The 112,412-nt window shown below is 66.0% G+C and carries 112 protein-coding genes, 1 tRNA gene and 1 pseudogene (2 of these 114 cut by a window edge); 56 read left to right on the top strand and 58 right to left on the bottom strand.

Annotation, left to right across the window (positions count from 1 at the left end; all coding sequences use genetic code 11):
* The 3 genes in view from AC0KS4_RS13475 to AC0KS4_RS13465 are tightly spaced (at most 17 nt apart) and all read right to left on the bottom strand, a layout consistent with a single transcriptional unit that may run on beyond the window.
* Window positions 1-1,353 carry the 5' portion of a GMC family oxidoreductase gene (locus AC0KS4_RS13475; RefSeq protein ID WP_238956112.1) on the bottom strand. The gene continues 345 nt to the left of window position 1, outside the view, so the window shows 1,353 of its 1,698 coding nt (coding positions 1-1,353); it begins with the start codon at window positions 1,351-1,353; its stop codon lies beyond the left edge, outside the window.
* Window positions 1,353-2,099, bottom strand: coding sequence for a gluconate 2-dehydrogenase subunit 3 family protein (locus AC0KS4_RS13470; RefSeq protein WP_225327537.1), 747 nt, complete (start codon window positions 2,097-2,099; stop codon window positions 1,353-1,355). Before AC0KS4_RS13470 ends, AC0KS4_RS13475 begins: the two co-directional genes overlap by 1 nt.
* Window positions 2,100-2,116: 17 nt before the next feature.
* Window positions 2,117-2,623, bottom strand: coding sequence for a hypothetical protein (locus tag AC0KS4_RS13465; RefSeq protein ID WP_067168027.1), 507 nt, complete (start codon window positions 2,621-2,623; stop codon window positions 2,117-2,119).
* A 511-nt stretch (window positions 2,624-3,134) separates the two neighbouring features.
* On the opposite strand from AC0KS4_RS13465, the gene AC0KS4_RS13460 reads away from it, so the two are divergent.
* Together AC0KS4_RS13460 and AC0KS4_RS13455 are read left to right on the top strand one after the other, a co-directional pair.
* Window positions 3,135-6,182: an acyl-CoA synthetase gene (locus tag AC0KS4_RS13460; protein ID WP_225327538.1), complete on the top strand. Its 3,048-nt coding sequence runs from the start codon at window positions 3,135-3,137 to the stop codon at window positions 6,180-6,182.
* On the top strand, window positions 6,179-6,406 hold the full coding sequence (locus tag AC0KS4_RS13455) for a Trm112 family protein (protein WP_225327539.1): 228 nt from the start codon (window positions 6,179-6,181) through the stop codon (window positions 6,404-6,406). Before AC0KS4_RS13460 ends, AC0KS4_RS13455 begins: the two co-directional genes overlap by 4 nt.
* Here AC0KS4_RS13455 and AC0KS4_RS13450 read toward each other — a convergent pair.
* The 4 genes from AC0KS4_RS13450 to AC0KS4_RS13435 form a co-directional block, all read right to left on the bottom strand.
* Window positions 6,372-6,995, bottom strand: a complete 624-nt coding sequence (locus AC0KS4_RS13450) for a TetR/AcrR family transcriptional regulator (RefSeq protein WP_225327540.1) — start codon at window positions 6,993-6,995, stop codon at window positions 6,372-6,374. The two genes, AC0KS4_RS13455 and AC0KS4_RS13450, sit on opposite strands and share 35 nt — an antisense overlap.
* Window positions 6,996-7,013: 18 nt before the next feature.
* Window positions 7,014-7,832: an ABC transporter permease gene (locus AC0KS4_RS13445; protein WP_225327541.1), complete on the bottom strand. Its 819-nt coding sequence runs from the start codon at window positions 7,830-7,832 to the stop codon at window positions 7,014-7,016.
* Window positions 7,766-8,530 (bottom strand): ABC transporter ATP-binding protein, encoded by a 765-nt coding sequence (locus AC0KS4_RS13440; protein WP_225327542.1) that lies wholly within the window; start codon window positions 8,528-8,530, stop codon window positions 7,766-7,768. The genes AC0KS4_RS13445 and AC0KS4_RS13440 overlap by 67 nt, the downstream gene beginning before the upstream one ends.
* 142 nt (window positions 8,531-8,672) lie before the next feature.
* Window positions 8,673-9,950 (bottom strand): ammonium transporter, encoded by a 1,278-nt coding sequence (locus AC0KS4_RS13435; RefSeq protein ID WP_225327543.1) that lies wholly within the window; start codon window positions 9,948-9,950, stop codon window positions 8,673-8,675.
* A 95-nt stretch (window positions 9,951-10,045) separates the two neighbouring features.
* Here AC0KS4_RS13435 and AC0KS4_RS13430 point away from each other — a divergent pair, with 95 nt between their 5' ends.
* From AC0KS4_RS13430 to xerD, 14 genes are all read left to right on the top strand, one after another.
* On the top strand, window positions 10,046-10,690 hold the full coding sequence (locus AC0KS4_RS13430) for a DNA-3-methyladenine glycosylase (protein ID WP_225327544.1): 645 nt from the start codon (window positions 10,046-10,048) through the stop codon (window positions 10,688-10,690).
* 93 nt (window positions 10,691-10,783) lie between these two features.
* Complete coding sequence (gene tyrS, locus AC0KS4_RS13425) at window positions 10,784-12,046, top strand: tyrosine--tRNA ligase (RefSeq protein ID WP_238957303.1); 1,263 nt, start codon at window positions 10,784-10,786, stop codon at window positions 12,044-12,046.
* Window positions 12,047-12,145: 99 nt separating this feature from the next.
* Window positions 12,146-12,520, top strand: coding sequence for a DUF732 domain-containing protein (locus AC0KS4_RS13420; RefSeq protein ID WP_225327545.1), 375 nt, complete (start codon window positions 12,146-12,148; stop codon window positions 12,518-12,520).
* 28 nt (window positions 12,521-12,548) lie between these two features.
* A complete protein-coding gene (locus AC0KS4_RS13415; RefSeq protein WP_225341143.1) occupies window positions 12,549-13,349 on the top strand; it encodes a tetratricopeptide repeat protein in 801 nt (266 codons plus the stop codon).
* Between the two features lie 18 nt (window positions 13,350-13,367).
* A complete protein-coding gene (locus tag AC0KS4_RS13410; protein WP_225328503.1) occupies window positions 13,368-14,375 on the top strand; it encodes an HAD-IIA family hydrolase in 1,008 nt (335 codons plus the stop codon).
* 23 nt (window positions 14,376-14,398) lie between these two features.
* A complete protein-coding gene (locus tag AC0KS4_RS13405) occupies window positions 14,399-14,584 on the top strand; it encodes a hypothetical protein (RefSeq protein ID WP_225328504.1) in 186 nt (61 codons plus the stop codon).
* Between the two features lie 8 nt (window positions 14,585-14,592).
* On the top strand, window positions 14,593-15,402 hold the full coding sequence (locus AC0KS4_RS13400; RefSeq protein WP_225328505.1) for a TlyA family RNA methyltransferase: 810 nt from the start codon (window positions 14,593-14,595) through the stop codon (window positions 15,400-15,402).
* Entirely contained in the window at window positions 15,399-16,325 is a 927-nt protein-coding gene (locus AC0KS4_RS13395; protein ID WP_225328506.1) for an NAD kinase, read from the top strand. Before AC0KS4_RS13400 ends, AC0KS4_RS13395 begins: the two co-directional genes overlap by 4 nt.
* A gap of 25 nt (window positions 16,326-16,350) precedes the next feature.
* Window positions 16,351-18,123: a DNA repair protein RecN gene (gene recN, locus AC0KS4_RS13390; protein WP_225328507.1), complete on the top strand. Its 1,773-nt coding sequence runs from the start codon at window positions 16,351-16,353 to the stop codon at window positions 18,121-18,123.
* A gap of 192 nt (window positions 18,124-18,315) precedes the next feature.
* A complete protein-coding gene (steA, locus tag AC0KS4_RS13385; RefSeq protein ID WP_225328508.1) occupies window positions 18,316-19,497 on the top strand; it encodes a putative cytokinetic ring protein SteA in 1,182 nt (393 codons plus the stop codon).
* Window positions 19,498-20,451: a copper transporter gene (locus AC0KS4_RS13380; protein WP_225328509.1), complete on the top strand. Its 954-nt coding sequence runs from the start codon at window positions 19,498-19,500 to the stop codon at window positions 20,449-20,451.
* A 124-nt stretch (window positions 20,452-20,575) separates the two neighbouring features.
* Entirely contained in the window at window positions 20,576-22,327 is a 1,752-nt protein-coding gene (locus AC0KS4_RS13375; protein WP_238956111.1) for a CTP synthase, read from the top strand.
* Window positions 22,320-22,943 carry an NUDIX domain-containing protein gene (locus tag AC0KS4_RS13370; RefSeq protein ID WP_238956110.1) on the top strand — a complete coding sequence of 208 codons (624 nt, stop codon included), beginning with the start codon at window positions 22,320-22,322 and terminating at the stop codon, window positions 22,941-22,943. The genes AC0KS4_RS13375 and AC0KS4_RS13370 overlap by 8 nt, the downstream gene beginning before the upstream one ends.
* The gene (xerD, locus tag AC0KS4_RS13365; RefSeq protein WP_225328512.1) at window positions 22,940-23,881 is read left to right on the top strand and encodes a site-specific tyrosine recombinase XerD; all 942 of its coding nucleotides are present in this window, start codon (window positions 22,940-22,942) and stop codon (window positions 23,879-23,881) included. Before AC0KS4_RS13370 ends, xerD begins: the two co-directional genes overlap by 4 nt.
* A 32-nt stretch (window positions 23,882-23,913) precedes the next feature.
* Here xerD and AC0KS4_RS13360 read toward each other — a convergent pair whose 3' ends face one another.
* On the bottom strand, window positions 23,914-24,663 hold the full coding sequence (locus AC0KS4_RS13360) for an O-methyltransferase (RefSeq protein WP_225328513.1): 750 nt from the start codon (window positions 24,661-24,663) through the stop codon (window positions 23,914-23,916).
* A 236-nt stretch (window positions 24,664-24,899) separates the two neighbouring features.
* Between AC0KS4_RS13360 and AC0KS4_RS13355 the strand changes: the two genes are divergently transcribed.
* The 7 genes from AC0KS4_RS13355 (at window position 24,900) to AC0KS4_RS13325 (ending at window position 30,534) form a co-directional block, all read left to right on the top strand.
* Entirely contained in the window at window positions 24,900-25,763 is an 864-nt protein-coding gene (locus AC0KS4_RS13355; RefSeq protein WP_225328514.1) for a ParA family protein, read from the top strand.
* Window positions 25,760-26,578, top strand: coding sequence for a segregation/condensation protein A (locus tag AC0KS4_RS13350; RefSeq protein WP_225328515.1), 819 nt, complete (start codon window positions 25,760-25,762; stop codon window positions 26,576-26,578). The genes AC0KS4_RS13355 and AC0KS4_RS13350 overlap by 4 nt, the downstream gene beginning before the upstream one ends.
* Window positions 26,575-27,453 (top strand): SMC-Scp complex subunit ScpB, encoded by an 879-nt coding sequence (scpB, locus tag AC0KS4_RS13345; RefSeq protein ID WP_238956109.1) that lies wholly within the window; start codon window positions 26,575-26,577, stop codon window positions 27,451-27,453. Before AC0KS4_RS13350 ends, scpB begins: the two co-directional genes overlap by 4 nt.
* Entirely contained in the window at window positions 27,453-28,196 is a 744-nt protein-coding gene (locus AC0KS4_RS13340) for a pseudouridine synthase (RefSeq protein WP_014380296.1), read from the top strand. The genes scpB and AC0KS4_RS13340 overlap by 1 nt, the downstream gene beginning before the upstream one ends.
* Window positions 28,193-28,864 (top strand): (d)CMP kinase, encoded by a 672-nt coding sequence (cmk, locus tag AC0KS4_RS13335; RefSeq protein WP_225328517.1) that lies wholly within the window; start codon window positions 28,193-28,195, stop codon window positions 28,862-28,864. Before AC0KS4_RS13340 ends, cmk begins: the two co-directional genes overlap by 4 nt.
* Window positions 28,861-30,261 (top strand): ribosome biogenesis GTPase Der, encoded by a 1,401-nt coding sequence (der, locus tag AC0KS4_RS13330; RefSeq protein ID WP_225328518.1) that lies wholly within the window; start codon window positions 28,861-28,863, stop codon window positions 30,259-30,261. Before cmk ends, der begins: the two co-directional genes overlap by 4 nt.
* A 196-nt stretch (window positions 30,262-30,457) precedes the next feature.
* Window positions 30,458-30,534: transfer RNA gene (locus tag AC0KS4_RS13325), tRNA-Pro, on the top strand.
* Window positions 30,535-30,571: 37 nt separating this feature from the next.
* Here AC0KS4_RS13325 and AC0KS4_RS13320 read toward each other — a convergent pair.
* The 5 genes from AC0KS4_RS13320 to AC0KS4_RS13300 form a co-directional block, all read right to left on the bottom strand.
* Complete coding sequence (locus AC0KS4_RS13320; protein WP_238956108.1) at window positions 30,572-30,967, bottom strand: tyrosine-type recombinase/integrase; 396 nt, start codon at window positions 30,965-30,967, stop codon at window positions 30,572-30,574.
* Window positions 30,968-31,122: 155 nt separating this feature from the next.
* Window positions 31,123-31,776, bottom strand: a complete 654-nt coding sequence (locus tag AC0KS4_RS13315; protein WP_238956107.1) for a hypothetical protein — start codon at window positions 31,774-31,776, stop codon at window positions 31,123-31,125.
* 301 nt (window positions 31,777-32,077) lie between these two features.
* Entirely contained in the window at window positions 32,078-32,764 is a 687-nt protein-coding gene (locus AC0KS4_RS13310) for a CAP domain-containing protein (protein ID WP_014385063.1), read from the bottom strand.
* A gap of 293 nt (window positions 32,765-33,057) precedes the next feature.
* Complete coding sequence (locus AC0KS4_RS13305; RefSeq protein ID WP_064939660.1) at window positions 33,058-33,498, bottom strand: lipoprotein LpqH; 441 nt, start codon at window positions 33,496-33,498, stop codon at window positions 33,058-33,060.
* Window positions 33,499-33,619: 121 nt separating this feature from the next.
* The gene (locus AC0KS4_RS13300) at window positions 33,620-34,249 is read right to left on the bottom strand and encodes a TetR/AcrR family transcriptional regulator (protein WP_064939662.1); all 630 of its coding nucleotides are present in this window, start codon (window positions 34,247-34,249) and stop codon (window positions 33,620-33,622) included.
* Window positions 34,250-35,548: 1,299 nt separating this feature from the next.
* Between AC0KS4_RS13300 and AC0KS4_RS13295 the strand changes: the two genes are divergently transcribed.
* From AC0KS4_RS13295 to AC0KS4_RS13250, 10 genes are all read left to right on the top strand, one after another.
* The gene (locus AC0KS4_RS13295) at window positions 35,549-36,334 is read left to right on the top strand and encodes an MlaE family ABC transporter permease (protein ID WP_014385060.1); all 786 of its coding nucleotides are present in this window, start codon (window positions 35,549-35,551) and stop codon (window positions 36,332-36,334) included.
* Between the two features lie 35 nt (window positions 36,335-36,369).
* On the top strand, window positions 36,370-37,185 hold the full coding sequence (locus AC0KS4_RS13290; RefSeq protein WP_051019785.1) for an ABC transporter permease: 816 nt from the start codon (window positions 36,370-36,372) through the stop codon (window positions 37,183-37,185).
* A gap of 5 nt (window positions 37,186-37,190) precedes the next feature.
* Window positions 37,191-38,663, top strand: a complete 1,473-nt coding sequence (locus AC0KS4_RS13285) for an MCE family protein (RefSeq protein ID WP_064939666.1) — start codon at window positions 37,191-37,193, stop codon at window positions 38,661-38,663.
* 28 nt (window positions 38,664-38,691) lie between these two features.
* On the top strand, window positions 38,692-39,720 hold the full coding sequence (locus AC0KS4_RS13280) for an MCE family protein (protein ID WP_014385057.1): 1,029 nt from the start codon (window positions 38,692-38,694) through the stop codon (window positions 39,718-39,720).
* A complete protein-coding gene (locus tag AC0KS4_RS13275) occupies window positions 39,717-41,108 on the top strand; it encodes an MCE family protein (protein ID WP_238956106.1) in 1,392 nt (463 codons plus the stop codon). Before AC0KS4_RS13280 ends, AC0KS4_RS13275 begins: the two co-directional genes overlap by 4 nt.
* The gene (locus tag AC0KS4_RS13270) at window positions 41,105-42,445 is read left to right on the top strand and encodes a virulence factor Mce family protein (protein WP_238956105.1); all 1,341 of its coding nucleotides are present in this window, start codon (window positions 41,105-41,107) and stop codon (window positions 42,443-42,445) included. The genes AC0KS4_RS13275 and AC0KS4_RS13270 overlap by 4 nt, the downstream gene beginning before the upstream one ends.
* Window positions 42,442-43,602 carry a virulence factor Mce family protein gene (locus tag AC0KS4_RS13265; RefSeq protein ID WP_275254152.1) on the top strand — a complete coding sequence of 387 codons (1,161 nt, stop codon included), beginning with the start codon at window positions 42,442-42,444 and terminating at the stop codon, window positions 43,600-43,602. The genes AC0KS4_RS13270 and AC0KS4_RS13265 overlap by 4 nt, the downstream gene beginning before the upstream one ends.
* 1 nt (window position 43,603) lies before the next feature.
* Entirely contained in the window at window positions 43,604-45,076 is a 1,473-nt protein-coding gene (locus AC0KS4_RS13260; protein ID WP_238957301.1) for an MCE family protein, read from the top strand.
* Window positions 45,040-45,720: a hypothetical protein gene (locus AC0KS4_RS13255; RefSeq protein WP_064939675.1), complete on the top strand. Its 681-nt coding sequence runs from the start codon at window positions 45,040-45,042 to the stop codon at window positions 45,718-45,720. The genes AC0KS4_RS13260 and AC0KS4_RS13255 overlap by 37 nt, the downstream gene beginning before the upstream one ends.
* 62 nt (window positions 45,721-45,782) lie before the next feature.
* Window positions 45,783-46,457 carry a hypothetical protein gene (locus tag AC0KS4_RS13250; RefSeq protein ID WP_238956104.1) on the top strand — a complete coding sequence of 225 codons (675 nt, stop codon included), beginning with the start codon at window positions 45,783-45,785 and terminating at the stop codon, window positions 46,455-46,457.
* Window positions 46,458-47,060: 603 nt separating this feature from the next.
* On the opposite strand, the gene AC0KS4_RS13245 is transcribed toward AC0KS4_RS13250, so the two are convergent.
* The 3 genes from AC0KS4_RS13245 to AC0KS4_RS13235 all read right to left on the bottom strand — a co-directional run bounded on the left by AC0KS4_RS13245 (window position 47,061) and on the right by AC0KS4_RS13235 (window position 50,179).
* On the bottom strand, window positions 47,061-48,290 hold the full coding sequence (locus tag AC0KS4_RS13245; protein ID WP_238956103.1) for a CaiB/BaiF CoA transferase family protein: 1,230 nt from the start codon (window positions 48,288-48,290) through the stop codon (window positions 47,061-47,063).
* A gap of 37 nt (window positions 48,291-48,327) precedes the next feature.
* On the bottom strand, window positions 48,328-49,107 hold the full coding sequence (locus AC0KS4_RS13240) for a FadR/GntR family transcriptional regulator (RefSeq protein ID WP_041785021.1): 780 nt from the start codon (window positions 49,105-49,107) through the stop codon (window positions 48,328-48,330).
* Between the two features lie 76 nt (window positions 49,108-49,183).
* Window positions 49,184-50,179 (bottom strand): LLM class flavin-dependent oxidoreductase, encoded by a 996-nt coding sequence (locus AC0KS4_RS13235; protein WP_064939684.1) that lies wholly within the window; start codon window positions 50,177-50,179, stop codon window positions 49,184-49,186.
* Window positions 50,180-50,354: 175 nt separating this feature from the next.
* Between AC0KS4_RS13235 and AC0KS4_RS13230 the strand changes: the two genes are divergently transcribed.
* Both AC0KS4_RS13230 and AC0KS4_RS13225 read left to right on the top strand, forming a co-directional pair.
* Window positions 50,355-51,368, top strand: a complete 1,014-nt coding sequence (locus AC0KS4_RS13230) for a Rieske 2Fe-2S domain-containing protein (protein ID WP_238956102.1) — start codon at window positions 50,355-50,357, stop codon at window positions 51,366-51,368.
* Window positions 51,358-51,969: a TetR/AcrR family transcriptional regulator gene (locus AC0KS4_RS13225; protein ID WP_064939688.1), complete on the top strand. Its 612-nt coding sequence runs from the start codon at window positions 51,358-51,360 to the stop codon at window positions 51,967-51,969. Before AC0KS4_RS13230 ends, AC0KS4_RS13225 begins: the two co-directional genes overlap by 11 nt.
* On the opposite strand, the gene AC0KS4_RS13220 is transcribed toward AC0KS4_RS13225, so the two are convergent.
* A complete protein-coding gene (locus AC0KS4_RS13220) occupies window positions 51,953-52,570 on the bottom strand; it encodes an isochorismatase family protein (RefSeq protein ID WP_064939690.1) in 618 nt (205 codons plus the stop codon). The genes AC0KS4_RS13225 and AC0KS4_RS13220 overlap by 17 nt on opposite strands.
* Window positions 52,571-52,637: 67 nt before the next feature.
* Between AC0KS4_RS13220 and AC0KS4_RS13215 the strand changes: the two are divergent.
* Window positions 52,638-52,868: pseudogene (locus AC0KS4_RS13215) on the top strand (AMP-binding enzyme); the annotation flags it as partial.
* A 1-nt stretch (window position 52,869) separates the two neighbouring features.
* On the opposite strand, the gene AC0KS4_RS13210 reads toward AC0KS4_RS13215, so the two are convergent.
* From AC0KS4_RS13210 to AC0KS4_RS13200, 3 genes are read right to left on the bottom strand one after another with little or no spacing between them, the layout of a single operon-like run.
* Window positions 52,870-53,982, bottom strand: coding sequence for a cytochrome P450 (locus AC0KS4_RS13210; protein WP_238957300.1), 1,113 nt, complete (start codon window positions 53,980-53,982; stop codon window positions 52,870-52,872).
* Window positions 53,983-54,041: 59 nt separating this feature from the next.
* Entirely contained in the window at window positions 54,042-54,839 is a 798-nt protein-coding gene (locus AC0KS4_RS13205) for an SDR family oxidoreductase (protein ID WP_238956101.1), read from the bottom strand.
* A 13-nt stretch (window positions 54,840-54,852) separates the two neighbouring features.
* Window positions 54,853-55,680, bottom strand: coding sequence for a mycofactocin-coupled SDR family oxidoreductase (locus AC0KS4_RS13200; RefSeq protein ID WP_014385040.1), 828 nt, complete (start codon window positions 55,678-55,680; stop codon window positions 54,853-54,855).
* Between the two features lie 167 nt (window positions 55,681-55,847).
* Between AC0KS4_RS13200 and AC0KS4_RS13195 the strand changes: the two genes are divergently transcribed.
* Window positions 55,848-56,675, top strand: coding sequence for an enoyl-CoA hydratase/isomerase family protein (locus AC0KS4_RS13195; protein WP_238956100.1), 828 nt, complete (start codon window positions 55,848-55,850; stop codon window positions 56,673-56,675).
* Window positions 56,676-56,720: 45 nt separating this feature from the next.
* Here the strand turns inward: AC0KS4_RS13195 and AC0KS4_RS13190 are convergent, their stop codons facing one another.
* The 4 genes from AC0KS4_RS13190 to AC0KS4_RS13175 are packed head-to-tail and all read right to left on the bottom strand — an operon-like array spanning window position 56,721 to window position 60,629.
* Window positions 56,721-57,500 (bottom strand): SDR family oxidoreductase, encoded by a 780-nt coding sequence (locus AC0KS4_RS13190; protein ID WP_064939698.1) that lies wholly within the window; start codon window positions 57,498-57,500, stop codon window positions 56,721-56,723.
* A 10-nt stretch (window positions 57,501-57,510) separates the two neighbouring features.
* Window positions 57,511-58,608, bottom strand: a complete 1,098-nt coding sequence (locus AC0KS4_RS13185; protein WP_064939700.1) for an acyl-CoA dehydrogenase family protein — start codon at window positions 58,606-58,608, stop codon at window positions 57,511-57,513.
* Window positions 58,605-59,756: an acyl-CoA dehydrogenase family protein gene (locus AC0KS4_RS13180; protein ID WP_238956099.1), complete on the bottom strand. Its 1,152-nt coding sequence runs from the start codon at window positions 59,754-59,756 to the stop codon at window positions 58,605-58,607. The genes AC0KS4_RS13185 and AC0KS4_RS13180 overlap by 4 nt, the downstream gene beginning before the upstream one ends.
* A 9-nt stretch (window positions 59,757-59,765) precedes the next feature.
* On the bottom strand, window positions 59,766-60,629 hold the full coding sequence (locus AC0KS4_RS13175; RefSeq protein ID WP_238956098.1) for an SDR family oxidoreductase: 864 nt from the start codon (window positions 60,627-60,629) through the stop codon (window positions 59,766-59,768).
* Window positions 60,630-60,738: 109 nt separating this feature from the next.
* Between AC0KS4_RS13175 and AC0KS4_RS13170 the strand changes: the two genes are divergently transcribed.
* From AC0KS4_RS13170 to AC0KS4_RS13160, 3 genes are read left to right on the top strand one after another with little or no spacing between them, the layout of a single operon-like run.
* Window positions 60,739-61,959, top strand: a complete 1,221-nt coding sequence (locus AC0KS4_RS13170) for a Zn-ribbon domain-containing OB-fold protein (RefSeq protein ID WP_238956097.1) — start codon at window positions 60,739-60,741, stop codon at window positions 61,957-61,959.
* A complete protein-coding gene (locus AC0KS4_RS13165) occupies window positions 61,956-63,116 on the top strand; it encodes a thiolase C-terminal domain-containing protein (RefSeq protein WP_238956096.1) in 1,161 nt (386 codons plus the stop codon). Before AC0KS4_RS13170 ends, AC0KS4_RS13165 begins: the two co-directional genes overlap by 4 nt.
* Window positions 63,117-63,128: 12 nt before the next feature.
* A complete protein-coding gene (locus AC0KS4_RS13160; RefSeq protein WP_238956095.1) occupies window positions 63,129-63,938 on the top strand; it encodes an enoyl-CoA hydratase/isomerase family protein in 810 nt (269 codons plus the stop codon).
* Between the two features lie 63 nt (window positions 63,939-64,001).
* Here AC0KS4_RS13160 and AC0KS4_RS13155 read toward each other — a convergent pair whose 3' ends face one another.
* Complete coding sequence (locus AC0KS4_RS13155; RefSeq protein ID WP_238956094.1) at window positions 64,002-64,664, bottom strand: TetR family transcriptional regulator; 663 nt, start codon at window positions 64,662-64,664, stop codon at window positions 64,002-64,004.
* A 114-nt stretch (window positions 64,665-64,778) separates the two neighbouring features.
* On the opposite strand from AC0KS4_RS13155, the gene AC0KS4_RS13150 reads away from it, so the two are divergent.
* On the top strand, window positions 64,779-66,896 hold the full coding sequence (locus tag AC0KS4_RS13150; RefSeq protein ID WP_238956093.1) for a tannase/feruloyl esterase family alpha/beta hydrolase: 2,118 nt from the start codon (window positions 64,779-64,781) through the stop codon (window positions 66,894-66,896).
* Between the two features lie 12 nt (window positions 66,897-66,908).
* Here the strand turns inward: AC0KS4_RS13150 and AC0KS4_RS13145 are convergent, their stop codons facing one another.
* The 5 genes from AC0KS4_RS13145 to AC0KS4_RS13125 form a co-directional block, all read right to left on the bottom strand.
* On the bottom strand, window positions 66,909-67,736 hold the full coding sequence (locus AC0KS4_RS13145) for a PaaI family thioesterase (RefSeq protein ID WP_238956092.1): 828 nt from the start codon (window positions 67,734-67,736) through the stop codon (window positions 66,909-66,911).
* Window positions 67,733-68,473 (bottom strand): FadR/GntR family transcriptional regulator, encoded by a 741-nt coding sequence (locus AC0KS4_RS13140; RefSeq protein ID WP_014385028.1) that lies wholly within the window; start codon window positions 68,471-68,473, stop codon window positions 67,733-67,735. The genes AC0KS4_RS13145 and AC0KS4_RS13140 overlap by 4 nt, the downstream gene beginning before the upstream one ends.
* Before the next feature lie 109 nt (window positions 68,474-68,582).
* Complete coding sequence (locus AC0KS4_RS13135; RefSeq protein WP_064939713.1) at window positions 68,583-69,725, bottom strand: acyl-CoA dehydrogenase family protein; 1,143 nt, start codon at window positions 69,723-69,725, stop codon at window positions 68,583-68,585.
* Window positions 69,726-69,750: 25 nt separating this feature from the next.
* The gene (locus AC0KS4_RS13130) at window positions 69,751-70,782 is read right to left on the bottom strand and encodes an acyl-CoA dehydrogenase family protein (RefSeq protein WP_238957299.1); all 1,032 of its coding nucleotides are present in this window, start codon (window positions 70,780-70,782) and stop codon (window positions 69,751-69,753) included.
* A gap of 53 nt (window positions 70,783-70,835) precedes the next feature.
* A complete protein-coding gene (locus AC0KS4_RS13125; RefSeq protein WP_238956091.1) occupies window positions 70,836-72,041 on the bottom strand; it encodes an acyl-CoA dehydrogenase family protein in 1,206 nt (401 codons plus the stop codon).
* A 111-nt stretch (window positions 72,042-72,152) separates the two neighbouring features.
* On the opposite strand from AC0KS4_RS13125, the gene AC0KS4_RS13120 reads away from it, so the two are divergent.
* Genes AC0KS4_RS13120 through AC0KS4_RS13105 form a run of 4 tightly spaced genes read left to right on the top strand, consistent with a single transcriptional unit; the run spans window position 72,153 to window position 76,614 of the window.
* A complete protein-coding gene (locus AC0KS4_RS13120) occupies window positions 72,153-73,646 on the top strand; it encodes an aldehyde dehydrogenase family protein (protein WP_238956090.1) in 1,494 nt (497 codons plus the stop codon).
* Window positions 73,643-74,854, top strand: coding sequence for a CaiB/BaiF CoA transferase family protein (locus AC0KS4_RS13115; RefSeq protein WP_014385023.1), 1,212 nt, complete (start codon window positions 73,643-73,645; stop codon window positions 74,852-74,854). The genes AC0KS4_RS13120 and AC0KS4_RS13115 overlap by 4 nt, the downstream gene beginning before the upstream one ends.
* Window positions 74,854-75,822, top strand: coding sequence for a VOC family protein (locus AC0KS4_RS13110; protein ID WP_238956089.1), 969 nt, complete (start codon window positions 74,854-74,856; stop codon window positions 75,820-75,822). The genes AC0KS4_RS13115 and AC0KS4_RS13110 overlap by 1 nt, the downstream gene beginning before the upstream one ends.
* A gap of 15 nt (window positions 75,823-75,837) precedes the next feature.
* Window positions 75,838-76,614, top strand: a complete 777-nt coding sequence (locus AC0KS4_RS13105) for an SDR family NAD(P)-dependent oxidoreductase (RefSeq protein ID WP_014385021.1) — start codon at window positions 75,838-75,840, stop codon at window positions 76,612-76,614.
* A gap of 12 nt (window positions 76,615-76,626) precedes the next feature.
* On the opposite strand, the gene AC0KS4_RS13100 is transcribed toward AC0KS4_RS13105, so the two are convergent.
* From AC0KS4_RS13100 to AC0KS4_RS13075, 6 genes are all read right to left on the bottom strand, one after another.
* Window positions 76,627-77,538, bottom strand: coding sequence for an SDR family NAD(P)-dependent oxidoreductase (locus tag AC0KS4_RS13100; RefSeq protein ID WP_080588021.1), 912 nt, complete (start codon window positions 77,536-77,538; stop codon window positions 76,627-76,629).
* A gap of 15 nt (window positions 77,539-77,553) precedes the next feature.
* Window positions 77,554-78,747, bottom strand: a complete 1,194-nt coding sequence (locus AC0KS4_RS13095; protein WP_238956088.1) for an acetyl-CoA hydrolase/transferase C-terminal domain-containing protein — start codon at window positions 78,745-78,747, stop codon at window positions 77,554-77,556.
* Window positions 78,744-79,889 carry an acyl-CoA dehydrogenase family protein gene (locus AC0KS4_RS13090; protein WP_014385018.1) on the bottom strand — a complete coding sequence of 382 codons (1,146 nt, stop codon included), beginning with the start codon at window positions 79,887-79,889 and terminating at the stop codon, window positions 78,744-78,746. Before AC0KS4_RS13090 ends, AC0KS4_RS13095 begins: the two co-directional genes overlap by 4 nt.
* 31 nt (window positions 79,890-79,920) lie before the next feature.
* Entirely contained in the window at window positions 79,921-80,193 is a 273-nt protein-coding gene (locus AC0KS4_RS13085) for a hypothetical protein (protein ID WP_238956087.1), read from the bottom strand.
* Between the two features lie 6 nt (window positions 80,194-80,199).
* Entirely contained in the window at window positions 80,200-81,351 is a 1,152-nt protein-coding gene (locus AC0KS4_RS13080) for an amidohydrolase family protein (protein WP_139826530.1), read from the bottom strand.
* A gap of 243 nt (window positions 81,352-81,594) precedes the next feature.
* Entirely contained in the window at window positions 81,595-82,227 is a 633-nt protein-coding gene (locus AC0KS4_RS13075) for a TetR/AcrR family transcriptional regulator (RefSeq protein WP_238956086.1), read from the bottom strand.
* A gap of 131 nt (window positions 82,228-82,358) precedes the next feature.
* Here AC0KS4_RS13075 and AC0KS4_RS13070 point away from each other — a divergent pair, with 131 nt between their 5' ends.
* Together AC0KS4_RS13070 and AC0KS4_RS13065 are read left to right on the top strand one after the other, a co-directional pair.
* Complete coding sequence (locus tag AC0KS4_RS13070) at window positions 82,359-83,168, top strand: SDR family NAD(P)-dependent oxidoreductase (RefSeq protein ID WP_238956085.1); 810 nt, start codon at window positions 82,359-82,361, stop codon at window positions 83,166-83,168.
* Window positions 83,169-83,171: 3 nt separating this feature from the next.
* Entirely contained in the window at window positions 83,172-84,086 is a 915-nt protein-coding gene (locus AC0KS4_RS13065) for a TIGR03619 family F420-dependent LLM class oxidoreductase (protein WP_238956084.1), read from the top strand.
* Window positions 84,087-84,090: 4 nt separating this feature from the next.
* Here AC0KS4_RS13065 and AC0KS4_RS13060 read toward each other — a convergent pair whose 3' ends face one another.
* From AC0KS4_RS13060 to AC0KS4_RS13045, 4 genes are all read right to left on the bottom strand, one after another.
* The gene (locus tag AC0KS4_RS13060; protein ID WP_238956083.1) at window positions 84,091-84,642 is read right to left on the bottom strand and encodes a nuclear transport factor 2 family protein; all 552 of its coding nucleotides are present in this window, start codon (window positions 84,640-84,642) and stop codon (window positions 84,091-84,093) included.
* A gap of 20 nt (window positions 84,643-84,662) precedes the next feature.
* Window positions 84,663-85,268, bottom strand: coding sequence for a TetR/AcrR family transcriptional regulator (locus tag AC0KS4_RS13055; RefSeq protein ID WP_238956082.1), 606 nt, complete (start codon window positions 85,266-85,268; stop codon window positions 84,663-84,665).
* Window positions 85,269-85,397: 129 nt separating this feature from the next.
* Window positions 85,398-86,192, bottom strand: coding sequence for an SDR family oxidoreductase (locus AC0KS4_RS13050; RefSeq protein ID WP_275254150.1), 795 nt, complete (start codon window positions 86,190-86,192; stop codon window positions 85,398-85,400).
* 16 nt (window positions 86,193-86,208) lie between these two features.
* Window positions 86,209-87,225 (bottom strand): hypothetical protein, encoded by a 1,017-nt coding sequence (locus tag AC0KS4_RS13045; RefSeq protein ID WP_238956080.1) that lies wholly within the window; start codon window positions 87,223-87,225, stop codon window positions 86,209-86,211.
* 145 nt (window positions 87,226-87,370) lie between these two features.
* On the opposite strand from AC0KS4_RS13045, the gene AC0KS4_RS13040 reads away from it, so the two are divergent.
* Window positions 87,371-88,999 (top strand): PEP-utilizing enzyme, encoded by a 1,629-nt coding sequence (locus tag AC0KS4_RS13040; protein ID WP_238956079.1) that lies wholly within the window; start codon window positions 87,371-87,373, stop codon window positions 88,997-88,999.
* Between the two features lie 3 nt (window positions 89,000-89,002).
* Here the strand turns inward: AC0KS4_RS13040 and AC0KS4_RS13035 are convergent, their stop codons facing one another.
* Together AC0KS4_RS13035 and AC0KS4_RS13030 are read right to left on the bottom strand one after the other, a co-directional pair.
* The gene (locus AC0KS4_RS13035) at window positions 89,003-89,605 is read right to left on the bottom strand and encodes a phenylalanine--tRNA ligase subunit alpha (protein ID WP_238956078.1); all 603 of its coding nucleotides are present in this window, start codon (window positions 89,603-89,605) and stop codon (window positions 89,003-89,005) included.
* Window positions 89,598-91,112, bottom strand: a complete 1,515-nt coding sequence (locus AC0KS4_RS13030; protein ID WP_238957298.1) for a pyruvate, phosphate dikinase — start codon at window positions 91,110-91,112, stop codon at window positions 89,598-89,600. Before AC0KS4_RS13030 ends, AC0KS4_RS13035 begins: the two co-directional genes overlap by 8 nt.
* Before the next feature lie 198 nt (window positions 91,113-91,310).
* Here AC0KS4_RS13030 and AC0KS4_RS13025 point away from each other — a divergent pair, with 198 nt between their 5' ends.
* The gene (locus AC0KS4_RS13025; protein WP_275254149.1) at window positions 91,311-91,874 is read left to right on the top strand and encodes a helix-turn-helix domain-containing protein; all 564 of its coding nucleotides are present in this window, start codon (window positions 91,311-91,313) and stop codon (window positions 91,872-91,874) included.
* A gap of 22 nt (window positions 91,875-91,896) precedes the next feature.
* On the opposite strand, the gene AC0KS4_RS13020 is transcribed toward AC0KS4_RS13025, so the two are convergent.
* The 4 genes from AC0KS4_RS13020 to AC0KS4_RS13005 all read right to left on the bottom strand — a co-directional run bounded on the left by AC0KS4_RS13020 (window position 91,897) and on the right by AC0KS4_RS13005 (window position 97,073).
* Window positions 91,897-93,060 (bottom strand): acyl-CoA dehydrogenase family protein, encoded by a 1,164-nt coding sequence (locus AC0KS4_RS13020; RefSeq protein WP_238956076.1) that lies wholly within the window; start codon window positions 93,058-93,060, stop codon window positions 91,897-91,899.
* Entirely contained in the window at window positions 93,057-94,544 is a 1,488-nt protein-coding gene (locus AC0KS4_RS13015) for a class I adenylate-forming enzyme family protein (protein ID WP_238956075.1), read from the bottom strand. Before AC0KS4_RS13015 ends, AC0KS4_RS13020 begins: the two co-directional genes overlap by 4 nt.
* 130 nt (window positions 94,545-94,674) lie before the next feature.
* The gene (locus AC0KS4_RS13010; protein ID WP_238956074.1) at window positions 94,675-95,895 is read right to left on the bottom strand and encodes a cytochrome P450; all 1,221 of its coding nucleotides are present in this window, start codon (window positions 95,893-95,895) and stop codon (window positions 94,675-94,677) included.
* Window positions 95,896-95,918: 23 nt separating this feature from the next.
* A complete protein-coding gene (locus tag AC0KS4_RS13005; protein WP_238956073.1) occupies window positions 95,919-97,073 on the bottom strand; it encodes a thiolase family protein in 1,155 nt (384 codons plus the stop codon).
* Window positions 97,074-97,249: 176 nt separating this feature from the next.
* Here AC0KS4_RS13005 and AC0KS4_RS13000 point away from each other — a divergent pair, with 176 nt between their 5' ends.
* Together AC0KS4_RS13000 and AC0KS4_RS12995 are read left to right on the top strand one after the other, a co-directional pair.
* Window positions 97,250-98,749 carry a class I adenylate-forming enzyme family protein gene (locus AC0KS4_RS13000; RefSeq protein WP_238956072.1) on the top strand — a complete coding sequence of 500 codons (1,500 nt, stop codon included), beginning with the start codon at window positions 97,250-97,252 and terminating at the stop codon, window positions 98,747-98,749.
* 31 nt (window positions 98,750-98,780) lie between these two features.
* A complete protein-coding gene (locus AC0KS4_RS12995; RefSeq protein WP_014385010.1) occupies window positions 98,781-99,083 on the top strand; it encodes a hypothetical protein in 303 nt (100 codons plus the stop codon).
* A gap of 98 nt (window positions 99,084-99,181) precedes the next feature.
* Here AC0KS4_RS12995 and AC0KS4_RS12990 read toward each other — a convergent pair whose 3' ends face one another.
* From AC0KS4_RS12990 to AC0KS4_RS12960, 7 genes are all read right to left on the bottom strand, one after another.
* A complete protein-coding gene (locus AC0KS4_RS12990) occupies window positions 99,182-99,904 on the bottom strand; it encodes a TetR/AcrR family transcriptional regulator (protein WP_197748738.1) in 723 nt (240 codons plus the stop codon).
* 39 nt (window positions 99,905-99,943) lie between these two features.
* Window positions 99,944-101,170, bottom strand: coding sequence for a cytochrome P450 (locus tag AC0KS4_RS12985; RefSeq protein WP_238956071.1), 1,227 nt, complete (start codon window positions 101,168-101,170; stop codon window positions 99,944-99,946).
* Window positions 101,167-101,562 (bottom strand): carboxymuconolactone decarboxylase family protein, encoded by a 396-nt coding sequence (locus AC0KS4_RS12980; RefSeq protein ID WP_064939731.1) that lies wholly within the window; start codon window positions 101,560-101,562, stop codon window positions 101,167-101,169. The genes AC0KS4_RS12985 and AC0KS4_RS12980 overlap by 4 nt, the downstream gene beginning before the upstream one ends.
* The gene (locus AC0KS4_RS12975; RefSeq protein WP_238956070.1) at window positions 101,559-102,434 is read right to left on the bottom strand and encodes an NAD(P)-dependent oxidoreductase; all 876 of its coding nucleotides are present in this window, start codon (window positions 102,432-102,434) and stop codon (window positions 101,559-101,561) included. Before AC0KS4_RS12975 ends, AC0KS4_RS12980 begins: the two co-directional genes overlap by 4 nt.
* On the bottom strand, window positions 102,431-103,639 hold the full coding sequence (locus AC0KS4_RS12970; RefSeq protein ID WP_238956069.1) for an NAD(P)/FAD-dependent oxidoreductase: 1,209 nt from the start codon (window positions 103,637-103,639) through the stop codon (window positions 102,431-102,433). Before AC0KS4_RS12970 ends, AC0KS4_RS12975 begins: the two co-directional genes overlap by 4 nt.
* Complete coding sequence (locus tag AC0KS4_RS12965; RefSeq protein ID WP_064939734.1) at window positions 103,636-103,830, bottom strand: ferredoxin; 195 nt, start codon at window positions 103,828-103,830, stop codon at window positions 103,636-103,638. Before AC0KS4_RS12965 ends, AC0KS4_RS12970 begins: the two co-directional genes overlap by 4 nt.
* A 384-nt stretch (window positions 103,831-104,214) precedes the next feature.
* Window positions 104,215-105,444: an amidohydrolase family protein gene (locus tag AC0KS4_RS12960; RefSeq protein ID WP_064939736.1), complete on the bottom strand. Its 1,230-nt coding sequence runs from the start codon at window positions 105,442-105,444 to the stop codon at window positions 104,215-104,217.
* 147 nt (window positions 105,445-105,591) lie between these two features.
* On the opposite strand from AC0KS4_RS12960, the gene AC0KS4_RS12955 reads away from it, so the two are divergent.
* The 5 genes from AC0KS4_RS12955 to AC0KS4_RS12935 all read left to right on the top strand — a co-directional run bounded on the left by AC0KS4_RS12955 (window position 105,592) and on the right by AC0KS4_RS12935 (window position 108,229).
* A complete protein-coding gene (locus AC0KS4_RS12955; RefSeq protein ID WP_014385002.1) occupies window positions 105,592-106,203 on the top strand; it encodes a TetR/AcrR family transcriptional regulator in 612 nt (203 codons plus the stop codon).
* Complete coding sequence (locus tag AC0KS4_RS12950) at window positions 106,200-106,640, top strand: pyridoxamine 5'-phosphate oxidase family protein (protein ID WP_238956068.1); 441 nt, start codon at window positions 106,200-106,202, stop codon at window positions 106,638-106,640. Before AC0KS4_RS12955 ends, AC0KS4_RS12950 begins: the two co-directional genes overlap by 4 nt.
* The gene (locus AC0KS4_RS12945) at window positions 106,633-106,989 is read left to right on the top strand and encodes a hypothetical protein (RefSeq protein ID WP_238956067.1); all 357 of its coding nucleotides are present in this window, start codon (window positions 106,633-106,635) and stop codon (window positions 106,987-106,989) included. The genes AC0KS4_RS12950 and AC0KS4_RS12945 overlap by 8 nt, the downstream gene beginning before the upstream one ends.
* Before the next feature lie 36 nt (window positions 106,990-107,025).
* The gene (locus AC0KS4_RS12940) at window positions 107,026-107,175 is read left to right on the top strand and encodes a hypothetical protein (RefSeq protein ID WP_238956066.1); all 150 of its coding nucleotides are present in this window, start codon (window positions 107,026-107,028) and stop codon (window positions 107,173-107,175) included.
* Between the two features lie 358 nt (window positions 107,176-107,533).
* Window positions 107,534-108,229, top strand: coding sequence for a FadR/GntR family transcriptional regulator (locus AC0KS4_RS12935; RefSeq protein ID WP_238956065.1), 696 nt, complete (start codon window positions 107,534-107,536; stop codon window positions 108,227-108,229).
* Window positions 108,230-108,256: 27 nt separating this feature from the next.
* Here the strand turns inward: AC0KS4_RS12935 and AC0KS4_RS12930 are convergent, their stop codons facing one another.
* The 5 genes in view from AC0KS4_RS12930 to AC0KS4_RS12910 are tightly spaced (at most 34 nt apart) and all read right to left on the bottom strand, a layout consistent with a single transcriptional unit that may run on beyond the window.
* Window positions 108,257-108,961: a DUF3298 domain-containing protein gene (locus tag AC0KS4_RS12930; protein WP_238956064.1), complete on the bottom strand. Its 705-nt coding sequence runs from the start codon at window positions 108,959-108,961 to the stop codon at window positions 108,257-108,259.
* Window positions 108,962-108,995: 34 nt separating this feature from the next.
* On the bottom strand, window positions 108,996-109,721 hold the full coding sequence (locus tag AC0KS4_RS12925; protein ID WP_238956063.1) for a DUF3329 domain-containing protein: 726 nt from the start codon (window positions 109,719-109,721) through the stop codon (window positions 108,996-108,998).
* An 11-nt stretch (window positions 109,722-109,732) separates the two neighbouring features.
* Window positions 109,733-110,995 carry an MlaD family protein gene (locus AC0KS4_RS12920; RefSeq protein ID WP_238956062.1) on the bottom strand — a complete coding sequence of 421 codons (1,263 nt, stop codon included), beginning with the start codon at window positions 110,993-110,995 and terminating at the stop codon, window positions 109,733-109,735.
* Window positions 110,996-111,000: 5 nt separating this feature from the next.
* Window positions 111,001-112,125, bottom strand: a complete 1,125-nt coding sequence (locus AC0KS4_RS12915; protein WP_472408515.1) for an MlaD family protein — start codon at window positions 112,123-112,125, stop codon at window positions 111,001-111,003.
* Window positions 112,122-112,412, bottom strand: the end of a protein-coding gene (locus AC0KS4_RS12910; protein ID WP_238956060.1) for an MCE family protein. It continues 834 nt past the right edge of the window; only the last 291 of its 1,125 coding nucleotides appear in the window; the start codon falls outside the window, past its right edge; its stop codon occupies window positions 112,122-112,124. The genes AC0KS4_RS12915 and AC0KS4_RS12910 overlap by 4 nt, the downstream gene beginning before the upstream one ends.

The following is a 112,412-nucleotide window of genomic DNA, read 5'->3' as shown; positions in this document are numbered from 1 at the left end:
CGTGTAGTCGAACCGGGCCACCGGGATGCCGTAGGGGTCCTTTTCGTCGGCCAGCGTCACGCGGTTGTCCGGCAGCGGCAACAGCTCGTTGAGCACGCCGACGGTCGCCCAGTGGTTGTAGTCGCGCATGTACTCACGCAGGGCGCGGCCCCAATGCCCGTCGGCCAGCACGTGTTCGGCCCAGCCGATGGGCATGGGCGACACGGTCTGGATGGCAAACCCTCGGGCGAACCCGCGCGAGAGGTCGGTCTCGTAGAACTGCTCGGAGGTCACCTCCGGGGGAGGCGCCTTGTACATCCGGACCTCCTCGGACCAGCGGCCCGCGGACTGGGTGGCGCCCTGCACCATCACGTAGCGCCCGACCTGATCGTCGTTGTTGCCCAACCCGTTCGGGAAGCGCTGGCTGACCGAGTTCAACAGCAGGCGCGGCGTCTCGATAGAATACCCAGCCACGGCAATGACTTTGGCGCGTTGCAGTCGTTCTTTGCCGCCCACCTCGTCGTAGTACACCACGCCTCGCGCCGCGCCGGTCTCGTCGAGTTCGACGCGCGAGGCCATGCAGTTGGCGCGGATCTCGACGTCGTGGGCCAGCGCGTCGGGAAGGTGCGTGACGTACGGGCTGGCCTTGGCGTTGACCTTGCAGCCCTGCAGGCAGTAGCCGCGGTAGATGCAGTGCGGGCGGTTGCCGAAGGTGCCGTTGACGATGCCGACGGGCCCGACCCGCATCTCGATGCCGAGCTTGAGCGCGCCCCGCCAAATCTTGGCGGCCGCACCCGAAATAGGATGCGGGGCAAAGGGATAACGATGCGGATCGCCCCAGGGCCAGTTCTGGCCGGCCACCGGCAGCTCGAGCTCGACCTGCTCGTAATGGGGTAGCAAGTCCTCGTAGCGGATGGGCCAGTCGGCGCCCACCCCGTCGAGGGTGTAGGTCGCAAAGTCGCTGGGGTGGAACCGCGGGGTGTAGCCGGCGTAGTGCACCATGGAGCCGCCGACCCCGCGCCCGGAGTTGTTCTTGCCCAGCTCAATTGGGTCGTCACCGCCGATGATGCGCTTCTGCGTCCAGTACAGCGCGTGGGAGCCGGCCTCGTCGGACACCCAGTCCTCGTCGGGGTGCCAGAACGGGCCGGCCTCGAGGATCACGACCCGCCAACCGACGCGCGCCAGCCGCTGCGCCAGCACCGAGCCGCCGGCGCCCGCCCCGACGACCACGAGGTCGACCTCGTCGTCGTCGCGGTAGCGGCGCATGGTCTGCTCGCCGGGCAGGTCGCGCGAGTGCACGTCGAGCAGGAACCGCGAGTCGTTGTCCTTGGGGCCGACGGCTCCTTTGAGCAGGCCTCGCCAGAAGTCGCCCATCAGATTTCGCCGTTCTGCACGACCTGCACGGGGTCTTCGTCGGTGGCGCCGGGGGTCTCGAACGGTTCGCGCGCGGCGTCGGGTCCGGTGGCACCGCCGAGGCGCATGAAGCCGCGCGGGTAGGCGGGGCCGCCGAACCCGATCTCGTTCCAGGCCCACGGGTGGGAGTAGAAGCCCGACAAGGTCATTCGCATGCACACCGACCAGGCGCGCTTGACGTTCAGGCTCTCCCAGGCGCCGCCCTCGAGGTCGCCCTGCGAGAACTGGCCGACGATTTCTTCGCGGGTGTCCAGCCCGGCGGCGGCGAAGGACGATGCGCCGTATTTGGCCGCCGCGGTCTCATCGAGCCCGCGCAGCACCAAGCGCCACGTGTCGCGGTCGTCGGGCATGTCCGCGTACTGATAGCCGTCGAGGCGCCCGTCGGCGAGCTTGGAGTCGACGGATTCGGCCGCCGGGACTCGCGGCTCGGCGTCCTGCGCCAGCACCGTGTCGCAGAACGCGCGCAGGCACGGCTCCTCTTCGGCGGTGAAAAACCGCAGTGGGCCAGGAGGTTTGAGCCGGGCCAGCACGACTTTCCGGGTGGCCTCGTCCCAGGTGCCGGCGGTTGTGAGCACGTCGAAATCGGGGTAGCGGCCGATCATCTGCGGCGTGGTGCCGCGGCGCTGTTTGGGAAGCCAGGACGGGTGCGGCGGCTTGCCGTCGGGGCGCAGGTTGGGCAGGTGGTCGGGGCGTGAGGTGTCAGCCATCTCAGTGATCCCGATGCCTAACCCCGGAACCGTTCGCGGCGCAGGATCGACGCCAGCAGCCCCATCCCCCCGACCATGCACATCAATCCCGGCGCCGCGATCGGCGGGCCCATGGGCACGTTGTAGGACGCGTGTTTCCATCCGCCCGGCTTGCGGGCGACGCCGCGCGCGTGCAGGTATTCACCCATCAGCCCGTTGGCCGTGTAGATGCCGGCGGTGATCGGCAGCCAGAGCTTGGCCCAGCGTCGCGAGAACACGCCCCCGATGCCGGCGACGACCACCGGCGGGGTCACGACGATCGGGCTCCACATCCACTTGTTGCCGAAGCTCGCCTTGTAGTGCTCGAAGTAGATTTCGGCCGTCGTGACGAGCGCCGCAATGGCGGTCAACCCGGACAGTGAGCGTTCGAAACGACCGTGTGCGACGTCGTACAGTGCTCGCTCGGCCAGGTGCGAGACCTCGCCCAGTCCGTCGCTGCCGGCGGTCCGGCCTTTGCGGCCTCCGCCGTTGCCCAGCAACAACATGTGTATCCCTTCTTCGCTCGCGTCGTGCCGGGCCGGCGAATCACCGGTCCGGGCTGATTTCCTTCGTGTGATCGTTGGCGGCCATGCGCGCGCCGGTGGTTTTGTGAGCGTGCTCGCCGAGCAAATCCGTCGTCGTGTCCATAGAGCGACCTCGCCTTCGGGCTGGAAGGAACACGGTCCGGCGGTCACGGTTAAGCGTCCGGCTGGGTGTTTCAACCGAGGTCATCTCGACGACGCGTCGCGACCGAAGCGCATCGACTGCGTACCCGGTGCCCTGCTGCACAAACTGGCGTGCAGGCGATTCACAGCGAGTCACCAGGCGGTGCGCGCGAACGCAAACACACCCGCGACGCGCGGGTGGCCCGGCACCACCCGACGGGGATGAAGAACTTCCGCCGTTGTGTAGCGCAACGCGATCGGCAAGACGGACGACCCCTGGTTGGCGTTCGGACCCGGCACGGCTGATCACCGACGCCGATTCGCTACAACCACCGCCCTTCTAGCTGCCCAGATGTGCCATGATGTCCAAGCTGTCAAGACTCAGGGAGCAGCAGTGGATCTCAATTTTTCGATGGTCACACGACCGGTCGAGCGGCTGATCGCTACCGCGCAGAACGGGCTGGAGGTCTTGCGACTGGGGGGCTTGGAAACGGGCACGGCGCCGTCGCCGTCCCAGATCGTCGAGAGCGTGTCGATGTACAAGCTCCGGCGGTACTTCCCGCCGGACAGCCGGCCCGGCCAGTCGCCCGTCGGGCCGCCGGTGCTGATGGTGCATCCGATGATGATGTCGGCCGACATGTGGGACGTCACCCGCGACGAAGGCGCGGTCGGGATCCTGCACGCCCACGGGCTTGATCCCTGGGTCATCGACTTCGGCGAACCCGACAAGGTCGAAGGCGGCATGCGGCGCACGCTGGCCGATCACATCGTCGCGCTCAGTCAGGCCATCGATACGGTCCGGGACACCACGGGCAGCGACATCCATCTGGTCGGCTATTCGCAGGGCGGCATGTGGTGCTATCAGGTCGCCGCCTACCGGCGTTCGAAGAGCCTGGCCAGCATCGTCACCTTCGGGTCCCCGGTGGACACCCTGGCCGCCTTGCCGATGGGTATCCCGGCAAACTTCGCCGCGCCCGCCGCCAACTTCATGGCCGACCACGTCTTCAGCCGGCTGGCCATCCCCAGCTGGATGGCGCGCACGGGCTTCCAGATGCTCGACCCGCTCAAGACCGCCAAGGCGCGGGTCGACTTCGTTCGCCAGCTGCACGACCGCGAGGCGCTGCTGCCGCGCGAGCAGCAGCGCCGCTTCCTCGAACGCGAAGGCTGGATCGCGTGGTCCGGCCCCGCGATCTCCGAGCTGCTCAAGCAGTTCATCGCCCACAATCGGATGATGACCGGCGGTTTCGCCGTCAACGGGCAGATGGTCACCCTGACCGACATCACCTGCCCGGTGCTGGCCTTCGTCGGCGAGGTCGACGACATCGGCCAGCCGGCGTCGGTGCGCGGCATCCGGCGCGCGGCACCGGACGCCGACGTCTACGAGTCCACCATCCGCACGGGCCACTTCGGCCTCGTCGTCGGGTCCAAGGCGGCCCAGCAAAGCTGGCCGACCGTCGCCGAATGGGTGCGGTGGCTGTCGGCCGGCGGCGACAAGCCGACCAGCATCGCGCCGATGGCCGACCAGCCCGCCGAGCACACCGACAGCGGCGTGGCGCTGAGCTCCCGGCTCGCGCACGGCATCGGGGAAGCCTCCGAGGCGGCGCTGGGCATGGTGCGCGGCGCGGCCAACACCGTCGTCGCGGCCAACAAATCCATGCGCACCCTGGCCGTCGAAACGGTCCGCACGCTGCCACGACTGGTCCGGCTGGGACAGATCAACGACCACACCCGCATCTCGCTGGGCCGCATCATCGAGGAGCAGGCCCACGACGCCCCGCAGGGCGAATTCCTGTTGTTCGACGGGCGGGTGCACACCTACGAGGCGGTGAACCGGCGCATCAACAACGTCGTGCGCGGCCTCATCGAGGTCGGGGTGCGCCAGGGCGACCGCGTCGGCGTGCTGATGGAGACGCGGCCCAGCGCGCTGGTGGCCATCGCCGCGCTGTCCCGCCTGGGCGCCATCGCGGTGGTGATGCGTCCCGACGGCGACCTCACCGCGTCGGTGCGGCTCGGGGGAGTGACCGAGATCCTGACCGACCCCACCAACCTGGACGCGGTGCTGGAATCGGACGGTCAACTGCTGCGCCAGGTGCTGGTGCTCGGCGGCGGCGAGACGCGGGACCTGCACCTGCCCGAAGACTCCGACGGGCAGCCCCAAGTCATCGACATGGAACAGATCGACCCGGACGCCGTCGAGCTGCCCGGCTGGTATCGACCCAACCCGGGACTGGCCCGGGACCTGGCGTTCATCGCGTTCAGCGCGGCCGGCGGCGAACTGGTGGCCAAGCAGATCACCAACTACCGCTGGGCGGTGTCGGCGTTCGGTACGGCCTCGACGGCCGCCCTCGACCGCCGCGACACCGTCTACTGCCTGACGCCGCTGCATCACGAGTCCGCGCTGCTGGTCAGCCTGGGTGGCGCGGTGGTCGGCGGCACCCGCATCGCGCTGTCGCGCGGCCTCGACCGGAACCGGTTCATCCAGGAGGTCCGCCAGTACGGCGTCACCGTGGTGTCCTACACCTGGGCGATGCTCGGCGAGATCCTCGACAACCCGGCCGATCCGCCCTTCGCCCTGCACGGCAACCACCCCGTGCGCCTGTTCATCGGCTCCGGCATGCCGACCGGGCTGTGGGAGCGTGTCGTCGAGGCGTTCGCGCCCGCCCACGTCGTCGAGTTCTTCGCCACCACCGACGGGCAGGCGGTGCTGGCCAACGTCTCCGGCGCCAAGGTCGGCAGCAAGGGCCGGCCACTGCCGGGCGCCGGGCGCATCGAATTGGGCGCCTACGACACCGAACACGACCTGATCCTGGAAAACGAGCGGGGCTTCGTGCAGATCGCCGAACCCAACCAGGTCGGGGTCCTGCTCGCGGCCTCCAACGGCCCCATCGATCCGAGCGCCTCGGTCAAGCGCGGGGTGTTCGCGGCGGGCGACACCTGGATCTCGACCGAGTACCTGTTCTACCGCGACGACGACGGCGACTACTGGCTGGCGGGCCGGCGCGGCTCGGTGGTGCGCACCCGGCGCGGCCTGGTCTACGCCGAGCCCGTGACCGACGCCCTGGGCGGCATCAACGGTGTCGACCTCGCGGTGACCTACAACGTGCCCGTGGGCGACCACGAAGTCGCGGTGTCGGCGGTGACGCTGTTGCCGGGCGCCTCCATCACGGCGGCCGACCTGACCGACGCCTTCGCCAAGGTCCAGATCGGCCTGGGGCCCGACATCGTCTGCGTGGTCCCGGAGATGACGTTGAGCGCCACCTACCGCCCGACCGTCAGCGCGCTGCGGGCCGCCGGGATTCCGAAGGCGGGGCGCCACGTCTGGTATTTCGATGCGGAGACCGGGCACTACCGCCGGCTGACTCCCGGGGTGCGTTCCGAGCTGAGCGGCGCGCGGTCATGATCGACGACGCGCTGCTGAACATCCTGGTGTGCCCGGCCGACCGCGGGCCGCTGATCTTGGTGTCCCAAACCGGCGGCGGCGAAGTGCTTTACAACCCCCGGCTGCGCCGCGCTTACCGGATCGAGGACGGCATCCCGGTGCTGCTCATCGACGAGGCCCGCGACGTCGACGACGACGAGCACGCCCGGCTCATGGCGCAAGCCCCTCCGGCAGATCCCCAGTGAGGTAGCGCTGCAGGTTGGGCGCGATGGTTCGCGCGATCCGCTCGGGCGGCAGCGACGCGAACGGCTCCAGTTGCAGGATGTAGCGCGCCATCACCACACCCACCAGTTGTGACGCCACGAATTGGATGCGAATCGTTCCGCTTCCCGGCGGATCGTCCACGCGGCTACCGATTTCGACGGCGATCACGTCCTGGATGAACGCGCGAAACAGGTTGATCTCCGATCCCGCCAGGATCGACCGCAGTGTCGCGATGAACGCCGCGCCGATCTCGGAGTCCCACAGCGGCAGCAACATCGACGGAATCTGGTAGCCCAACTCCTCGACGGGCACCTCGCGCAGCGGGCCGATGACGTCCATCGGGTCGACGGGGATGTGGACGGCCGCGGCGAACAGCTGCTCCTTGGTGCCGAAGTAATGATGCACCAGGGCCGAATCCACGCCGGCCGCCGCGGCCACCGCTCGTATCGACGTGTTACGAATTCCGTTGCGCGCGAACAGTTCCCGGGCGCTGTTCAGGATCTTCTCCCGGGTGCCGGAGCTCCCGGCCGGTCGCCCCGGCCGCCTGCGCCGGGCGTTCGTGGCCGTCACGCTAGTGCGTCCATCACGTCAGGGCGTCCGCCGCCGCAGCGTCGCCGCGGCCAGGCACAGCGCCGCCAGGGCGAATCCCAACACCACGATGATGTCGCGCACCGCGATGAAGGTCAGTTCCGGGTGCGCGCCCACCTGCTGCAGGGCCTCGAGCGCGTAGCTGGCCGGCAGCACGTTGCTGATCCATTGCAGCCAGTGTGGCATCAGCGCCCGCGGCACGATGATGCCGGCCAACAACAGCTGCGGCACCATCACCAACGGGATGAACTGCACGGCCTGAAACTCGGTGCGGGCGAACGCGCTACACAACAGGCCCAGGCCGACTCCCAGCACGGCGTTGACGATCGCGATCACGAACACCCAGAGCGGGCTGCCGGCCGTGTCGAAGCCCAGCAGCCAGAACGACACGATGCACGCCAGAACGGCTTGTGCCGCAGCGGCCGTGGAGAAGGCGGTGCCGTAGGCGATCAGCAGGTCGAGCCGGCGCAGCGGAGTGGTCAAGATGCGCTCCAGCGTTCCGGAGGCCCGTTCGCGTTGCATGGTGATCGCCGTGATGATGAACATCACGAAAAGCGGGAACAGGCCCAGCAGGATCAGGCAGGCGTTGTTGAACGGGGTAGGGCCGCCCGGGCGATGCGGGGCGTTTTCGAACATGAAGTACATCAGGGTGATCACCAGGATCGGCACCAACAGGATCATCGCGACGCTGCGGTGATCGGCGGCCAACTGGCGCAGAATCCGCGTCGTGGTCGCCGTATATCCCTTGAGCCCTAACCGGCTTCGCGCATGGTGCTGCGCTTGATGATGGACAGAAACGCGTCCTCCAGTGACGTGCATCCGGTGTCCTCTCGCAGTTGGGTCGGGGTGGTGTGGGCGACCAGCCGGCCTTCGCGCATCAGCAGCAGGTCCCCGCAGTGGTCGGCCTCGTCCATGACGTGGCTGGAAACCAGCAGTGTGGTCCCGGCGCGGGCCAGTTCGGCGAACTGATCCCAGAGGTCCGCGCGCAGCACGGGATCGAGTCCCACCGTGGGTTCGTCGAGCACCAGCAGATCGGGCTGGCAGACCAGCGCGCACGCCAGCGACACCCGGGTGCGTTGACCGCCGGACAGGTTGCCGCACAACGCTGTTCGGTGATCGGTGAGCCCGACCCGTTCGATGGCGGCGTCGGCGACCCCGCCGTCGAACCCGTACAGCGTGGCGAAGTAGCGAACGTTGTCGACGACGCGCAGGTCGTTGTAGATCGTCGGGTCCTGCGGCAGGTAGCCGACGCGGCGGCGCAGTTCGGCGCAGCCGGCCGGCTTGCCGAGAACAAAGACGCCGCCCGAGGTCACGATCTGGGTGCCGACGATGCAGCGGATCAGCGTGGTCTTGCCGCAGCCCGACGGGCCGAGCAGGCCGGTGATGCTGCCCGTGGCGATCCGCACGGAGAAGTCGTGCAGAGCCGGGCGTTTGCCCCGGATCACGCGCAGGTGATCGATCTCTACCGCCGGAGCAGTGGCCCCGGAGATTAATTCATCACGGGATGAACTCATCATGTGATGAATATTCGTCGCGCGCGGCCGCGCTGTCAAGGGGGTGGGTCCAGCGCCGCGAGGCTGTAACTACCGACGGTCGCACTCGCGAAATGCGTCGGTAGTTACAGTCTCGCGGCATCCGGGCCTTCGCGGCCCAAAGCGACTAGTTGAAACGTTCCCCGAGAGGCGGGCGGCGCTGCGGCAGATGTCCGTGCACGCCTTCGGCGTACGCGGTTTCGGCGTGCTGTGTGAGGTCGGCACCGGTGGTCTCGTCTTCCGTGCTGAGCCGGAAGCCCATCACCCGATCGATCACCTTGGCCAGCACAAACGACATGGTGAACGCGTAGAACGCCACGGCCACGATCGCCAGCGTCTGCTTGCCCAGCTGGCCGACGCCGCCCCCGTACAACAGGCCGCGCGGGCCGGCGGTCATGACCGCCGTGGCCAGCAGCCCGATCAAGGACACGCCGACGACGCCACCGACGAAGTGCACGCCCACCACGTCGAGCGAATCGTCATAGTTGAAGCGCAATTTCGCGCCCACCGCGAACGAGCACACGACCCCCGCGGCGAGGCCGACGACCGTCGCGCCGAGGGTGTTGACGGTCCCGCACGACGGGGTGATGGCCACCAGGCCGGCGACCACACCGGATGCCGCACCGAAAGTCGTGGGCCTGCCGTCGCGAATCTGTTCGACCGCAAGCCAACCGAGCATGCCCAGGCACCCCGCAACCAGGGTGTTGAGGAAGATGGCGGCAGCGGTTCCGTTGGCGGCCAGGGCGGAACCGGCGTTGAACCCGAACCAGCCGAACCACAGCAGCCCGACCCCGACAAACAGCAGCGGCAGATTGTGTGGCCGCATGGCGTCTTTCTTGAAGCCGATGCGCGGCCCGAGCACCAGCGCCAGCGCCAGCGCGGAGGAACCCGAGACGATCTCGACGACCAGCCCGCCCGCATAGTCGAGGACGCCCAGCCGGGCCAGCCAGCCGCGGGGGCCCCACACCCAGTGCGCCACAACCGAATACACGACGATGGTCCACACCGGGACGAACACCATCCAGGCGGCGAACTTGGCGCGGTCGGCGATCGCGCCGCTGACCAGCGCGGCCGTGATGATCGCGAACGTCAACTGGAACGTGGCGTACAGCAGTTCGGGCACGGTCCCGTGCACGGTGTCGGGCGTGATGCCGAGCATCCCGAAATGCCTGAGGTTGCCGACGAGCCCGCCGACCCCGTCCTCGGAGAACGCGAGGGTGTAGCCGATCAGCAGCCACGCCACGGTCACCAGGGGGATGGAGATGAAGCTCATCATCATCATGTTGAGCACCCCGGTGGTGCGGACCATGCCGCCGTAGAAGATCGCCAGGCCGGGGGTCATCAGCAAGACCAGCGCGGTGCTGGCCAGCAGCCACGCCGTGGCGGCAGGGTCTATCGCGTGCATGTGGGCTCCTTCGGGTCCCGGACACCGGGATACTGCCATGTTCGGGCCGCCGGTAGGTTCGTTGGGTTACTGAAACGAGGATTCAGGATCTTCAATTGGTCGAGGCTGGACGACGATCTCGCGCAAGCAGGGCCGCGGCTCAGCTGTTGGTCGACCCCGTCGAGGCCGCGCGCCGCTTGTTGGGCGCCACCCTCACCGCGCGGGGCGTGACGGCCGTCGTCGTCGAGGTCGAGGCGTACGGGGGAGTGCCCGACGGTCCGTGGCCGGACGCCGCCGCGCACTCGTACAAGGGGCTGCGCGCCCGCAACTTCGTCATGTTCGGGCCGCCCGGGCGCCTCTACACCTACCGCAGCCACGGCATCCACGTCTGCGCCAACGTCTCGTGCGGACCCGACGGCACCGCGGCCGCGGTGTTGCTGCGAGCCGCCGCCATCGAGGACGGCACCGACACCGCCCGGGCCCGCCGCGGCGAGCTGGTGCACACCGCGGCGCTGGCGCGGGGACCGGGAAACCTGTGCGCGGCCATGGGAATCACCATGGACGACAACGGAATCGACCTGTTCGACGGCAACAGTCCCGTGACCCTCGAGCTGCACGAACCGCTGAGCTCCCTGTCCGGCCCACGCGTCGGTGTCAGCCAGGCCGCCGACCGGCCGTGGCGGTTGTGGCTTCCCGGGCGCCCGGAGGTCTCGGCATACCGCCGCAGCCCCCGCGCGCCGGCCCCGGGCGCCAGCGACTAAGGCGCGCCGAACGTCGAGTTGTTGGGCGAGAACCCCGCGGAACCGCACCACAAGTCGGCGCTCGGCGGCGGCGCTCTGGAAGACTCGTACACCATGATCCTCGACGAGCTGGGCTGGCGCGGCCTGATCGCGCAGTCCACCGACCTCGATGCGCTGGCGGCCGAAGCCCAGCGCGCGCCGATGACGGTGTACGCCGGCTTCGACCCCACCGCGCCGAGCCTGCACGCCGGGCACCTGGTGCCCCTGCTGGCGTTGCGCCGGTTTCAGCGCGCCGGCCACCGCCCGATCGTGCTCGCCGGCGGCGCCACCGGGATGATCGGCGACCCCCGCGAGGTCGGTGAGCGCACCCTCAACGAGGCCGACACCGTCGCCGAGTGGACCGAACGGATCGGCGGACAGCTGCGACGCTTCGTCGACTTTGACGACACACCGACCGGCGCCATCGTCGTCAACAACCTGGACTGGACGCGCCCGATGTCGGCGATCGAGTTCCTGCGCGACGTCGGCAAGCATTTCTCGGTCAACGTCATGCTGGACCGCGACACCGTCCGGCGCCGCCTGGACGGCGACGGCATCTCCTACACCGAATTCAGCTACATGCTGCTGCAGGCCAACGACTACGTCGAACTGCACCGCCGCTACGGCTGCACGCTGCAGATCGGCGGCTCCGACCAGTGGGGCAACATCATCGCCGGGGTCCGGCTGGTCCGTCAGCAGCTCGGCGCCTCGGTCCACGCCCTGACCGTGCCGCTGGTGACCGCTGCCGACGGCACCAAGTTCGGCAAGTCCACCGGCGGCGGCAGCCTGTGGCTCGACCCGGCGCTGACCACCCCGTACGCCTGGTACCAGTACTTCTTCAACACCGCCGACGCCGACGTCATCCGCTACCTGCGCTGGTTCACCTTCCTGTCGGCCGACGAGCTGGCCGAGCTGGAAGCGGCCACGGCAGAGCGTCCCCAACAACGCGCCGCGCAGCGGCGGCTGGCGCGCGAACTCACGGTTCTGGTGCACGGCGAGGCGGCCACCGAGGCCGTCGAGCACGCCAGCCGGGCGCTGTTCGGGCAGGGCGAGCTGGACCGGCTGGACGAGGCCACGCTGTCCGCGGCGCTGCGCGAGACGTCGGTCGCCGAGCTCAAACCCGGTGGCCCCGACGGCATCGTCGACCTGCTGGTCGCCAGCGGCCTGTCCGAGAGCAAGAAGGCCGCGCGGCGCACCATCGGCGAAGGCGGCGTCTCGGTCAACAACGTCCGCATCGAGAGCGAGGAGTGGGCCCCGCAGCCGTCGGACTTCCTGCACGGCCGATGGCTGGTGCTGCGCCGCGGCAAACGGACCGTCGCCGGGGTCGAGAAGGTCTAGACCGCCCGGGCGCCAGACGGCCTCCGCAAAACACGTGCGTGCACAGATCTTTACCTCACCGTGTCGTGGGCGTGACCCACGGGGACCACTGTTGTCACGGTGATTTTCGCGACGCGTGTGCGGTTGACCGTCCTGCGGAGCCTGGGGGTGATTACCAGCTTGGTGGCGCTGACGGCGGCGTTGTCGGGGGCGTTGTCGGCGCCGATCCGCGCGGACATGCTCAGCAACGCGTTCCTGTCGGCGCTGACGAATGCCGGGATCTCCTATAGCCAGCCGACCGGCACCACGGCGATGGGACAGTCGGTGTGCCCGATGCTGTTCGAGCCCGGCGGGTCCTTCGACGCGGTGACGTCCAAGATGGCCGAGGGTAACGGCATGTCGTACGAGACGGCCGGCCGGTTCACGATCGTCGCGATCGCGACCTACTGCCCGGCGTTGATCGCGCCGCTGCTGGGCAACCGGCTGCCGAGCTAGGTGTAGGGCTGCCCGTATTCTCGGCAGCGTGGTCGACGACAGGCAGAGGCACCGCGGCGAGCGGGGGGCGCGGCCGGCATCCGGCAGCTGGTCCGGTCCGGGTCGCGCGCGGCCGGCTCAGCCGCAGAGCGGCGCGCGCCGCGACGCCCGGGCCGATCGCGCGCCGCAGGACGGGCCGCCGATCCCGCCCGGCGTGGAAGCCAAGCAGCTGGCGCCCGACGTTCGCCGCGAACTGAGCACCCTGGACCGCGCCACCGCCGACGCGGTGGCGCGCCACCTCGTCGCCGCGGGCGAGTTGCTCGACGAGGACCCGGAGGCGGCGTTGCGTCACGCCCGCGCGGCAAGGGCCCGGTCCAGCCGGATCGCCACCATCCGGGAGGCGGTCGGGATCGCCGCCTACCACTGCGGGGACTGGTCGCAGGCGCTGGCGGAGTTTCGCGCCGCCCGCCGCATGGGCAGCAAGTCCTCGTTGCTGCCGCTGATCGCCGATTGCGAACGCGGACTTGGCCGTCCGGAGCGGGCCATCGAACTCGCGCGCGGACCGGAGGCCGCCGAGCTGTCCGGTGACGACGCCGACGAGCTCCGCATCGTCGCCGCCGGGGCGCGCGCGGACCTCGGCCAGCTGGAGCAGGCGCTGACCGTGTTGTCCACGCCGCAACTGGATCCCAGCCGCACCGGCTCCACGGCGGCGCGGCTGTTCTACGCCTACGCGGACACGCTGCTCGCGCTCGACCGCGCCGACGAGGCGCTGCAATGGTTCCTGCGTTCGGCGGCCGCCGACGTCGACGGCGTCACCGACGCCGAAGACCGGGTCAGTGAACTCGGCTGACGCGACGGAATTGACGACGTGAAAAGCCTTGCGCAGGAATATGATTGCCTGCTGATCGACCTGGACGGCACGATGTTCCGCGGTCGCCGGCCCACCGACGGCGCGGTGCAGGCGCTGGCCGAGGTGCGCAGCCGCGCGTATTTCGTCACCAACAACGCCTCCCGCAGCGCCGACGAGGTCGCCGCGCACCTGAGCGAACTCGGCTTCACCGCCACCGCCGAGGACGTCGCCACCAGCGCCCAGAGCGCGGCCCGGCTGTTGGCCGACCAACTACCGCAAGGCTCGCCGGTCTTGATCGTGGGCACCGAGGCCCTGGCCGGCGAGATCTCCGCCGTCGGGCTGCGCCCGGTGCGCAGCTACGACGACGGCCCGGCCGCCGTCGTGCAGGGTCTGTCCCAGACCATCGGGTGGCCGGAACTGGCCGAGGCGGCGCTGGCCATCCGGGCCGGCGCGCGGTGGGTGGCCTCCAACGTCGACCTCACCCTGCCCACCGAACGCGGGCTGCTGCCCGGCAACGGATCGTTCGTGGCCGCGCTGCGGGCGGCCACCGGCGCCGAGCCCCAGGTCGCGGGCAAACCGGCGCCCGCCCTGCTGCGCGACGCGGCGGCCCGGGGCGACTTCCGCGCGCCCCTGGTGATCGGCGACCGGCTCGACACCGACATCGAGGGCGCCAACGCCGCCGAGTTGCCCAGCCTGATGGTGCTCACCGGGGTCAACTCCGCGCGGGACGCGGTGTACGCCAAGCCCGCCCAGCGCCCCACCTACATCGGCCACGATCTGCGCTCGCTGCACGCCGACGCCGAGCAACTCGCGGTGGGTCCGCAGCCGGGCTGGCGCGTCGACGTCGCGGACGGGGCGATCACGGTCAGGGGCAATGGGCCGGACGAGGGTGACGGCCTGTCGATCGTCCGCGCGGTCGCCGGCGCGCTGTGGGGCACACCGGACCCTGACGCCGTGCGCATCGCGGCCGCCGACGACCGGGCGCGCGCCGCGCTGCAACGCTGGTCTTTGGTGCACACTGACTGACGGGTGACTAGCGTAGGAACGCGATGAGTATCGACCCCGATCAGATTCGCGCCGAAATCGATGCCCTGCTGGCCCGGCTGCCTCAACCCGGCGACCAGGAGGATCCCGAGAAGGCGCCCTCGCTCGACGAGCTCCAAGAGATCGCGCGCCGGCTCTCCGAGGCGCACGACGTCCTGCTGGCCGCGCTGGAGTCGGCGGAGAGGGGCTGAGTGCGCGCATGTCTCGACGCGCCCGCGTTGACGCCGAGCTGGTGCGGCGCGGCCTGGCCCGGTCGCGTCAGCAGGCCGCGGAGTTGATCGACGCCGGCAAGGTCAGCATCGACGGGATGCCCGCGCGCAAGCCCGGCACCGCCGTCGCCGTCACCGCCGCCCTGACCGTGGTCACCGACGGCGAACGCGGCTGGGTCTCGCGCGGGGCGCACAAACTCATCGGCGCCCTGGACGCCTTCGGGATTTCCGTCGCGGGCCGCCGCTGCCTGGATGCCGGCGCGTCGACGGGCGGCTTCACCGAAGTCCTGCTGGATCGCGGGGCCACCGAGGTGGTCGCCGTGGATGTGGGATACGGCCAGTTGGCGTGGTCCCTGCGCAGCGATGCGCGGGTCGTCGTCGTCGAGCGGACCAACGTTCGCGACCTGACACCCGAGGCGATCGGCGGGCCCGCCGACCTCGTCGTGGCCGACCTGTCGTTCATCTCGCTGGCCACGGTGTTGCCGGCGCTGGCTGGATGCGCCGCACCGAACGCGGATATCGTTCCCATGGTGAAGCCACAGTTTGAGGTGGGGAAGGGCCAGGTCGGTGCGGGCGGTGTGGTGCACGACCCGGGCCTGCGCGCCGACGCCGTGTCGTCCGTCGCGCGCCGCGCCGCCGAGCTGGGTTGGCACACCGTCGACGTCACGGCGAGCCCGCTACCGGGTCCGTCGGGCAACGTCGAATACTTTCTTCGGCTGCGCGCCCGGGCCGATCGTCCGCTCGTCGGCGACGCCCTGGTGGCGGCGGTGCGGCACGCGGTGGAAAGCGGGCCGCAGTGACTCCAGCCGAACGTACCGTCTTGATGGTCGTCCACACCGGCCGCGAAGAAGCCACCGAGACGGCCCGCCGCGTACAGAAAACGCTGGGCGACAACGGAATCGGGCTCCGGGTGCTGTCCGCCGAGGCGGTCGACAGGGGACCGTTGCACCTGGCCCCCGACGACATGCGGGCGATGGGTGTCGAGATCGAGGTCGTCAACGCCGACCCGCAGGCCGCCGAAGGCTGCGAACTGGTGCTGGTCCTCGGCGGCGACGGGACGTTCCTGCGGGCCGCCGAGCTGGCGCGCAACGCCGACATCCCGGTGCTGGGCGTGAACCTCGGGCGGATCGGCTTTTTGGCCGAGGCCGAGGCCGAAGCCATCGACCGGGTGCTGGATCACGTTGTCGCACAGGACTACCGGGTGGAGAACCGCCTGACGCTCGACGTGGTCGTGCGCCAGGGCGGGAAAGTCTCCGCGCACGGCTGGGCGCTCAACGAAGTCAGCCTGGAAAAGGGTCCCCGGCTCGGCGTGCTCGGGGTGGTGGTCGAGATCGACGGGCGGCCGGTGTCCGCCTTCGGCTGCGACGGCGTCCTGGTGTCGACGCCGACGGGCTCCACCGCCTATGCGTTCTCCGCGGGCGGTCCGGTGCTCTGGCCCGACCTCGAGGCAATCCTGGTGGTACCCAACAACGCTCACGCGCTGTTCGGTCGCCCCATGGTCACCAGCCCGAACGCCACCATCGCGATCGAGGTGGAGGCGGACGGCCACGACGCCCTGGTGTTCTGTGACGGCCGCCGGGAGATGCTGATCCCCGCCGGCAGCCGGATCGAGGTGAAACGTTGTGACACGGCGGTGAAGTGGGCCCGGCTGGACAGCGCCCCGTTCACGGACCGGTTGGTGCGCAAGTTCCGGCTGCCGGTGACCGGGTGGCGCGGAAACTGACGGCGCAGCACAGGATCCTGACTGAATGCTGACTGAAATCCGTATCGAGTCGCTCGGGGCGATCAGCTCGGCGGTCGGCGAGTTCGACCGCGGCCTGACCGTGCTGACGGGGGAGACCGGGACCGGAAAGACCATGGTGGTCACCGGGTTGCACCTGCTCGGCGGCGCCCGCGCCGACGCCACCCGGGTCCGGTCGGGGGCCGAGCGGGCGGTCGTCGAAGGACGTTTTGCCACAGCCGATCTCGACGAGGCCATGGTCGCGAAGCTCGACGAGATGCTGGACGCGTCGGGCGCGGAACGCGACGAGGACGGCAGCGTGATCGCGCTGCGCTCGGTCAGCCGTGACGGGCCGTCGCGGGCCTACCTCGGCGGGCGCAGCGTGCCCGCAAAGTCACTGGGCGACTTCACCGCCGGGCTGCTGACCTTGCACGGGCAGAACGACCAACTGCGCCTCATCCGGCCCGAGGAGCAGTGCGGCGCGCTGGACCGGTTCGCCAAGGCCGGGCCCGCGCTCGAGCGGTACTGCAAACTGCGCGACGCCTGGTTGTCGGCGCGGCGCGACCTGCTCGACCGCCGCAACCGCATGCGCGAGCTCGCGCTGGAGGCCGACCGGCTGACGTTCGCCCTCAACGAGATCGACGCCGTCGACCCGCAACCCGGTGAGGACGAAGCCCTGGTCGCCGAGATCGTGCGGCTCTCCGAACTGGACACCCTGCGCGAGGCCGCGGCCACCGCCCGCGCGGCGCTGTCCTCCGAGGAGACGGACGGCTCGGGCCTCAGTGCGACCGACAGCCTGGGAAAGGCAAGGGCCGCACTGGAATCCACCGATGACGCAAAGCTGGTGGCGTTGGCCGGCCAGATCGGCGAGGTGCTGACCGTGCTCGTCGACGCGGCGGGCGAACTGGGCGGGTTCCTCGAGGAGCTGCCGGTCGACGCCAGTGCGCTGGAATCCAAGCTGGCCCGGCAAGCCGAACTGCGCACCCTGACCCGCAAGTACGCCGCGGACGTCGACGGGGTGCTCGGGTGGGCACAGGAGTCGCGGCAGCGGCTGGCCCAGCTCGACGTCTCCGAGGAGGGGTTGGCGGCGCTGGCGGCCCGGGTCGATGAGCTCGGCCGCGAATTGGCCGGGGCCGCGGTCGATCTCAGCAACATACGGCGCAAGGCCGCCAAGCGACTCGCCAAGGAGGTCACCGCCGAGCTGTCCGGGCTGGCGATGGCTGACGCCCAATTCAGCATCGACGTGACGTTGGATGCCGCAACGGATGCCGCGTCGGCCTCCGACGACTCGGCCGCGCTGCGGCTTCCGTCGGGCGAGCTCGTCCGGGCCGGCGCCGACGGCGTCGACCAGGTCGAGTTCGGCTTCGCGGCGCACCGCGGCATGGACCAGCTGCCGCTGGCCAAGAGCGCCTCCGGTGGCGAGCTGTCCCGGGTGATGCTCGCCTTGGAGGTGGTGCTGGCCACGTCCCGCAAGGAGGCCGCGGGCACCACGATGGTGTTCGACGAGGTCGACGCCGGGGTGGGCGGACGGGCGGCGGTGCAGATCGGGCGCCGGCTGGCGCGGTTGGCGCGCACCCACCAGGTCATCGTGGTCACGCATCTGCCGCAGGTGGCGGCGTACGCCGACGTGCACCTGGTGGTGCATGCGGCCGGGCCGAAGGGGACCAGCGTGGTGCGGCGCCTGGGCGGCGACGAGCGGGTCGCCGAGCTGGCGCGGATGCTGGCCGGGCTGGGCGAATCCGACAGCGGCCGCGCGCACGCCCGCGAGCTGCTCGAGGCGGCGCAGAAGGACGAGATCTGAGGCCCGAGCGGCCGCCCCTTCTCCGCGAGCGTGGACGTGTGGCGGGCATCGACGGCGTGTCGCCGCATCAAGCCGACGTTCGAGACCGGTTCGGCACCCAGCTGTTACTAATGGGACTCTAGATAACTTCTGGGGCTAATGTTACGGCGCGCCTCCCCGCGTCGTCCGGGCATCACCGACAGAATCGCCCCCATGAAGATGTCAGGCCTGCTTTCCCGTAATCCCGCCCGGCCGGGCCTCGTCGGCACCGCGCGCGTCGACCGGAACATCGATCGATTGCTGCGCAGGGTCTGCCCCGGCGACATCGTCGTGCTCGACATTTTGGACCTGGATCGCATCACCGCGGACGCCCTGGTGGAGGCCGATATCGCCGCGGTCGTCAACGCATCCCCGTCGGTGTCGGGCCGCTACCCCAACCTGGGACCCGAGGTGCTGGTCAACAACGGGGTGACCCTGATCGACGAGGCCGGACCCGACATCTTCAAGAAGGTCAAGGACGGCGCCAAGATCCGCCTGCACGAGGGCGGCGTGTACGCCGGCGATCGCCGGCTGGTCCGCGGCACCGAACGCACCGACCATGACATCGCCGACCTGATGCGGGAGGCCAAGAGCGGCCTGTCGGCCCATCTGGAGGCGTTCGCCGGCAACACCATCGAGTTCATCAAGAGCGAGAGCCCGCTGCTGATCGACGGCATCGGCATCCCCGACGTGGACGTCGACCTGCGCCGCCGACACGTGGTGATCGTCGCCGACGAGCCCAGCGCCGAGGACGACCTGAAGTCGCTCAAGCCGTTCATCAAGGAGTATCAGCCGGCGCTGATCGGTGTGGGCACCGGCGCGGACGTGTTGCGCAAGGCGGGTTATCGGCCGCAGGTGATCGTCGGCGACCCGGACCAGATCAGCACCGACGCGCTCAAGTGCGGGGCCCAGGTCGTGCTGCCCGCCGACGCCGACGGGCACGCGCCCGGGCTCGAACGCATCCAGGATCTCGGCGTCGGGGCGATGACGTTCCCGGCCGCGGGGTCGGCGATCGACCTCGCCCTGCTGCTGGCCGACCACCACGGCGCCGCGCTGCTGGTGACCGCCGGCCACACCGCCAACATCGAGACGTTCTTCGACCGCACCCGCGCCCACAGCAACCCGTCCACTTTCCTGACCCGGCTGCGGGTGGGGGAGAAGGTGGTGGACGCCAAGGCCGTGGCCACCCTGTACCGCAACCACATCTCGGCGGGGGCCATCGCGCTGCTGGCGCTGACGATGCTGATCGCCGTCATCGTCGCGCTGTGGGTGTCGCGCACCGACGGCGTGGTGCTGCACTGGGTCACCGACTACTGGAACCACTTCTGCCTGATGGTGCAGAAGTGGGTGACCTAGATGATCTCGTTACGCCAACATGCGTTGTCGCTGGCCGCCGTGTTCTTGGCGCTGGCCGTGGGCGTCGTGCTGGGCTCCGGCTTCCTGTCGGACACCTTGTTGTCGAGCCTGCGTGACGAGAAGAAGGACCTGAACACCCAGATCAGCGGGCTCAACGACCAGAAGAACGTGCTGAACGAAAAGCTCAGCGCGGCAAACAATTTCGACACCCAGCTGGTCGGCCGGATCGTGCACGACGCGCTGGCCGGCAAGTCGGTGGTGGTGTTTCGCACCCCGGACGCCAAGGACGACGACGTGGCTACGGTGTCGAAGTTCATCGGTCAGGCCGGCGGCACGGTGACCGGGACGGTGTCGCTGACCCAGGAATTCGTCGAGGCCAACTCGGCGGAGAAGCTGCAGACGGTGGTGAACTCGTCGGTGCTGCCCGCCGGTCAGCAGCTGAGCACCAAGCTCGTCGACCAGGGTTCGCAGGCGGGTGACCTGATGGGCATCGCGCTGCTGGCCAACCCCAACCCCGCAGGTCCGGCGGTGCCAGAAGTGTCAGACACCCAGCGCAACACCGTGCTGGCGGCGCTGCGCGACACCGGCTTCATCACGTATCAGGCCACCGATCACATGGGCGCGGCCAACGCCGCGCTGGTCGTCACCGGCGGATCGCTGCCTCAGGACGCCGGGAACCAGGGGGCGAGCGTGGCACGGTTCGCGGCCGCGCTGGCCCCGCACGGCTCGGGCACGCTGCTCGCCGGGCGCGACGGTTCGGCGACCGGCGGTGCCGCCGTCGCCGTGGCCCGCGCCGACGCCGCCCTGAACTCCGCGATCAGCACGGTCGACGACGTGGACGCCGCGCCGGGACGCATCACCGCGGTGCTTGGTCTGCATGACCTGCTGGGCGGCGGTCACGCGGGCCAGTACGGCACGGGTCATGGGGCGACGTCGATCACGGTGCCGCAGTAGCGGGCGTGTTCAACGCCGCTCGGCGCCGTGGATGTTAGGGTGGGTTTCCGTGGGTCGGCAGGCCCATCTAGTTGTTCGCTAGAAACATTTTTCAAGCCCTGCCCGTCTTCACGGAGGTCGCCTGTTGCGAAAGCACCCGCAAACCGCCACCAAGCACCTCTTCGTCAGCGGGGGCGTCGCATCCTCGTTGGGTAAGGGATTGACCGCCAGCAGCCTCGGTCAGCTACTGACGGCGCGCGGGCTGTACGTGACGATGCAAAAGCTCGATCCGTACCTCAATGTCGACCCGGGCACCATGAACCCGTTCCAGCACGGCGAGGTCTTCGTCACCGAGGACGGCGCCGAGACCGACCTCGACGTCGGCCACTACGAGCGGTTCCTGGATCGCGATCTGTCCGGTTCGGCGAATGTCACTACGGGGCAGGTGTATTCGAGCGTCATCGCCAAGGAACGACGCGGTGAGTACCTCGGCGACACCGTCCAGGTGATCCCGCACATCACCGACGAGATCAAAGGGCGCATCATGGCGATGGCCCAGCCCGACGCGCAGGGCAACCGCCCCGATGTGGTGATCACCGAAATCGGCGGCACCGTCGGCGACATCGAGTCGCAGCCCTTCCTGGAGGCGGCCCGCCAGGTGCGTCACGACCTGGGCCGCGAGAACGTCTTCTTCCTGCACGTCTCGCTGGTGCCGTATCTGGCCCCGTCGGGCGAGCTCAAGACCAAACCCACCCAGCACTCGGTGGCCGCGCTGCGCAGCATCGGTATCACCCCGGACGCGCTGATCCTGCGCTGCGACCGCGACGTTCCCGAGGCGCTGAAGAACAAGATCGCGCTGATGTGCGACGTCGACATCGACGGTGTGATCTCCACCCCGGACGCGCCGTCGATCTATGACATTCCGAAGGTGCTGCACCGCGAAGAACTCGACGCCTATGTGGTGCGCCGGCTCAACCTGCCGTTCCGCGACGTCGACTGGACCGAATGGGACGACCTGCTGCGCCGGGTGCATGAGCCCCATGAAACGGTGCGAATCGCCTTGGTGGGCAAGTATGTTGAGCTCTCCGACGCCTACTTGTCGGTCACCGAGGCGCTGCGCGCCGGCGGTTTCAAGCACCACGCCAAGGTCGAGTTGCTCTGGGTGGCGTCCGATGACTGCGAGACCGGGCCCGGTGCCGCGGCGGCGCTGGCCGACGTGCAGGGTGTGCTGATTCCGGGCGGGTTCGGCATCCGCGGCATCGAGGGCAAGCTCGGCGCGATCCACTACGCGCGCGCCCGGGGCCTGCCGGTGCTGGGCCTGTGCCTCGGGCTGCAATGCATCGTGATCGAGGCCGCCCGCTCGGCCGGCCTGACCGAGGCCAACTCGGCCGAATTCGACCCGGACACACCGGATCCCGTCATCTCCACGATGGCCGACCAGGTCGACATCGTCGCCGGGGAGGCGGACCTCGGCGGCACCATGCGGCTGGGCGCCTATCCCGCCGTGCTGGAACCGGATTCGATTGTGGCCCAGGCGTATGGCGCGACGCAGGTGTCCGAACGGCACCGGCACCGCTATGAGGTCAACAACGCCTACCGCGACAAGATCGCGGAAAGCGGACTCAGGTTTTCCGGCACCTCACCCGACGGCCACCTGGTCGAGTTCGTCGAGTACCCGCCGGACGTGCACCCCTTCATCGTCGGCACGCAGGCTCATCCGGAGCTCAAGAGCCGGCCCACCCGGCCGCACCCGTTGTTCGTCGCATTCGTCGGGGCGGCCCTCGACTACAAAGCCGGCGAACGGTTGCCGGTGGAAATCCCCGAGCAGTCGTCCAACGGCATCCAGCATCGGGACAGCGCCGCGCGGCCCATACCTGAGCCCGCGTCCCGTGGCTGAGCACGTCTTCGAAACGGCGTCCTCCGAAACGCTGTACACCGGAAAGATTTTCGCGCTACGCAGCGACCGGGTGCGGATGCCGGGCGACACCACCGCCGTGCGTGAGGTCGTCGAGCACTACGGGGCGGTCGCCATCGCGGCGCTGGACGCCGACAACAACATCCCGTTGGTCTACCAATACCGGCACGCGTTCGGCCGGCGGCTCTGGGAGTTGCCAGCCGGGCTGCTCGACGTCGCGGGGGAGCCGCCGCAGCAGACGGCCGCCCGTGAACTCCACGAGGAGGTCGGCCTGCGGGCGGCCACCTGGCAGGTGCTGGTCGACCTCAACTCCGCGCCCGGCTTCAGCGACGAATCGGTGCGGATCTATCTGGCCACCGACCTGACCGAGGTGGGCAGGCCCGAGGCGCATCACGAGGAAGCCGACATGACGATGAGCTGGGTTCCCATCGCGGAGGCCGCCCGCCGGGTCTTCAGCGGCGACGTCGTGAATTCCATTGCCATCGCCGGGATCTTGGCGGCCCATGCCGTCACCGAAGGGTTCGCGCGGCCGCGGCCGGTGGACAGTCCCTGGATCGACAGGCCGACGGCGTTCGCGGCCCGAAAGGCCGGGCCATGACGACGGTGGCGCTGGATACCCAACTCCAGGGTTACCTCGACCACCTCACGATCGAGCGCGGCGTCGCGGCGAACACCCTGAGCTCGTATCGCCGCGACTTGCGCCGCTACACAAAACACCTGTCGGACCGCGGAATTCACGATCTGGCCAAGGTGGGCGAGGACGATGTCAGCGAGTTCCTGGTGGCGCTGCGCCGCGGCGACCCCGAGACCGGGGCGGCGGCGCTGTCGGCGGTGTCGGCGGCTCGGGCGCTGATCGCGGTGCGCGGCCTGCACCGCTTCGCCGCGGCCGAAGGGCTGGCCGAACTCGACGTGGCGCGCGCGGTCCGCCCGCCCACGCCCGGCCGCCGGCTGCCCAAAAGCCTGACCATCGACCAGGTCCTGGCGTTGCTGGAGGGTGCGGGGGGCGAGAGCCCGGCCGACGGCCCGCTGACCCTGCGCAACCGCGCGCTGCTGGAACTCCTGTACTCCACCGGCGCGCGCATCTCCGAAGCCGTCGGCCTCGACGTGGACGACGTCGACACCCAGGCCAGGTCAGTGTTGTTGCGCGGCAAGGGCGGTAAGCAGCGACTGGTCCCGATCGGGCGGCCCGCCGTGGCCGCGCTGGACGCCTATCTGGTGCGCGGGCGTTCGGATCTGGCGCGCCGCGGGCGCGGGACGCCGGCCATCTTCCTCAATGTGCGTGGCGGGCGGCTGTCGCGCCAGAGCGCGTGGCAGGTCCTGCAGGACGCGGCCGAGCGCGCCGGGATCACCTCGGGGGTGTCGCCGCACATGCTGCGGCATTCGTTTGCCACCCACCTGCTCGAGGGCGGCGCCGACGTGCGCGTCGTGCAGGAGTTGCTCGGGCACGCCTCGGTGACGACGACGCAGATCTACACAATGGTGACCGTGCACGCGCTGCGCGAAGTGTGGGCCGAGGCCCACCCGCGGGCGCGGTAACCCCCGCTCGGGCGCGGTAACCCCCGCTCTTTTCAGCCCAGGTATTCCGACTCCAGCACCAGGTCGGCCATCAGCGACTGGTACTCGAGGTGGGTCTTGTGTTCGACGGTGTTCCACAGTCTGTCCTGCTGTTGGCGCATGTACGCGCGGTACTTCGGCGCGCCCGGCACCCGCACGTTGTCGGCGACCACGATCGACCCCGGATGCAGCCAGCCCCGATCGAGGATGCTCTTCAGGTCGTCCAGGTAGGCGTCCTTGTCGTGATCGAGGAACACGAAATCGAGTGCGCCGGCGGCAAACCCGTGATCGGCCAGCGCATCCAGGGTGCGGCCACCGTCGCCGACGGTCCCGACCACACAGGTCACGCGGTCGGCGACGCCGGCATGCGCCCAGATCTGGCGGGCGTTGGCCGCGTTGGCCTCGGCGAGTTCGACCGAGTACACCTTCGCCTTCGGCGCGGCCCGGGCGATGCGCAGCGCGCCGTAGCCGCAGTAAGTGCCCAATTCGAGGGCCAGCGCCGGATCGGCGCGCCGCACGGCGGCGTCGAGCAGCAGCCCCTTCTCGTCGCCGACGTTGATCAGCATCGACTTCTCGTAGGCGAACTTGTCGATGGTGGCCAGCACGTCGTCGACGTCGCCCGCCCGGGCGTTGCGCAGGACGTACTCGACGGCGGCCGCTTCGCGCCCGTCACCGATCTGACCCGTGGTGTTGATGTTCTTGACCCCGGGGGCCATCCGCCAGACCGACCACCGCAGCAGGGGTATCCGTCGCTTGAGATCCATAGGGGCCACGATAGGCCGATCGCCGACAGTGCTAGCACCGGCGACAGCATTTTTCGGCAGGCGCATCGCCCCCCCAAACTGGTGCTGCTGTGACTGGAGTGAATAGGCTGTCGGGATGTGCGTTTCACCACCGATTTCCCCTCGTATTGGCTGGTTAATTGCCTGCGGGTCGCCGGGTTTCGGCGCGCGGACCCGTTAGACTTTCGGTCGATGTTCACCTCCCGAACACCCCCGCCATGACCGAGCAGCCGGACAACGGCGTCGAGCTCGGCCTGACCGGGCGGCCGCCGCGGGCGATCCCGGAGCCACAGCCGCGCACCTCGCACGGCCCGGCCAAAGTCGTCGCCATGTGCAACCAGAAGGGTGGCGTCGGGAAAACCACGTCGACCATCAACCTGGGTGCCGCGCTCGCCGAGTACGGCCGCCGGGTGCTGTTGGTGGACATGGATCCGCAGGGCGCGCTGTCCGCCGGCCTGGGCGTCCCGCACTACGAGCTGGAAAAGACCATCCACAACGTGCTGGTGGAGCCGCGGGTGTCGATCGACGACGTGCTGCTGCAAACCCGGGTCAAGCACATGGATCTGGTGCCGTCCAACATCGACCTGTCGGCAGCCGAGATCCAGCTGGTCAACGAGGTGGGACGCGAGCAGACGCTGGGCCGGGCGCTGCACCCGGTGCTGGATCGCTACGACTACGTGCTGATCGACTGCCAGCCGTCGCTGGGCCTGCTCACCGTCAACGGCCTGGCCTGTTCCGACGGGGTGGTGATTCCCACCGAGTGCGAGTACTTCTCGCTGCGCGGCCTGGCGCTGCTCACCGACACCGTCGACAAGGTACGCGACCGGCTCAACCCGAAGCTGGAGATCAGCGGGATCCTGCTGACGCGGTACGACCCGCGCACGGTCAACTCGCGCGAAGTGATGGCCCGGGTGGTGGAGCGGTTCGGCGACCTGGTGTTCGACACCGTCATCACCCGAACCGTCCGGTTCCCGGAGACCAGCGTGGCCGGCGAACCCATCACCACGTGGGCCCCGCGATCCACCGGGGCCGTCGCCTATCGCGCGCTGGCCCGCGAGTTCATCGACCGATTCGGCGCGTGAACGCGACCGCAAATGGTGAGGCGCCCCAACAGAATGGCTTTCAGGTCCGCCTGACCAATTTCGAGGGGCCGTTCGATCTGCTGCTGCAGCTGATCTTCGCCCATCGCCTCGACGTGACCGAGGTGGCGCTGCACCAGGTCACCGACGACTTCATCGCCTACACCCGCGAAATCGGTCCCCAGATGGAGCTCGAGGAGACCACCGCGTTCCTGGTGGTGGCCGCCACCCTGCTCGACTTGAAGGCCGCCCGGTTGCTGCCGGCCGGGCAGGTCGACGACGACGAGGACCTGGCGCTGCTGGAGGTGCGCGACCTTTTGTTCGCCCGGTTGCTGCAGTACCGCGCGTTCAAACACGTCGCCGAGATGTTCGCCGAGCTGGAGGCCACCGCGCTGCGCAGCTACCCGCGCGCCGTGTCGCTGGAGGACCGGTTCACCGAGCTGCTACCCGAGGTGATGATCGGCGTCGACGCCGACCGCTTCGCCCAGATCGCGGCGATCGCGTTCAGCCCGCGGCCCGTCCCGACGGTGTCGGTGGCCCACCTGCACGAGGTGCAGGTCTCGGTTCCCGAGCAGGCCAAGAAGCTGTTGGCGATCCTTCAGGCGCGGGGCAGCGGGGCGTGGGCGACGTTCTCCGAGCTGGTGGCCGACTGTGAGGCGTCGATGGAGGTGGTCGGGCGGTTCCTGGCGCTTCTCGAACTGTATCGGTCGCGGGCGGTAGCATTCGACCAGTCAGAGCCGCTTGGCGTGCTCCAAATTTCGTGGACCGGGGAACGTCCGGTCAGTGAAGCCTTGGTAGAAGTGCGGGACGAATCATGAACGGCGCCGGTGACGACGCAGAGCGCAGCGATGCGGAGGAACGGCGCTTCGGCACTGCCGGTGACGACGCAGAGCGCAGCGATGCGGAGGAACGGCGCTTCGGCACTGCCGGTGACGACGCAGAGCGCAGCGATGCGGAGGAACGGCATCTGAACGGTGCCGGACCCAGCGACGACATCGATCCCGACGTCGACCTGGATTCCGACCTCGACGTCGGCATCCCGGACATCGCCGAGGCCGCGCCGATGGAGTCCGAGGAACTCGGCTCCGTGCTGGAGGCGCTGCTGCTGGTGGTGGACACGCCGGTCACCGCGGAGGCGCTGGCGTCGGCCACGCAACAGCCGGTGTATCGGATCGCCACCAGGCTGCAGGAGCTGGCCGAGGAACTGACCGCCCGCGACAGCGGGATCGACCTGCGGAAGAACAGCGAGGGCTGGCGCATGTACACCCGCGCCCGGTTCGCGCCGTATGTGGAGAAGCTGCTGCTGGACGGGGCGCGGTCCAAGCTCACCCGGGCCGCGCTGGAGACACTGGCCGTGGTCGCCTACCGCCAGCCCGTGACACGCGCGCGGGTGAGCGCGGTCCGCGGCGTCAACGTCGACGCCGTGATGCGCACGCTGCTGGCGCGCGGCCTGATCACCGAAGCCGGGGTGGACGACGACAGCGGCGCGACGACGTTCGCCACCACCGAGCTCTTCTTGGAGCGCCTGGGGCTGACGTCGCTCGCCGACCTGCCCGACATCGCGCCGCTGCTGCCCGACGTGGACACGATCGAGGACCTCAGCGAATCCCTGGACAGCGAGCCACGTTTCATCAAACTTTCCGGTGGCCAGGCGGCCGACCCGGCGCTGACGTTCGACGTGGACCAGGATTGATGGTCGAAGCTGAGGGGATCCGGCTGCAAAAGGTGTTGTCCCAAGCCGGAATTGCGTCGCGGCGGGCCGCCGAGAAGTTGATCATCGAGGGCCGCGTCGAGGTCGACGGGCAGGTGGTGACCGAATTGGGCACCCGCGTCGACCCGGACGCCTCGGTGATCCGTGTCGACGGGGCCCGGATCGTCCTGGACGATTCGCAGGTGTATCTGGCGCTGAACAAGCCGCGCGGCGTGCACTCGACCATGTCGGACGACCGCGGCCGGCCGTGTATCGGTGATCTGATCGAACGCCGAGTTCGCGGTAACAAGAACCTGTTTCACGTCGGTCGGTTGGACGCCGACACCGAAGGGCTGATCCTGCTGACCAATGACGGCGAACTCGCGCACCGGCTGATGCATCCCTCCCACGAGGTGCCCAAGACCTATCTGGCCACGGTGACCGGGTCGGTGCCCCGCGGGGTCGGCAAGGCGCTGCGCGCCGGGATCGAGTTGGACGACGGGCCCGCGCGGGTCGACGAGTTCGCGGTGGTGGATGCGATCCCGGGCAAGACGCTGGTGCGGGTCACGTTGCACGAGGGCCGCAATCGCATCGTGCGTCGGCTCCTGGCGGCCGCCGGATTCCCGGTGGAAGCGTTGGTGCGCACCGACATTGGACCCGTGTCGCTCGGCAAGCAGCGGCCGGGCAGCTTCCGGGCGCTGGGTCGCGACGAGATCGGGCAGCTCTACAAGGCGGTGGGCCTGTGAGTGGGGTTGTGGTGGCCATCGACGGCCCGGCGGGGACCGGAAAGTCTTCGGTGTCAAAGGGATTGGCGCGCGCCTTAGGAGCCCGCTACCTCGACACCGGGGCGATGTACCGGATGGTGACGCTGGCCGCGTTGCGTGCGGGCGTCGATCCGGGCGACGCCGACGCGGTCGGCCGGATCGGGTCGACAGCGCAGCTGTCGGTGGACGGCGATCGGTGTTTCCTTGGCGGAGAGGATGTTTCGACCGAGATTCGGGGGGATGCCGTCACCGGCGCCGTCTCGGCGGTGTCGGCGGTGCCCGCGGTGCGCGCCCGGCTGGTCGAGCTGCAGCGTGAGATGGCCGCTGGGCCGGGCGATGTCGTCGTCGAGGGCCGCGACATCGGCACCGTCGTCCTGCCCGACGCACCGGTAAAGATATTTTTGACCGCGTCCGCCGAAACGCGGGCGCGTCGGCGCAACGATCAGAACGTGGCGGCCGGGCTGGCAGACGACTACGACGCCGTGCTCGCCGACGTCCGCCGCCGCGACCATCTGGATTCCACCCGGGCGGTGTCGCCGCTGCGGGCGGCCCCCGACGCGGTGATCGTCGACACCAGTGAGATGACCGAGGCGCAGGTGATCACCCACCTACGGGACTTGGTCAAGCAGCGAAGCGGGGCGGTGCGGTGACTCAGGACGGCACGTGGAGCGACGAAAGCGACTGGGAATCCGTCGAATTCGGCCTCGACGAACAGGAGGAGGCCGGCCCGGCGCCCGTGGTGGCGGTGGTCGGCCGGCCCAACGTCGGCAAGTCGACGCTGGTGAACCGGATTCTGGGCCGTCGCGAAGCGGTGGTTCAGGACATCCCGGGCGTCACCCGCGACCGGGTCTCCTACGACGCGCTGTGGACCGGCCGGCGGTTCGTCGTGCAGGACACCGGGGGATGGGAGCCGGACGCGAAGGGGCTGCAACAGCTGGTGGCCGAGCAGGCCTCGGTGGCCATGCGCACCGCGGATGCGGTGATCCTGGTGGTGGACGCCGTCGTCGGCGCCACCTCGGCCGATGAAGCCGCCGCCCGGATCCTGCTGCGGTCGGGAAAGCCAGTGTTCTTGGCGGCCAACAAAGTTGACAGCGACAAGGCCGAAGCGGACGCGGCGATGTTGTGGTCGCTGGGGCTCGGTGAGCCGCACGCGGTCAGCGCGATCCACGGCCGCGGGGTCGCCGACCTGCTCGACGAGGTGCTGGCCGCGCTGCCCGCGGTGTCGGAGGTGGGGCCCAAACCCGGTGGGCCGCGCCGGGTGGCGCTGGTCGGTAAACCCAACGTCGGCAAGAGCTCGCTGCTGAACAAGCTGGCCGGCGATCAGCGCTCGGTGGTGCACGATGTCGCGGGGACGACGGTGGACCCGGTGGACTCGCTCATCGAGCTGGGCGACCGGGTGTGGCGGTTCGTCGACACCGCCGGGTTGCGGCGCAAGGTCGGTCAGGCCAGCGGACACGAGTTCTACGCCTCGGTGCGCACGCACTCGGCCATCGACGCGGCCGAGGTGGTGATCGTGCTGATCGATGCGTCGGACCCGCTGACCGAACAGGATCAGCGGGTGCTGTCGATGGTCATCGAAGCCGGCCGGGCTTTGGTGCTGGCCTTCAACAAGTGGGATCTGGTCGACGAGGACCGGCGCGAGTTGCTGGAGCGTGAGATCGACCGCGAGCTGGCGCAGTTGCGGTGGGCGCCGCGCGTCAACATCTCGGCCAAGACCGGCCGCGCCGTGCAAAAGCTGGTGCCGGCGATGGAGACCTCACTGGCGTCGTGGGACGCGCGGATCGCCACAGGCCCACTCAATTCCTGGCTGAAAGAGGTGGTGGCCGCCACCCCGCCCCCGGTGCGCGGCGGCAAGCAGCCGCGCATCCTGTTCGCCACCCAGGCCACCGCCCGGCCCCCGACGTTCGTGTTGTTCACCACCGGGTTTCTCGAGGCGGGGTATCGGCGTTTCCTGGAGCGCCGGTTGCGCGAGACCTTCGGTTTCGAGGGGTCGCCGATCCGGATCAACGTGCGGGTGCGCGAAAAGCGGGGTGCCCGGCGGCGCTGAGCGCTGGGCGTTTGGAAGGTGGCGCCTCTCCCGAACCGAGTGGTGACTCTCGAATCCGATAGCGCATGCGCTAGCACGTTTGCGCATCACCTCATGGTGCCGAGAGATACCGGGCCTTCCACGAATGGGCGCCTGGCGGATTGGCGGAGCGCTTGCGGTAGGCTTTCGACCTGCTGCCGGTGGAACCACTGGCGCGCGGGCTGTGGCGCAGTTTGGTAGCGCACTTGACTGGGGGTCAAGTGGTCGCAGGTTCAAATCCTGTCAGCCCGACCAGAAAGGACGTGTCTTGATCTGCGGTGACGCGATTAGGTCAGGATGAGATGACGCGGAGTTGGGGACCACTTGGGGACCACAAGTGCCGCTCAAGCAGGTCGCCCGCATTGATGGCGGATTGCCGGTCGGGGTGCAGATAGCGCTGGGTCGTTGTCAGCGCTCCGTGACCGGCGATCTTGCGGAGGATGTGTACCGGGACACCTGCATCGGCCATCCACGTCAGTCCCGTATGCCGTAAGCCATGGCGCGTGAGCTTTTCGTAGCCGAGCTGGGTGACCACGGCGTCCCAAGAGGTGGCGTCGCGCAGCGTGGCTGTGGTGATCCTTCCGCCCCTGGGGCCGACGAAGAGTCGCGCATCGGGGTTGCTTGCGACGACGTCCATCCGTCGCTGGACGAGTTCGCGGACAGCCGGGATCAACGGGACTTCGCGCACGTTTGCCCTTAGTGTTCTTGTCCACCAAGCCACCCGGCGATGGGGTGGTCTGACGGCGCACCGTCCATATCCACTCGTGGGTGTTGATGTCGCGCACCAGGCATCCGGCCACTTCGCCGATGCGGGCGGCGGTGCACGCCTCGAAGATGACTGCGTCACCCCAACCCCGATAACGGCCCGCCGACCGGGGCGACGAGTGCATCGGCGAGGGTGGTGAGGGCAGTCCAGTTCGGGAGCGCAAGTGCCCGTGGATCATCGAGTTCGTCCTCGGCGAGCTTGTATTGGCGCTGCCAACCGGAGACTCGAGCCGGATTGCGGTCAATGATGCCGTCTCGCAGCGCTTGTTCCATGATGCGGACGAGCACGGCGAGGCTGTTCTTGACAGTTGATCGACTGCATTCGTCCGCGATCCACGCGTGCACAGCTCGATCCACTGCACCGGTGGTGACCATGGCAATGGGCAGGTGCCCAAGCGTCGGGACAACGCGTTTGCGCCAGCCGGCCAGGTAGGGATCGGTGGTCTTGGACTCAAGCCCCCGCAGCGCCAATGCCATGTTCGTGGTGCCGTATTCCGCCAGCGTCGTCGTGGCCGTCTTCGGGTCGACCCCGTGCGCCGCGGCGCGTTCCATCCGGGCGGCCCAGTCGACTGCGGCCTCACGCGTTGCAAAGGACGCGGATTTCGAGGTCCGGCTCTTGGTGGCCGGATCGATCCAGCGCACCCGAGCGCGGAAGGGGGCGGCCCGGGTGGGGCGCTCCTCGATGTCAACCGATAGCGAAACACCAAGCGGCAGTGCGAGTTCGTCGACCATCACGCGACCTCACAGGCTTGGGTCTGGAACGCACAGCCATCCAACCCATTTCATCCGCGTACGTACGCTGCGGACATAGCCACCCTGGCGACAACCCTCTTCGGGGAGACGCTGTGCTACCTGGAGGAGTTCTCTCACCTCATCATTCGCAACAAGGTGCTGGTAACGATCACAACGCAGAAACACACCGTGCTCGGTTGCTGGGCGGACGATCCCCGCCCGATGCCAGACGCGCTGCAAAACGAGCTTCTCTATCGGGAAATGCTGGGATGGGCTGCTCCGATGACGTTCTGGCCCTTGCCTATTGCGGCGGATTGCCAGGCGGCGGGTAGACACCCCGCAGGATCCAGGGGAACCAATTGATGCCGAACTCGAGCTCGTCGCTGGCGTCATAGTCGGGGCTGGGATCGATCGGTATATTGGTCTCGCTTTGCGCTGCGCCCATGGGCGACACTTCATTTGCCCCGGTGCCGGCCGGTTGTACGGGCTGTCCATAAACAGCCACGACGACGGTGCGATCCGGGCTGTTTTCCGACCAGACTCCCATCTGGGAATTGGCGCAGTTGGACATGATGGCGTTGTAGCCGGGGTTGTAGTACCACCGGTTGATCAAATCGTTTCCGCTGATTGCGATGGATTGGTTGATCGCCACCGTTTCCGCGGCCTGACCGTGGAAGCCTGCCGCGTTCGCGCGGTCCTGGGGGGTGGATCCGTCTGAGCCGATGTCGCCGTCGAGGTTGCGGTTGTTCAGCACATCCCTACTGTGCCGCTGCGCGGCGAGTTGCAGCTGTGGGTTGATCCTGACGTCGTTGGTGCAGCCTGCCTGATGCTGCATGGTGTAGACGTTGGCAACGACACCGTCGTTAAGGCGTTTGTTGTTCGGTATGAGCGTGTTGTTGTCATTATCCGCATGCGCGGCAGGGGCATACAGCAGGGCGCTGGTGGCGACTAACAACAAGGCGCGCGGTGTCAGCGGCCGATACTGCATGTCGTTTCCTCCTTGTCCGCCACCGAGTAGGCGGAGGCCGGTGGCGCGCTGCGGAAGCGCCTACGACCAATTACTGCCTTGGCCATGGTGATTGCGCCACAGTTCGGCCCTTGCTTTCGAGCGACCAGAATTAGACAGACATATTACGCTTTAGCCGCCACGAAGCAAGGAGAGCTTTCGCTCAGGTGGATCATCGGGGCCGCTCTCGCGACCGCCCGAACGCGGCGCATCTGCTCAACCACTGTCGCCGGGCTGAGTGCCAACTGGGTTGGTTCGTGATCGGCGGCAACGGGCTAACACGCGACCCGGATTGCGAATGTGCCTGTTGTCCGCACGCTGGGGTGGTCGGTGTCGAACCCGTCGGCGGTACCACGGATCATGTACGTCTGACCCGTCATACTTACGCCGGCGTTGCCGTCGAGCCCTTTCATGTAGCTCCCGGTGAAACCGCCCAAGTTAGTGATGCTGACGGATTTGGCAGTGAGCCCAGTTTCGTTGGATATCAGTGCCGTAACGCCTGCAGCCGTGTCACCAGTAGTGATCGTCGTTAATGCTCCTATTGGCGAGCACTTCACCGAAGTCGTCGCCGGGAGTTCCTTATCGTTAATCGTCACCCTCGCGGTTCCTGCGGCCAGTGCGTCCGACGGAGGCGAGGCAAGGGGCGCCGATGAGCACGCCGCGATACCCGATGCGACCAGAGCCGCCGCCGTCGTGTTGAAGAACCGTTTCTGCACGAGCCCGCCTCGGTTTCGTCTCGTCACTTCTGCCCAACCTTCCGCTAGAGAAATGTAGCCGCCGCGAGGGCCACCGGTGATGAATCGCTCAACCAACAATGGCGCCTGCACGCCGATCCCGCTACGCCCGAGGAGTCAGTGAGGCGACGAGCAGGTTCCGCAGCAGGCCCTCGTCACCACCGTCTTCGGGACTAGCCGGTTCAGCAATGAGGCTGAAGTTGATCCGGACAATCCAGCGGGCAAGGGTGCTGGCTGGTAGGTCGCGCCGAATCTCGCCGGCAACCGCAGCGGCCTCGAGCCGCCGCACGAGCGTGTCAGCGAGTTTGGCTCGCCACAACTCGGAGCCTTCGGCGGCGTGATAGGCGACACCGAGCGCTTGATGTTCTTCGATCAGCGATCGCATTATCGGTGAGCTGCGGGCGATGTCGGTGCCCCGCAGGCATGCTGCGACGAGCTGAGTCATAAATGGGTCGTCTGTCTGCCAGCATCGTTCAACGGCTTCCGCGGTGGCGGCGAGGACCCGCACAAAGGAGGCAGCCAGCAGGGCGTCTTTCGTTGGGAAGTAGTAGTACACCGTCGACCGGTGCACGCCTGCGCGCCGCGCGATGTCGCTCATCCGGGTGCGTACCGGGCCTTTGTCCGCGTAGCAGGCATCGGCTGCGGCGAGTAGCCTTCGGCGCGCCTCGTCCTCATCAGCAGGTGAGTCGGCGCCCCACGACCGCGCGCGGTGTTTCTCGGGTCGAGCGGTCACAAGAGCACACTATGGGTTTCCTGGCATTCCGGTGACGCACTTCGCAGTTACGGTCGGACACCTTGGTCGAAGCATCCGTCGACCGACCGTAATCAGGAGGACACGCAGGCAGGCGCACCATCGCGGTCATATCCGGACCGACTCGGCAACGGATATACAGTGGGCGCGGCTCGCCGCCGTGGAGCATCTGACGGGTGTCGTCCGGCTCATCAGCAACGTGTTTAAACCAGCTAATGGTCTAATGAGATAAATAGATAAATGTTTTGCTGTTGTGAGCTAATGCCCGACGCGGCTCATTCGCATGCTCCTCTTCTGCTCGGCCGACACCCTAAGCCGAGACGGGTTGACCGACTAGCCTGTTGGCGGAGAAAAATTGCCGAATCTGTTCGAGGGTGGCGCAAGCGGCAAGATTTGAGGGCAACTCGGCGTTGCAACCGCACCGCCGACGCCAGCGAACACCCGCGCAGCCCAAAAGTGCTGGTCATACGTCCGGCGGGCTGCCAACCGTTCGGTGGCTTTGAGGCCGGCGCCACCATGTGCGACGTGGTACGCCTCCTGCGGTGCGCCGCTTCGCACTCGGGCCGCAGCGCCCCAGGTTGAGATACAGAGCGCGAATTTACCACCATTTATCTTCTCGGCTCGCAACTATTCGATGTCTGCGCGATGCGTGACTAAATAAGGTTTAGAAGCATCGAGTGTCTGCACAAATAAGCTTTTTATTTTAGTTGCGGTAAGTCCTATTTGTGTGCTCACAAGAAATCTTGGCGCAAAGTGCGGCGTGCCAATATATTCTGATCTTAGAGGCGACCAAGTTGATGAAAAAGATTGATCTCAGCGAATGACTGAAAGCTAAAGATACCGGTTTCACTGATCTGGAACGGATGCTCCGGCTCGGCTATGTGCGGCACGGTCGTGCCCTGGGGGCCCACTCTATGAGACCTGCGCTTAAGGGTTTCACCTGCTGGAGGGCGTAGCGGCCGGCGCCGACCAAGGAGCGCGTGATCGATCAGGTTCATCAAAGATTGCGACATTTGTATTGACTTTGTCGGAAGCTCACAGCAAAGCAGTCATAGTTCGACAGATGTCTACCGAATCTGGGTTATAGAGAATAAAAGCGGTTTATGTTGCTCTCCATGAAAGTCGTGGTAGCGTCCCGCTGTGCCGTGGGCCACACTGTGGAACGGGTGCACATGCATAAACCGCTACGGAGAGGATTCATCCGCTCAAATGTCGGGCGAGGATAGAACGGGAGCCTTAGTGGTCGCGACGGAAACTAGGCCTGACCCGCCGGCCACCAGTTTGCGGACTGGGGGCATCGACCCTAGGCCGGAGACCTACACCAAGCCGCTGCGCGAGGTCGGCAGCTTCTTCGCGTTGTCGCTGGACATCGCGATGCAAATGGTGCGTCCGCCCTTCGCCTGGCGAGAGTTCATTCATCAGAGTTGGTTTGTGGCCCGGGTGACCATCTTCCCGACCGTTGCCGTGTCGATCCCCTTCAACGCGTTCGCCGTCTTCATCATCAACATCCTGCTGGTCGAGATCGGCGCCGCTGACCTCTCCGGCACCGGCGCTGCGCTGGCGTGCGTCGTGTACATCGGCCCGATATCGACGGTTCTGGTCGTCGCGGGTTGTGGCGCCACCGCGATGTGCGCCGAATTGGGGGCCCGCACCATCCGCGAAGAAATCGATGCCATGCGGGTGATGGGAATCAACCCGGTCCAGCGACTGCTAGTGCCGAGGGTTCTTGCGCTCACTGTCAACGGGCTACTGCTGAATGCCATCAACACGATCGTCGGTCTGGTGACCAGCTACTTCTTCTCCGTCGGCTTCCAACATGTCAACCCCGGTTCCTACGCGGCGAGCTTGACACTGCTCGTCGGGGTCACCGAGGTCGTCATAGCGTTCGTCAAGGCAACACTTTTCGGCGTGATCGCCGGCTTCATCGCCTGCTACAAGGGCACCACTGTGGGCGGAGGCCCGCAAGGCGTCGGCAACGCGGTCAACGAAACCGTGGTGTACACGTTCATGGCTTTATTTGTGATCAACGTGGTGCTCACCGCAGTCACGACGAAGGCGACGATGTGAGCGCCGCCCCCGCCGGACTGCGGCTGCCGCGGCTGATGAATACCGTGCGTGGCCTGATCAACGAGTGGAATCGGCTGGGAAGCCAGACTGCGTTCTACGTCAGGGCACTGGGCTTCATGTGGGAAGCCGTTGTCCGCTACAAAGTGGAGACGCTGCGACTGATCGCCAACATGAGTCTGGGTGTTGGTGCGCTGGCCGTGATCGGCGGCACCGTGGTCATCGTCACCACCTTGACGATGTCTGTCGGTGGACTTGTCGCCATCCAGCTATTCCGGTCGTTGTCCGATGTGGGGGTCCAGGCGTTGAGCGGTTTTGCCTCCGCTTACATCAACACGCGTCTCGCCGCGCCGCTGGTCGCCTGTATCGGCCTCGCGGCCACTATCGGCGCCGGTGCCACTGCGCAGTTGGGCGCCATGCGAATCAACGAGGAGGTCGACGCGCTCGAGGTGATGGGCATCCGCACAATCACCTACCTGGTCTCCACCCGGGTGGTGGCCGGTGTGGTCGTCGCAGTTCCTTTATGGTGCATGGCCTCGCTGGCCGGCTATATGGCCACGCGGACCCTTGTCATTTTCGCGTATGGGCAGGCTCCCGGGGTCTACGACCACTACTTCCACACCTACCTGCAGCCGAAAGACCTTATCTGGTCGATGCTGCAAGTCATCGGGACGGCCACATCGATCATGTTGGTACACACCTATTACGGTTTTAACGCCTCTGGCGGCCCTGCGGGCGTCGGTGAGGCGGTCGGTCGTGCGGTACGCGCATCCCTGGTCGTTGCGGTAGCGGTGACTTTGGCGGTGGCGATGGCCGCCTACGGTGTGTCCGGCGACTTCAACCTGTCGGGATAGCGACGATGACAAGGAAACGGCGCGAGGCCGGCCTGCACCCGGCGCTGTGGACGGTGATCCTTTTCGCCTTCATCATCGGCGCGGTTGTGCTGACGCTAGGGGCGTTCAACAGAGACTTCAGGCCGTACGCCAGGGTGACCCTCACCTCGGACCGGTCGGGCCTGGTCATGGAACCCGGCGCGAAGGTGAAGTTGCGCGGTGTCCAGGTCGGCCGGGTGGCGTCGATTCAGCAGGGCGACCCGGTGAAACTTCAGCTGGAACTGTACCCAGAGCAGCTCAAATACATTCCCTCCAACGTCGGAGCCGAGATCACCGCCACCACAGCGTTCGGCGCCAAGTATGTCGACCTGCTCACCCCCACCGACCCGAGCCCGAAGCGGCTGACGGCCGGAGCGGTGGTGGAGTCACGCAACGTGACCACCGAAGTAAACACGGTGTTCCAGAATTTGGTGGCGGTGCTGAACAAGGTCGACGTCGCCAAACTCAACGGTGTCCTCACGGCGCTGGCCGAAGGGCTTCGCGGCAAGGGTCCGGCCATCGGCGAGGCGACCACCGACCTCAACCAGGTCCTGACGGAGATCAACCCCCGCAGCGAAACCATCCGCGCGGATTTCCATGCGCTGAAGGGGTTCAGCGACACCTACGCCGCAGCCGCACGCGACATTGTGACGGTACTGGACGCTGCCAGTGCGACTAGCTCCACCATCACCAACAACGCCAAGCAGCTTGACTCGTTGCTGCTCGACGTCACTGGACTTTCCCGCAGCGGGGTCAACCTGCTCGGTCCGAACAAGGACAACCTGGTGCACGGCATTAACCTGCTCGAGTCGACCACCAGCCTGTTGATGAAATACAACCCGGAACTGACCTGTTTGCTGGTCGGCGGCAAGAACGTCGTTGATTTCGGCTTCTTGGATGTTGCCGGTGGCCGCAACGGCTTCTCGGTGATCCTGGACGCCGGACTGCTATTGGGCGACGACACATACAGTTTCCCCGAGAATCTGCCGATCAACGGCATCAAGGGCGGCCCCGGAGGCCAGCCCGGTTGTGGATCGTTGCCAGACGTGTCGAAAAACTTCCCGCAGCGCTACCTGGTCACCAACTCGGGGTGGGGCACCGGGATGGATGTGCGTCCTAACCCCGGTATCGGCTTCCCGGGCTACGTCGATTACTTCCCCGTCACCCGCGGAACACCGAAACCGCCCAGCCTGCGCCACCCGGGAGGTCCGGCTCCCGGCCCGATCCCGTACCCGGGTGCACCACCGTACGGGGCGCCGATGTACGCCCCGGACGGAACGCCGCTGTATCCCGGGCTGCCGCCGGCGCCCCCGCCGGGCAGGCCTCGGGAACCGGGGCCGCCGCCGGCCGGATCCGAACCGTTCTTGCCCGCAACACCGGGCGGACCGCAACCAACATGCGGACTGGTCACCGGGCCGTGCGAGGCGCCGCCACCGCCGCCGTTTGCCCCAGCGCCCTAACGGCCGAAAGTCATAGAGGAAGGCAGAGATGCGAGAGAATTTGGGAGGCGCGCTGTGGCGCCTCGCCATCTACGCCGTCGTCTGCGTAACGGGTGCGTTCGGACTGATCGCCGTCTTCGCCCAGATGCGTTTCCAGTCGGAGAAGACCTACACGGCCCAGTTCGTCAATGTATCGGGGCTGGAGGGTGGCAACTTCGTCCGCATCGCAGGTGTCGAGGTCGGCAAGGTCAAGAACATCGCCGTCCAGCCCGACTCGACGGTGCGCGTCGAGTTCACCGCCTCCGACTCGGTAGTGCTCACCGAGGGCACCAGGGCCGCGATCCGTTTCGCCGACCTCGTGGGCGGCAGGTACGTGGCGCTTGAAGAAGGAGCCGGGGGAGTCAAGAGACTTAATCCGGGCGGGACCATCCCACTGAGCCGGACCGAACCTGCGCTGGACCTGGACGCATTGATCGGCGGTTTTCGGCCGCTGTTTCGCGCACTGGATCCAGACCAGGTGAACAAACTGACCGGTCAACTGATCGCTGCCTTCCAGGGACAGGGCGCCACGATCAGCTCATTCCTCAGCCAGGCCGCAGCTCTGACCAACACCCTGGCCGACCGGGATCAACTGATCGGTCAAGTCGTCGTCAATCTGAATACCGTGCTCGGCTCGCTGAGCGGCCAGAGCAAACAGTTCGCCAAGGCCGTCGACTCGTTGTCTGAACTCGTAGCTGGCCTGAACGCCCGCAAGCAAGACATCAGCAACGGCGTGGCCTACGCCAACGCAGCTGCCGGGTCAATCGCCGGCCTGTTGGCGCAGGCTCGCCCACCGCTGAAGAAAGTGGTTCACGAGGCGGATCGAACGGCCGCAACCATATTGGCCGATCACGACTACTTCGACAACTTCCTCAACACCTGGCCCGATGCGACTCAAATACTCAACAGGCAGGGCATGTACGGCGACTTCTTCAGCTTCTACTTCTGCGAAATCGTGTTGAAGGTCAACGGCAAGGGCGGCCAACCCGTATACGTCAAGCTGGCCGGTCAGCCCACCGGGAGGTGCACGCCGCGATGAGGCCCTTCTCCGAGCGCAACCCACTTGTCATCGGCGCCATCGGCGTCGGCATCATCCTCGTCTTGATGCTGGTGTCCGTGAACTACGACAAGTTGCCGTTCTTCAGCAACGGGAAGACCTACTCGGCGTACTTCGCTGAGGCGGGCGGGCTGATGTCTGGCAACGTGGTCCAAGTATCCGGCTACCGGGTCGGGCAGGTCTCCAGCGTCGAGTTGGACGGACCCCGGGTGCTGGTCAAGTTCGACGTCGCCGACAACATCCGCCTCGGTGACCGCACCGAGGCGGCGATCAAGTTGAAGACTCTGCTCGGAACCAAGATTCTCGAGGTCACCCCGCGAGGGGAGGGGAAGCTGAGCGGTCCGATACCCCTCGACCGGACCACACCGGCCTATCAACTGCCCGACGCCCTGGGTGACCTCACGACAACCATCAGCGGCCTGAACACCAAACGACTGTCGGATTCGCTCGCAGTGCTGTCCGACACTTTCTCCGATACGCCACCCGACCTGAAGGCCGCGGTTCAAGGGGTCGCACGCTTCTCGCAGACATTAGACGAGCGCGACGCGCAGCTGCGAAACCTGTTGAGTAACGCCAACAAGGCAACGAAGGTGCTGTCTGAACGCAGCGACGAACTGGTCAACCTGGTCGCCAACACCAACGCGTTGCTGGTCCAGCTGCGAAGTCAAAGCAACGCACTTAACCAAATCGCCCACAACCTCTCCGCGCTGGCCCAGCAGTTAAAAGGCCTCATCGCCGAGAACCGCGAGACGTTGAAACCGGCGCTGGACAAACTCAACGGCGTGTTGACGATCGTCGACAACCGCAAAGACCGCGTGCAGAAGGCACTCGTCGGGCTTAACAGATACGCCTTGGGGCTCGGTGAATCGGTGGGATCAGGGCCGTTCTTCAAGGCCTATGTTGTCAACCTGCTACCCGGACAGTGGCTGCAGCCGTTCATCGATGCCGCCTTCTCCGACCTCGGCCTGGACCCGAACGTGTTGCTGCCCTCGCAGCGCACTGACCCGCAGGTCGGCCAGCCGGGGACGCCGCCGCTTCCGGTTCCGTACCCGCGAACCGGGCAGGGCGGACCACCCCGGATGACCATTCCTGACGCGATCACCGGCAACCCGAGCGACCATCAGTGCGGTCCGCCCGGGGTGGCGTTGCCTGGTCCTGGCTGCTACCCGGCTCGCGAGCCGGTGCCCGCGCCACCACCCGGGGGGCCGCCGCCAGCACCGCCCGCGCCGCCGGGTCCCGGCCAAGGCCAATCCCTGCCGCCGCCGTCGGGACCGATCGAGCAGCCGGCACCCGGGCAGGTGCCGCCGGCGCAACCACCCGTGATGAGCGGCCCGGGCCCCATTAGCCCGCCAGCTGGAGGTGGACAGTGACGTCTCGTAACGCCAAGATCGGCGTAGCCGTCGTGCTGGTGCTAGTCCTGGTCGGGGGCATCGTCACGGTGGCACGGTTGGCGAACGACATCGGCCGCACCAACGTCGTCGGATACTTCGCGAACAGCACAGGCATCTACAACGGAGACGACGTCGTTATTCTCGGCGTCCCCGTCGGCAAGGTCGAAAAGATCGAGCCGCTGCCCGACCGCGTCAAGATCACCTTCTGGTACGAGGACAAATACAAGGTGCCTGCTGACGCCAAGGCCGTGGTCCTGTCGCCGTCGCTGGTGACGCCTCGATCCATCCAGCTGACGCCGGCCTACACGGGTGGCGCGATGATGCACGCAGGCGCGGTGATCCCGCAGGAACGCACCGCAGTCCCGGTGGAATGGGACGACTTCCGCCAGCAACTCGAGAAGCTGACGCAGGTATTGCAGCCCACCACAGCCGGCGGGACCAGCACACTAGGAGCGTTCATCAACACTGCAGCCGACAACTTGCGCGGCCAGGGCCCAGACATCCGTGACACCATTATCAAGCTGTCGCAGGCGATTTCCGCTCTCGGCGATCACAGCGACGACCTGTTCACCACTGTCAAAAACCTGTCGATTCTCGTCTCGGCGTTGCACGACAGCGGCGATCTGCTGCAACACCTCAACCAAAACCTGGCCGCGGTGACGAACCTGCTGGCCGACGACCCCCATGCGGTCGGCAACGCGGTTCGGGATCTCCACGACGTGGTCGACGACGTCCGAAACTTCGTGGCCGACAATCAAGAGTCGCTGGGAACCACCTCGGACAAATTGGCGTCGGTGACGCAGGCAGTGAACGACAGCCTCGACGACGTCAAACAACTCCTACACGTTGCGCCCACGGCCTTTCAGAACTTCCTCAACATCTACCAGCCTGCACAAGGCACGCTGAGTGGAGCGCTGGCGTTCAACAACTTCGCCAACCCGATTCAGTTCCTGTGTTCGGCAATACAGGCCGCTTCCCGTCGGGGAGCCGAGGAGTCAGCGAAGCTATGCGTGCAGTATCTGGCGCCGATCTTCAAAAACCGCCAATACAACTTCCCGCCGCTGGGCGAGAATCTGTTCGTCGGAGCCTCAGCTCGTCCCAACGAAATCACCTACAGCGAGGACTGGTTGCGGCCCGACTACGTTCCCCCGCCACCGCCGGCGTCCGACCCGGGCAACCCCCCGCCTGCGGCGAATGCACCGCCGGCGGCCGGCAGCTCACCACTGGGGGCGGAAGCGCCAGGCGCCCAACCGCTTCCGACCGATCCAGCCGCCGGCCTGCGCGGGATGATGGTGCCCCCCGGAGGCGGACAATGATTCGGTTGCGACACCGGCTGCGCGTTACCCGCGGGCTCGCGGCGGTGCTGGCCGTCGCCGCGCTTTCCGGGTGCGGTTTCCACGGCGCGAATTCGTTCAAATTGCCGGGCACCAAGGGCGGCGGTCCAGGCTCATACACCGTCCAAGCACAGATGCCCGATGTTCAAAACCTCCAACAGAATTCCCGCGTCAGAGTCAACGACGTCACTGTCGGCACCGTGACCAACATCCAACTTCAGGGTTGGCATGCGGTGGTCACGATGACGATCAACGGGGACGTCGATCTGCCGGCTAACGCAACGGCCACTCTGGGGCAGACCAGCCTGCTGGGCTCGGTGCACGTAGAGCTGGCACCACCCGCCGGTGTGCCGGCCAAGGGCAAGCTCAAAGCGGGATCGGTGATCCCGTTGACGTCCGCTAGCGCGTATCCGTCCACCGAACGGACGCTAGCCGCAGTGTCGTTGTTGGTGAACGGCGGTGGCCTAGGCCAGATCCAGGACATCATCAAGGCATTGAGCACAGCGTTTACCGGTCGCGAACAGGACCTGAGAAGCCTTCTCGGACAACTCGATAAGTTCGTCGGCTACCTCAACGATCAAAAGGACGACATCCTCGCCGCAACCGACAGCCTCAACAACGTGGTCGGTCAATTCGCCGACCAGAAGCCGGTGATCGATAAGGCGCTGAAGACACTGCCGGGTGCGTTGACCGTCCTCAAGGACGAACGGGACAACCTCGCCGACGCGCTCGGGGAGCTGAGCAAATTCGGAGCGCTTGCTACTGATTCGGTGAACAAAACCAAGTCAAACCTGGTCAAAGAACTGAACGACCTCGGCCCGGTACTCCAATCCCTAGCCGACGCTGGACCGGCGCTGACTCGCTCGCTCGGGTTTTTCGGAACCTTCCCCTTCCCCAAGGACACCCTCAACAAGTGGCTACGCGGTGACTACGCGAACTTGACAGCGGTCCTCGACCTCACGCTGAGCCGGCTCGACGCGGGGTTCTTCACCGGCACCCGCTTTGAGTGCAATCTGACCGAGCTCGAGCTGCAGTGGGGCCGCACCATCGGGCAGATGCCCAGTCCTTGCATGGGCGGCAGCCAGTACAACCCCGGCAACCCATTAGTCGTCCCTTACCACTTCAATCAGGGTCCGTGACATCGTGTTAACGAAGCGCACCAGAATCCAATTGGCGGTTTTCGCCGTGGTCAGCTTGATCGCGGGCACCATCATGTTCTTCGCCTACATGCAGGTACCGACGGTCTTCTTCGGGATCGACCGGTACTCGGTCACGGTGCAGTTACCTCAAGCGGGTGGCCTGTACCCAGGCGGAAACGTCACTTACCGTGGAGTCGAGATCGGCCGGGTACAGACCGTACGTCTTACCCAGACCGGTGCCGAGGCGGTGCTTCAGCTGAAATCGGACATTCACGTCCCCGCCGACCTCAACGCGCAAGTACACAGCGTTTCGGCAGTTGGCGAGCAATACGTCGAGCTGCTACCCCGTAGCGCACAAGGGCCGTCGCTGAAAGATGGTGACGTGATCGCCATGGACCGTACCTATGTTCCGCCGGACATCAACTCGCTCCTGGAGGCGACCAACCGCGGCCTGTCAGCCATCCCACGTGACAACCTGAAAACGGTGGTCGACGAGGGGTATGTCGCCTTCGGCGGGCTCGGGCCGGAACTCTCCCGGCTGGTGAAGGGGACGACCGATCTGGCGATCGGCGCCCACAAGAACCTGGACGCGATCACTACCTTGATCGACCAGTCGAAGCCGCTACTCGACAGCCAAACCGCGTCATCGGACTCGGTCCAGGCATGGGCCGCCCACTTGGCGACCATCACTTCGCAGCTACGGAACAACGACTCCGCTGTGGCGGGCCTACTGCAAAAAGGCGGCCCAGCGGTCGACCAGGCCCGGGCGCTAATTGACCGGCTCAGCCCTACGTTGGCGATCGTGCTGGCCAACCTGGTCAGTGTCGGCCAGGTTGGGGTCACCTATCGGGACAACCTCGAAGGCCTCTTGGTGGAGTTGCCGCAAGGCGCGGCCGACATCCAGGCGGTCGGGGTGGCCAACCGAAATACGAAGCAGGACTACCTCGGTGCCTACCTGAGCTTCAACCTGAACCTCGGATGGCCGCCAGCATGCACCACCGGATTCCTGCCGGCCCAGCAGCAGCGGGCCGCCAGCTACGAAGACTATCCAGACCCCCCTAAAGGCGACTTCTACTGCCGGGTGCCGCAAGACTCGATGCTCAACGTGCGCGGCGCACGCAACTATCCGTGCGAGACCCGTCCGGGCAAGCGCGCCCCGACGGTGAAAATGTGCGAGAGCGACCAGGCCTACGTTCCGCTCAACGACGGGTGGAACTGGAAGGGTGATCCGAACGCAACATATACGGGGCAGGGTGTCCCGCAGTACAGGCCAGGCGAGGAGCCGCCGGGTCAGGCGCCACCTCGGCTGCCCCCCGGTCCACCGCCACCACCGATAGCGGCCTTTCAATACGATCCAGGCACCGGTATGTACATGGGACCCGACGGCCATGTTTACACGAAGGCCGAGTTGACCCCAGGCGCCGTAAAGGAGCAAACATGGCAGAGCATGCTGATGCCTCCCGCGAAGAATTGAACACCGACGAGGGTGCATCTGAATCGCCCGATGAGGTCGTCGCCGAGGAGACAGGTTCCGAGGCGGCGGAAGTCCAAACCGAGGACGCCGAGGATTACGACGGCGCAGTTGACGCCGATGTGGACGACGCGCCCAAAGACGTTGGCACTAAGAAGAAACCGATGTCGCCGGTCCGGCTGGCAATAGTGTTGGGTCTGGTCTTGGTGACCGCCTCGACCGCGCTGGCCGGCTGGCTGGGATTACGGGATTATCGGGCACATCAGATCCAGCAGCAGCGCGCGCTGTTGGTTCAGGTGGGGCGGCAGGGCGCGCTGAACCTCACAACGATCGACTGGCAGCACGCCGACAGCGACATACAGCGCATTCTGGATTCCGCCACAGGCAGCTTTTACGACGACTTCTCCAAGCGCTCGAAACCCTTCGTTGAAGTGGTCAAGAAGGCGCAGTCGAAGTCAGCGGGGACGGTCGTTGAGGCGGGCCTCGAGTCGCAATCGGGCGATGAGGGCCAGGTGCTCGTTGCCGTTACCGTCAAAACCTCGAATGCCGGTGCGCCCGAAGAGGAGCCGCGACATTGGCGAATGCGAATTTCAGTGAAAAAAGTCGGCGACGAGGCAAAGGTCTCCAACGTCGAGTTTGTGCAGTGAGGAAATGGCAGAAGGGCATGCGCCGACTACCGATCCTACGAACCAGAGAAGGAACCCTCCCCGTGCGGGTTGAAACAGAACGCGAGACCGGCCAGGACGCGGCCGAGGTCTTCGCGGAGAAAACCGAGCAGTTTGCGATAGAGGTTGACGACCCCGAAGACACCGGGGACGCCACCGAGCACACCAGAGACACCGAACAGATTGCAGAATCGGAGGACACCGAAGATATTGAGCCACCAGCACGTTGGCGCCGGGTTAGGTGGTCGCGAGTGTTGGCCTTTGGAGTGCTGCCGGTCTTGGCGCTAGTGATAGCGGCGGCCGCAGGTTATCTGAAGTGGCAAGACGCATGGGTCCGCGGGTCTGGAGTCGCCAGCCTCGAGTCCGTTGCGGCGGCAAAAGATTCCACCGCGGCGTTATTGTCCTACCAGCCCGACACCGTCGATAAGGATTTGGGGGCTGCCCGCGATCGGTTGTCCGGCACCTTCAAGGATTCCTACACGCAGTTGACCCACGACGTGGTGATCCCCGGCGCGAAGAAGCAGCACATCTCGGCGGTCGCCACCGTTCCCGCTGCCGCTTCGGTTTCGGCGACTCCACAGCATGCGGTCGTCCTGGTGTGCGTCGACCAGACGGTGACCGTTGGCAACGACGCACCCACCGAAACCGCGTCCACCGTCCGGGTGACTTTGGACAAGACCGGTGCCCGCTGGCTTATTTCCTCGTTCGATCCTGTCTAGATGGAATACCCTGGGCGACGCGACGTCGTCCCGCCCTGACCTCAGAGGGTGGTTTGCGTTGGGCCGAAATTTTGGCAAAGCGTATACGGTGGCTGGAAGGTGCTGGCGCATCCCTGGGCCTTGACGACGTAGGTCGTGCCAGGCTGGTAGGGATAGCGCACCTCCGCCGGATTCTGCCCGTTCATCGATGCGCACTCTCCCTGCGAACCCCCGCCGGCCACGGACAGACATACCACCGACAAGTTGGGGCTGGCGTGGATCGTGCACGGGCCAGGCCGCAAAGTGGCTGACACGATGCTCAATCCGGACACCTGCACGACTTTCGGCGGCGTGAGGATGAAGGAGCACTGTCCGGGTCCGTCGTCGCCGGATGGCGACGCACGTGAGACGCCCGCGGGATAGACAGCAATGAATGCCGTCGATAGACCGGCCCAGAGCGCTGCCAGTGACCTTAACGCCGACATGCGAAAGATGATATCCGTTATATGTTTATATGTCTTCAGGAAGCCGATAGTTCCACGAGTGGTGTGCTACGACGACACCGTCTGCCGGCCCAAACCCGCCCGGGAGATTACGCGCCTCGTCGGCGCTACAACGCGGTGATCAGGTGATCGCGCCGGCGATCTTGAGCTCAATGAGGCGGTCGTCGTCGACGCCGAGTTCGCGCAACACCCCGTCGGTGTGCTCAGCGAACTGCGGCGCCCTGGCCAGGCTTGCCGCATCATCGTCGAACTTCACCGGATTGGCTACCAGCCTTTGCGGATGACCTTCGGCATCGATGATTTCGGCTATGCGACCGTTGGCGGTCAGTGCCTCGTCATTGGCTATTTCCCAGGCATCCTGTACCGGCGCCCACTGCCCTCTGCCCTTGCGTAACAAGGCTTGGCACTGCTCGAAGGTCAAGTTGCCGATCACATCGCCGACGATGCTTTGAGCAGTTTCGCTGTGCTCGGCCATCGCCTCGATCGATGTGAACCGTGGATCTTCGGCGACATCGTGCAGACCCATCAGCCGGCAGAACTCCGGCCAATACCGCGTCGGCTGCAGCATCGACAACTGGACGAACCGTCCGTCCGACGTTCTATAGGCGCCGGTCAGCGGGTTGCCCGGGGCCTGGGTTCGGCGCTCCATCTTCGGCAGCGGGCCGCCCATCAGCATCGCCATGTTCACGTTGAACTGGGTTGCCCAAGCGCCGACCGCCAGCAGCGATACATCGAGCACCGACGGTTCCCCCGTGGCTTGCCTGCCGTAGAGTGCCGCCGCGACACCCCCAGCGATGGTGATCCCGCCGATGTTGTCTCCGTAAGCCCCGGCGGGCATGAACGGGCTGTGTGGGGCGTCAGGCGATGTGAGGCCGTCCGCGCTGCCGCCTCGGGCCCAGAAAGCCGTCGCGTCGTAGGCACCGGCATCGCGGTCAGGCCCGTCGGAGCCGAAGCCGTTGCCGATGACATAAATGATGTCGGGGTTGACGCGGCGGACGTCGTCGACGTCGATGGACAGCTTCTTGCGCGATGACGGCAGGTAGTTCGTCAGGAACACGTCGCTTCGCCGGATCAGTTCGTCGAGCAGAGGGCGAGCCTCGGAATTGTCGAGGGCCAACCCGACACTGCGCTTTCCGCGGTTGGGCGCCTCCATGATCGGCGCGAACGACGATCCGGGTACCGTCGCCGCGGCGCCCAACACCTTGACCAACCCGCGCTGGGCATCGCCGGTGACGGGATGCTCGATCTTCACCACGTCGGCGCCCCAGTCGGCGAGCACCGCGCCCGCCGATGGCACGAAGGTGAACTGTGCAACCTCCAGAACGCGAACTCCGTTGAGCGGCTTATGCATCAGGTGTCCTTCGAGTGGAAGTGGGCGCGGTGCCCACTCAATGCATGATGTCCTGAACCTTCGTCTTCTCGTAGCCTTTGAGCAGTGCCGCACTGGCGTTCTCCATATGTCGCCGCCAATGCGCTTCGGCCTCAGCGCCTTCGCGGGCGGCCACAAGGTCGGCGAGCCGCGTATACGATCGCATCAGCTTGGTGTACTGAGCCTTGGGCACAACGTTCTGGACACTCAGAAATGCTGCGGTCATGTGCTTTTCGAAGATCTCGTGCAGCATGCCGGCGATCACGGTCAGGGTCGCGTTGCCCGACAGTTCCACCAGCCGGCGGTGCAAGGTAGTGGAGGCTGCGGCTAATTTGCCTGTCTCCCACGCAGCGGGGACCTCTTCGATGAGGTCCCGTAACTCGCGGTGGGCTGTTACGGTGCCATTTTCTGCAAGCAGTCGGGCTGCATATGGTTCAATACCCATCCGTGCCGTCATCACGTCGGCGAGCGTCGTTCCTGCCAGAGCGAGCAGGAAGCCTGCCGGTCGCGCGACGATCTCGGGGCCCGGGACCCGAACCCGGGCGCCGGTGCGTGAGCCGCGCCGCACCTCCACGAGTCGGTCGGACTCCAAGACCCGCACCGCTTCTCGTAGCGATGGCCGGCTGACCTGAAAGTGATTCATGAGTTCGGCTTCGTAGGGGAGGAAGTCACCGTCTTTGAGCTGTCCCTCGACGATCATCCGCCGTAATGTATCCGCCACGATCTCGGCCGTCTTGGGCGACCGCACCGCGCCGTTCTCTGACGTGGTCATCGGCGCGAGAGGTTCCCGTTTGGGCATCGCGACCTCCTGAATCTCGACGTGTACTACTCAGTACACCATGTAGGACGCTGATCTGGGACATTCGTGGCTTTCGTCAGTGCAGCCGCGACAGAACGCGTGTCGCGGCTGCACCATAGCCAGCGCGTCGTCGGGGTCCGACCAAGAAGCTTGGCGGTGATGCAAACGCCATGTCGGGCAGTCGTTTGCGAGCCGCGAGCATCTCGCGAGCTTGTGTCTCGCTGCCGCAGATCGCGATCGACCACAGCATATCGTCGCTAACGTGGTCGGCGATCGTTTCTGGATGGCCGCTACGGAAGGCCGAACGAATCCTGGCGACCTCGTCCCCCCAGCCGTGCAGTTCGACGAGTGAGTCGTAGGTCTTCACAGTGAGGTAGAAGCCGATCTGAAGCCGCGCGTCCCGGACAGCCCGGGCCGGGTTATCGTTGTCGATCGCGGTGATCAGCCAGCCCCATCGTCGTAGCTCCGCGGGATCGCGTCCGGTTGATTCGGCGCCGCGGGCCAGTTCGGGCTCTACGAGTTCGGTCCACCACCGATCGGTGAACAGTCCGTGTCCGAGCACGCCATCGGCGGTGCGACCTACCGTCCGCACCATGATCTTGTTGAAGGCTCCGATCAGGATGGGCACGTCCAAGCGGCCGAGCACCGGTGCACGGATGTCGGCGTCGACCGTGTAGAACCGGCCCTCGTAGCGGATGTGTTCGCCGTTCTCGGCGTGGAGGAACGCCCTGATCACCTCGATCAGTTCGGCCATCCGGGGTGCGGGGTGGGCGGCGTCGACACCGAACCAGTCCTTGTTCATCCGTGAGGTTCCGGACCCAAGTCCCAGAAAGACCCTGCCCGGGGCGAGCGTGGCGAGGTGTCGGACCGCAGCGGCGTGCACGAACGGGGACCGGGCGAACGCATAGGCGATCCCAGGGCCGACCTTCGCCTGCGAGGTACCGAGGGCCATCTCAGTCGCGGTGATGTAGGCGTTCAGATCGGCGAACTCGCCGGCGCAAAATGCCTGCGCCCCGGAGATTTCGGCCTGCGCCGCTAGCGCGGCCCCTGGCCATGGCAGACCCCAGTCCATGTGTCCTCGCATTCGTCGCCAAACATCACTTACCTAGTAATACATGTGATTGTACGTCCCGATCGGCAGCCATAGTCGATTGCCCGGTGGCCGATTTTTTCGACAATTGTGTCAAAAATGAGTAGCCTCGAGGTATTGCTGTGCCAGGTGTCGTACGTGGAGGGACGTTCCGATAATGCAAAGCTTGCCGAGCATGCTGCCCACCGGTTGGTTTCAGGTCGCCTGGAGTGGCGACATCGCCGTCGCCGAGGTGGTCCCGCTGCACTACTTCGGCCGGGATCTGGTCGCCTTTCGGCAGCTGGACGGGGTGGTGAAGGTGCTGGACGCGCACTGCCAGCACCTTGGCGCGAGTTTGGCCCATGGTGGCTGCGTGGTCGAAGAAGGCATCCAGTGCCCATTTCACGGCTGGGTGTGGAACGGAGCGGGCCGCAACGTCCGCATTCCGTACCAGGATCGGCCCAACAAGGCCCGACGAGTACGTTCCTATCCAGTCGCGGAGCTCAATGATTCGATTTTGATCTGGCATGACAGCGCCGGCAGGGAGCCACTATGGGAAGCACCAGATGCTTTCACGGTGCTTGGCGATCACGTCCGATCGCAGCGGTTCCACCCGCTGGGCAGCGATTGCCGGACGCGGCACGAGCGAGTGAAGGTGCATCCCCAGGTAATCGCCGAGAACGCCGTCGACCCGCACCACTTCCAGTTCGTACACAGCACCGCGATCAGCCCCGTGGTGCTGCGTGAGAGGACTGACAGCTCTACCTGGTCGGCCAAGGTCGGCTTTGGCCGGAGGTGGAGCGACGGCTTGGACCGCGACGGCGACACGATGAACACGATCGAGATCTATTGGTCAGGCGTTGGTCTCAGCTACAACGGCGAACACGTCCGCGACGGAATCCGGGTCATCTCGATTTGCGCGACACCGGTGGACGACACCAGATCCGACATCTTCGCCGGCTACTGGATCAGCGAGGAAGAATCGGAAGGCCCGGGTGATTTCGAGGCGCGGCTGGCCGCTGCGAAACTCGCCCTGCCCGACGACATCCGGATCTGGGAGCACCAGAAGTATCTCGAACGGCCGGGCCTGGCAACCTCGGAGGGGGCGGGCTTTCGCGCACTGCGCCGGTGGGCGAGCGGGTTCTATCCAGAACCGCAGGCCGCAGCGGAACCGGTCACGCATGGCGCCTGAGGGCTCGGCCCGGCGGGCAACACGGAAATCCGACCGCACCCGAGAGTCAATTCTCGACGCCGCGCGGACGGCATTCGCGCGCAAGGGTTTCTCGGGCGTCACCATCAGGGACATCACTGACCTCGCTGCTGTCACCCGGGCGAACTTCTACTACTACTTCTCCGACAAGACCGAGCTCTTCATCGAACTCGGCACCGATACCTACCGCCAAGCACTTGCGATCGTCGACGGTTTCATGGAGCAGGGGAGCCCGCCGAGCAGGGAGGACATCGATACCTGGGTTGCCAGGTACTTCAGCTACCTCGACCGCAACGGCGCGTTCGTCATCCGGTCCACAGCGGACATGCCTCCCGATCGGAAATTCCGCGCAGCGGTGGCACGCTCGCATCGGCGGACTGCCGCCGCACTTGGTGAGGGTATCGCAAAGTTGGCGCCGACCCCGCCTGACGTGGATCCGGTGGCAACCGGGCTGGTGGTGATGGCGATGCTCGAGCGCTCGTGGCTGATGGTCCAGCACAACGAGATTCCATCGACGACGCGCCAAGCGGTGCTGGTCGCGGCCGGCGAAATGCTATGGCGAACGGTCAATGGTCAGACTTGACCGGGGTCCATTCGCCGATCAGCTGATCGACCGTGGTCAGCCGGCCCAGCACGGCAATGGTGTTGTCCAGCACTTGTTGTGCATAGTCTTGAGGAGTGCCGCCGACGGCGTCGCGCGGCACGATGAGGTCGAAGCCGGCCTGTGTGACATGCCCGGCGGTGTGGGTGATCGCCAGGTTGAGCGAAACGCCGACGAGGACGATGGTACTCACGCCCAAGCCCTTGAGTACCGGCAGTAATTCGGAATCGAGCGTGGGGAATAGCCCGTGATGGCGTGGTAGCACCAGGTCGGTGGGCGCAAGTAGCTCGGGAAGCACTGTGGTGGCAGCGCTTCCGGGAGCCCACTGTGCGGTTGCCGGGCCCAGTGCGCGCCAGATGCGCGCCGTCCCGGTGGGCCGGCCGCCGAGGCTGCCCTCGTAGGTCGCATGCACCACCCGCGCGCCGAACTGGCGGGCTGAATCGAGAAGTCGGCGCACGCTGGATACGAGTTCGGAGCTGTCGGCGGCCAGGGCGGGCAGGACGGACTCGGGACCCAGTACACCGTTCTGGCATTCCACGCAGATAACGGCCGTAGTCTCGGGGTCCCATGGTGTCGCAGCCATCTCTCAACCTTAGTCGATTTTTGACACTCGTGATGAAATAGTCGGTAGATTCCTTACAAGCTACGGAGATTCGGCTCTTGTGGTCACTCCGGACGATGAGATGAGTCAAGCCGGCATAGGTGTGGTGCAGAGGGTCGATCCGGCCGACATCAACGAGAAGCTGTTGGGCTGGCTACGAAACCGGTTGGCGCACTACAAGTGTCCGCGGTCGCTCTCGTTCGAAGCGCAGCTGTCCCGGACGGACACTGGCAAGCCGTACAAACAGGAACTCGTCAAGAAATGCTCGCGCGGCAACTAGCTCAGCCCAGCTTCAGCGGCACGCGTTCCAGCGAGAAGGTCTGCGCGGGGAACACGATGTGCGGTTCGTAGCCGTCCTCCACCGAGAACTCGGGGATGCGCTTGAGCCATTCGTCGAGGACGAGCGTGAGCTCCATGCGTGCCAGGTGAGAGCCGAGGCAGCGGTGCGGCCCTCCGCCAAAGCCCCAGTGCCGGTGGACCTTTCCGTCCATCACCACGTCGTCGGTCGAGGTCTCGTCGCTGTCGTCACGATTGATCGCGGCGATGCACAGCCGCACCTGGGTATCGGCGGGAAGGGTGATGTCGCCGATGGTGACCTCCGCGGTGGTGACCCGGGGCAACATCGGCGCGGGGGGCTCCAACCTGACGATCTCCTCGACGAACACGCTCATCTGGTTGGGATCCTCGCGCAGCGTGGTGCGCAGCTTAGGGTTACGGGCCAGTTCCAACAGCGCCGTGCTCATCGCCGCCGTGACGGTGTCCAGCCCGGCGAGCACGAACAGGAAACTCAGCCCCATCATCTCGGCATCGTCGAGGGCGTCTTCACCGGTGAGCACTTGGGACAGGATGTCCGGTCCGGGGTTGGCCCTTCGTTCGTTGATCGCCTCGGAGACGTAGGCGAGCAATTCCATTGCGGGCGTGAGGTCAGCGCCTTCGAGCGTCGGTGACTCTGCAAGCGCGATGACTGAGTCCTTCCATGCGATGAGCCGGTCGCGATCTTCCAGAGGCAGCCCGAACAAGGTCAGGAACACCTGTGACGGGTAGGGGATTGCCAGGTCGGCTACGACTTCGCACTCGCCCTTCTTGGCGATGTCGTCGACGATGTCGATCGCCTGTCTCTGGAGGGAGGGCAGCATTGCCTTTAAAGTGTGCGGGCTGAAGAAGGGCTGCAGGATCTTGCGGAATCGGGTGTGCTCGGGCGGGTCGAAGGAGATGGGTACCAACGGCAACGGGGCGCCGAGCACGTCGAAGGCTTTCTTTGACGAGAACAACTCCGGATTGCGCAGCGCGGCAAGCACGTCCTCGCGGTGCGCTAAGTAGTACCAGCCGTCGATGAACACCACCCGCCCGGCGTCGCGCACGGTCTTCCATCCCACCCCGCGGTCCGCTGCCATCGGCAGCCCTGCGAACGAGAGTTCCGGTACGGCATGGGGTTTCACGTGTTCTCCTCCCGTCAGAACGCCGAGCGATGCAAGCCGCCGTCGACTTCGATCCAACTGCCGGTGACGTACCCAGCAGGGGCTGAGCACAAGTAGGCAATGAGCGAGGCGATCTCCCGAGGCTTCCCCATCCGTGCCGCCGGTACGCGGGCCTGGGTGAGCATGAAGTCGCGGCGCTCCTGCTCGGTGCTCGCGCCGAGGTGTTGATCCAAATAGGCCAGCGCGTTCTCGGTCTCGATCCAGCCGGGTGCGACGGTGTTGACGGTGATCCCGTATCGGGCGTACTCGTCGGAGACGGTCTTGAGCAGTCCGACCGTCGACGGACGGCTGGTATTGGCCACCGCGTGATGGATGTTGCCCGCGGGTTCCTTCGCTGTGCCTGATCCGATGTGGACGAAGCGGCCCCAACCCGCTTCCTTCATCGCGGGCAGCACCGCATGCAGGAGTAGGATCTGGCTCGTGGTGTGCATGTCGAAGGACTCGCGGTAGATGTTCACGTCGGTGATGTCCGCGAAGTCGCCGGGTTTCTGGTACTTGGCTTGACCGATGACGATGAGCGGCGGCCCCTGCTCGGTGGTCACTTCTCGCACCGCGTTCTGAAGCTGCTCGGCGTTGCTGACGTCGGCGGTGACGCCGATCGCGGTGCCGCCCTCGCTACGAATCGATTCGACGGCGGCGTCGACGTCGGACTTGGTGCGGGCCAGTACCGCAACCCGCGCACCCTCTGCGGCAAGCAGTTTCGCGGCTTCGAAGCCGATTCCCTTACTGCCGCCGACGATCAGCGCCGATCGGCGGTCGATTCCGTAGTCCATCGCAGAATCCCCGTCAGCGCCTTACGTCCATGCCGGCGTCCACCTTCAGCATGCTTCCAGTGAACGAACGGCCCGCGTCGCTGAGCAGGAAGAGGATCGCGTTGCTCACGTCGCGTGGCTCGATCAGCGGCAGGTCCGGCAGCGCGGTCTGGACCGCGTTGACCATGCGAGGGTTGTCCTCGATCACTTTGAACAGCGCCGGGTTGTCGGTGATCATCGGGGTCGCACAATTCGTCGGCGCCACCGCATTGACGCGAATGCGGTCGGGGGCCAGCATGGCCGCGTACGCGCGGACCAGACCGACGACGGCGACCTTGGACATCAGGTAGGCGTCGCTCCCGCCGCGGCCGTCGGTCAGGTCCAGTAGGGCGATCATTGAACTCGTCGCGATCAGGTTGCCACCCTCGCCACGTTCCTTCATGTGCGGGATCGCCACCTGGAAGGCGTTCCACACCCCGATGAGCATGATGTCGAGCCCTAGCCGCAGCGCCTCTGATGCGTCGCGCTCGTCGGCGTTGGTGAGCACCACCCCGGCATTGGCGAGCACCGTGTCGACGTGGCCGAATTCGTTGACGCCCGCGTCGAACGCATCCTGCAACGCAGCGAAGTCTCGGACGTCGGCCTTGCGGGTGATCATCTTTCTGCCGGTTTTCTCCACGAGGCGGGCCGTCTCCTCGAGATCGTCTTCGGTGCCCAGGGCGTAGGGCACGATGTCGAGGTTCTCGCAGATGTCGACACCGATGATGTCGGCACCTTGCTCGGCGCACATCACCGCGTGCGAACGGCCTTGCCCGCGAGCGGCTCCGGTGATGAAGACGACCCTGCCGTCCAGTGAACCCATTCGTATGCCTCCAATAGCTCGCAATCGGCCGCGCTCAGCGCGTTGGTGGGGCGCGACGCAGTGACGTACGCCACGTCGAGGATGCTACGCCGACGGCTTGGAATCATACAACTATTTGGCTAATTTGGTGGACGACAGCACACTCAGAGCTTTGGAAGGGATCCCACATGCCCGACAGCCCCCATGGCGGTCCGCGCCCACCCGACGGTGACTGGTTGGGCAGCCCCTACCTGAGGTTTGAGCGTGAAGGCGCATTTGCGATCTGCACCTTGGACCGCCCCGAGGCCCGGAATGCGATGACGCCTGCGATGTACTTCGGGATCCGGTACGCGGTCAGTCGCGTCAATGCCGACCCCGACCTCGCCGGCCTGCTCATCACCGGCACCGGCGACGTCTTCGCACCGGGAGGTGACCTGGGTCAGAAAGCAGCAGACAACTGGATGGACTTCGCGTCCACCCTGGGAACCGACGTCACTCCGTTCGACACGCTGCGGCAGTCGGCCAAGCCGGTCGTGTCCGCGGTCAACGGCCTCTGTCAGGGCGGTGGCCTGCAGATCGCGATGTGCAGCGACCTCGCCGTGGTGAGCGATCGGGCTGTATTCCGGGTGCCGGAATTGTTCCGTGGCATCGCCGACACGTACTACAGCCAGGTGCTGGCCCGGCTCATTGGACCGGTCCGGACCAAGGACCTGATGTTCACCGGACGGACGCTGAACGCCGACGAGGCGCTCGACTGGGGAATGGTGAGCAGGGTTGTTCCGCACGACGACCTGTTGAGCGTCGCCAAGGAGCTGCTCGCGCAGTGCTGCCGGACCGCTCCGGGAGCGCGGGGGTTGGTCAAGGCGAGCCTGGACAACTACCTCGGGCTCTACGACCGGATCGGCATGACGACCAGTCTCTTCGGACCTGAAGCGGCCGAAGGCTTCCGGGCGTTCAAGCAGAAGAACTCGCCCGACTGGGTGCACCCGAAGCTTCGGGTAGAGGGGCGGTTGTAGCGCGCCGCTACAGGCCGGTGCGAGCCGGCCCGTAGCGGCGCGCCGTCACTTCGGAGTGAAGCGCTGCGCGCCGTCGAGGCGCATCACCTCGCCGTTGACGTAGCCATTGGACAGCAGAAACGTCGCGGCGTCGGCGTATTCGGCTGGAGTGCCTAGTCGCTTCGGGAACGGGATGTTGGCAGCGAACTTCGCGATAGCCTCCTCGCCGACCGACTCCATGATCGGCGTCTTCATCGTTCCAGGGGCGATGGTGTTGACCCGGATGCCCACCGAACTGAGGTCGCGAGCGGCAGCGATGGTCAACCCGATGACACCGGCTTTCGCTGCGGCATAAGCGGTCTGGCCGATCTGACCCTCATAGCCCGCGACCGAGGCTGTCATGACGATGGCACCCCGTTCGCCGTCCTCGCGGGGTTCGGCGGCGGCTACCGAAGCCGCTACCAGCCGTGTCAGGTTGTAGGTGCCGGTGAGATACAGGTTGATGGTCTTGGTGAAACCGGCCATGTCGGCCGGGCTGCCGTCGCGCTGCACGATCCGCTGGGCCACCCCGAAGCCGCCGTGTGCAACGACCGCGTAGCGCAGCTGACCGAGCTGGTTGGCCTGCTCGATGGCACCCTGCACGCTGTCGTCGCTCGTTACGTCGGTGCTGACGAACAGTGCCCGGCTACCCAGCTCGTCGGCCAGCGCCTTGCCCTTGTCGGCGGCGAGATCGGCGATCACCACGCCAAGTCCTTCGGCATGGAGCCGACGCACCGTCGCCTCGCCCAGGCCACCTGCTCCTCCGCTGACAATCGCCGAGGCGCCCTCAAATTGCTGCACTGTCACTAGTTCTCCCTTATCTACTGTTGTTTTCCAATTGAGTCAGATCGCCCGTCACCAAACTCCACGGATCCTCGGCGGCCAGGACAAGCCGGCCGAGTCGCCGCGCGAAATGCGTGGTGCTGCCGTAATCGCTGGTCCAGCTCTGAGCGCGCAAGGTGAACAGCCATAGCGGGTGTTCACTGGTGACGCCGATCGCGCCGTGCAGCTGGTGGGCAACGCTGGTGACCGGCCCGACGGCCCGGCCGACCGCCACCTTGGCGACGGTGACGGCGTAGTCGGTGTGAGGCGACGCGAAGCCGTGCTCGGCAGCGGCGGCAACGGCCAATTCCGCAGCGGCACGGGCTCTTTCGATCTCTCCGGCCATGCCGGCCAGTGACTGCTGCACGGACTGGAAAGCGCTGAGCGGACGACCGAACTGGATGCGCTGGCGGGTGTGCTCTACCGACAGCGCTGCGGCGGCATCCAACACTCCGATGGTCTGCACACAGCGTGACCACGCGCCGCGCCGAGCCAGCTCGGCGCCCACCGTCGGGTCTACGGCGTGCAACTGGTCGGCCGACACGTCGAAGGCAATCGAGTCGCGCGGTTCGCCTGCCAGGTTGTGACCTTCTCGCAGCTCACCGGGCGTCACGTCGATCACGCCGACCTGAAGTCCAGCGGGCGCGCTGACGGCCAGCACCACGGCGGTGCACGCTCGTGCCCATGGCACCGCGTGCGCGGTGCCGGTGACCCGGCCGTGGTCGGTTTCGGCATCGGCGATCGCGACACTCAGCGGGCCGGCGGGCAGCTCGATGCCGGCCTGCTGTCCGAGCCACCCGGCAAGCGCGTCGGTTTCGGCCAACGGCACCGCGCCGGCGTGGCGGGCCACGCCGTAGAGCGCAACCGCCAACTCGCGCGGGCCGGCTCCCATGTCCGGCGTGCTCGTCAGCCTGGCCAGCCCGGTGTCCTCGAGGTTGCGCCAGAGCACGGCGTCGAACTGGTCTGGGACGCCGCGGTGGCCCAGCCCCGCATCATAAGCGCGCTGCCCAATGTCGTCGACGAGTTGACGCAGCTCCGCATCGTCGTCCCGGGCGTCGGTCGCGGCGAACACCCCGCCGGCCAGAGCGCTCACCGCAGCCCCATTCCGCGGGCGACCACGCCGCGCAGCACCTCGTTGGTGCCGCCGCGCAAGGTAAACATGGGCTTGTGCAGCCACGCGGTGTTCAGCATCGTCTGCAGTTCGGAATTCGGTGGCGTCGCCTCGAGTAGATCGGCGATCAACCCCACTGATTCGGCTTCGAAACGCGTGCCGAGGTCCTTCACCAGCGCCGCCTGATTGGCGGCATCGCCGCCCTCGGTGAGCGTGCGGGCCACTGACAACGACAGCTGCCGCAGCGAGATCAACCGCGCCATCAGGTCACCGATGTCGGCGGCGGTGCGGTCGGCGGGCAGCGAGACTCGGCCGAGTGCACGGATGGCAGCGAACAGCAGGGGGCCGGTGGACAGGATCCGTTCGGGTCCGCTGCGTTCGAACGACAATTCGGAGGTGACCTGGTGCCAACCGTTGCCGACGTCACCGAGCACGTCGGCATCGGGAACGAAGACCCCGTCGAACAGAACCTCGTTGAAGTGGTGTGCCCCCGACATCAAGATGATGGGTTCGACGCGGACGCCCTCGGCATCGCACGGCACCAAGAACTGGCTGAAGCCGGCGTGCCGCTGCTGCGGGTCCGGCGGGCTGGTGCGGGCCAGCACGACGACCTGATGCGCGTGGTGGGCCCCGCTGGTCCACACCTTGCTACCGGAGAGCAGCCAGCCGCCGTCGCTGCGGACGGCCTTGGTTTGCACGGCGGCAAGGTCGGATCCGGCGCCGTGCTCACTCATGCCGATCGATGAATAAAGCTTGCCCGCAACGATTTTGGGCAATAGACGTTCGCGCTGCTCCTCGGTGCCGTAGGTCAACAGGCCCGGCGCGACCTGGCGATCGGCGGTCCAGTGCGCCGCCACAGGCGCACCCGCCGCGATCAGCTCCTCGGTCACCACGTAGCGGTGCAGATGCCCCAGCCCGTGGCCGCCGTACCGCTTCGGGATCGTCAGGCCGGTGAATCCGGCGGCGCCCAGCCGGGCGGAGAACTCCTCGTCCCAACCGCCCAACCACGAGTCGACGCCGGGCTGCCACCCGAATTCAGCGCGGTCGGACTGTAAGAAGTCCCGCACGGCGAGCCGCAGCTTGACCAACTCGGACTCACGGGCGCTCAAGGCGTCAAACGAATTCACCACAGCCGCTTCCTAAACCGTGGGCACCGGGGCCGACAGGAGATAGAAGTTGGGCGTCAGGTCCTCCTCGCTCGGGGCCAATAGGTAGCCCGACAGGTCCTCGCGGCCTTCTTCCCGCAGGATCTGCTCGTCGGTGTAGAAATGGCCGCTGCACGCCGCGGCGGGTCGGGTGACGAGCGCGTGCACCGCCTCGGCCATGATCTGTGGGCTACGGGCCTGCGCGCGTACCGCTGCCTCTCCCATTGCGACCATCATTCCGGTGCTGGCGATCGTGGTGGCCGGCCACAGCGAGTTCACCGCGATCGGCACCGAGGCGAACTCTTCGGCCCAGCCCAGGGTGAGCAGGCTTTCGGCGTACTTGCCCACGGTGTGCCCCACATGGGCGCCTACCCATCTGGGGTCCATGTTCAGCGGGGGAGAGACGTTGACGACGTGCGCGTTGCCCGACCGGCGCAGGTGCGGAAGTGCGGCCTGCACCACCGCGAACGGCCCTTCCACATTGATTTCCAGCAGCCGGCGCAGGTTCTTAGGCGGCAACTGCGCGGTCGGCCGGAGATCCAGGGCCCCGGCGTTGTTGACGACGACGTCGATGCCGCCGAACTTCTCGGCCACCGAAGCGATCGCCGACGCCACCGCGCCCGCGTCCCGGACGTCGCAGGTCAGCGGGAGCGCCCGGCCGCCCGCACGTTGCACGGCGTCCGCGGTCTCGGCAAGGGTGCCCGCGATCTTGGGATTCGGCGCCTCAGTCTTGGCCAGTAATGCCACGGCCGCACCGTCTTCGGCGATCCGCTCGGCGATGGCGGCGCCGATGCCGCGGCTGGCGCCGGTTATCACCACGACGCGATCCTCCAGAGTGCGAGGATGGGGATTGCCCACGGTTCGTTGACCCTTCCGTCGGTCGCTAGAGTGTGCGGTCGAATGCTATAACTATATAGATCATTAGTCGCGCGATGTAACGCGCAGTCATCCACAAAAGCGGGGATCTATGACTCGGGTCATTTCGGTCGGCACCTATCTGCCGCCATGGGCTGTGCGCGACCGGCGGGTCAAGGGTCCCGACGAGGACGCGCTGACGATGGCCGTCGCCGCCGGCCGCGCGGCCGATCCCGACGCCACGGCGCAACGGGTGGTGCTGGTGTCACGCGATTTTCCGCTGTTGGAAGGCGGCAACGGCGCGGTGCTATTGGCGGCGTTGTCGCTGCCGGCCGACACCGCCGTGACGGAGGTGCTGGGCGGCGCGCCCGCGGTGTTGGACCAAATCGTCAGCGCCGGCGAAAGGACCCTGGTGATCGCCGCCGACGACAACGATCTCGCAACCGGGGCGGGCGCGGTGCTCACCGGCGATGACGGCGCCATCGTGACCCCGCTGGCACGCCAGACGCGCAGCCTGCCGTTAAGCGCCCGTGGTGCCGACGGCGCCCGCCACGCCTACGTCGACCCCCGGCTGCAACGCGAGGTCGGCGTGCGCTCCACCCTGACCCGATTGGGCCTGACCGGAACTCCGACGGTGGCCGCGGCGGCAGGCGTGCCCCTGGCGCATGTCGCGGGCGACTTGGATACGACGCACGCCGTGGCGGACTCCGCTGTCTCCAGCGCGGCGATCATCCTGCTGTTGGCCGATGCGATCGAGGCGGGCATCGAGGGCCTGTTGCTCGCGGTCGAGCAGTCCAGCATCAGCGCAGCGCACCTGGCGTCCGCGGGGACCGAGACCCGGATCGCCCGCGATGAGTTTCCGGCCCAGGAATTACCGAAGGCCCGCGTCGCCGACGGTGTCGGCATCCCGATTTCGATGCCCGCATATGCGCGCGCTTTCGAGCCGAAGATCCGCTGGGAGGCAGCGGTTTTCGAGGAAAGCCCGGGCATCGACACCGCGCCGCAGTTCCCGCCGCGGCTGCGAGTCGACAATGCCGGACGGTTGGCCACCGAATACCGGCTCGAGCCGCTGCCACGCACCGGCACCGTCTATACCCACACCACAGTGCGGATCCCGGTGCCCGACCTACCCAGCCCTTACTCACTGGCCGTCGTTCAGCTCGACGACAGCCCGGTGCGGGTGCTGCTCAAGGTCACCGGGGTACCCGCCGGCGAGGCGGCGATAGGACAGCCGGGCTCAGTCGTGTTGCGCAGGATCGCTATTCGCGCCGGCATCCCCGACTACGGCTATGCATTCTGGCCGGGGCGGACGCTGGAAGGAGCCGTTGCATGAGAAACGTTGCCATCGTCGGCGCGGGGATGACGCCCTTTGCCGAACACTTCGCCCTTGGCGTCAAGGACCTGATCCCGATGGCCTACGCCGAAGCGGCCGCCAAGGTAGACAAGGGCATTGAGAAATCCGACATCGAAGCCGCGTGGTTCGGTGAGCTTTCGACGACCGACGGGTTCCCATCCGGCATTTTGGCCGACACCCTTGACCTCACCGAGATTCCCGTGACGCGAGTCGAAAATGCTTGCGCCACGGGTAATGACGCGATTCGGAACGGAACGCTGGCCATCGCCTCGGGCCTCTACGACGTGGTGCTGGTGGTCGGGGCCGACAAGGTCCGCGAAACGTCATCGAACACCACGTTCTGGGACTGGGCGGCGATGACCCGTGACAACGCCTGGGACTACCCCTTGGGACTGGTTGCGCCGGCCAACTTCGCGCTCCACGTGATGCGATACCTGCACGAATCGCCGGCGACGAAGGAACACATGGCGATGGTGGCGGTGAAGAACCATTTCCACGCGGTGAAGAACCCGAAAGCTCAACTGCGCTACGAGATCACCGTCGAGCAGGCGCTGGCCGCGCCGATCGTGGTCGAACCGTTCGGACTCTACGATTGCACCCCGCAGAGCGATGGCGCGGCCGCGGTGATCTTGGCCGCCGAGGAGGTCGTCGACCGTTACACGGACCGTCCGGTCTGGGTTCGCGGCGTCGGGCTGGGCATGGACCGGGTGATGCACCAGCACAAGGGCGACATGACGACCTTCCCGCCGACGGTGCGCGCCGCCAAGGCCGCGATGAAGATGGCCGGCGTGACGCCGCGCGACATCGACGTCGCTGAGGTCCACGACTGCTTCACCGGCGTCGAGTTGATCAGCTACGAGGATCTGGGGTTCGCCCATCGTTACGAGGCCTACAAGCTGGTCGAGGGCCGTGAACATTACGTTGGCGGATCGATTCCGATCAACCCGAGCGGCGGGTTGAAGGCGAAGGGGCACCCGCCGGGTGCCACGGGGGTGGCACAGTGCTACGAACTGTTCAATCAGCTTCGCGGTGAAGCAGAGAATCAGGTCGACGGTGCGCGAGTCGGGTTGGCCCACAATATCGGTGGGCCGACCGCGGTCTCCGCGGTCACCGTCCTTTCCAACGAGAAGAACTGACGGGACCATCACATGACCACTTCCGAGATCGCTACTCTGCCTGGCTACGAAGAATTTGCGCCGTGGCTACTGGTGGAGAAGCGCGGCAACGTCCACGTCGTGAGCATCAACCGGCCGGAGGCGTTCAACGCCGTCAACGAGCAGGTCCACCATGCGTTCGCCACGATCTGGCGGGTACTGACTGCCGACGACGACGTGCGGGCGGTGGTGACGACAGGTATCGGCAAGGCGTTCTCAGCCGGCGGCGACATGGTGATGTTCGGACGTCTGATCGACGACGCGGTGGCCCGCCAGTTCCAGATCGCCGAGGCCCGCACGGTGTTCCTGGAGGTGATCAACTTCCCCAAGCCGCTGGTGTCGGCGGTCAACGGCCCGGCTGTCGGTCTGGGTTGTTCGATCGCGTTGCTGAGTGACTTCCTCGTGATGGGGGAGAGCAGCTATCTGGCCGACCCGCACGTCGCGGTCGGGTTGGTGGCCGGCGACGGTGGCGCGGCAATGCTGCCGCTGCTGATCGGTCTGATGAAGGCCAAAGAGTATGTGTTGCTGGGGGATCGGATCACTCCGGCAATTGCGGACAAGCTGAACCTCGTCACCAAAGTGGCCACCGATGACACCGTGTTGGACGAGGCGCTCGTGATAGGGGAGCGGTTGGCCGGTCTGCCGCCCCAGGCACTGCGTGCCAGCAAGGTTGCGATGAACATGCACCTGTCGCGAGCCGCGCTCGGTGTGCTGGAGTACGCGCTGGCCGAGGAGTACACGTCGTTCTCCACCCCGGAGTTCAAGGAGCGGGTGGCTGCGTTCCGGGCACGCTCGAAGAAGTAGGGGCTCGTCGGACCCTGCGGCGCAATGCCGTTCGAGCGGTGACCGCGTCAGACGTCGGATCGGTTACGTGCGACGGGTGCGCGAACGCGAGGTCTTGGCGGCGCGTCGGCCACCGATCGCGTCGAGGCGAGCGAGGATGTCGAAGGCCTCCCCGAAGGATCGCACGAGGTCGTCGGCCCGGCCGGAGGACCACTGGTCCAATGCCGCGATCAGCGCGTTGCGCACAGCCCCTGCGACGATGATCGGACGCAGGTCCGTTGCCGGGTCGACGCCGAGCCGCTGGGCGTTGGTCCGCACGAATCGCTCGGTGAGCTCGGCGTCGCCGTTGATCGTGTCGACGAGGGCCGGGCTGTCGCGGACGAGCACCTTGAGCTGCTCGATCAGGGCGAGATCGACCTCGTCACCACCGAGGACACCGATGGTGGCCGCTCGCCACGAGGTCAGGAGGTCCTCGTTTGCGGGGCGCTGGTCCACCGCATCGCACAGGGCGACGAGGCTGCGGCGCGGGACGGCGAGAAGCACGTCGCGCTTCGCGGCGAAGTACCGGAAGAACGTTCGCGCCGATATGCCGCATGCTCGGGCGATGTCGTCGGTCGTGACGTTGTCGTAGCCCTGTTCAGCGAACAGGGCGAGCGCGATCTGCTCGATCTCACCCGTGACGAGGCGGCGGCGACGATCCCAGACCCCTTCCCCGACGAGCGCGGCCGAAGCGGTGGATTTAGTCATCACGACATGACTCTAGACAAATTATGGCAGAGAGTGCAAAAGTTGACAGACACCCGCAACCTTGCTTCCAGTCGGAAACAACGTTGCGGCAGAACGACCGTAAGGGAGGCATCGATGACCGAGACCGGTCAGCGTTCGAAGATCGGAAACGGCACGATCAACGTTGCGGGGTACGTGTCGACGGACGGATTCTTCGGTACGCCGTACGTGGACGTCGACGAAGAGCGATCGGAACCGATCGCGCACCGCTACGTCCACGGCGGGTTCGCGGACACCGCCACTCGCTGGGCGTTCTGGTTCCCGACCGACGGGCAGTACCGCGGACGGATCCTCCAGCCGCTCGAGGGCGCTCACGGCGGCCACGAGAACGCCTTCGGCAACGACCTCATGGCCGGTTTCATTGGCGGGCTTCGGATGTGCGCCCGCCTCGGCGGTTGCATGGTGGAGTCCAACCAGGGACACGTCGGTGACAACCTCGACCCGCGAGGGGGCGACGACCCGACGCTGTACGGGCACCGTGCCAGCGCTGAGACGGCCCGACTGGCCAAGTTCGTCGCCGCGCAGGTCTACGGCGAGGCGCCCCATCACGCCTACGTCTGGGGAGGATCGGGCGGAGGGCGGCGGTCGCCGCTGTGCCTCGAGAACGCGCCCGACGCATGGGACGGCGCTCTGCCGTTCGCCGGCGGCGGGCCGATCGTGGAGCACGGCAGCACGGAGAAGATCGAGGGCGCCCAGGTGATGTCTTTCGCCACGATGTTCAACTGCCAGCGCCTACTCGGTGAGAAGACGGACGAGATCGCCGCCGCCATGGCGCCCGGCGGGCATGGCGACCCCTTCCTCGGGTTGAGCACTCACCAGCGCGAGGAGCTGGCCAGCCTGTACCGCCAGGGCTTCCCGCGCGGCGACGAGTACATGATCGGCAAGCCCCTGGGCCAGATGTGGCTGTGGACCTCGATGGCCACATCGCTGCTCGAGCAGGACCCGAGCTACTTCGAGGATTTCTGGACTAAGCCCGGCTACGTCGGCTTCGACCAGCCGGGCCTCGTCGAGTCCGACATACTGAGCACACGGGCCACCGTGACCAAGGTGCTAACGGGCACCAACATTCTGGAGGATCCGCGCTTCCTCGAACCCCGACACCAGAACTTCCGAATGGTGGTCATGGTGTTCGCGAGCCTCGGAGACCCCTCGCTGCCCATGGTGGTCGAGCTCGAGGGCCTCGGGCAGACGGGCTATCGGCTCGGCGCGAGCGTCACCGTGCTCACCGGCGCGGCGGCCGGGCGGCGGCTCTACTGCGGAGCCCACGCCGACGACGTTCTTTATTGCGACGGCGTGGGCGATGTCAACCTGCTCCGGTTCACCGATGTGCGGCCCGGCGACGAGGTACAGGTCGACAACCGTGACTTCCTGGCCTTCCACTACTTCGCTCGGCACCACCTGATGAGCGATCCACAATTCGACTCCCTGCGCGTGGACGATCGGCCCGTGTACCCGCAGCACCCCGTGCCGCGCCAGTCGGCCCTCATGGGTGTCGGCTACTCCGGGCTCTACCGCGGCAAGCTCATCTGGGTCCACCACACCAAAGACTCGTCGCTATGGCCCTCGCAGGGGATCGTCTACCGCCAGGCCGTGCTACGGGCGCAGGGGGAGGAAGGCGCCAAGGAGCGGTTCCGGCTCCGCTGGATCGAGAACGCCGAGCACGGCCCCTCGATGATGGTGCCCTCGCTGCCCAACCGGGCCAGCAACACCTGGCTTATCGACTACATGCCGTACATTGAGCAGTCGGTGGCCGACCTGATCGCGTGGGTGGAAGACGGCATCGAGCCCGTCGATACCGCCTTCGACTACGTCGAGAACAAGGTGATCCTGTCCCCGGACGCTGCGCAGCGACGGGGCATCCAAGCGGTCATCGCGGTCACCGTCAACGGCGGTGACCGGGCGGAGGCGGCGGTGGGCGAAGCCGTCGAGCTGGAGCTCCGGGCGACGGTGCCTCCGGGCGCCGGCACGATCGTGTCCGCCGACTGGGACTTCGACGGCACCGGCTCCTTTCCGTTCAGCCACGACGGCATCGACGGGTCGGCGGCGTCCGTCACGCTCTCCACCACGCACGCGTTCGATCGGCCAGGCGAGTATTTCGTGACCGGCCGAGTCCATTCGCATCGGAATGGTGACCCGGCCGCGAGCTCGTGCCGAATTGCCAACGTCGCGCAGGTCCGTGTGGTCGTCTCGTGAGCGCGATCGACCTCAGCGGTAGGCGGTCACCCGCGCGGTGATCGCCACTTTGCCGTCGTCGCCGATGGCCTGCGCATCGCCCACGCCGGTGTTGCGACCTACGCGTAGCGGCGTGCCCTCATAGCGGGATTTAGTGCCGGCGAAGAACGGACGCAGAAAGTTCACTCGCAGCGACGCGGTCTGCAGCAGACCTTCGGAACGGTCCCGGTTCAGGGCCGCCGATGCCGCGAGCTCCAAGCCGGCGGCGGCCACGCCCCCATGCACGATGTCAATGTCGTTGTTCAGGTTGCGGTCGACGCGCTGCGCCAGCACCGTCGCCGGACCATCCTCCGCAACGTGCACCGCCATCAGCTCGGCGAACGTGGTCTCAGCCGACCTGCGCAGGGTCTCCGGCCGCTGCTGGGGGACAACGTCATCGGCGTCGATGAAGAACGACCGCACCGTGCCGCCGCCGATCACCGTTCCGCGGTAGGTCAGCGTGCAGATCCCGAGCGAAGTCGTACCGAGCGGACCAAGTGTGTGCGCGGTGGCCAGCACGGGACCGTCGAGGTCCCCAACGCTGTCCAGGCCGAGCTCCATCGACAACTCGCTCGATACCGTCCACCGGCCGGGCCGACGCCGATAGTGGTTGACGATGCCGGCCGCCGCGTCCACGAGGATGGCCAACGGGCCGACCGTCGGCGCTCCGGTGAAAGGATTGCGACACCTTTCCATCGGCATGGTCAGCGCGGCAATGGCTTCCGCCGGGCGCGATTCGACGTACTCGATACCGAATCGGACTTGTATCGAGTCGGGTGTCTCGAGATCGTGCTGGTTTACCCGCTCGTCGACACCGGTCATTCGAGAAGGTCTACGACAGTGGACAATTCGGCGCCGGTCAGGACGAACTCCTCTGCCTTCTGCAGATGGCGCTTCCAGAGCTGGCCGGCCTTCTCGGCGTCGCCATCCTTGATCATGTCCAGCACCATCCGGTGGGTTTTCGCTGAGCGGCGGACCGCCTGCTCGGCGCGCGTGCCTTTGGTGGGCTGGAGCGACCGGTTGGCCTGCTCGATGATGTGATGCAGCATGTCGCTGACGATTTGCAGGGTGCTGTTGCCGGACAGCCGCGCGATCGCGGCGTGGAAATCGGTGAGCTGATCGACCGCTTCGCTGCCGGGATTCAGCTGCGACTCACGTTCGACGATCTGCTCGAGTTCGGCGATCACCTTGGGGTTGCGGTCCTTGGCCAACTGCTCGACCATCGGAACTTCCAGAGTCACCCGGGCGTCGTAGACGTCCTTGACCGTGACGCCTTCGTATTCGAGGATCAAGCCGGCGTAGCGGGCGAGTGTCTCGCGCCGGGGCCGGGTGACGCGGGCCCCGCCGCGCACGCCTCGCTGGACCTGAATCAGCGACTCGGACTCGAGCACGCGGAACGCTTCCCGCAGTGTCGGCCGGGACACGCCGAAACGCTCCATCAGCTCCGATTCCGGGGGGAGCATGGTGCCTTCGGTGATTTCGCCGCGGATAAACATCCGCCGCAACACCGTGGCCACCCGATCGGCCATCTTCGGTTCCCGAAGACTGGTGACCTCCATTGCAACCTCCACCGCTATGCGAATATGCGAATCAAATAACCGTTTAGAAGGTTAGCCGAACCAGCCGGTGGATCCAGCGATTGGCGCCAGTCAGTAAGCAACGTCACCCCTAGTACCCCATCGCCCGTCCCATGAGGTCCTTCATGATCTCGGTGGTGCCGGCGTAGAGTCGCTGCACCCGCGAATCCCGCCAGAGCCTCGCCACTTCGTACTCGTTGATATAGCCGTAGCCGCCGTACATCTGTAGGCAGCGGTCGATGATCTCCCACTGAACTTCTGAAGTCCACCATTTCAGGCCTGCGGCATCCTGATCGGACAATGTGCCGTCGTTGACCGACAGCACGCATTGGTCGAGGTAGGTCTGAGCGGCATCGAGTTTGGTCTGCATTTCGGCGAGGAAGTGCCTGTTGACCTGAAACTTGCCGATCGGCTGACCGAACGCGGTGCGTTCGAGCGCATACGCCTTGGTCAGGTCCAGTGCTCGACGAGCGGCGGGCAGCGCGTAACAGGCCACGCCGACCCGCTCACTGGGCAGATTGGAGACCAGATGGTAAAAGCCGCGGTTGAGTTCGCCGACCAAGTTCTCCTTGGGCACCTTGACGTCCTCGAAGAACAGCTCCGCGGTATCGGCGGAGTACTGGCCGATCTTGTCGAGCTTGCGGCCGCGGGTGAAGCCTTCCATGCCATCTTCGATCATCAGCAGGCTGATGCCTTTGTGCCTGGCGGTCGGGTCGGTCTTCACGGCAGTCAGCACCAGCTTGGACAGCAGGCCGTTGCTGATGAACGTCTTCTGGCCGTTGACAACCCAGTGGTCGCCCTCGTCGCGTGCGGTGGTCTTGATGCCCGCCAGGTCGGATCCGGCCGCAGGCTCTGACATCGCGATCGAGCCGATGTACTCACCGGAGACGAACTTGGGCAGCCAGCGGGCCTTCTGTTCGTCGGTGGTGAGGTGGTTGAGGTACGGCACCAGGATGTCGTTCTGGACGCCAAGACCGATGCCCACCGATCCGGTCAGGAACATCTCTTCGGAGATGATCTGGTTGAACCGGAAATCCTTGACCCCAAGGCCGCCGTACTTCTCGTCGAACTCCCACCCGATAAGGCCAGCGGCCCCCGCGGCCAGCCACGCCTCGCGACTGACTTTGCCGTCGCGTTCCCACTTCTCAATGTTCGGCACGCATTCCCGCTCGAAGAACTCGCGAGCGCTGGCTCGAAAGTCGTCGTGGATCTCGTCGAAGATGTTGCGGCGCATGGATTTCCCTTTGCTCGGCTTTCTTCTAGTCGGACCACGTGACGATGGCGGGCAATGCACGGCCCGGAGCGTAGATCTCGAACAGCCGTTCGCCGAGCAGCGCTTCGAGGTGATCGTGCGACCCACAGAGCGCATCAACCTGGAAGCCACGCGTGACGTAACGGTGCAGGTCGTGCTCGGCGGTCAGGCCGATCGCGCCGCACACCTGCAATGCCACGTCGCTGACCGCGCGGTGTGCCCGCCCGGCCGCGGCCTTGGCGGTCACGGCCGATAGCCGGCCGCCGTAGCGCCAGGACTCGCTCAGCAGCGCCCGCGCGCCGGCCAGCACCGCCGACGCATCGGCGAGCGCGTGGCGCGGCGATTGGAACGACCCGATAGGGGCGCCGAACTGCACGCGCACGCTGACGTGTTCGACCGCGATGCGCAACGCCTGCTCGGCCAGCGCCACCAATTCGGTGGCCAGCGCCCGGTGTGCCGCGGCCATCGCCCGGTCCCATTCGGTGGACGCTTCGACGAGGCTGGCGTCCAGCGGACCCCTGACCCGAGTCCAGAACGCCGACGCGTCGAAGGTGTCCATGCGCTCGCCGTCGAGCTGCGACGAGTCGACCACACCCACCGACACCGCCCCCATCGGCCTCGACACCGGGACGACCAACCGACCCTCGAGTGGGCCGAGCACGATGCCCGAGACCCGATCGTCATCGGAACCCGGAATATGTCCAGGGCTCAGCCCGGGCAGCAGAACGTGGTCGGCGGGTTCGTCGAGCAGTTCGGCGAGCTCAGCCAACATGACGCGATCGAGGCAGTCAGTGAGGGCCAGCGATCGACCCTGGGCGCGGAACAGCAGCTCGCACGCCTCGACGGGATACTCGGCTTCGATATCCGACCAGCCCAGCTCGGCCAGACGCGGACCGATCGCCACGTGTTCCGCCGAGCCCGATGTCGCTGCGGGGACGGCACCGTTGCCGGACTTGCCTGCCAGTTCTTCGAAGAGACGAAACACGGCTTCCTCGACCATTGGCCACGACTCGTCGATCGGTTGGCCCTCCTTGCTCATGGGCGTCGCTCCTGGTCGGGCCGCCAAGCGGCCCGCATCGTCGCGGGCGCGGCTCATCTCTTCTCCTTGGGCAACCCGAGGAGGTGGTCGGCGATGATGCCGCGCTGGACTTCGGCTGTGCCGCCCATGATCGTGGCGGCCCGCGAGTACCACCACTCGGCGCGCGCGGTGTTCAGCGCCGCGCCGCCGCGACCGGTTCCGGCCAGCATCTGCTCCCTGCCGATCTCGAGGACCAGGTCGTTCACTTGCTTTTCGGCCCGGCCGAAGAGGAGTTTGTCGATGCTGCTGTCCGCGCCGACCGATTCACCCGCGGCCAGTCGCCGGACGGTGGTGGCGGTCCGGGCCTGGGCGGCAACCACGTCGACGTAGACCTGGGCGAAGCGCTGGCGCTGCGCGTCGGTCGCACCGGCGATCACCATGTCCTCCCGCAGCCGGCTCAGCTCGGTGAGCACTTTGTTGAGGACGGCGTAGCCGTACATGCCACGTTCGTACTGCATCAGGTGCATCGCCACCGCCCAGCCACCGTCGACGTCGCCGATCACCCGTTCGCGGTCGACCCTGACATCGTCGAAGAACACTTCGGCCAGTTCACGACGGCCACTTGCCAGCGCGATCGGCCGGATGGTGACCCCTGGCGCGTCGGCGTCGACCATGAGCATCGTCAGTCCGCGGTGGCGGCTCTCGGGCGTTCCGGTGCGCACCAGCGCGAGCAGCCGGGTGGCCGTCGGGCCCTGGCTCGTCCAGATCTTCTGGCCGTTGATGACGAAGCCGCCGTCGCCATCAGCGACCGCGCGGGTGCGCAGCGTGGCGAGGTCGCTGCCGGACTCGGGTTCGGAGAAGCTCTGGCCCCACCATTCGGCGCCGCTGAGGTAGCCGGGCAGGTAGGCCGCGGCCAGCCCGGGAGCGAACTTGAGCAGGGCGGGGCCCAGGGTCTCCAGCGTCCAGTGTTGGGCCGGTATCGGCAGCATCGCGTAGCCGAGTTCCTCGTAGTACACGGCCCGGTGGATTTCGTTTCCACCGAGACCCCCGGCCGCCTCCGGCCAGCCATACCGGTTCCAGCCGTCGGCGTGCAGCCGTGCCATCACTTGAGCGTCGTGGGCCAGGCCGTCCTCGGCGCTGGTGAATGCGGCCGAGCGCCAATCGTCGGCTGTTTCCAGATCACGGAGGTAATGCCTGAAGTCCTGGCGGTACGACGCGACGTCGGCCGCATATTCAAGTCGGCCACTGCTGTCAATGGCGCTGTCGACAGGGACGGACAACCGACCCCCCTTCATGGACGCCGGACCCTGACGCATGCCAGAATCAGCTAAACAGTTATCTATAAGAGGCTACAATAACTCATGCCCACACTTCAGTGAGAGGGATCGCCAATGACGGCTTCACCCATCGCCGCCGCCACTGTCAACTTCAATCCCGAGGCCAGGCTGTTTATCGACGGGCGGCTGCGGGATTCGTCGACGGGGAAGACCGTCGACAACATCAATCCGGCGAATGAGGAAGTGCTCGGGCACGCCACCGACGCCAGCGCAGAGGACATGCAGGAGGCCATCGCGGCCGCCCGCCGTGCGTTCGACACCACCGACTGGTCGACTAACCACGAGTTCCGGCAACGCTGCCTGATGCAGTTGCACGAAGCGCTGCAGGAGGAAAAAGAGGACATCCGTGCTGAGCTGATCGCCGAAGTCGGCGCGACGGTGGGGATGACCTACATCGCGCAGCTGGAATGGCCGCTCGCCGACGCTATCCGGTATCCGGCCCAGCTGATCTCGACCTTCCAGTGGGAGCGGATGCTCGACGAGGACGCCAAGATGGGCGTGCCGTACAACCGCGTCGTGGTCAAGGAACCAATTGGTGTCGTCGGCGCCATCACGCCGTGGAATTTCCCGTTCGAGATCATCAGCAACAAAGTGGGCCAGATCCTGGCCACTGGGAACACGATGGTGCTCAAGCCGGCCGTCGAGACGCCGTGGAGCGCGTTGCGGTGGGGCCGGATCATCGCCGAGAAGACCGACATCCCGGCCGGTGTCGTCAACATCGTGCCGGCGTCGGACAATGACATCGCCCAGGTGCTCGCCACCGACCCGCGGATTGACATGGTGTCCTTCACGGGATCAACCGCGGTCGGCAAGCTGATCCAGCGGCTGTCGGCCGACACCATGAAGCGCAACATGCTTGAGCTCGGCGGGAAGTCCGCGTATCTGGTGCTCGACGACGCCGACATGGGCATGGCGTTGCCCGGTTGCATTGGCGCGCTGATGCATTCGGGTCAGGGCTGTGCGTTGGCCACCAGGATGCTCGTGCCGCGCTCGCACTATGACCAGGCCGTCGAGGTCGCCAGCGCCACCTTCGGCTCCCTCACGGTCGGCGACCCCTCGGACCCGAATACGTTCTGCGGGCCGCTGGTGTCGGCTAAGCAGCAGGCCCGGGTGTTGAACTACATCGAGACCGCCAAGCGTGAGGGAGGCCGCGTCACCGCCGGCGGCGGGGTGCCGGAGGGCCTGGACCGCGGATATTTCGTGGCGCCGACCGTCGTCGCCGACGTCGCCCCGGACCACACGATCTTCCAGGAGGAGATTTTCGGGCCGGTGCTGTCCATCACGCCGTACGACGGCGGCGACGACGGCGCCGTCGAGATGGCCAACAACTCCACCTACGGCCTGGCGGGCGGAATCATGGGCTCCGATGAGCGGGCCATGGCCGTCGCGCGCCGCATCCGAACCGGCTCACTGATGATCAACAGCGGCATGTACTACGGCGCCGACGCGCCGTTCGGTGGGTACAAGATGAGCGGCATCGGCAGGCAGAACGGCATCGAAGGCTTCGAGCAACATCTGCAGACCAAGACGATCGGATACCCCCTGTGAGCGACATTCTCAGCGGAATCCGCGTCGTCGAACTCGCCGCGTGGACGTTCGTCCCCGCCGCCGGTGCCGTCCTCGCCGACTGGGGCGCCGACGTCATCAAGATCGAGCACCCCGAAACCGGTGATCCGCAGCGTGGCCTGATCAGCTCCGGAATTGTCACCGCCGCCGGGGGAGTGAATCACTTCATCGAGCAGCCCAACCGGGGCAAGCGCAGCATCGGGCTGGACACCTCTACCCCCGACGGGTTGGAGCTGCTGATGAAGCTGCTCGAAACCGCGGACGTCTTCGTCACCAACCTGCTGCCGGATTCGCGCCAGCGGATGGGGATCGACGTCGAGCAGGTACGTGCGCGCAACCCCAAGATCATCTATGCCCGCGGGCACGGCTACGGCACCCGCGGCGACCTCGCCTCGCAGGGCGGCTTCGACCTGGCTGCGTACTGGGCCCGAGGCGGAATCGGCGACGCCTACTCGGCGGGTGACGGTTCGTACCCGCCCATCCAGCGGCCGGCGTTCGGCGACTCCTACGGCGGGCTGGCGATCGCGGGCGGAATCGCTGCGGCGCTGGTGAAGCGCGAGCGCACCGGAGAACCGTCGGTGGTCGACGTGTCGCTGCTCAACGCCGCGATCTGGCAGTTGGGTCCGGACATCGTCGGATCAGGCGTCACCGGTCAGGACATCCCGAAGTTCAACCTGGACGAGATGCCCAACCCGGTAGCCAGCATCTACAAGACCCGCGACAACCGGTTCATCGCCTTCGTGCTGCTGCAGGCCGACCGATTCTGGGCGGACTTCTGCACCCGGCTGGGCCGCACCGACCTGATCGATGACGAGCGCTTCGCTTCGGCGATGGTGAGATTCGGCAACCGCAAGGAGTGCATCGCGGAACTGCGCCGGACCTTTGAGTCGCAGGACCTTTCCCATTGGGAGAAGGCTTTCGGCGGTTTCGAGGGGGTGTGGGACGTGATGCGCACCGCCCGCGAGGTACACGAGGACCCGCAGACGATCGCCAACGGGTATCTGCCGCGAGCCACTAATGCCAGTGGCAATGAGTTCGCGCTGGCGGCCAGCCCGGTGCAGTTCGACGAGGTGCCGTTGGACCTGACGTGTGCGCCCGGACACGGTGAACATACCGACGCGTTGCTGGCCGAGCTCGGCTTCAGTGAGGACGAAATCATCGAGTTCAAGATCAACTCGGTGGTGCTGTAGTGGGTTCGGAGGACCTCGCGCGGCGCTTCCTGCACGTCAATCTCAATTGCGAATCGCTGGACCGCACGGAGTACGTCTACGGGGACATACTGGGTCTGAGGGCACGTATGCGTACGGACCCGAAAATCGCCACCGACGGCACCATTCTCGGCCTCGACGGTGAAACATATTGCGCCACCGCATTTCTCTACGACGCGCGTGGCGGTCGCGCAGGCTGTGCGTTGGAGGCGATCGAATACCGCTCGCCTACGTTGAGTCGCGACCCGAGTCGCGACCCGGTGCGCCCCGGAATCCGGTCAGTGCAACTGGCGGTCGCTGACCTCGACGGCGCCGTGACCGCGTTGCGCGACGGGGGACTGACGGTGGGCGATCCGGTCGACGGCCTCATCGATGACGGAAAGTCGGTCCTCGCGCTGGACCCTGATGGCGTGGTGATCGAGGTGGTCGAGTCACCGGTTGATGCCGGGGGCGCGAATGGCGCGTTATTCACACTGTTCAATGGGATCAGGATCGCCGCGATCGACGCGGCTGCGACTGGCGAGTTTCTCACCGCCATCGGGTTCGAAGAGGTAGATGCGCCGCGGGTGATGCGGGTCGCCGGTGCGCAGCTCAGCCCGGACGGCACGGGTGAAACCGATTGCGTGGTAGCGCGTTACGCGCTGGCCGAGGATGGGAATCAGTTCGCGCTGGTGGTGGTGCAACATCCTGGAACCGCGCATACCCCGGTGCCCTGGGCCGGTAACCGCCAGGGCCTCTACCGTTGCGCGCTTCGGGTGGAGGATGTGGGCGAGGCACTGGCGCAGGTGCCCGATTCGATTGAGCGGATGGGTGATCCAGTGTGGTGTCCGCTGCCGGGAACCAAGATCGAGGGCCTGCACATCGCATTTCTACGGTCGCCCGACGGCGTGGTGTTCGAGTTCGTCGAGCGGCCGCTCAGTCACTTCAGTCCCTCCACGGGAAGGAGCTAATCGGTGCATCTGCAGATGGAGGGAAAAGGATATCTCGTCGTCGGCGGAACGGCCGGTATGGGGCTGGCGGCGGCACGGGCGCTGGCTCGCGAAAGCGCGTCCGTCGTCGTGGTCGGGCGCGACGAGGCCAAAGCCAAGGGCGCGACGGCCCAGATCGCCGAATCAGGCGCTGCCGCGGCGCACGGCTTGACCTTTGATGTGAGTCAACCCGGCGCGGCGGTCGCCGCCGTCGAGGAAGCCGTCAACATCCTGGGCCGACTCGACGGCATCGCCGTCACCATGGGCACCGCGGGGATGATGCCCATCGACTCGGACGACGACGCATGGGACACCGCGTTTCACGACGTCCTTCTGGCGACCACTCGTAGCGTGCAAGCTGCTTTGCCGCACCTCGCGGTCAACGGAGGCGCGATCGTGACCACCGCCGCATACTCGGCCCGCTCGCCACACGAGCCTCGGTTACCCTACGCCAGCCTCAAGGCGGCGGTCGCCACGTTCACCCGCGGCATTGCGCGCACCCACGGAAAATCGGGGATCCGGGCGAACAGCGTTGCCCCCGGCGCAGTGGAAACCGATGCGCTGCATGCCGTTCGGGGATACATCGCCGAAAGCAAGGGCTATCCCTACGACGAGGCACTCGAGCGGGCACTCGTGGAGGACTTCGGATTCGACGCCGCCCTCGGTCGGCCCGGGCAGCCTGACGAGATCGGTGCGCTGATCGCCTTCCTGCTCTCGGACATCTGTGCGTTCGTCACCGGACAAACCATCTACGCCGATGGCGGGGCGCCCTAATCCGTTTGGCGTTCAGGCCGTCGGCAGCGGCCCGGCCAGCCCGCGGGGAGAAGTGCCGTAGAGCCAGCTGACAGCCTGCCCGATCTCCGAAAATGTCAGCGAGACACCGTCTTTGGCATAATAGGCGCCGGGCGCCTCGGCAAAGCCATCGATGCGGGTCAGCTTGCCGCCGTTGATGCGGAGGATCTGCCCGGTGAGCCAGGACGAGCGGGCAGATTGCAGCCACGCCACCACCGCGGAGCTGCGTGCGGGATCGAGTGCGGGGTCGTCAGCTCGAGCACCGAACACGTCGGCGGTCATCCGCGACATGGCCAGCGGTGAGATCGCGTTGACCGCAACACCGTAACGCTGTGCCTCCATCGCGGTAACGAACGTCAGGTTGGCGATCGCGGCCTTGGCCGCGCCGTAAGCGCTCTGCCCGACATTGCCCCACAGGCCCGCGCCCGACACCGTGTTGACGATGTGCGCGTCAATCGAGTTGCCTGCCTTGAACTGTGCCCGCCAGTACTCACAGGCGTGCCGGGTGACGGCGAAGGTGCCCTTGAGATGTACGGCGATGACGGCGTCCCAATCGGCCTCACTAGAGGCGGCCACCATGGAGTCACGCAGGATGCCGGCGTTGTTCACCACACCGGTGAGGGAGCCGAACGTGTGGATGGCGGTCGACACCATGTCGGCGACGTCATCCCACGCCGACACCGAACCCGTGTGTGCCACGGCCTTGCCGCCGGCCGCTTCGATTTCGGCGACAACATCGGCCGCGGGGCCTTCACCTTCACCGCTGGAGCCATCCCGGCCGACGCCTGGATCGTTCACCACGACGGCGGCGCCCTGCTTGGCCAGCTCGAGGCAGTGGCCACGGCCGATACCCCGTCCGCCTCCGGTCACCAGGACGACCTTGCCGGTCAATGGGCCTTCAGGCATCGCGCGTTATCTCCTTCATTCCGTGAACAATTCGGTGATGAGCGTGCGGCGCTGCGCCCAGTCTGCCGTGCGCAGGTCGACGTATCCGGACTCGGTGACGATCAGATCGATGTCGTGGGCGGGTGTGGAGGCGGGCCGGCTGAGCTGCGCGACCAGGGGTGGGCGCCCGTTTACTCTCGTCGGAACGGCGATGATCGACAGTCCGCCGCTGCTCATTCGGGCTGCGGCGCAATAGTCGGGGTGCCCGCCGATGCCACCGATCACCTTGTCGTGCACGCCCTCGACGTTGACCTGCCCGTATTGGTCGATCTCGATGGCGGTGTTCACCGCGACCAGCGGTGCGCCGCGCGACAGTCGGGTGAAGTCGTGGGTGTAATCGAGCCCATGCAAGATGGGGCGCCCGTCGGCCCAGTCGTAGAGCGTGTCGCTGCCCAGCAGATACGTGGCGGACGGGGTTCCCGCCAGCAGGCCACGTCGGTCGAGGTCGACGACAGCGTCGGTGAGTAGCCCGGTGTCGATGTGCAGCGGCTTCCGCGCCCGCCGCAGCAATGCAGTGCCGAGCTGCCCCGGGCCGTACTGGATCCGGGCGCCCTCGGGGAGTAACTGTAGTACCGCGTCGGCGAGGGCATCGTGAATCGGTTCGGGCCCGCGCCGCGGTGTTTGCACCGGTCCGCTCCCGACAGCGCCGAGCACCTCGACGCGCGACGGGTCGAGTGGAGGCCCGGCATCCGCCGCGGGCGCCGAGGTGTCGATTACCGCGAGAGTCTTTGCGCCGCTGTCGATTACCGCGCGCTGCCAGGACACCTCGGTGCCGAACTGCAGCAATCCGTCCCGACGTACCAGCCGGGTGAGCAGCACGTCGGGCCGCAGCACGTCAGCCAGCAGCGCGGGAATCGCCGCCAGCCGCGTCGGTAGGAAACGCGCCTTCGGGCTTTGCAGTACCTCGCGCACGCCCCATCCCGGCATCAACGCAACCACGTCGGCGAATGCGTCTGCGTCGAGGCCGTCGATCGGGGCGGCCAGCCAGCCCAGCACCAGGCGCACCGCGCCGACCTCGCTGGCGGCGATGCTCAGCGCCGCGCCGACCGATGCTCCGTCGTCGAGGCAGCTAAGCGCGCCCACTCCGTCGCCGAGGGCAACCGTCATTCCGGGACGCAGCGCGGCGCGCAGCGCTGAGGTGAAGTCGGCCGCAGTCAAACTCGCTGTCATCGTGGTTCTTTGGGGAGCCCGAGTACCCGCTCACCGAGAATGTTGCGCTGAATCTCGCTGGTTCCGCCCAGGATCGTCTGTGCTCGTCCGACCAGCATGTGGTGTACCAGGCCGTCGTCCTCGGGGTCTGCGCACGCGTCGGTACCGAGCACCTCGGTGGCCATGTCACCCAGGTCCTGGTCCGTTTCCGACGTCATCAGCTTGAGCACCGAGAAGGCCGGCGACGTCAGGTCACCCGAGTCGATGGCGCGCTGCCAGGTGTAGCGGAGCAGCCACATCCTGGCCCAAAGCCGGGTCATCGACCTCGACAGCACCGGGTCGAGCAGGTCGTGGTCGCGGGCCGCATCGACCATGCGCTCGTGCAACCGGAACATCGATACTGCCTGCGAACCCAACGTCAGGCGCTCACGGCCCAGCGTCACCATCGCCACCGTCCAGCCCTGACCAACCTCACCGATCAGGGCGCCCTCGTCGAGTTCGGCGCCGTCGAAGAAGACTTCGTTGAACTTGCTCTCGCCGTCCATCTGCGTCAGCGGGCGCACCGTGACCCCCGGGATGTCCATGGGCACTACGAACATCGACAAGTCGCGGTGCTTGTCCGGCCCCGTTCGGGCGAGCAGCAGCCCGAAGCGGGCCGAGGCGGCCGCCGAACTCCACACCTTCTGACCATCGATCCGCCAGCCGGTGGCAGTGCGCTCGGCCCGCGTGCGAACACCGGCGAGGTCTGAGCCGGCGCCGGGCTCGGAGAAGAGCTGACACCAGACATCGTCGCCCAGCCTGATCGGTTCCAGGTAGCGATCCTTCTGCTGCTGACTGCCGAACTTGATCAGCACGGGTCCAACCAAGTCGGCACCGGTGATGTTGAGCTGGCGGGGCACTTCGGCTCGCGCGCACTCCTCGGCGAAGACGGCCTGATACGTCACTGTTGCTGCGGCACCGCCGAACTCGCGCGGCCAGTGCAAGCAGGCGTAGCCGTGGTCGGCGAGGTAGCGGTGCCAGATCCGGCCAGGTTCGACGTCGTCCGCGGTGGGCGTGGGCCCGTAGTTCCGTAGACCTGCGGGCCTCGGTGCGTTGTCCAGGAACGAGCGGATCTCCGCGCGTATTGCGCCGACGTCTTCTAGGACGTCAGGGGTAGCCGACACCGGTCACTCCTTGGTGTAGGACGGGTCGGAATCACTTCCCGTCGAGATAGTCGTTGTATTCGTCGCGGACCGACTCCATCGCATTGAGTCGACGGGCCAGCAGGGTGATCTCGGCATCGCGGTGAGACGGGTCGCATGTACCGGCCTGCAATTCCTCGAGCCGGGCCCGGGTGCGACCGATCTCCTCGACGAGGCGTCCGCGGGCCTCGTCCTTGGTGAGTAGGTCCTGTTCGGTCCAGTCCGACTGCGGAAGTTGCTCGATCCGCTCTACGCTTGCCCGACCGGTCGCCCCGTCGTCGGTCACAGCCGGTCACGCCGCCCGCGGAAAGTTATAGAACTCACGGGCGTTCAGTTCGACGATGCGGTGCACCTCGTCGTCGGGCACCTTCTCCAACGCCTGCGCCGCGCGCTCTCGGCTCTGAGGCCAAAACGAGTCGGAGTGCGGATAGTCGCACTCCCAGGTGATCTTGTCGACGCCGATCATGTGGCGCATCTCCACGCCGAAGTCATCCTCGATAAAGCAGCCGTGAATGTGCTTCTTGAACAGGTAGCTCGGCGGGTGATCCTGGTTGATGTTGTTGTAGAAGCGGTGCTTACGCCACACGCTGTCGCAGCGCTCCAGGATGTAAGGGATCCAGCCGATGCCGCCCTCAGACAGGCCGATCTTCAACTTCGGGTGCCGGTAGAGGGTGTTGGAGAACAGCCAGTCCGTCATCGAGGTCATCGACATGGTCCCCATCAGCGTGATGAACACGGCGAAAGGCGCGTCGGGAGCAATCGGCGGTGGGAAGCCGCCGGAACCGAAGTGCTGAGCCAGCACCATGCCGGTTTCCTCCATCGCCGAGAGCACCGGATCCCAGTGATCGGAGTGCACGGAAGGCAATCCGAGTCGGTCGGGCAGGTCCGGGAACGTCACGCACTTGGCGCCCTTCGCGGCGACGCGGTGGATCTCCTTGACGCTGGCCTCGAGGTCCCAGAACGGCAGCATGGCCACCGGGACGAACCGGTCGGGCGCCGTGGCGGCCCACTCATCGAGGTGAAAGTCGTTCCAGGCCGCCGAACACAACTTGGCGAGTTCCTTGTCCTCGCCCTCGGCGAACACCGCGCCGGCGAATCGGGGGAACGACGGGAAGCATGTCATCGCCTGCACACCGTCGATGTCCATGTCGGCCACCCGTGCCTTGGGGTCATAACAACCGGGGATCATGTCGTCGTAGCGCACCGGTTCGATGCCGTACTCCTCGGGCTTCTTGCCCGCGACGGCGTTGAGGCCGATGTACGGATAGATCCGGCCCTCGTATTCCCACACCTGACACATCTGGTGGGTGTCGGGGCGTTCCCACTCGATGATTTTCGGGCCCGCCTCCAGGTGCTTGGTGGGGAGGCGATCACTCCACACCTTCGGATGTTCGATCAGGTGATCGTCGACGGAGATCAATTCCATCCAGGGCTGTAGCGGCACGGGTGGCTCCTCAAGGACATTTCAATGTGCCAAAATATAAAAACATTTAGTTATTTCGAGAGTAGTTTATCGTGCGCTGCCGCTGCAAGCAGATCCACACCGCGCCGACCCGCGGAGATGGGACAGCGGCATGGAGGCAGCTATCGCGGGCGGGCCTCAGCGGTGCTCGGCAGATGGGATCGAATAGTGCGCCTCGGTGACGAGCTGGTGCACAAGACGATCGACCGGTGGGTCGTAGAAGCCTCAGGGCCGCGGCGATTGCAGACCGTAGAGAATGAAGTCCGTCAGTTCGGGCTTCACCCGCTGCGGCGATGGCCGTGTGTGGCCGTCGGGATAGGTAAGGGGCAGAAGGGCCGAGACGGCACCCACGAGCAAGAACCCCATGCGAACGATGATCTTCGGATCGGCATCGCGGAGGCCTTGCTGGCCGAGATAGGCCTCCATGTCGATCGCAAGAGTGTCGAACAGGGACGACAACCGCTCCCGGAATTCCTTTATCTCGGGCGCAGCCCCATGTGTCGCAAGTGCTTCGACGGTCGCCCGTGCGAGCGCACCTCGGTCGGGCAGTGCCGCCGACAGATCGTCGATGTATCTGCCGATCGTCCCTTGGAACGACGTGTCGCCGGGCAGCGTGCCGCTTTCCCATCTGTCCACCAGGCCACTGATGAACGAGGCCATCGGCGTAAGCACAGCCTCGACGAAAAGTCCGGTCTTGGAACCGAAGTAGCGAAAGATCAGCGTTTCCGACACACCGGCCCGGTTGGCGATGTCCAGTGTCGTCGCGGCGGTGAAACCGACTTCTTCGAATTGCCGCCTCGCGGCCTCGATAAGCGCGGCGCGGGCGTGGCCGCGGCGCACCTTCGGGCTATCCGTCATCGTCAATACGATAGCGACCATGCTGCTTTGCCCGTGTCGCCACGCCAACATTAAGTTCAGTGCCACTAGACAAAGCTGGTGGCGCCGTGACAATCTGGGACGGGCCGCAATGTGAAGGGACGACGTCAGTCATGAAGCTGGGTCTGGACGGCAAGCGGGCACTCGTCACCGGAAGTAGTTCGGGGATCGGTGCCGGGATCGCCAGGATGCTGGCGGCCGAGGGAGTGTCGGTGGTTATCCACGGACGCAACGCAGACCGGGTTTCGGCAGTGGCCGATGGCATCCGGCAGAACGGCGGGAAGGCAGCCGACGCGGTGGGCGATCTATCCAGCGAGGACGGCGCGGCGGGTGTCGCCGAGACTGCGGCGGCGGCGTTCGGCGGGATAGACATATTGGTGAACAACGCTGGTGGACCATCGGAGTCAGGGGTGCAGTCGTGGTTCGCGCTCCCGGTGTCGGAGTGGGGAGTCACATATCAGCGCAACGTGTTGTCGGCGGGGTACCTCATCCACGCCCTCACGCCGGCGATGAAGGAAAACGGTTGGGGGCGCATCATCCAGGTCGCGTCCGCGGCAGGCATAATCCCGACATCGGGCCAACCGGATTACGGGCAGTCCAAGGCGGCGATGATCAATATGTCGATGGGCCTGTCAAAAGCTCTGGCGGGCACCGGGGTCACGGTCAACACGGTGATGCCCGGAATGATCATGACCGACGGCCTGCGCGCGTTCTTACGTACTTTCGCTGAGCGCCGCGGATGGGGCGACGACCTCGACCGCGCCGCGGAATACGTGTTGAAAGGAACCGGACAGACCGTTCATCGAATCGGACAGGTCAGCGACATCGCCTATGCCGTCGCGATGCTCGCCAGCACGAAGGCGGACTTCTTCAACGGGATGAACCTCCACCTCGATGGCGGCGGCACCGGATCGATCTACTGACCGATGAGATTCTCGATCGAGTATCCCAGTGATGTTCCGACGGCCAGCGCCGAATTCCGCGAGCCGGCGGTCATGCGGGCGCTCGCCACCCACGCAGAGGCGCTCGGCTTCGACGCGATCGCACTCGCCGAACACCCAGCTCCGTCGATGAAATGGCGGCGGGCGGGCGGCCACGATACCTTCGACCCGACCGTGGCCCTCGCCTTCTTCGCCGCGACGACCACCACGATCCGGTTGATGACGCATCTGTATGTGCTGCCCTTCCGGAGCCCATACATGGCCGCGAAAGCCCTCACGTCGTTGGACATCGTCTCCGGCGGGCGATTGATCGCCGGCGTCGGAGCGGGCTACCTGCGTTCCGAGTTCGCTGCTGTCGGAGCCGAGTTCGACAATCGAACGGCGCTTTTCGACGAATCGCTGGCCGCATTGCGCCGGATCTGGACACACCCCGAGCAGCCGGTCAGCGGATCCACCTTCGCGGCGAACGGTGAAGTCAACCTGGACGCGCCCATCCAGAAGCCGCACCCACCACTATGGATCGGCGGCAACAACAACGCGACGCTGCGTAGGGTGGTCGAACACGGTAGCGGTTGGAGCCCGGTAGTGGCCCCTGCCGCCGTAGCATCGTCGGTCCGAACCGCGACGATCGAAGGCATCGACGACTTCTCGCGGGCAGTGGACACCCTCCGTGATCTCCTTACGGCGTCGGGCCGCGATATAGCCAGTGTTGAAATACAGGTCGCCGCACCGTCGGTCGCCTTTGACGACGCTCGCGCGGTGGACGCACTTGATGAATACGTGAAAGGCATGGCGCGGGCCGGGGCCACCCTGATCCTCGCCCATGTCGATGCGACATCCGCATCATCTGCCGAGACCTATCTGGCGCGCTTCGCGGACCATTTCGGCATGGGGAGTTAGTGATTCACGTCCGTTGCCCTCGCATGAACGCGGCGAAGAAGCCATAGGAAGGATCGTCGGCGTCCATCCGCCCCGTGGCGACGTTGGCGGTGATGGAATCGTCGCGGAGTCTCGCCGGAACGGTCATGTCCTGCGCCCAGTCGATGACGCACTTGCGGTGGGCGATCTTCCATTGACCTTCGCGTTTGGAATAGCGATCGAGATAGCGGCCGCCGGTGATCAGTAGGTACGCGGAATCCTCGCTCTCCGAACGGTGATACGCGATGATGTAAGCCTCACCCTCTGCGCTGCGCGGGCCGGTTATTCGGATCAGGTGGTTCGTAATGTTGTGCTGGATCACCGCCAATTGCGCCTCCATCGACTCGATCGAATCGAGGAATTCCTGCGCGGTGTTGGTGCGATTGAAGCCGTGGTCGTCGAGGGCGTCGTTCTCGTACAGGGTCCTGGCGAGTGCCACGTCGCCACGGTCGACGGCGCGACAGAACTGGAGAACGAGATCGCGAATCGCGTCCTTGGCGATGAGCGTGTCATGCGTGGCTTCGACGGTCGTCGTCATGCCTGGTCCTACCTTTCACATCACCGGGGTCGGGGCAACGCGGCTGTGATCGGCATGCCGTCCTCGACCTGCCGCCACCGGTACTGGGCCTCCTCGACAGAGCAGTCGAGGAGGTCGGTCAACGCCGACCCGAGTATCACCGGGCCGAAAGTCACGACCAGCAGCATCGCGGCAACGGTCCGTAGCTCCTCGGGTCGGGCAGCCAGTCCGTCGGGGGTCTTTTCGCGCACCTGCTCGACGGTCTGATCCAGCGCTTCGGCGAACCACCGCTTGGCATTCGGAGTGGCCTCGATGAGGATGCGTCGGGTGTAGGCGGCCAGCTTGGGGTTGCCCGACATCAAGTCGTCGAACGCCGCGAGTTCCGGGCGGACCGCATCGATGCGTGCGCCGGAGACGGCCCCCGCGGCGTCGACCAGGCGGGCCAACACCCAGGCGCGGACGTCGTCGGCCAACTCGGCTTTCGTCTTGTAATGGTGCTGCACCACTCCGACCGAAACACCGGCGTGTGCGGCCACCTGGCGGATTGTGGTCGCATCGAGCCCCTGCTCGCCGACAAGGTCTAGCGCGGCGGCCCGTACGCGCGCCTTGGTGGTCAGATCACTTTTGTCGATGGTTGGTTTCGCCATGTCTCAACCCGTGGTGTAAATCGTTCCGGCACCCCAGAATTCGACGTATTGCGTGATCGCGGTGTCGAGGTCGTCGACAACGTGCGCGATCTCGATAACAGATCCTACGGGCTGCAGCATGCCGGCTCCCTAGAACGCGCTGCGGTGGGAGCCGCCGTCGACGTTGATGAATTCGCCGTTGATGTAGCCGCCCAATTCGGACGCCAGGTAGACGACCAGACTCGCCTCCTCTTCCGGGCGTCCCACGCGCCCCGCGGGGATGTCGGCGGTCACCGTGCTCAGGACCTGCTCGGGTGAGATGCCGCGTTCTGTGGCAACTTTGGTGACGTACTCGTGCATGCGCTCGGTACCGATCCAGCCCGTGGCAACCGTGTTGACTGTGATGCCGAAACTGCCCAGCTCGTTAGCCATCGACTTGTTCAGCCCGACCGCCGCCGCCCGCGTGCTGTTGGCCAGCATGTGCCGCAGCCCCGCAGGCGGTTCCTTCGCCGCACCCGAGCCGACGTTGACCAGCCGACCCCACCCCTGTCGCTTCATATGCGGCAGACAGGCCCGCGCCATGTACACCAAGCTGATCGTCATGCGCTGGAACGCGTCAATGAGGTTCTCATCCGTGAGGTCGTCGAAGTTCGCGGGGCCGGGGCCATGCACGTTCGAGACCGCGATATCGGGCGGACCGAAGGCCTCGGTCGTCTCGGCCACGGCCCGAACGACATCGCCCTCGAGCGTCAAGTCCGCCGAAACACCAATAGCCGCGCCGCCATTGGCCTGGATGGCCGCGACAGCCTCATCGATCGCCTCCTTGCCACGCGCCACGACGGCGACCTTGCACCCTTCGTCGGCGAACATCTCAGCGGCCTTGCGGCCGACGCCGCGGCTGCCGCCGGAGACGAGCGCGACCTTACCGGCGATTCCCAAATCCATAGTCAGCTCTTCCGTTTTACTGTGTCGGTGCGTTGCCGATTGGCAGCGACGTGGTGGCGGGCGCCTCCGCGCCCATCGCGAACCGTCCCTCGCGGACCCGGTCGCGGTACAAATTGAACGACCAAGCGTCCTGGTCCTGGCCGTAGAACGAAATGCCTCGGCAGTCTCCTTCACCCTCCCAGTGCATCGCCGTCACCCACGAGAACAAATTCGGCCGGGCGTGAAACGGAGCACCGTTGAGGGCCTCGCCGGTGACATCGAGCCGTCGTCCGGTGTCATCGACGCCCGTCACCCGCACCACCTCCGGTCGGCCGGATTCGTGCCGATGCAACACCTCTCGCGACGCCGTCTCAAGTTGCCGCACCACGCCATCGATCACCACGACCCCGCCGACGCAGGCATAGTCCTCCTCCGACGTGCCGGCGCACAGGAGATGCCAGCCGTATTCGGCCGAGGCGACTCCGAGCGTGGTGGTGGCGTATCCCATACCGTCGCCGAGGTCCGGACGCGGACCCCAGGAGCGGTCCCGGCCGACATATGAGTCGACGACGTGACGCTCGTCGTCGATCTGCAGCCACCCGCTGGCGTGACCGAGTTGGTCGTAGTGACCCTTGCCGAGGAACCGCAGGTCGTGCCTGAGGACCTCGTAGGGCGGCGCAATGCCCTCCCATGTCACGTCGAACGACACCTTCTGCCGGATCGACGTGGGCGAGGTGTAGCGCAGCCGGTAGCGCATCAGCGGTTCGAGACATTCGATGCTGACACCATTGGCGAACGCCACGTCGGGCAGACCGCCGTCAGGCATCGGCAGCTGCTGCTGCCAGTCGTAGACGCGCATCTGGAACGGAGATGCGGCGAAGCCCTGCCAAACCGCGACGCCACATGCGGAAATGCCCAGATTCGCGCGCAGCCAAGGGTAGACGATGCACGACAGGCCCGCCGCGGGAGCGTCGAAGTTGAAGTAGTACGTCTCCGACCACCAAAAGTCGTCCGAGACCGGAGTATGCAACGCATCGTCGGCGGCCGTGATCATCGACGCCTCGCTGTGAACTCGAACGTGGGCACCAGCCGACTCTTGCACCCCTGGGGAGACATGTCAATGCTAGTGTATTGAAACCGATACAAACACATCGTCGCCCGGGTATGCTGAGGCCGACGGGGCGGATGAAAGGACGGCGATGGACCATCTCGACCTGGTTGCCGATGACGACAATCCCGTACACGGGATCAGTGCCCCGGACGCATTCTGGAGTTCCTCCAACATCGGTGAGGCGATGCCGGGCGTTATGACCCCGCTGAGCTGGTCGATTTGGAGTGTGCCCGCCGAGTGCAGCATGCGCGAACCGTTTGTGTCGATGGGAGTTTTGCCGCGCCGGGAGCGGGGAGTGCCGCACGACCCCACCGAACGCGCGGTGAACATCTTCTTCGGCAGGGTGGCCGGCCGCGTGGATTTCCTCACGCGGATGGGGGATTCGCTGCCGGGGACCACGGGTGCACGTCTGGCCGAGCGCATCTACGGGATCGTGCCGCCGGGCTACCGCCCCCAGCGCCGCCGCCGTCGATATCCGTTGATCGCGGTGCGGTCCACGACTGCCTTTCTCACGCTGCCGCGCACGCTGCTCGAGAACCAGCGCAAGATCGATCAGTGGTGGCGCAGTCGTATTGGTTCGGTGGCGACCATGAGCCACGCCGAGGCCATCATACAGTTGGCTGATGCACGAGAACGCTTCCTGCGCAGCGTGATTCTCGACGGCGAAGCGGTCGCCTGCGTCGTGCAACCGGCGTTCGAAGCACTTACGGCCTTGGTTCAACACGCCGGGGTGGGGGATCTTACCGCACTCACCAGCGGGTACGGGGAGCACGCCGAAACCGCCATGGTCCAAGACCTTTGGAAGGCCTCGCGGGGCGGGCTTTCCGTCGAAGAACTGTTGGCGCGGCACGGCTACCACGGCCCCAGCGAGGGTGAGCTGTCCGGCCGCGTCTGGCGTGAAGACCCGGCCCCATTGCGAAGCGCGCTCGCGGGCTGGTCGGCCATGGCCGACGATGCCGACCCGGTCACCGCTGAGCAACGCAAGCGCCAAGAACGCCTTGCGCTCGAAGCGCGATTGCTCGCCAGTCTGCCTGTCTGGCAGCGGCCGCTCGGGCGTCTGGTGTTTCGGATGGGTGAGCGGGGGATACCGATGCGGGGCGTAGCCAAAGCGGCGTTCCTGCAGTCGCTGGACATGGCACGGGCGTGCGCGCGCAGGATCGGTGTGTTGCTGGCCGAACGCGGTGTCCTGGCCGATCCCGAGGACGTGTTCTTCCTGACCGTCGACGAGATCACCGCCCCGCAACAGCATGATTGGACCGCTGTGGTGGCCCGTCGTCGAGAGCGCCACGATCAATACCGGGCCATGGCACTGCCGGAAACCTGGCAAGGCATGCCCACCGCACGCGAAGATTCCTCCACCGAGCACATCACCGAACTGCAGGGTGTCGGAGCCAGCGCGGGTGTCGTCGAGGGGCGGGTAAAGGTGATCCTCGACCCGGCGGATCCGGGCGCCGACGTGGAACCCGGGGAGATCCTGGTCACGAGGATGACAGATCCGAGTTGGGCATCCTTGATGTTTCTGTCCAGCGCGCTGGTGGTCGACATCGGTGGGACGTTCAACCATGCGGCAATCATCGCGCGGGAGTTGGGAATTCCCTGCATCGTCAACACCAAAGACGGCTCCCGCGCGCTGCGCACGGGCGACTACTGCCGCATCGATGGAAGCACCGGGACCGTGCAGATCCTGGAACGCGCGCAGCCCTCGGCTGAGGGCTGAGCCTCACGCATGACCCGCCGCCGCTTCGTCCTCGCGGGTCAGTCCCGCGGCTTCGATCAGCTCCTCGTGCAGTTCGAACCACACAGTGTGATACGAGTCGACAATCGGGCGGGTGAGCCAAGCAGTGTCTCCTGAACGGACCTTCTCCAGCGCGGTGCGCAATTTGTCCGCGTAGTCGGCCAGTCGCGGGAGTTGCGTTGCCACCGAGGCGATTATCGGCAGGGTCCGTTCGTGGACGTGATCCAGGCGTCTCAGCACACCGGCGTCGTAGTCGGGGTCGTCATGGGGGTTCGGTGCGCCACCCTTGAGTTGCCAGTCCGAAACCAACGCCTTGAAATCGGTATTGACGTCTCGGAACTCGTTGTACGCCGCGGTCACGGAAGTCTGATTGACGGCCGCCCGCTCCTCGGCCAGCAGCTCACCGAGTCGTGCGCGTCCCTCTGGAGTGATGCGCAGGAACTTGCCTGCGACCAGAAGGCCCGACTCGCCGAGGGCATCGACGACGCCGGCCACAGAGGCAGGCTCCTGGCCGAGGGTCGCTGCCAAATCGTCGGTAGCGATACGTCCCTTCAGCCGAACACCCTGTAGCACCGCGAGTTCAGTCATCGTCACCTTTCGACCGTTGCGCGAGATGGACGGCGGCCAGCATCGCTATCAGGCCCGGATGGTCACTGCTGTCGTGCCCTTGCGCGCGATGGTGTTTGCGGGCAATCTCGGTCAGTTCGTTCAGGTCCGGGGTGTCGCTCTCCGACCACGCGGTGAGTTCGAGTATGCCTTCGCGGATTTCGCCTTCGTTACCGTCGACGGTGACGAGCCTGCCGTCGAGTTCTTCGGCCACGCCGCGACCGCAGCCCACCACTGACGGCCTGCCCAGCTCCCGGCTGACGACTGCCGCGTGGCTTGTCGCCCCTCCGATCTCGGTCACGATGCCACGTGCAGCGAGCATGCCCTGCACGTCGTCGGGACTGGTGGTCGTGCGCACCAGGATCACGTCCTCGCCGCGTTCGGCGACGTCGATGGCATGATCGACGTCGGTACACGCCCTGCCGGTCGCGACTCCGGGACAGGCCGCAAGTCCCGATGCGAGAAGCGGTGCAGCGAGCCGGGTTTCGGGCTGTAGAGCGGGCAGCAACAGACTCCGTATGTTTTCGGGAGTCACCCGCAGCAGCGATTGCGCGTCATCGATCAATCCCTCGCGTCGCAACGCCAGGGCAAGGCGTACTGCGGCTTGCGCGGAGCGTTTGGCCGCCCGTGTCTGCAGTAACCACAGCCTGCCCTCCTCGACGGTGAACTCGATGTCCTGGACGTCGCCAGTTGACTTCTCCAGCCTTCGAGCGGCGCGCATCAGCTCGTCGTATACCGCAGGAAGCCGGTTCGCCAGAGCTGAGATGGATTCGACGTCCATGCTGCCGGAGACGACGTCTTCGCCCTGTCCGCCGGCGAGCCACTCTCCATATGGCGTGTCCACGCCAGTTCTGGGATCGCGGGAGAACAGCACTCCGGTACCCGAATCGGCGTCCCTGTTGCCGAACACCATGGCCTGGACGACTACCGCGGCGCCTGCACGGTCATCGAGACCCCGGTGTCGTCGATAGGCGACCGCCCGGTCGCCGGTCCATGATCGAAACACGGCGTCGATGGCCTCGCGCAGCTGTCGATGCGGATCCTCGGGAACCACACCATGGTCGTCGCCCAAAACGATGCTGCGATACATCCGCTGGAACCGCTCGTGGACCGCGCTCGCGAACGCTGGTGAGGACGCCTCGGCCAAAGCCCTTTCCGCGGCGTCGTTGATGCCGAGGTTCAGCACCGTGTCGAGCATGCCGGGCATCGATTGCGCGGCTCCGCTGCGCACGCTGACCAGCAGGGGCCGCGGCCCGGTGCCGAATGTGCGTGACGTTTCGGCCTCGAGCCAGGCCATCTGAGCACGCACTTGTGGCCAGATGCTCTCGATGGTGCCCTCGGGATCGTCAAACCAGCGCGCGCAGACGTCGGTGGTGATGCAGAATGCCGGTGGTACGGGCATACCGCGCTGTCGCATCGCATTGATGCCGAAGCCCTTGTTGCCGAGAACTTCTCGCGGTTGGCCCGCGGAACCGTCCAGCCGAACCACGTCCGTGGCGGGCGCGGCATCGCCGCGACGATACACTTGTGTCACAAACCAATACAAACACATCGTCAGCCCGAGCGGCAAGGGGTTGACCGCGGGTTGCGCGATGCTCGGCCCCTTCACCGCCTACTGTCTTTGTCAGCGACCGCCAACCCCGGTTTCGGTAGCCGGCACACGTCCAGAAAGATCCCGAACGGAGCGATGGATACCACCCCGCGACAACGAATCCGCCACGCGGCCATGGAGCTGTTCGGCGAGCGAGGTTACCGCGGACCGACCCTCAAGGCGGTCGCCGAACGCGCCGATGTGTCGCCCGGTCTGGTACAGCATCATTTCAAGACCAAGCAGCGTCTGTTGTCGGAGGTGCAGGCCTGGGTGTCACAACAGCTCACCGACATCGGCGCCGGCCTGCTTCCTGGAGAGGCGAATCTGGGTGTCGATTCAGCTCGCTACGACGCATTCCTGGTTGCCAATCCCGTTGTGGCCGCTTACCTTCGGCGCAGGCTACTTGAATCCACCACGACCGATGACGCCGAATGGTTCGGCGGCGCCGTTGAGCGCCGCCGCGAACGCATTGCCGAGGCTCGGCCAGATGGGCAACATCTCGACGTGATGGCGGCGATGGCCGTGCTGATCGACGTGGCGCCTATCCTGCTGGGCCCGCTGCTCGAGCAGGCGCTGGACTGTGATGCTGCCGAGCTGGCGACTCGGTGGCGGCAAGTGGAGACGACTCTGCTCGGCCTGCCGTTCGACGACGCCGATTGACGGCAGCGGTCACAGGATCCCGTCACAGGATTTTCGCCTCGGCGGCGAGACGGTCCCAGTGTTGAGCGGGGGATCCCAACACCACCTCGTCCGTGCGGGCGCGCCGGAAGTACAGGTGCGCGGAATCCTCCCAGGTGAAGCCGATGCCGCCGTGAATCTGGACGTTCGCTTTCGCCGCATCGCGCAGCGCCTCTGAGCACACCGCCTTGGCCATGCTCGCGCGCCAGTCCGCTTCGCCGGCAGTTGCAGCATCCGCACCGTCGAGAGCTTCCAGGGCTGCCTGCGAGGCCGACCGCGCCCACTCGAGACCCACCAGCATGTCGGCGCACTTGTGCTTGATGGCCTGAAAGCTGCCGATCCGCCGCCCAAACTGTTCGCGGGTACGGGCGTAGTCCGTAGCGATCTCGAGCACCCGTTCGCACGCGCCGACTTGCTCGGCCGACAGCACCGCCAGCGTCACGTCAACGGTGCGGCCGACGACGTCACCGATCGGACCGCCACCGGACAGCCGCACCGCCGGCGCCGAGCTCAGCGTGATCGTGGCCATCGGTCTCGTGCCGTCGAGTACGCGTTCGGCCTCGGCGACGACGCCGTCTACGGCCGGGTCGAGCAGGAAGAGCGCCGGTTCGCCATCCTCGGCGGCGGCGACCACGACGAGGTCGTCGGCGGCGGACCCCCCCAGCACGTGGCGCACCGTGCCGTCGATGCGCCAGTCGTCCCCGGTCCGGGCGGCACTGAGCGTCACCGCGGACGGACGCCACAACCCACCGTCGCCGGTGAGGGCTGCTGCGGCGGTGCGGCGACCTTCGATGAGCCCCGTGAGTCGCTTGTCGGCGTCGGGGTCGCGCTCGGTCGAGCCGAGCAGCAGGCCGGTGGCCAGCACCGTGGAACTCACAAACGGCACCGGGGCCAGTGCGCGGCCGAGTTCGTGGGCGACCACACCCAGCGCGGACGTGCCGTAACCTGCGCCACCGAGGTGCTCGGGAAGCGCAATGGCGGCCACCCCCACCTGGTTGCACAGCACGTCCCAAAGTCCCGTGTCGAAGCCGGAGTGCACATCTCCGCCGTCGTGGCCCCCCTCGCCGTACGCGACGGCGCGCACCCGGTCAGCGGATGACAGTCGCTGACAGGCGGAGCGCACGGACTGCGCGAGTTCCTGACGCTCATCAGGGGACAACGCCGTCATCCGTTTCCTCCTGCGATCTGCCGGGCCAGCTCGGACTTGGCGATCTTGCCGAGGCCCGTCAGCGGGAACTCGTCGACGAGGACGAGCCGCTCGGGCCACTTCTGTTTCATCAGCCCGCGTTCGTCGAGGAACGTGCACAGCTCATCCAGGGTGACGTCACGGTGGCGGCGCGAACGACGCACCACCGCGCACACCAGCTCACCGCGCAGCTCGTCAGGCTGGCCGAGCACCGCGATCTCGTCGACCAGGGGGTGGGCCAGCAGTTCATTTTCGATCTCGTCAGGGGCAACGTTTTCGCCCTTGCGGATGATCAGATCCTTGGTACGTCCGGTGACCACGATGCGCCCGTCCGGGCGAAGGTAACCACGGTCGCCACTGCGGAACCATCCGTCCGCGGTGAGCGCGTGGGCCCATTCCTCGCGCTGCAGGTATCCAGGTGTCAGGTTGGCGCCGCGCAACTCGATTTCGCCGCCGGCCCCGATCCGCACCTCCGATCCGGGGATGGGTCGGCCGGCGCTGTTGGCCAGTTGCTCATCGGTGTCGCTGGCCTCGCTGACGCAGATCATCGGTGCCTCGGTCATCCCGTAGGCATGTACGACCGGTACGCGCAGGTGTTCACGCACCTGCTTGTGCACCTCGGGCGGACACGCGGCACCGCCGCCTATCAGCATCCGCAGCGACGGCATCAGCAATTCGGTTGTCGGCGCGGCCATTTGGGCGGCCAGGAGCATCTGGTAGAACGCGGTGCTCGCTCCGGTCACGGTCACGTGGTGCTCGGCAAGTACCCGAGGCAAGTCATCTGCGGAAACCTTGGGGATCAACAACACCGGAAAGTCGCCGAACAGAGCGGTGGCGAGATAGACCATGCCGCCGATGTGGGCGATGGGGAACGCGATGGTGCCGACTTCCCGCGGATGGGCGCCCACACCGAGATGGGTGACATAACCGTGGGCGGCGCTGAGCAGGGTGGCATCGGTGTGCTGTACGGCTTTCGGGCGGCCTGTGGTGCCCGAGGTGAAGTACACCCAGCGTGGCTCTGCTGGGGAGTGCGGCCCGTCGAACGCTGAACTCGCGGCCGGCAATGTCTGGAGTCGGCGGACGAGGTCGGGGGGCACCGAGACCGCCGGTATCCCGGGTGCATTCGCGGCCGTCGACTCGTCAACCAGCAGGATGTCCGCGTGGGCGACGTCGACCGCCGCGCACACCTCGCGGCGTCGATAGAGGTGCAACACCGGCGCCTGAACGACGGGCATGCGGGCCAGCGCCAGCATCACCACCGCCGCGTTGACGTGCGAGGGCATTTGCCATGCGACTGTCATCCCCGGTCTCACTCCGGCGTCCCACAGCCAATCCGCCGCGGCGCGGGACAGCGTGGCGACGTCGGCCACGGTCAACACCTTGCCCGTGACGTCGCGCAACAGCGGACGGTCCGGCCTGCTGGAGGCACACCCATCCAGCAGTGCGGCGATACTGCCAGCCGTCACTGCGCACCTCCCGTCCCACCCACTATGCTCTAAACATTTAACTAATTTGACGGTCGCCGCTCCAACTTTTCGGCATTGACGATCGAAGCGGCCGAATGGGCCGTCGGAGCCGAGCGAATCTCAGGCCCGGTCAGGTCACGCGCTGTCCCGGCGTGAACTTGACGCGCAGTTCGCGCACCGCGTAGACCTCACCGGCGTCCTCGAACAGCTTGGGCTCTTCGGCCAGTTCGAAGTCCGGCAGCCGCTTGAGAACCTGGGTCATCATCACGTCGAACATCATCTTGGCGTAGTGGGATCCAAGGCAGCGGTGCATGCCGACGCCGAAAGCCATCTGCTTCTTGGCATTCGGGCGCGATAGATCCAGCGTGTCGGGGTCGGAGAACATCTCTGGATCGCGGTTGGCCGCCGCCCACATCAAAATCGCCCGGTCGCCCTTGCATAACGACTGTCCATGGAATTCCGCGTCACGCGAGACGGTGCGTGCCAGTCCCAGGGTCGGCGTGTACAACCGCAGCAGCTCGTCGGTGCCCTTTTTGATCAGGCCTGGATCGTCGATGAACTGCCGGCGCAGATCCTTATCCTTGCACAGTCGCAGTAGGACGTTCCCGGTGAACCCACTGGTGGTGTCCATGCCGCCGAGCATCATCAGGACCGTGTACATGGTGATCTGACCGTCGTCGAGCGGCTTGCCGTGGAGCGTGCCGCGGAGGATGTCGCTGAAGAGTTCGTCGCCAAGTCCCTCGGCCCGGCGCTCCTGCATGTGCTTGACGATTTCGCCGAACATCTCCATGCCGGCCATCCCGGCCTTCTCCGGATCGTGGGCACGATCGTGCACGGTGCTGTGCACCCAGCCGACCCAGTCCATGTAACGCGACTCGTCGAAGTTCAACAACCGCAGGATCAGCCGCGCCGGCAGAGGGGTGGTCAGCTCGCCGACCAGGTCGCACTCCCCGCGCTCGATGAACGCGTCGATCGCCTCGTTGGTCATCGCGACCGCGGCCTCGCGGAATCGCTCGGCCGAACCGGGTGAGAACCGCTTGAGGGTGATTTCGCGCAACTCCTGGGTCTCTGGTGGGTCGGACTCGATCGGCAGGATCTGCAGCGGCAGTTCGCTCGCCGGAACGCCCACGGAGGGGAAGGAGTTGAACAGTGCGTCGTCGCGGGCCGCCTCGAACACCGAGGCGTAGTCGACCAGCGCCCAGAAGCCGTCGTAGTGGTCGGAATGAGCGACCGGACAACCCGATTCGCGCATCTCACGGAACTTGCCGTATGGGTCCTCGCGGAACTCTGGGGAGTGGTGGTCGAGGTCCACCTCGGCGCGGCGCCGTGCTTTGGCCTGGATGTCCGTCATTGGCGATGCTCCCTTTCGTCGGGTTACTTGGAGAGAATGGCGACGGCTGCGGTTCCGGGTGCCCCGTAAAGCTGGGCCAGCGCGACCCGCGGATCGTTCGGCACCTGACGGTCACCCGCGGTGCCTCGTAGTTGGTGGACCAGCTCGTAGACCTGTCGCAAGCCCGAGGCGCCGACCGGTTCACCGTTGGCCAACAGGCCACCGTCGGTGTTGATAGGCAATCGGCCGCCGATCTTGGTGGCGCCGTCGGCGAGTAGTGCCTCCTGTTCGCCGTCCTTGCACAGCCCTGTCTCGGCCATGTGGATGATCTCGGACCCGGAGTCTGTGTCCTGCAATTGCGCGACGTCGACGTCCTCAGGGCCAATCCCGGCCAACTCGTACGCGGCGCGCGCGGCCTCCGCGGTGGTGCCGGGCACGATCGGCAGCTCGATCGAGGTACGCAACAGCTCGTAGGCGCCATTGTGGCGGCTGCGCAGTGCAGTCGAGCGAAGGTAGATCGGAGTGTCGGTGTACTGCTTGGCCACCTCGGCGCGGCACACCACGACGGCGGCAGCGCCCTCGTTCGGATTGCAGTACATATATTGCCGCAGTGGAGCATTCACGATCGGAGAGCTCAGGATCGCGTCGACGCTCATCGGCTTGCGGCGCCACGCGTGCGGCGCCAGCGCGCCGTTGTCGAAGTTCTTGGCCGCCACCCGGGCCAGAGTCTGCTCGGTGATTCCGTGATCGTGCATGTAGCGCATGATCTTGGTCCCGAAGTAATGGGTGGTCAGGAACATGCCCTGATCGCCGTACCACTGGGGCAACCCCGACACCGACGGGTCGGCACCGAAGGCGCCGCGCGGATGCTTGTCCAGCCCGACGCCGACCGCGATGTCGGCTTCGCCGAGTTGAACGTCCCGCGCGGCCAACGTCAACAGCGAGTTGCCGGTCGCACAGCCGCTCAACGTGGCCCGCGCCGGGAGTCCGGTCATGCCGGCCAGCCCGGTCACCGCCTCGGGATTGGCGACCTCGAGGCTGCCCGCGTACAGACTGCCCACGTCCGACCACTGCACCCCCGCATCGCGCAGTGCCCTGCTGATCGCCACGGCGCCCATCTCGAGCGCCGACCGGTCCTCGTACCTCCCGAACGGATGAAGGCCGACACCGATGATGGCGATCTCGGGCGTGCTGCTCATTGCGTTCCCTTCAGGATGCGTCACTGTCGACTCGGCCGTCGACAGGAGTGCGCGTTGACTCAGATGGCACTAAGCCTATAACTATATATCTGATTAGTGGGCGCGGGTCTAGAATCGGGTCGCTGCGCATTAACGGCGGCGTAGGGCACCAAATCGCGGGTGAAGGCTGAGGGGTTTTGAGTATTTCGTTGCTGCTGGAGATGGCGGCGTCGGGTGGTCCCGACCGGGTTGCCGTGGTGGACGGCGACGTTCGGTTGACCGCGGCCGAGCTCAGCGAGCTCGCCGACGGCGGCGCGGGCGTGATTAGCCGATCGGGGGCGTCCCACGTCGTCTATGTGGGCACCGGGGGAGTGTTGCTGCCTCTACTGCTGTTCTCGTCGGCGCGCGCGAACATGGCGTTCACCCCGCTGAACTATCGGCTGAGTGCAGAGGGGCTGCGACAGCTCATCGATCGGCTACCCGATCCGCTGATCGTGGTCGACAGCCAGTACCGCGATGTCGTGCCTGATTTCGGCAAGCGGGTGATGACATCCGATGCCTTCATCGAGGCGGCGCGATCCACCGATCCGGGGTCGGCCTTCGCCGACCCCGACGAAGTGGCGGTCGTGTTGTTCACCTCGGGTACCACGTCGCGACCCAAAGCCGTTGAGCTGACTCACAACAACCTGACCAGTTATGTCACCGGCACTGTCGAATTCGGTTGCGCCGATCCCGCCGATGCGGCGCTGGTGTGCGTCCCGCCGTATCACATCGCGGGGGTCGGGGCGGCATTGTCAAACCTGTATGCGGGACGGGCGATCGTGTACCTGCGCCAGTTCGACCCGCACGCATGGGTTCGGCTGGTCCGCGACGAGCGGGTCACCACCGCGACGGTGGTGCCGACCATGCTGTCGCGCATCGTCGCCGTCCTCGAGGAGCAGTCCGCCGAGCTTCCGACGCTGCGTAACTTCGCTTACGGCGGATCGAAGGTGGCGCGGCCCCTGGTCCGAAGGGCGCTCGACCTGCTGCCGCAGGTCGGCTTCGTCAACGCCTACGGCCTGACCGAGACCAGCTCGACCATTGCAGTGCTCACACCCGAGGACCATCGCGTGGCCCACGCGGCGCGCGACGGCGCCGTGGCCCGTCGGCTGAGCTCGGTCGGTCGCCCGGTCCCCGGCATCGAGGTGCAGATCCGCGCTGAGGACGGCACCGCACTCGGGCCAGGCGAAACCGGCGAGCTATTCGTGCGAGGCGCCCAGGTGTCGGGCCGATATGCCGAAATCGGTTCCGTCCTCGATGCGCAGGGCTGGTTCCCGACCCGAGACGTTGCGATGGTGGATGAGGATGGTTACCTGTTCATCGGCGGCCGCTCCGACGACACCATCATCCGCGGCGGCGAGAACATCGCCCCGTCGGAGATCGAGGACGTGCTCATCGAACACCCTGACGTCCGCGAGGTCGTTGTTGTCGGACAGGATGATGCCGAGTGGGGTCAGATCATCGTGGCGGTGGTCGTGCCCGAGGCCGGCGCGACGCCGACACCCGCGCAGCTGCGTGAGTTCGCCCGCGGCACGCTGCGCGGATCCCGGACGCCGGATCGCATCGTCTTCCGTGAGGAACTGCCGACCACGCCGACCGGCAAGGTGTTGCGCCGGGTGATCCTCGACGAGCTCACGCCGGCGACCGCCGAGCACTGAACCCACCCCCCGAGACAGTAAGGAGTCCGGCATGATCAAGAACGGCACGCGCCTGCAAAGCCAGGTGTGCGACACCCAGGTGATTGTCGTCAAAGCCGGTGCGAGCCTGGACGATCTGCGTTGCGGTGGCCAGCCGATGCTGCCAGTGGGCGCCGAACGGCCCGCCGACACCGCGCTCGACCCGGCCTTCGCCGACGGCACCACGATGGGCAAGCGTTACGTTGATGACAGCGACGCTGAGGTGTTGGTCACCAAGGCCGGCGCCGGGTCGCTCAGCGTCGGCTCGACGCCGCTGGCGCTCAAGGAAGCCAAGCCACTGCCGGCCAGCGACTGAGGAAGCCAAAACTGGCCGTAGCGTGAGAGTTTCGCCGCCGCGGGAGAGTCCGGCAATCTTCGCTACGAGGCGGTACGAACCGAGTCCACGACTGGCTGCTAGGACTCGTGACCGATCTCGACAACCGTTGCCGCGATGTAGCGATCGACTTCGGTTTCCGGTGGATAGGCAGGCCCGCTGCGTTGTCGAAGACTGACCATTATGTCGACGAGGCCGTCGGCCATGCCGTCGAGTTGGTCAGGAGAGCCCTCAATGGCCAGGCTGTGCTGGACCGAGACGAGGCCGTGCAGGCCTGTCCACAGAGTGTGCGTTGCCTGGTAGAGCGGCAATGACAATGCGTAACCCGCCTCGGCACAGGCAGCTAGCGCGCCGCGTAACCTGGCCGACACTTGCCGCGCCGGATGCAGCCCCATCCGCGCGCGTTCGACGATGGGCTGGCGAATTTCGTACATGAGGCGGTAATGGCCCGGGTTGTCCAACGCGAAGTGGCAGTAGGCGTGCACCTGGGCCCGCAACCGTTCGCGTGGCCCTTCGCGAGTGGCAGCGATGTCTGCGGCGCCCATCTGTTCGGCCAGCTGTCGGTACTTGTCGGCTAACGCGGCCCAGACCAATTCCGTCTTGTCGGAGAAGTGCAGGTAGATGCTCGCCGGTGTGACACCGACTTCGTGGGCCACCGCCCGCATGGTCAGCTTTTCGTCGCTGCCCCAGTCGTCGAGCAGCCGGTTTACCGCGGCGAGCACCTCTTCACGCAGTTGGTCGCCCTGACCACGGCGACTCCGGGGCCGCGGCGATTGCTCCTCTACGCGGTCGGCCACGCCCACCACTCTAGGGCGGGCGTGACCGAGCGGCCACGGCATTCGTCACCAGGTCACGAGCATCTTCTTCACGCCGTAGTTCGTCCCGTAGGTGTCCATTTCGACCTCATCCAACGGTGTGGCCAACTTCAGGCCGGGAAAGCGCTGAAATAGTTGCGGGAGAATCGTTTTCAACTCCGCCCTGGCGATGTTCTGACCGAGGCACTGGTGTACGCCGTAGCCGAAGGCGAGGTGCCGAGTCATCTTCCGGTCGAAGTCCGGCTCGTCCGGGTTGTCGAATGCCCGGGGGTCGCGGTTGGCCGCAGGCATGGCCACAACTACGAGGTCGCCCTTGGCGATCGCCTGGCCGGCGATTTCCAGGTCCTCCTTGGCGGTGCGGCCGAGGCCGAACTGGACGATGGTCAGATACCGCAGTAATTCCTCGACGGCGACGCCGATCTTCTCCGGATGCTCAGCCAGGTCCCGGCGTTGGACGGGATGGGTCAGCAGGGTGAGCGCTGACAGGCCGATCATGGCCATGGTGGTGTCATGCCCGGCGAACAGCAAAAGCACGCCGATCGCGATGACGTCTTCGTCGGACAGGATGGACCCGTCGTCTTCGCTCTTGCGGATCAGTTCGGCGAGTAGGCCCTCGGAACGAGGGTCAGCGCGCTTGTCGGCGACGAGCTTGGTGATGTATTCCATGAGCCAGTGCGCACCCGTATCGCGCTCGGCGCGGCGCTTACTGGTGTCCATCATCACCTCGGTGGCGTGATGGAACTTGTCCCGATCTTCGTAGGGAACTCCCAGCAGTTCGCAGATCACGAGACAAGGGATCGGCAGTGCCAAGTGCTGAATCAGGTCGACCGGCACACCGCTGCCGCCCAGGGTCTCGATGCGGTCCAGATGTTCAGTGACGATGGTGTCGATATACGGCTGGAGATTGGCCTGCACGGACTTGGGCGTGAACCTGCCCGACAGTAGTCGCCGGTACGCGCCGTGGTCGGGGGCGTCCATGGAGTTGAACGTCGGGGGCAACGCCTCGGCGGAATCGTTGTCGTCGGGATCGACATCGTCTTCTTCCGCCACGTCGTGGCGTGGCCGCTGCGAACTCAGTCGTGGGTCGGAGAACACGAGACTCCCCTCCTCGAACCGTGTGACCAGCCAGCCGATGCGGCCACTGGGGAACCGAACACGAGTGATGGGTTGCTCCTCGCGCAACTGGTCATAGGCCAACGGCGGGTCGAGAAGTCGCTCCCGCTCGATCGGCATATCACGAATGGTGGTTGTCATCGGTGCTCCTTGATTTCTGAATTGGATTTGGCTTCACGGTCGCTGATGGCGGCCTCGACGCCCTGGTTGACCTTGGTGCCGTTGCCCCAGCCGACGTAGTAGTGCAATTGCAGGACCGCCTCCCGGAGCTCGCCGGGTGACAGCTCCTCGTTCTGCAGCGCTCCCCGCGCCTGGATCTCGATCAGGTCGGCACGGCCCAATGCGGCGGTGGCTCCGATGACCAGTAATCGTCGGTCGCGGATCGAGAGGCCGGGCCGGCTCCATATCTCGCCGAAGAGGTGGTCGATCGTGTCTTCCAGCATGGGGTTTGAAACTTCGGGCAGCGTCGCTGAGAACCCCGGGCCGTAGACCGCGTCCATGGTCTTGAGGCCCAATTCGGTCGTTTCACTCATGAGCGGTCCTTCTGTGGGATGGCAAGGGTTTCGGCGCCGTTGGCACGGGCCGCGTCGACCAGGGGAACCGGGATCGCGTTGCGTGCCGCAAGTTCCTGGGCGGCGGCGAGATCCTTATCCATCAGATGCCACACCTGCGGCACCAAGGCGCGTGTGTCTTCTGCCGCCGATAGTTGGTTGCGCAACCAGGAGAAAAGGGTGGTGCCATCGGGATCGGCATCCTCGACGACGGTGATAAGTCGCTGTGGATCGACTCCAGCGGACGCGACCAGGGTGGCTGCTTCGTGGACGGCGCGCCAGGTGCCGTAGGTGATGATGTTGCGGGCGATTTTGGTTGCCATTCCGGCGCCCAGCGGCCCGCAGTGCACAACGTCCTTGGCGAAGCCGGACAGCACCGGCATGGCATTGGCTACTGTGGCGTCGTCGCCGCCGAGAATGGCGACGAGGCCGTTCGGCACTGCCTGCGTGACGCCGCAATCCAGCAGCGCCACAGCCTTTTCCGCGCATTTCTGCGCGAGTTCGTGCACTACGGGTACGGCAACGGTGCACAACAGGACGACGATCAAACCCGGATGCGCGGCGGACAGTACACCGTCCTCAGCGCACAGCACCTGGCGTGCTTGATCGGCGTCGACCACCGCGAGTAGGACCACGTCGCTGTCGCGGGCTACCTGAGCCGGTGACGCCGTGGACGCGGGCACACCGGGCAGCCCGTCCGCGGCTTCGGGGCGGATGTCGTACACCGCTGGGATCCGCCCGCTGCGGGCCAGGCTCACCGCGACCGCGCCGCCGATCATGCCGAGTCCGATGACGCCGGCTCGCGGCGATGTTTGGATGGATTCCTCTGCGGCGGTGTCTGTTTGGGTGGTCACGCTGTTACTCCCTCGTTGAGGACGGACACGATTTTGGTCTGCTCTGCCACCAGTGATCGGGCAGTACGAAGTGGGCGGATCATGTTGATGCCCACGGCGGCACGTGTGCGGCCACCCTTGCCGTAGAGGGCGACGAGCTTGCGGTCGTCGATGCTGCCGTCGGTGACGGTGAACGAGTCAGCGCCGCGCGGCAGGCCGTAGATCTGGATTTTCAGGTCGTACTGGTCCGACCAGATGTAGGGCACCGGAACGAATGGTGCTGGATTGGATCCCGCGAGGATGTTGCGTGCGACGGCCATGCCCTGTTCGGCAGCGTTGGTTCGGTGTTCGACGCGAATGCGTTCACCAATACCGACGTGTTGCCACGATGCGACGTCCCCGGCGGCCCATACAGCAGGAGCTGCCCGGCAGTATTCGTCGCAGAGCACACCGTTGCCGGTCGGGATACCGCTGCCGGCAAGCCATTCGGTGTTGGGGATCGAGCCGATCGAGATTAGTACGACGTCGGCGGCCAGGACTGTGCCGTCTGCCAGCTCGACGCCGGTGGCCCGGCCGTCCTCGGTCACAATGCCGACCACCTTGACGCCAGTGAGAACTCGGACGCCGTGCTCGACGTGCACTCCGATGAGGAGTTGGCCTAGTTCATTTCCCAGCACGTCGGACAGGGGAGCTTCGACATCAGACACCAGGGTGACCTGTGTCCCCGCGGCGCAAGCGACCGAGGCCACTTCGGCGCCCAGGAATCCGGCACCGACGATCACCAGTCGCCGATGTCCGGTCAATTCCGAACGCAGGCGCCGGGCGTCGTCGAGGGTGCGCAACACGTGCACACCGGCGATGTCGTCGGTGCCGGGCAGGCGCCGCGGACGCACCCCGGTGGCGATCACCAGGTCCTGGTAGGCGACCTGCGATCCATCGGAAAGTGCGACCGCTCGGGTCGCGGTGTCCACCGACTCGGCCCGCACGCCAAGCCGCAGATCGAGCTCCAGCGCGGCGATCGTTTCGGCGTCCCGCAGCTCAAGCTTGTCCTCGAACCGCGTGCTGGCCAGAACCTCCTTGGACAGCGGCGGCCGATCGTAGGGCAGCTGGCTCTCCTCGCCGATGAGCGTGATCGGTCCGGTGAAGCCGTCGCGACGCAACGTTTCAGCAACCGATAGGCCCGCCGCTGAGGCCCCAACGACCACCACTCCCGCCGGGGGGGTCACTCCTGCACCGCGATCGCTGCCGCCGGGCATACCGCCGCCGCTTGACGCGTGGCCTCGTACTGGCCCTCGGCTGGATCGGCCTCGAGAAGTACCACAATTCCGTCGTCTTCCCGCTGGTCAAATACTTCCGGTGCGATCAGAACGCACTGGCCGGCCGAGCAACATTTCGTCTCATCAATGGTGACGTGCATCGATACCCTCCCCGTCAAGTTAAGTGAACTAAGTTCAGTTATGAGGCGAGGTTATATCCGAAGTGGTGTTGCTGCTACCCGCGGCGCCGTGATTCAGCACACACTAACTAGGCAGACTAATTAAATGGCGGGGCCAAAGAGCGATTCAGGTTGGCCGACGCGACCACGGTGTCAGGGCAGATGCAAGACGCATCCACCGCAAGTATGGAGCGGTTTCACCGCCCCCAAGCGACCGCGTGATTTGCACGAGGACAATGGTCGCCACATCCACCGCGTGGGTGAACTATCAGCGGCTGGGCATCTACCCGACTGCATATCCGGTCGGAAGTTACTGCCGCACAACATGTACCACTGCTGGCCCAGCCCCGCCGAGTCATTCGTGACTCAGGCGTTGGCGAACTCGGGCGGCTTGACCGCCTCCGGGTCGGGGTTGGCGATCGGCAGCCCCATGAAGCGACGTGTGTTGTCACCCATGAAGTCATATGTGCGACGTTCGTCCATGCCCTCGGCGTACTGCCAGTAACGCTTGGGCTCAGCCAAGCCTTCGGGATGCGGCCAGTCCGAACCGAACATCACTTTGTCCCATCCGACGGTCTGCACGACATCGGCGACCGAGCCCTCCCAGAACGGGCTGACCCAGACGTTGCGCCGGAACACGTCGTGCGGATGCTCGGGAAAGTTCTGCGGCATCTTCTTGTACGTCGACTCAAGGTCGTCGAATAATGGCTTGATCCACGCGCTTCCGTTCTCCACGCTGGCGATGCGCAGCTTCGGGAACCGGGTCAACGTGCCATGGCAGATAAGGCTAGTCAGCATGTCGGCGATCTCGCGGTGACCGAGCGCAGTCCACTTGAAAGCCGACATCTCGAACGCGCTACTCGTCGACGGCGGTTCCCACTTGTCGATGTACTCCTGCAAGGGAGGTTGGCTGGCGTGCAACACGATTGGCAGCCCGGCGTCCTCGACGTCGCGCCAGAACGGATCGAACTCAGGCAGTGCGGGGGAGCGCCAGCCCTTATAGCCGTTCACCGGTGCGGGCTTGATCAGCGCGACCTTGGCGCCGTTGTCGAGGATGTATTCGAGCTCGCGACGCGCTTCGTCGACGAGTCCCAGGGTGAGTACCGGTGTCGAGTAGATCCGGTTGGCGTGGCTGAAGCCCCAGTGCTCCAGCATCCACTGGTTGAGGGCATGGATGATCGCCACCGTCAGGTCTGGATCTTCGGCGGCCGAATGCTCGACCAGATTGGCCAGCGTGGGGTAGTTCAGGCATGCGTCGACGCCCTGGCGGTCGAGTTCGGCGATCCGGTCCTCGGGGTTGCGCGCGCCTGGCGGTGTGTCTATGCCACGGCCGGACATCTCCCGCATTGACAAGCCCTCTGGGTTTTGGCCGGAGTAGAACTTCTCGTGGGCGCCAGGGGCGGCCACCCGTTCGAATGTCGGGTTCGGCATGTAGTCAGTGATCTTGTTCAGGATTGCGATGCGGGTGTGCTTGCCGATCTGGACGAACTGCACCTTCGGCTGAAACTCCTTGGGCAGGTACTTCGTCAGCGCATCGGGGGTCTCGTACATGTGCTGATCGGCATCGAAGATCGGTGCGTCGGTGAACTGCGTCATCGTGGTGCCTCTCGCTACTCGACTCTGGGCTCAAGTACGAGCTTGACGCAACTTGACAGTTGTGTCAAGTCTGGTCCGTATCACGTAGTCATTGGTCTTTGAACTGCGATTATTGCAGTTGACGACACCGTCATATAGAGTCGCCGCATGACGGTGACCTCGGATTCGCCCGCCGAACGGCAACTGGAGGCCACCCGCGGTGAGCGCACCCGCTCGGCGATCCTGAATGCGAGCCGCCGTCTCTTTCTGGAACGCGGCTATGCGGGCACACCGATCAACGCCATCACCGAGGCATGCGGCATCTCGCGGGCCGGCTTCTATACCTACTTCAAGGACAAACGCGAGATCTTCAACGTCCTTGGCAAGAACGCCTACCGCGAGGCCCTTGCCGTCATCGCCGAATGGGCCGATGCCGATCAACCGTTCGGTCCGGCCGACATCCGCGCCTGGGTCGGCCACTATTTCGACTATATGGACCACCACGGCGCGTTCGTGCTTGCGTCGGCGCAGTCGGCGCCCGACGACGACGACTTCCGAAAGTCGCGCAACCGCATGGTGACTCGGGCGTCATGGAAGCTTGGCCAGGCGATCGCCGGAAACGGCGCGCACTCACCGGATGTCATCGGCGTCGCGGTAATGGGGTTGCTGGACCGGGCCTGGCACACGGTTCACCGCCAGACCGTGGCTGTCGACCGCGACGAAATGATCGCGGTGGTCGCGGAGATGATCATCGCGATGGCAACGCCTCTCGCGTCGTGACCCTTCCGCCGCTCGACGAGCCGGACGTCGTCGACCTCCTCCGTACCAACCACCGCGCATTTCTGTTCTGCCGCGATGGCGCCCGGCGTCCGATCGGCTACGCCATGCGTTCGGTCGCCTATCACCCCGCCACCCGCACCCTCTCCTTCACCAGCTATGCCAAGAGCGCCAAGGTCCAACACCTGAGTTCGGCTCCTGAGGTCGCATGCCTCATCGGCGACGACCAGGGCTGGGTTTCCGTTTCTGGCTTCGCGCACGTCTACCAACCGTCCGCTGTCGAGGTCGACGAGCTGATCGGCGAACGCTCGCCTGACCAACGCGTGCCCGACTCGGTCGTGACTAAGGTCCGCGACCGCCTTCTCAGCGGCAAGCGGTGCGTCATCCGACTGACACTCACCGAGGTCCGCGCCGCCGACATCCCCGATCGACGTGCCTAGGTTGCGCACCGGCGGCCCGGTCGCCATGGCCGAGGACGAACTAGCGGATTTCTTGGCGCACCGGCCGACCGGCTCGATCTGTGTTGTCGACGCCGACGGCCAGTTGCTCGCCCTACCGGTGCGGGTGGTCGACTTCGACTCCGCCACAATTGCCGTCAGCGTTGACGGCGTGAATGGCGACGCCACGCAAGCTGCGACCCAGGCCTGCGTTGTGGCCGATGTCTTCACCGCCTACCAGGACATTCGCGGCGCGATCGTCCAGGGAACAGTGATGTGGCCACCCGCGTCGGGTGATGTCGCCACGCTGACTGTCAGCCGCATGCTGACGTTCTCGTTTGCCAACGCCTAGAGGGTTGGACGCCGACATTTTGGCTAGTCAGTAGGCATGTCAGGATTCGATACCAGCCAACCGATCACCGATGAGAAGGCCCTCGAGGACGTCGACGAGGTCGACGATGCGACCAAGCAGAAGGCCGCGGCCGGGCCTCCTGCTGAAGCCGACGAGCTGGGCGACGCAACGCCCGGCCCGCGCTGAACCGCGCTCAGGCGTCGTTCAGAGGCGTATCAACGCGGCGACGTCGGCGACGCTGCGCAACAGATCGTCGAGGTGGGTGCATGCATTGGTGCGTAGGCGAGCCAACGGCGCTTTATGCACATCCGCTCCTTAATGTCTTCGGTAGTTATGCGCAGGGGGCCGTAAAGGGCCATCATTCAATTAGTGGAATGGGAAGCTCTCGAAAATAAGGCGTGGAGTTGGTTCAGCGACACGGCGACGTAGCCGTCGCGTACTGGCCGAATTTCCTGCAGTGTGTCGGTCGTGGCTGTATGTGGCCGGGCAAAGTATCTGCGGCGGGTCACAATCGCCTGGCCATGGGATCGGTGAAGGTGAAGCTATGAGGGAACGCGAAGCGCCGAGTGCTGCGGAGGCAATCGCGGAAACCATGCGGCGAGAAATCATCGACGAGCTCGTCGACGGCGACCACATCGGTTCTGCGGAAGACCTGATGGACCGGTTCCAAGTCAGCGGACCTACCGTGCGTCAGGCGATGCGTGTCCTTGAAGCCGAAGGTCTAATACGGGTGCGCCGCGGCAACAATGGGGGCTTCTTTGCCGGGACGCCGTCCGTCGATGTGGTCTCGCGGTCTGCTTCAGCGCTGCTGCGCCGACAGGGAGCGGATCTCGCCGACCTGGTTGCTGCGTCTCAGTTGATCGGACCTGAAGTTGCAGCGCTCGCGGCGCGCAATCCCGATCCTGTCGCCCGTGGGCGGCTCCTAAAGTTTGTCGAGGAGGAGTGGAGCGATGATGGCGAGGTGTCCGTAGCGGACGCGACGGACATCGCGGTCCGGTTCGGGCGACTGCTGGGCGAATTGAGCTGCAGTCCGTCGCTGGGACTGATCGCAGGCATGCTCAGCGACCTCGTGATCAATCTGATGTCACAGGCCACGCGGGAATTCGATCCCGAAGTTCTTCAGGGATACGTGCCGCACATTCGTGAGGGGCATCGTCGTCTCGCTCGTGCGGTCGATGACGGGGATGCCGCTGCGGCCCGCGCAGCGCAGCTAGCGATGGACCTGATCGTCGAACTCTAGGGCTCGCGTTTGTCTGGCTTGATGAGTTCAAGCCATGATCGACAGAAACTCCGGTGCGATGAGGTCTGCCACCTTGGCCCAGGGCACCGTGATCACCTTCAACCCGCGCCCGAAAAGTGTGTCGGGGAAGTGCAACTCGATTCCCTCCGCGGTGGGAATCCAATACTTGAAGTTGATCGGTGTGGGGGCGAGCCCGCCTTTGCGTTCCCAGTCTCCGGCGTGTGGCGGCGGATACACGGTCGGCAGGATTGCGGAGGACTGTTCGGAGAGGCGGGTCAGGCCGGCGCTCCTGTCAAGGAACAGATTGTCCCAGGTGATGGGAATCCCGCTGCGGCTGTCGAACACGACGGTGGCCACCGTCTGCATCGGCATATGGGGCTCGGCGGTGTTGTATTGACCGACGAAGAGTTCTGAAACCGTGATCGGGCGGACGAATGCCGTGCCCGTTGCGTCAAATGTCCAGGGGCGCCTCGTCGATGCGTCCCACGTGTTCTCCTGCACCTCTCGGTTAGCCTCCGCGTCGATGCCGTCGTTGATGGCGGCGGCGACATCCGCGTTGCCGCCGTTGACACGTTGATAGTGAACTCTCCAGGTACCCAAGGTATCTGGGCTGCTGCCAGCAATCATGCCGGGCACGACCGCAAAGCTAAGGCCGTTGGCGACGGGTTCGGCCCAGGCCGCGTCTACTGAGGACAAGGCGATCGCTGCGACTGCTGCCGATACCAACGTCACGCGGCGTGGCATCTTCCTTGCGTTCACTGCCCGGCTACTTGATGTCGACTTTGCTTGCCAGCCAATGGTTGTCGATGAGTTCCATCGTCATCGCAACCCTGTTGCGGTCGATACGCGGTTCGGGATTGACCGAGTTGGTGATCGATTGATCGATGAAGAGCAGCACTTCGACCTTGGTCTTGGTCGCGGACTTGATCGCCGAGTCGACGACAATGCCCTTGGCCATCGCCTTGTTGTCGATGAGTAGTCGCCGCAGTTGGCTGGCAGACTGGCTGTACATGTCTTTGAATTCGCCAGTGGCGCCGTCGAGCACCTGGGTGAAGTTCTGGTCGATGCCGTTTGTGTCAATGCTTGTCAAAACGACTGCGTACCTTTGCGCTACCGCCAAGGCCGCGCGCCCGGCTGCGTCGGTGTCGTGTTGCCCTTTGAGTTGCCAGCCCAAGAATCCGGACGATCCCAGTGCCGTGACAAACAACAGACCCGCCGCGGCGGCGAGAACGCGCCGAACCCAGCGCCGGCGGCGAGACGGTGTTGGAGCCTCGCTGTCAGCTTCCCGGCTTTCGTCGGAATCGTCCGGTTCGCAGTCTTCGTCAGCTTCGTTGGCCGATGCCTCGGATGGCTCGTCGGTGTCGAGTTGTGTTTTTTTATCGGGTGTTTCGACGTCGTCCGGCACCGCCTCGTTTTCTGGCGGATCGTCTTGTTCAGTCACCTCATCGAAGACGTCTTTAGCGTTGGTGCGCTTGAAGATCTTTGTTGTCATGGTGGCCTCTCCTACTTTGGTAGTGGTAAGTCCAGCGGTGGTCCACCGTAGTTTGTGGGAATTGAGTTGTGGCCCACCGGCGTTGGATCGGTCTGTGCGAGGGGGTCGTAGCCCGCGGGTGGGCCCGCGGTGTCATCGCCGGGCGGTCGCGGTGCATTACGGGCACCACGTATCAGCACAGCGGGGTCCGGGTTGGTGCAGTACGTGTAGAGGTACGGCTCGGGGAAATCCGGCACGGTGGCCGGCCGCCGCGGCAGATTGTAGTCACAACCGTAACGCGGGTAGATGTCCGCGATGGCCCATAGCGCCCCGTCGCGGAGAGTGCCGCGCAGCGCATCCAATGCCGACCCGCGGGGGGCAGCTACGAAAGCGCGTAGGGCGGGGATACGCTCGGACGTCAGTTGGCCAACAGTGGTGAGATTGCCCAGCAGTTGAACCATCGTGTCGGAATTGTCGGTAAAGATCGCGTCCAGAGCATCCAACGGCGCACGGCCGCGATCGAGGAGGCGGCGAACGCCACCGTCCATGGCGTTGGCCCCGCCCAGGATTGCCTGCAGATTCCGCGACGTGTGCTGCAGACCGGGGCTGACGTCGGCCAGCGTCGTCAACACGGTGCGGCCGTTGCGCAGCATGCTAACGGTTTGTGGCAGTATCGAATCCAGTGTCGAGATCAGAAACGCTCCGCCGTCCAACAGCGCCGCCAGCTTCTGCGGACCCTGCTTTCCTACCCGCAGTTCATCGGTGATGGCAGCAAGCTTTTGGGGATCCAGCTGAGCCAGCACCCCGTCACCATCGGCGATCAGTTGCGGCAGCGACACCGGCACGGTTGCCTGGTCTTCGCCGATCACGCTGCCGTCGGTCAGCACCGGCCCGCGGCCGTCAAGGGGCCGGAAATCCAAGTACTGTTCGCCCGCGGCCGACAGGGCCGAGACACGCACCGAGCTGTTCTGCGGCACCCGCACGTCGGCGTCGATTGACGCCAGTGCCACCACGCCCTTGTCGCGGAATGTGACCGATTTGATGCGACCGATCGGTACGCCGCGCAACGTGACGTCCTGGTTGGGCAACAGCCCACCCGACTCGGGCAACAGCACCCGCACGGCGATCATCGAGCGTGCCGGGTTGATGCCTAGCGATCCCACCACAATGTAGGTCGCCGCGACGAGCAGAGTGAGGACAACACCGGCCACCGACACCGCGAGGCGGCGGCGTGCCAGGGCCCGGACGGAGTCGACGGTCAGTCGCGCCGACCATTCCAGCGGGTTCGTTGTCATGATCGTCACCGGGGCCGATGCTCGGGTCCGTATATCTTGCTCAAGAACAGGTTCCACTCGTATCTGAGGCTGCCGATCATTGCGTGATAGTCGGTGCCGTCGGGCAAGTGGAATTCGGGATCGCCGGGATAGTTCTTGTCAGGCAATGCGCCGATCGCGATTTTCGGAATGATCGCAACAACGTTTACTGCAGTCGAATGCGTAAATTGCATGAAGGGCCCCAGCAACATGTTCAATTCTCTAAGGCTGACAGTGGGGTCGAGGCTGATGTCGTTGAATTTCGCCGAGAGACGGTTAAGGTCTGCGATCAAGCTGCGGGTGTCGGTGCCCCGCAAGGACGGGAACCGATTGAGCTGTCTGGTGATACGTGCGATCGTGTCGACCGTGTCGGCCAGCGCCGCGGTATTGTCTGCCAGGACGCCTGTAGCCGGCGCGGCAGCCGTAATGGCCTCCCTCAGGGTGTCCTGGCGGGCCGACAGGGTGGCGGCCAGGTCATTGGTACTGCGCAGTGCGTGGTCGATCTGGGCGGAGCGAGCGTTCAGCCGCGATATCAGCGTATTGGACTGCCTGAGCAGCTCGGCGACTTTCTCGCCGCGCCCGCCCACCGCAGAACCGGTGCCGTTCACGATCGTCACTAGGCGCCGGACGGCACCCCCATTGACCAGCAGCGCCGCCGAGCTAAGGACTTGTTCGATGGACGCGGCGGCCGACGTGGAGCCCAATGCGATGGTGTCTCCGTCGCGTAGCAGCGCGCCGGGTGCCACGTTCGGGTCGGGCCGGATGGCGACGAAGACGTCACCGAGCGGAGTGGCCGACCGCAGCTCCGCGGTGGCGCCGACGTGCAACTGGACATCTGCCTTGATCCGCATCTTCACGTAAGCGGTGAAGTTCTGCGCGCGTATTGATTCGACCTCACCGATGTCGGCGCCGTTGAGTTTGACCTTCGCCTGTGTCGGCAGATTCAGTGCGTTGGAGAATGCGGCGGTCAACGAGATACCGGTGCCCGTCTGGCCGGGCGCCGGCAGCGGCAAGCTCTCCAGTCCGCTGGCGCATCCGGCAAGCAGCATGGTCAATCCGGCCGCTACCGCGCCTCGCCAGCCGCGGCGGGCAGCACCTACACCGTGGGTCATGGGTGACCTCCCGCCATCTGTTCGAGCATGCCGAACACGCCCTCGGACAGAAAGCGCACGCCGAAGTCGGGCCCGTAGTCGGTGATGGTGCCCGTTGCACATCCCAGGTCTTTGATTGCCGCGAGGTTGCAGATTTCTTTGGTCAGCTGTGAGTCGACGAGAATCTTGTCGGCGTGGATGTGCGCGCGTAGGGCGCCGGCGTTGGTGTCGATCGCGTTGTAGATGTTGTCCGAGAGCATCGGTAGTACGTCGATTGTTTCTGCTAGTTCGCGGCGATAGTCGGAGAC

This window comes from Mycobacterium sp. NTMscope_MAC_12 (genome assembly GCF_976985675.1).
The sequence above is the reverse complement of the archived record's forward strand: the minus strand, read 5'-3'. Positions and strand labels throughout refer to the sequence as shown.

What these genes read in the sequence shown, in the direction of transcription:
- AC0KS4_RS13470 (WP_225327537.1), bottom strand. Translation starts at nt 2,099, where the DNA reads ATGGCTGACACCTCACGCCCCGACCACCTGCCCAACCTGCGCCCCGAC.
- AC0KS4_RS13465 (WP_067168027.1), bottom strand. Translation starts at nt 2,623, where the DNA reads ATGTTGTTGCTGGGCAACGGCGGAGGCCGCAAAGGCCGGACCGCCGGC.
- AC0KS4_RS13460 (WP_225327538.1), top strand. Translation starts at nt 3,135, where the DNA reads ATGTGCCATGATGTCCAAGCTGTCAAGACTCAGGGAGCAGCAGTGGAT.
- AC0KS4_RS13455 (WP_225327539.1), top strand. Translation starts at nt 6,179, where the DNA reads ATGATCGACGACGCGCTGCTGAACATCCTGGTGTGCCCGGCCGACCGC.
- AC0KS4_RS13445 (WP_225327541.1), bottom strand. Translation starts at nt 7,832, where the DNA reads ATGCACGTCACTGGAGGACGCGTTTCTGTCCATCATCAAGCGCAGCAC.
- AC0KS4_RS13440 (WP_225327542.1), bottom strand. Translation starts at nt 8,530, where the DNA reads ATGATGAGTTCATCCCGTGATGAATTAATCTCCGGGGCCACTGCTCCG.
- AC0KS4_RS13435 (WP_225327543.1), bottom strand. Translation starts at nt 9,950, where the DNA reads ATGCACGCGATAGACCCTGCCGCCACGGCGTGGCTGCTGGCCAGCACC.
- tyrS (WP_238957303.1), top strand. Translation starts at nt 10,784, where the DNA reads ATGATCCTCGACGAGCTGGGCTGGCGCGGCCTGATCGCGCAGTCCACC.
- AC0KS4_RS13405 (WP_225328504.1), top strand. Translation starts at nt 14,399, where the DNA reads ATGAGTATCGACCCCGATCAGATTCGCGCCGAAATCGATGCCCTGCTG.
- AC0KS4_RS13400 (WP_225328505.1), top strand. Translation starts at nt 14,593, where the DNA reads ATGTCTCGACGCGCCCGCGTTGACGCCGAGCTGGTGCGGCGCGGCCTG.
- recN (WP_225328507.1), top strand. Translation starts at nt 16,351, where the DNA reads ATGCTGACTGAAATCCGTATCGAGTCGCTCGGGGCGATCAGCTCGGCG.
- steA (WP_225328508.1), top strand. Translation starts at nt 18,316, where the DNA reads ATGAAGATGTCAGGCCTGCTTTCCCGTAATCCCGCCCGGCCGGGCCTC.
- AC0KS4_RS13380 (WP_225328509.1), top strand. Translation starts at nt 19,498, where the DNA reads ATGATCTCGTTACGCCAACATGCGTTGTCGCTGGCCGCCGTGTTCTTG.
- xerD (WP_225328512.1), top strand. Translation starts at nt 22,940, where the DNA reads ATGACGACGGTGGCGCTGGATACCCAACTCCAGGGTTACCTCGACCAC.
- AC0KS4_RS13360 (WP_225328513.1), bottom strand. Translation starts at nt 24,663, where the DNA reads ATGGATCTCAAGCGACGGATACCCCTGCTGCGGTGGTCGGTCTGGCGG.
- AC0KS4_RS13355 (WP_225328514.1), top strand. Translation starts at nt 24,900, where the DNA reads ATGACCGAGCAGCCGGACAACGGCGTCGAGCTCGGCCTGACCGGGCGG.
- scpB (WP_238956109.1), top strand. Translation starts at nt 26,575, where the DNA reads ATGAACGGCGCCGGTGACGACGCAGAGCGCAGCGATGCGGAGGAACGG.
- AC0KS4_RS13340 (WP_014380296.1), top strand. Translation starts at nt 27,453, where the DNA reads ATGGTCGAAGCTGAGGGGATCCGGCTGCAAAAGGTGTTGTCCCAAGCC.
- AC0KS4_RS13315 (WP_238956107.1), bottom strand. Translation starts at nt 31,776, where the DNA reads ATGGTCGACGAACTCGCACTGCCGCTTGGTGTTTCGCTATCGGTTGAC.
- AC0KS4_RS13310 (WP_014385063.1), bottom strand. Translation starts at nt 32,764, where the DNA reads ATGCAGTATCGGCCGCTGACACCGCGCGCCTTGTTGTTAGTCGCCACC.
- AC0KS4_RS13290 (WP_051019785.1), top strand. Translation starts at nt 36,370, where the DNA reads ATGAATACCGTGCGTGGCCTGATCAACGAGTGGAATCGGCTGGGAAGC.
- AC0KS4_RS13285 (WP_064939666.1), top strand. Translation starts at nt 37,191, where the DNA reads ATGACAAGGAAACGGCGCGAGGCCGGCCTGCACCCGGCGCTGTGGACG.
- AC0KS4_RS13280 (WP_014385057.1), top strand. Translation starts at nt 38,692, where the DNA reads ATGCGAGAGAATTTGGGAGGCGCGCTGTGGCGCCTCGCCATCTACGCC.
- AC0KS4_RS13275 (WP_238956106.1), top strand. Translation starts at nt 39,717, where the DNA reads ATGAGGCCCTTCTCCGAGCGCAACCCACTTGTCATCGGCGCCATCGGC.
- AC0KS4_RS13265 (WP_275254152.1), top strand. Translation starts at nt 42,442, where the DNA reads ATGATTCGGTTGCGACACCGGCTGCGCGTTACCCGCGGGCTCGCGGCG.
- AC0KS4_RS13255 (WP_064939675.1), top strand. Translation starts at nt 45,040, where the DNA reads ATGGCAGAGCATGCTGATGCCTCCCGCGAAGAATTGAACACCGACGAG.
- AC0KS4_RS13245 (WP_238956103.1), bottom strand. Translation starts at nt 48,290, where the DNA reads ATGCATAAGCCGCTCAACGGAGTTCGCGTTCTGGAGGTTGCACAGTTC.
- AC0KS4_RS13240 (WP_041785021.1), bottom strand. Translation starts at nt 49,107, where the DNA reads ATGCCCAAACGGGAACCTCTCGCGCCGATGACCACGTCAGAGAACGGC.
- AC0KS4_RS13235 (WP_064939684.1), bottom strand. Translation starts at nt 50,179, where the DNA reads ATGGACTGGGGTCTGCCATGGCCAGGGGCCGCGCTAGCGGCGCAGGCC.
- AC0KS4_RS13230 (WP_238956102.1), top strand. Translation starts at nt 50,355, where the DNA reads ATGCAAAGCTTGCCGAGCATGCTGCCCACCGGTTGGTTTCAGGTCGCC.
- AC0KS4_RS13225 (WP_064939688.1), top strand. Translation starts at nt 51,358, where the DNA reads ATGGCGCCTGAGGGCTCGGCCCGGCGGGCAACACGGAAATCCGACCGC.
- AC0KS4_RS13220 (WP_064939690.1), bottom strand. Translation starts at nt 52,570, where the DNA reads ATGGCTGCGACACCATGGGACCCCGAGACTACGGCCGTTATCTGCGTG.
- AC0KS4_RS13210 (WP_238957300.1), bottom strand. Translation starts at nt 53,982, where the DNA reads ATGGCAGCGGACCGCGGGGTGGGATGGAAGACCGTGCGCGACGCCGGG.
- AC0KS4_RS13205 (WP_238956101.1), bottom strand. Translation starts at nt 54,839, where the DNA reads ATGGACTACGGAATCGACCGCCGATCGGCGCTGATCGTCGGCGGCAGT.
- AC0KS4_RS13200 (WP_014385040.1), bottom strand. Translation starts at nt 55,680, where the DNA reads ATGGGTTCACTGGACGGCAGGGTCGTCTTCATCACCGGAGCCGCTCGC.
- AC0KS4_RS13195 (WP_238956100.1), top strand. Translation starts at nt 55,848, where the DNA reads ATGCCCGACAGCCCCCATGGCGGTCCGCGCCCACCCGACGGTGACTGG.
- AC0KS4_RS13170 (WP_238956097.1), top strand. Translation starts at nt 60,739, where the DNA reads ATGACTCGGGTCATTTCGGTCGGCACCTATCTGCCGCCATGGGCTGTG.
- AC0KS4_RS13165 (WP_238956096.1), top strand. Translation starts at nt 61,956, where the DNA reads ATGAGAAACGTTGCCATCGTCGGCGCGGGGATGACGCCCTTTGCCGAA.
- AC0KS4_RS13160 (WP_238956095.1), top strand. Translation starts at nt 63,129, where the DNA reads ATGACCACTTCCGAGATCGCTACTCTGCCTGGCTACGAAGAATTTGCG.
- AC0KS4_RS13155 (WP_238956094.1), bottom strand. Translation starts at nt 64,664, where the DNA reads ATGACTAAATCCACCGCTTCGGCCGCGCTCGTCGGGGAAGGGGTCTGG.
- AC0KS4_RS13150 (WP_238956093.1), top strand. Translation starts at nt 64,779, where the DNA reads ATGACCGAGACCGGTCAGCGTTCGAAGATCGGAAACGGCACGATCAAC.
- AC0KS4_RS13145 (WP_238956092.1), bottom strand. Translation starts at nt 67,736, where the DNA reads ATGACCGGTGTCGACGAGCGGGTAAACCAGCACGATCTCGAGACACCC.
- AC0KS4_RS13140 (WP_014385028.1), bottom strand. Translation starts at nt 68,473, where the DNA reads ATGGAGGTCACCAGTCTTCGGGAACCGAAGATGGCCGATCGGGTGGCC.
- AC0KS4_RS13135 (WP_064939713.1), bottom strand. Translation starts at nt 69,725, where the DNA reads ATGCGCCGCAACATCTTCGACGAGATCCACGACGACTTTCGAGCCAGC.
- AC0KS4_RS13130 (WP_238957299.1), bottom strand. Translation starts at nt 70,782, where the DNA reads ATGAGCAAGGAGGGCCAACCGATCGACGAGTCGTGGCCAATGGTCGAG.
- AC0KS4_RS13120 (WP_238956090.1), top strand. Translation starts at nt 72,153, where the DNA reads ATGACGGCTTCACCCATCGCCGCCGCCACTGTCAACTTCAATCCCGAG.
- AC0KS4_RS13105 (WP_014385021.1), top strand. Translation starts at nt 75,838, where the DNA reads ATGGAGGGAAAAGGATATCTCGTCGTCGGCGGAACGGCCGGTATGGGG.
- AC0KS4_RS13100 (WP_080588021.1), bottom strand. Translation starts at nt 77,538, where the DNA reads ATGCCTGAAGGCCCATTGACCGGCAAGGTCGTCCTGGTGACCGGAGGC.
- AC0KS4_RS13095 (WP_238956088.1), bottom strand. Translation starts at nt 78,747, where the DNA reads ATGACAGCGAGTTTGACTGCGGCCGACTTCACCTCAGCGCTGCGCGCC.
- AC0KS4_RS13075 (WP_238956086.1), bottom strand. Translation starts at nt 82,227, where the DNA reads ATGACGGATAGCCCGAAGGTGCGCCGCGGCCACGCCCGCGCCGCGCTT.
- AC0KS4_RS13070 (WP_238956085.1), top strand. Translation starts at nt 82,359, where the DNA reads ATGAAGCTGGGTCTGGACGGCAAGCGGGCACTCGTCACCGGAAGTAGT.
- AC0KS4_RS13065 (WP_238956084.1), top strand. Translation starts at nt 83,172, where the DNA reads ATGAGATTCTCGATCGAGTATCCCAGTGATGTTCCGACGGCCAGCGCC.
- AC0KS4_RS13060 (WP_238956083.1), bottom strand. Translation starts at nt 84,642, where the DNA reads ATGACGACGACCGTCGAAGCCACGCATGACACGCTCATCGCCAAGGAC.
- AC0KS4_RS13055 (WP_238956082.1), bottom strand. Translation starts at nt 85,268, where the DNA reads ATGGCGAAACCAACCATCGACAAAAGTGATCTGACCACCAAGGCGCGC.
- AC0KS4_RS13050 (WP_275254150.1), bottom strand. Translation starts at nt 86,192, where the DNA reads ATGGATTTGGGAATCGCCGGTAAGGTCGCGCTCGTCTCCGGCGGCAGC.
- AC0KS4_RS13045 (WP_238956080.1), bottom strand. Translation starts at nt 87,225, where the DNA reads ATGATCACGGCCGCCGACGATGCGTTGCATACTCCGGTCTCGGACGAC.
- AC0KS4_RS13040 (WP_238956079.1), top strand. Translation starts at nt 87,371, where the DNA reads ATGGACCATCTCGACCTGGTTGCCGATGACGACAATCCCGTACACGGG.
- AC0KS4_RS13035 (WP_238956078.1), bottom strand. Translation starts at nt 89,605, where the DNA reads ATGACTGAACTCGCGGTGCTACAGGGTGTTCGGCTGAAGGGACGTATC.
- AC0KS4_RS13025 (WP_275254149.1), top strand. Translation starts at nt 91,311, where the DNA reads ATGGATACCACCCCGCGACAACGAATCCGCCACGCGGCCATGGAGCTG.
- AC0KS4_RS13020 (WP_238956076.1), bottom strand. Translation starts at nt 93,060, where the DNA reads ATGACGGCGTTGTCCCCTGATGAGCGTCAGGAACTCGCGCAGTCCGTG.
- AC0KS4_RS13010 (WP_238956074.1), bottom strand. Translation starts at nt 95,895, where the DNA reads ATGACGGACATCCAGGCCAAAGCACGGCGCCGCGCCGAGGTGGACCTC.
- AC0KS4_RS13005 (WP_238956073.1), bottom strand. Translation starts at nt 97,073, where the DNA reads ATGAGCAGCACGCCCGAGATCGCCATCATCGGTGTCGGCCTTCATCCG.
- AC0KS4_RS12995 (WP_014385010.1), top strand. Translation starts at nt 98,781, where the DNA reads ATGATCAAGAACGGCACGCGCCTGCAAAGCCAGGTGTGCGACACCCAG.
- AC0KS4_RS12985 (WP_238956071.1), bottom strand. Translation starts at nt 101,170, where the DNA reads ATGACAACCACCATTCGTGATATGCCGATCGAGCGGGAGCGACTTCTC.
- AC0KS4_RS12980 (WP_064939731.1), bottom strand. Translation starts at nt 101,562, where the DNA reads ATGAGTGAAACGACCGAATTGGGCCTCAAGACCATGGACGCGGTCTAC.
- AC0KS4_RS12965 (WP_064939734.1), bottom strand. Translation starts at nt 103,830, where the DNA reads ATGCACGTCACCATTGATGAGACGAAATGTTGCTCGGCCGGCCAGTGC.
- AC0KS4_RS12960 (WP_064939736.1), bottom strand. Translation starts at nt 105,444, where the DNA reads ATGACGCAGTTCACCGACGCACCGATCTTCGATGCCGATCAGCACATG.
- AC0KS4_RS12955 (WP_014385002.1), top strand. Translation starts at nt 105,592, where the DNA reads ATGACGGTGACCTCGGATTCGCCCGCCGAACGGCAACTGGAGGCCACC.
- AC0KS4_RS12940 (WP_238956066.1), top strand. Translation starts at nt 107,026, where the DNA reads ATGTCAGGATTCGATACCAGCCAACCGATCACCGATGAGAAGGCCCTC.
- AC0KS4_RS12935 (WP_238956065.1), top strand. Translation starts at nt 107,534, where the DNA reads ATGAGGGAACGCGAAGCGCCGAGTGCTGCGGAGGCAATCGCGGAAACC.
- AC0KS4_RS12925 (WP_238956063.1), bottom strand. Translation starts at nt 109,721, where the DNA reads ATGACAACAAAGATCTTCAAGCGCACCAACGCTAAAGACGTCTTCGAT.
- AC0KS4_RS12920 (WP_238956062.1), bottom strand. Translation starts at nt 110,995, where the DNA reads ATGACAACGAACCCGCTGGAATGGTCGGCGCGACTGACCGTCGACTCC.
- AC0KS4_RS12915 (WP_472408515.1), bottom strand. Translation starts at nt 112,125, where the DNA reads ATGACCCACGGTGTAGGTGCTGCCCGCCGCGGCTGGCGAGGCGCGGTA.